Raw genomic sequence first — 115,343 nt, forward strand, 5'->3', positions numbered from 1 at the left:
ATGCAACACCTCTCCCGCAGCATTTCACAGCCGCGATAACGGAAAGCACGACTCCGTTTTTAAAACGTATTTCCCTAATACGTTAATGCGATTCAAAATTTCGCAAAATCAATCTAATAAGCATTAAATAACCAATCTCCTAAAGTTTCTCTAAAACCCGCCGATACATGCGTTTGTAGTTTTTAACTACGAATTAAAAAAACACGCTACATCGACAAGAATCCGGGGGCTTCCGCGTGCGCGCTTGCGCACGGGAGGCGAGAAACATGCAATGCCGATGGAATAACCACGCGCGCAGCGACACACTGCGCCCTTTGTGCTCGCCCGCGCCTCCGTGCGCCGGGCCGACATGCCCCACGTGCGCGCCGCCGCACAGCACCGCATTTCGCCGCTCCCATTTCTCCAGTCGCTTCAATCCGTGCGCGCAGCAAACGCGCGCGCCTGCTGTCGTTTCTGTTCCACCACCAAGGAGAATCCATGAAGTTGTCCAGAACCTGCGGTGCCGTGCTGGCCGCCGCCGCTATCGCGGCGCTGAGCGCCTGCGCGACGGAGTCGTCGCGTTCGCTGCCGGTCCCGCCGGTCGCGAGCGCGCAGCGCCCGGCCGTCGGCAAGCCGGTGCAGATCGCAGTTGGCAAGTTCGACAATCGCTCGAGCTATATGCGCGGCATCTTCTCCGACGGCATCGACCGTCTCGGCGGCCAGGCGAAGACCATCCTGATCACGTCGCTGCAACAAAGCGGGCGCTTCAGCGTGCTCGATCGTGACAACCTCGACGAGATCCGCCAGGAAGCCGGCTTCACGAAGAAAGCCCAGGTGATCAAGGGCGCGAACTACGTCATCACCGGCGACGTGACCGAGTTCGGCCGCAAGGAAGTGGGCGACCACCAACTGTTTGGCATTCTCGGAAGCGGCAAGAACCAGATTGCCTACGCGAAGGTGAACATCAACGTCGTCGATACCACGACGTCGGAAGTGGTCGCTTCGGCGCAAGGTGCAGGCGAATACAGCCTGTCGAACCGCGAAATTATCGGCTTTGGCGGTACCGCGAGCTACGACTCGACGCTCAATGGCAAGGTGCTCGAGCTCGCGATCCAGGAGGCAGTCAACCATCTGGCCGATCAGGTCGACGCGGGCGCGTTGCGCACCGCACATTGAGCGCGCGCGTCGTCCGCGTTTCACGCTCGATCACAACAACTACGCATACGGGGTTTTCAATGAAATACATCGGCACGCTTCGGGGACTCTGCCTGCCCGTCACGGCAGCGACGCTGCTGCTCGCGGGCTGCGCGAACACCACGCCGCCGCTTTACCAGTGGACCAGCTATCAGCCCGCGGTCTACGACTACCTGAAGGGCCAGAAGGCGCCGCAGGAACAGATCGATGTGCTCGAGAAGTCGCTGCAGGAGATTCGCGCGAAGGGCAACACGCCGCCGCCGGGCTTCCATGCGCAGCTGGGCATGCTGTACGCCAACGTCGGCAACGACACGCAAGCCATGCAGGAATTCGACGCCGAGAAGCATCTCTTCCCGGAGTCGACGACCTATATGGACTTCCTCATGAAGAAACCGAAACTACAATAAGCGAGCGTACCGATATGTCCAGATTCTCTTCCCTCAAGCTCGGGCTGGCCCTCTGCGCGCTCGCGCTGCTGGCCGCCTGCGCGCAGCCCGTCAGGCACGCGGACTACACGGCGTTCAAGAGCGCGCGACCGCGCTCGATTCTCGTGCTGCCGCCCGACAATGCGACGACCGACGTGAATGCGTCGAACAGCATGCTCTCCCAGATGACGATGCCGCTCGCCGAAGCGGGCTACTACGTGATTCCGGTCGCGGTCATGGAGGAGACGTTCAAGCAGAATGGTCTCACGACGGCAGGCGATATCCAGCAGACCTCGCCCGCGAAGCTGCGAGAGATTTTCGGCGCCGACGCGGCGGTGTATTCGAAGATCACGCAATTCGGCACGCAGTATCGCGTGCTCGACAGCGCGACGGTCGTCACGGCGTCGGCGAAGCTCGTCGATCTGAAGAGCGGAGACGTGCTTTGGCAAGGCTCAGCGACCGCGAACAGCAACGAGGGCAATAACAGTAGCGGCGGCGGTCTGATTGGCATGCTCGTGATGGCGGCGATCAAGCAGGTCGCGAATTCGCTGACCGACAAGAGCCACGATATCGCTGGTGTCACGAGCTATCGCCTGCTGCACGCGGGGCCGCCGACCGGTCTGCTCTACGGTCCGCACTCGCCGAAGTACGGTACGGACTGACCGGCACCCGCGTTGGACCAAACAAAAAGGCCCGTCACCGAAGTGACGGGCCTTTTTCATTCTGGCTCCGAAACGCGTCGCACTAGAGCGCGACTAACGCGATCAGCGCTCCAGGAACGGCCGCAGCTTGTCTGCGCGGCTCGGGTGCATCAGCTTGCGCATTGCCTTGCTCTCGATCTGGCGAATACGCTCGCGTGTCACGTCGAACTGCTTGCCCACTTCTTCGAGCGTGTGGTCCGAAGTCGTGTCGATGCCGTAGCGCATACGCAGCACCTTGGCTTCGCGCGGCGAGAGCGCCTTGAGCGCTTCGTCGATGGCAGCGCGCATGTTCGCGTGGATCGCGGCGTCGGCCGGCGAGGCCGAGCCTGCGTCCTCGATCATGTCGCCGAGCGTCGCGTCGCCGTCGTCGCCCACCGGGCTTTCGAGCGAGACCGGTTGCTTGGCGATCTTGAGGATGCCGCGCACCTTCTCTTCGGTCATGCCCATACGTGCGGCGAGGTCCGCCGGATGCGCTTCCATGCCCGTTTGCTGCAAGATCTCGCGCGAAATGCGGTTGAGCTTGTTGATCGTTTCGATCATGTGCACCGGCACGCGGATCGTGCGCGCCTGGTCGGCGAGCGCACGCGTCACGGCCTGACGCACCCACCACGTCGCGTACGTCGAGAACTTCCAGCCGCGGCGATATTCGAACTTGTCCACCGCCTTCATCAGGCCGATGTTGCCTTCCTGGATCAGGTCGAGGAACTGCATGCCGCGGTTCACGTACTTCTTCGCGATCGAAATCACGAGACGCAGGTTGGCCTTGACCATCTCGCCCTTCGCCTGACGCATCTTCGATTCGGCAACGGTCATGCGGCGATTGATCGCCTTGATCTGCTGCAGCGACAGCGATGCGGCCGCTTCGATCTCGGCGAGCTTGCGCTGTTCTGCCTGGATAGCCGGCAGGCTGCGCTCGATCGCGGGACCGTACTTGCTCGACGCGGCTGCGGCGCGCACGCCCCAGTCCAGATCGGTTTCGTGACCCGGGAACTGCTCGACGAAGGCTTCGCGCGGCATGCCGCAGCGATCGACGACGATGGAGAGCACATTGCGCTCGATCGCGCGAATTTGCGCGACCTGCTCGTGCAGCAGCGAGCACAGGCGGTCGATGGTGCGAGCCGTGAAGCGGATCGGCGCGAGTTCCGTCTGGATGTCGGCGCAGATCTTCATTTCCGAGGCCGACGCACGCGCATTGGCGTCCGACGTGCAAGCCATCTGTTCGAACAGCGTGCGAACGCGCGCGAAGATCGCGAGGCTGTCTGCCTTCAACTGTGCGAGCAGGGCTTCGTTCGCCTTGCTGTTGTCGGCGTCGGCGTCGTCTTCGTCATCGCTCGAATCGTCCGATTCTTCTTCGTCGGAGGCCGCTTCGACGTCTTCGCTGGCGTCGGCTTCGGCCGCGGCCGGTTCTTGCGCGGCTTCGTCGCTGCCGATGCCGTCGACGAGTTCGTCGATGCGCATTTCGTCAGCCGCGATGCGGTCGGCGTCGGCAAGGATTGTCGCGACGATCGACGGGCATGCCGCGATCGCCTGGATCATTTCCTGGAGACCGTCTTCGATACGCTTCGCCACTTCGATTTCGCCGGCGCGCGTGAGCAGCTCGCTCGAGCCCATTTCGCGCATGTACATGCGCACGGGGTCGGTGGTGCGACCGAATTCGGAGTCGACCGTCGAGAGCGCGACTTCGACTTCTTCGTCGGCTTCGTCGTCGGCCTGCTGGTCGGCGCGGGAATCTTCGTTCAGGAGCAGCGTGTCGGCGTCGGGCGCCTGTTCGTACACCTGCACGCCCATGTCGTTGAACGTGGCGACGATCGTTTCCAGCGCGGCCGTCTGCGCGAAGTTGTCGGGCAGATGGTCGTTGATGTCCGCGTGCGTCAGATAACCGCGCTCACGGCCGAGCTTGATGAGCGCCCGCATCTGATGCTGGCGTTTTTCGAGTTGCGAGCCTGCGTCCATGGGCGTCGTATCGCCGGATTTGTCTTTCGACGAACGGCGTGCGGGGCGGGCAGACGAGATCAGCGCGTCGTCCCGGTCATGGCTTGTCAATACATTCTCCTCGAAGGGATAGCCCGACAAGGGCAAAAAGGGTCACGCGCCAGCGGCGTGGCGTCCTGGCGATGACGAAATTGCAGGGGAGTGGGCGGGGCGCATGCCGGTCCCGCCAAGCGAGCGCCAAACGTCGAAGACGTGGCAGCCTGGATTTTCGTGCAATGCAGAAAGACCGCGTATGGTAGTGCGTTACTGCATGCGAGGCAACCTGAATCGTCGTGTTTGCGGCACATTGTCCGCCTTCAGGGTCGTACCGCTTGCTAGCGCTCCACCTTACATATCTCCTACATAAGTGCGTTAGACCATTTTTCAAGCGAATAGTTCACGTATTTGTCACTCGCTCGGTGCCTGGCGCTCTGTTGTTTCCCCACTAATCCCCGTTGCCGGATCGTCGTGCGCGGCAACGCTCACGCACGAATCGCGACAATACGTTGAACGCGTTTGCCGGAAGAGCGGTTGACCGCGTCCTCGTCGAGCGCGAGCGTCGTGCCCTCGAGCGCGCCCGTCACGAGCGCGGGGTCGAAGGCACTATATAGACGCCCCGCAGGATCGCGTGCGCTGTCGCCTTCGGTTACGCGCCAGCTCAGGTACAGCACGCCGCCGGGCGTGAGCAGCTCGACGAGGCGGCGGCAGGCCGGGCCGATCTGCGCGACAGGCAAATGCATGATCACGGTTTCGCAGAGGACGTTGTCAAAGCTCGCGGCCGGTACATTCTCCAGATCGGGCAACGTGGCAAGGCCGAACGCGTATTGCGGGTATTCAGCGACAGCCTGCGCGATCAAACCCTGCGACGCGTCGTACCCGGCCGCCGGATAACCGTGTGCGTTCAGCCACGCCACGTCGCGCCCCGATCCGCACCCGATATCGACTGTCCGTCCCTCGGGGCGGAAATGCTGCGTGAGATGCGCATAGAGGTCGTCCGGCTCGGGCTGGTTCGCCCATTCGGCTGCGTAGCTTGCGGCGCCACTCGTGTATGTCTCGATCGTCTTGGAGTCCATATGGGGCTCAGAGTCCTTGGGGACAAGGGGAAGGGACGCTTCGAGACTAGCCGAACCATGTACCGGCAGGCAGTAGTGCGGCGATACCGGTATGGTCGCTGCCACGCATGTCTGCAGGAACGCACGCGTCAGGGCGGGAATTCGTCGTACTGGGGGAGCGAGTCGCCGATCTCGAACCAAGGCGCTTTCGAGCGCACGAAGATATGGCCGGCGGGCCGGATGTCGGGCGCATCGGTCAGCGTGCCGAGCGTTACGTGCACATAGGCTCCTTCGCGCACAACTGAATAGAGCAGCGAGCCGCAGCGGCCGCAATGCACGTCATGGGCGGCCTGATGGTCGCCGTAGACCAGCGTCTGCGCTTCGCCCTCGGTCAGGCGCAGCGCCTCGCTTTCGATGCCCGCAAAGGGCTTGAACGCGGACCCGGTCGCGCGGCGGCACTGCGAGCAGTGGCAATTGAATGCATAGCGGAATGCATTCGCGACCGCATAGCGCACGGCGCCGCAAAGGCACTGCCCGCGCAAAGTAGCGGGAGCATTCGTGTGGACGGGGGAAGTGTCGGCGGACATGGTGGACGCGGTGCTCGGGTAGCGAATCTCACACACTGCAAACGGGCGGCTGCGGTGCGATGGGTGCTCTCACATCATACGTTTGGGCCTCCCGCGGCGCAGGAAAACGTCAAGGTCACCACATATGGGGATTTGGCGGCCCACCGTGGCTTGCGCACGGTTCGTGGCTCCTCTGGAACCCCGAAATGCAAGGCGAATTTCCCATGGATGGTTACCTTTGCGCCCTCGCGCAAAACGCTTCATGCCGCCGGCCCAATTGAATCTACGCGGGCCGTTCCCTCAGCTCCTTCAATCCCTTGATGACGACCAGCAGCGCGCGGCCGTGCTCCTCCGAGCCGTCCCACGCCTCGACGATCGCGTTGCGCAGCAATTCGTTGTACGCGGCCGCGTGCCGGCTGGACGGCGGCGCCTTCACGCCATAGAAACTGCATAGCTTATTGAATGACGCGCTCCGGCGTACACGCCTCCCGTTCGACGTGCGAAGACGCGAGACGGTAGGCTGACTGACCCCGGAAAGCCGTGCAATTTCGCTAGCCGAGCGTGAATCGTCCGATAACCGCCGCAGCAGTTCCTGCACCGGAAAATAAGTATCTGGGGCTTCCATGTCATGCATTATACCTATACAGTAACGGTTATTGAATTGCTCACCCTAATCAATGAGCAACTGCATTCCGAGGAAGTCGATGGCACTGAAACACCTACCGCCCACGTTCTGCTGGTCCCGTATCGGGCCGGAGGCCGGCATGGATCTCCCTACGCTGATTCTGCGCAAGGAGTGGGAGCGCCGGCAGGGCGGCGGACGTTTCCTGTGGGGCATCGGCCAGTCGCTCGGCAGCAGCGCTCAGGTCGCTGCGCTGCGCACCGGCTCGCTCCTCGCCCTGTTCTCGCCGGCGGCGAGCCGTCCGCGCGTAGCGCAAGACAAGCGCGGCAAGCGTGCCGGCGTGGTCGTGTGGAATGCGTGGGTCGACGCAAGCGGGCAGGTGCGCCAGCTTCCGCAGCACGTGTTCGTCACGAGCAGCGCCATGCTGCCTTCGGGCGCCGCACGCGAGCATCACTACGCGCTGGTATGCGTCTCGCCAACCGAACTCAGCGTCGGCAGTTCGCTGCGGGTGTTTCCGGAGCGGCTGCGCAGCGTAAGCACGGCGAAGCCGCCGGCCCGCTCGCAGGGCACCGTAGTGGTGGATTGCGTCGAGCGCGCCGCCGAGGCGGGCGGCAAGAGCCATCCGCTCGTGTTGACGGCGGAGCTGGAGGCGCCGTACTTTGTGCGGCTTACGCAGCCCACGCTCGTCAAGGCGCGCGATCTCGCGGCAATTCACGAGGCGTCGCGCATGGGCGACTTCGACACCTACGCGAATCTCACCAAACGCGTGCGCAGCGAGGCCTGTGCGCAGCAGGCGCGTGGCGTGACGCGCGATCTCTTCGACGTGCCGCCGGCCGACCACACGGCGTCTTCACGGCTTGGCGGCGCAAGAACGCGTCACGTCTCCCGGGCGGGAGACTGGACGCAACTCACGATGGAACTCTTCCATGGCGATTCACATCCGTTCACAAGAGGCCGAGGCTGCGCAACGCTTTTTTGAGGCGAGCCGCAACGTCGACCGGGCATTTCGCGCCCTGCGTGCCGAGGTCCAGGGCGACATCGCCGCGCCACTTGCCTATGGGGTCGCGCAATCGCGGCTCGACCGCGCGCTGGACGAACTGGCGCGTGCAGAGGCGTTGTTCGATTCGGTGACTGAAGTCCAGGCGCGTCAGATCAAGGATCATAAGGACCACTGAAGCACCGCTCGCTGGCCTGCATGCCGCTTCCGCGCAGCCTGCTTGCTGAACGTGCGGACCAGGGCGGGCCGGGAGCGCGCTGCGGGGCAAGCCGGCTCGGCCTGGCGCCACAACGGGCGCAACCCAGACAGCCAGTTTCGAGACGCGGCAATAATCGAACGCTTTGCGTCTACACGCATTGCCATCTTCGGACGTTTGCTATCCGAAGCCATGGAAGCGTTCACCCTCATGTCGACCTCCCAAGCTTCCCGCGACGCCACGCCGCACGCGCAAGCAACGCAAGCACCCTTGGCCGCCGCCGAGTCCGCGTGGCAGCGCGGCGAAACTGAAGCGGCGCGCGCCATGTGCGAGCGCCTCATCGCCGCCAATCCGCACGACGCCGACGCGCTGAATCTCGCCGGCCTGATCGAAAACGGGCGCGATCCGCTCGCCGCACGTGCGCTCATCGCCCGCGCGCTGGCCGAGCGGGAGGACCCGCTCTTCCTCGTGAACCTCGCCTTGACCTGTCAGCGCGCGGCCGACCGCGACTTCGCGATCCGGGCGCTGCATCGCGCGATCGAGTTGCAGCCGGACTTCGCCGTGGCGCTGAACAATCTCGGTCAGCTTTACGGCGAAGCGGGAAACTGTGCCGAGGCCTCGCGCCATTTCGAGCGTGCCTTGGCGCTTGCGCCCGCCCATGTGGCTATCCACTTCAATTACGGAACCACCCTGTACAAGTCCGGCGAGTTCGCGCGTGCGGAAGCGGTACTGCGGCGCACGCTGGAGTTGGCGCCCGGTCATGTGAATGCCTGGAACAATCTTTCACAGGTGCTGCTCGCCACGAACCGCAACACCGAAGCGCTGGCCATGCTCGAACACGCGCGTACGCTCGCGCCGGACTCGGTCGACCTGCTCACGAATCTGGGCTGCATGCTGCTGGGCGCGGGCCGTGTCGACGAAGCGCAGGCTGCACTCATACGCGCGCTCGAACACGAACCGGGCAGAGTGTCCGCGTGGAACAATCTCGGCAACCTGATGATGCAGACGGGCCGCATCGACGAGGCGCGCGCGGCCTTCACGCGCGCGATCGAACTCAAGCCGGATTTCGCCGCCGCGCACCTCAACCTTGGCAACACGTGCAGCAAATCCGGCAGCATCGACGAGGCCATTGCCTGCTATCGGCGCGCCATGGCCTGCGATCCCGCGCATGCCGGCGCGAACAGCAACTTGCTGTGGTCGCTGATGTTCGCCATCGACGACGGCCACGCGCTGCGGGCCGAAGCCGAGCAGTTCTCGGTCCGGCACGAAGCGGCGCTGCTGGCCGCGAGCGCGGGAGCGCACCATGCGAACACGCCCGAACCCGCGCGTCGGCTGCGCATCGGCTATGTCTCGCCGGACTTCCGCAACCACTGCCAGTCGCTTTTTACGACGCCGCTGTTGCGCCATCACGATCACGAGGCGTTTGACATTTTCTGCTACTCGCTGAGCGCAGAGACCGACGAAGTAACCGCCCGGCTACGCGGTTTCAGCGATGTCTGGCGCGACGTGCGCGAGTTCGACGATGCGCGCGTAGCCCAGCAGATTCGCGACGATCGCATCGACGTGGTCGTGGATCTCACAATGCACATGGACGGCGCGCGGCGCCTGGTGTTCGCGCGGCGGCCCGCTCCGGTGCAGGTGGCGTGGCTCGCCTACCCCGGCACGACGGGCAGCCCCTCGATCGGTTGGCGTCTCACCGACCCCTGGCTCGATCCGGAGGGCGAGCCGCACATCGACGATCAATACACCGAGCGCTCGGTGCGCCTGCCGGACGCCTTCTGGTGCTACGACTCGTTGGCGACGGATGTGGATGTGAACGCATTGCCGGCGCTCACGGCTGGACACATTACGTTCGGATGCCTGAACAATCCCTGCAAGCTCACCGACGCCACATTGGCGCTGTGGTCCGGCGTGTTTGCCGCGCTGCCAAACGCGCGGCTGCTTCTGATGGCGCCGCCCGGCAGTGCGCGCGAGCGCTTGAATGCGCGCTTTGCGGCACACGGCATCGATCCGGCGCGCGTGAGCTTCGTGGGTTTCCAGGCGCGCGCCGATTATCTGCGCACTTACCGGCAGATCGACATCGCGCTGGACACGTTTCCGGCCAATGGCCACACCACGAGTCTCGACGCCTTCTGGATGGGCGTACCGGTGCCCACGCGCTACGGCCGCTCGGCGGTGAGCCGCGCGGGGCTCTGCCTGCTTGCCAATCTGGGTTTGCCGGAGCTGGCGGCGGCAAGCGACGCCGGGTATGTGGCCGCCGTGACGGCGCTCGCGCGCGATGTGCCGCGCCTCGCCGCGCTGCGCGCGGGCTTGCGCGCGCGCATGGAAACCTCGCCACTCATGAATGGCGCACGCTTCGCGCGAAACATGGAATCCGCCTACCGGCAAATGTGGCAAGCGTGGTGCGCTCAGGAGGGCGCGACCCGCGAAGGCGCGCGCTGACTCAGCCTTTGCTCTCCTGCGTCGGCAGCTCCAGCACGGCCGCCACGAGCGGCCAGCGTTTCGCGGCCGCTTGCCAGGCGTCCTCGGCCTGAACGTCGAGATAGCGGTCGCGGTCCACGCCCTCGACCAGGCGCGCGAGCGCGTCGATATCGCTCGGTAGCGCAGGACCGCTGCGCGAACGGCGGCCGGACCCCCACAAGCGTATCGCCATTACTTGCCCTCCACCCACACGCCGTCCGGCGTGTGGATCACATAGCCCGTGGGGGTCGTCATCGTCACCGTGCCCTCGTTTTCGCCCACCATGCGCGTTTGCGGCAGGTTGTTCGCATACTGCGCGAGCGGCGGCGCGCCCGTGGCGAACGGGCTTTGCGCGACGAGGTTCGCGAGCAGTTGCGCAAGCGCGAGAAAGCTCGTGGGCGTATCGATCGTCGTCACGCCACCGGTGTGCTCGCTGCCGGGCGGCAGACCCACCACCTTCACGCCTACCGGCACATGCACGATGTTCGGCGTGGGAATTTCGCGCATGCCGGCGATCTGGTTTTCTTCACCGCGCAGCGCCGCGCCGTGTTCGGGGACGAACACGATCACGGCGCGGCGGCCCGATTGCGCGACGAGGTTGATCAGCTTGTCGACGTCGCCGAGCAGATTCTGCAGGCGGATCGGGTAGGACTGCAGGCTCGTGAGATTGGTGTTCGGAGGCGGCAGGCGGTTGCCGTCGTGCAACGAGACCGTGTTGTAGTAGAGCGCGACCGGACCGCCGCCCGCCGCAATGCGTTGCTTGTACCAGCGCGCGAGCACGTCGTAGTCGCCAACCAGCGGCGAGCCGTCGAACTCCTTCATCGCTTCCGGCAGGCCTTCGTTGGAGGGAATCGTCACGCCCGGCACGGCCATTTCATTGATCACCGTGCCGCGGAAATTGTCGAAACGGCCGTTGTGATTGAGCAGCGCCTGCGGCTTGTAACCCGCCTGCGCAAGCTGCGCGAACAGGTGGCACTCGGGCGGCGCCGGGTCGTAGAGCGACTTGTGCGGCTCCTGCCCGCAGGTGGCGCGCAGGACGCGAATGGCGGCGGGGCCGCTATAGCTCGCGGCGGAACTGAAGTTCTGGAAGATGTAGTCGAAGCGCGAGAAGAGCGGGTTGTTGCGCATCTTCACGACGTCCATGTCGTCCCACGAGAGCGAGCAGATGTGCACCACGATGATGTCGAACTGCGCGTTCGTGTCCGTCGTGAGCGGCGTGAAGTTCACGCGCCGGCCCTCTTCGTTGGCGCGGAACGCCGCTAGCTGCTGGTCGTAGCTGCCCGACTGCTCGTCGCGCTTCTTGCCCGTGCCGCCGTCGTCGTCGCCGTTGCTGGCGAGCGAGGCGTTGGCGGTGGCGTTCGCGACGAAGGTGCCCACGCCCTGCCAGATCGGCATGACGACGAGCGCGATCAGTACGAGCGTCGTCACGCGCACCCAGCGGTCGATGAGGAAGTAGAGCAGCACGCCAAGCACCGCGGTCACGACCATCGAAAGCGAAATCACGCGCCGCGTGAGTTCGAACATGTACGAAGGCGTGAAGGTGAAGAGCACAGGAATCTGCGAGATCGCCCGGCCGATGTCGGGCATGCTCGACTCGTGGTACGCAATGGCGATGCCCACGACAACGGCGGCCACGTCGCGCGCGATTCGCAGCCACCGCTTGTGCAGCGGCACGAGCAGCAGGACGACGAAGGCGAAGTTCATCCACCACTCGGGCTTGAGCGTGCCGATCGAGTAGAGGTACAGCTTGGCGAGGAAGTAGAGATTCCAGAGACCCATAGTGTTTCGCGTTCCAGGGTGTAGCGGCTTGATATGGCGGTTGCGTTTCTCAGGGCTGGCGGGCCTGGCCGGCCCGGCGTCGCGTGAAGATGTTTTCCAGCGCGTCGAAGAGCGCGTCGATGAGGCGCATGTAGCCTTGCCAGCTCAGCTCGATCAGCTGGACGAGGCCGTGCAGCGGCGCATCGGAGGGCGGCACGTCTTCCCACTCGAGCCAGGCGTCGGCGCGGCCGAACGTGCATTCCACGAGCTTGCGCTCCGTCTCCACCGTCATGTCGGTAAAGCGCACGCCAAGGCGCCGGTCGGCGAGACGCGCGACCACGGCCGGGAAGTCGTGTTCCAGCACGCCGCGCGCGAGCGTCACGTTGATGCGCTCGCCGGGCTCGAGCTTCGCCACGGCGTCGGCGGGCAGCATGAGGCCGAGGCCGCCCATCGAATAGTTCTCGGTCTTGCAGGCGAGCGTGCGGCCGTCGGGCAGTGTGAGCATGGCGGGCACGCGCAACGGAATGCGGTGCGCCACGCGCACCTGCTTCGCCTCTTTGGCCACGCCGAGCGCCAGCCCGAGAATGGTGAGATTCACCCCGGCCCAGAAGAGGTTCATGAACACGGTGGCGGGCTCTTCGGTTCGCCAGATCGTGAGGCGGCCAATGCCGGCGAGTATGGAGCACACGTTGATGCCAAGCAGCACGAGATAGGGCTTGGAGATCGTCCAGTCGAGATACTCGTGCTCGATATGGCCGCCCTTCGAGGTCACGTTGAACTTGCCGAGCTTCGGGTTGATGAAGGCCATGGTGGTGGGCAGCACGATGTACCACGCGAGCACCGACTCGTAGGCCTCGGCCCAGAACGAGTGCCGGTAGCGCCCCTGGATGCGCGAGTTGGCGATCGCGGCAATCACCAGATACGGCACCACGTAGGCGAGGATCACGGGCGCGGGCGTGTTGATCACGTGCAGTCCGAAATACAGGTACGCGCCCGGCATCACGAGGAAAATGAGGCGCGGGAAGCCGTAGAAGAAGTGCAGCATGGCGTTGCTGTAGCACATGCGCTGGAAGAACGAGAGGCCCTTGCCGATCCACGGATTGTCGACGCGGAAGATCTGCGTCATGCCGCGCGCCCAGCGAATGCGCTGGCCGATGTGGTCGGCGAGGCTGTCGGTGGCGAGGCCCGCCGCCTGCACGGTGCGCAGGTAGGCCGAGGTATAGCCGTGGCGATGCAGCCGCAGCGAGGTGTGGGCGTCTTCGGTCACGGTCTCGGTCGCGATCCCGCCGATGTGTTCGAGCGCCGCGCGCTTGATGACCGCGCACGAGCCGCAGAAGAACGTGGCGTCCCAGAAGTCGTTGCCGTCCTGGATCAGGCCGTAGAAGAGGCTGCCTTCGTTGGGCACGCGGTGGAACGTGTCGAAATTGCGTTCGAACGGGTCGGGCGAGAAGAAGTGGTGCGGCGTTTGCACCAGCGCGCAATTCTTGTCGGCGAGAAAGACGCCTACGGTCGTTTGCAGGAAGGAGCGCGTGGGAATGTGGTCGCAATCGAAAATCGCGATGAACTCGCCCTGGGTGAGCGGCATCGCATGATTGATGTTGCCGGCCTTCGCGTGCGTGTGCTCGGCGCGCACGATATAACCCACGCCGGCTTCCTCCGCGAAGCGTCGGAATTCATCGCGCGTGCCGTCGTCGAGAATGTAGACGCGCAGCTTGTCGCGCGGCCAGTCGATCGAGCTGGCCGCGAACACGGTTGGGCGCACCACCGAGAGCGACTCGTTGTAGGTCGGGATATAGATGTCGACGGTCGGCCAGTCGGCGGGGTCGTCGGGCAGCGGCTGCGGCTTGCGGCGCAGCGGCCAGGCGGTCTGCACGTAGCCGAAGATCAGCACGATCCACGTGTAAAGCTCGGCCGCGTAGAGGATGTAGCCCACGATAGCCTCGGCGGGGCTCGTCAGATGCAGCGTTTGCGTGCTGCGCCACCAGACGTAGCGGCCCGTCATGAGGATCGAGAGCATCACCATGAGCATGGTGGCGAGACGCCCCGGCAGGCGGCGCGCGATCATCACCACGACGTACACGAGCAGGAACAGCAGCACCTGGCCCGCGAACGGCAGCGGCGTCGTGCACACGGCAATGGCCGCGATGAACGCGAGCCACAGAAGGCACTGGCGCAGGAAAGGCACGCTGTCGAGCGCTGCCGAAAGCTTCTCGAGGCGCTGCTCGATGCCATCCCACGGCACGTCGGGCAGGCGTGCGCCGATTGCCGCGCTCGCGCGCGAGGCACGGCGATAGATCGGTTCGAGCCCCCTGCCGAGCCACGCGCGCAGTGCGAAGCGATGGTGCCCTTGCGGCGCCTTGTGAAGCTTGCGCAGGTCGGCGGCAAGGCGCTGTCGCGCGCGGCGCGGGCGCAGGAAGAGGCGCAGCAGCCAGGCGCCGGCGGTGTCGTCGCGGCCTATGTTCAGCCGCTGGCGGATGTCCTTGCCCAGGCGCGCGAAGGCGAGTGCGGGCACGTCGCGCTGGCCGGGGCGCGGCGGCCGGAAGAAGGCGCGCAGCAGCCACTGGCCGCGCGGCGCGTCGGGCGCGAGATCGAGCTCAGGCGCGCTCAGGCGGCGTAGCGACGCCCAAAACGCGATCCACAGTGCAGCGATCTTCTCGCGGATCATGGCGTGCTCCCGCGCGCGGCATGTTGCGCGAGCAGTTCGTCGGGGGCGTCGAGGCTTGCGCCCGTGCTCCAGTGCGAGAGCCACGAGGCAATGCCGTTCAGGTCGTGCGCGGCTTGCGAGCTGGGCGCGCTCAGGCAGAAGTTTTCGCCGGCGGCGAGTGCTGCGGGCACACCGGTGTCCGCATGCACGAGATACGGCAGCATGGCGGCGCCGAGGCGCGCGCGCAGCAGCGAAACGACGTCCATGTGCAGCTGGCGCGCGGGCGCGACCGCATTGGCGATGAACACGCTGCGCTTGCCGGCGCGCACGAGCGCGGCGATCAGGCGCGGCAGCGTTGCACACGCGGTGGCGCAGGGCGCGAGGACGCAAAGCACGAGGTCGGCGGCGTCGATCGCCTGGCGCGCGTGCGCCGAGGGCCACGTGCCCGCGTCGACGAGCGCAATCGCGTGCGCCGGCAGGTCCACGCGGGCGAGCAGTTCGCGCAGCCAGCCAGGGCGCGCGTCGAGCAGGGCGCTCGCGTCGTCGTCGAGGGACGCGTGGCCGTTCGCGAGGCTGCCCCATGGCAGCACGAGCACGCCATCGTCGCTTTGCAGCGCGGCGCGCGACCAGGCGTCGTCGGCGCCGGGGCCGCCCGCCAGATGCGTGACGAGGCCTTCGCGCGCGCTCTCGCGCAGCCCGAAGTGGAGCGCCAGCACGTTGCGCGGGTCGCATTCGGCGGCGAGCGCGACGTGCTCGCGCGCCGCCAGCAGCCCCGCGAGCGCGGCAGTGAGCGTGGTGCGGCCGGCACCGCCGACGCTTGAGACGATGGCGATGGTTTTCATTGGCGCGGCCCCGTCTGGCCGGTGCGGCGCTGGCCGCGAATCAGCAGGGCGTCGAGCTGGGGCGGCAACTGGAGCGGGCGCGAGCGCGCGGGGCGCAGCCACGTGGGCAGGAAGCGCCCAAGACGCAGACGCCAGGCGACGAAGTAGAGCGGCACGGCAAGCATCAAGCCCCAGACGAAGTAACCGAGGAATACGTTCATGTCGCTCTCCTATGCTTTGAGCGGCAGCGGCGCGCGCTGCGGCGCGGCTCGCGGTTTCGCGCTGTCGCCGCGCGCGGCGGGGTCGAGCGCGGACAACAGGTCACCATTTATGGGAGCGATATTGCGCGGCGTCGCGTTTGCTGTCGCTGTCGTTGCAGCGGACGCTGCGCCCGGCGCAATCGCGGAAGCCGCCGCAGGCGGCACGGTCTGGCCGTTGGCCTGGACCGAGACGGCCGCGGGCGCGGCGGGCTGCCCTTCGTTGATCGCGAGCCAGCCCGAATAGTCGGGCGGCGGCGCGGTGTCGATCTCGTCGGCGAACGCGTCCAGCGCCTCGGTGATCGCGCGGCCGTCGCCGTAGCGCTCCTCGCCCTGGAACAGCTCGGCGAGCGGCCGCTTGAACACGCGCTGACACACGGCGTCGGCGTCGCTCATGCGGCATGCAAAGAAGAACACGTAGAGGCTGTCGCCGCTCGCCGTCACGATATCGCCCGCGCGGCGCAGATGGCACACCTTGAGCGCATCCACGTGCGCGATTTCCGGCATTAGCGCGAGCCGGATCAGCACGCTCGGCAACTGGATCACGCGGCTGCGTTCCACCGCCGCGCGCACCAGTTCGACGAAGTGCGCCGCACCCACGTAGCCGCTCTCCTCGCCGTGCACCACGGCGGCGAGCGCCTGGCGGTAGTCGGCGGGCATGGGCCGCGAATACACCTGGCCCTGCAGACTGTCGACGATGGCCTCGACCTGCGCGAGTGGCGTTTGCCGCGCAATGACCCGGTTCGCACCGAGGTTGAGCATGAGCGACTCGTAGCGCATGGCCACGGCGTCCTCGCGCACAATGATCTTGAGCGCTTCGCCGCACTGCAGGCGCAGCGTGTGCACCTGTTCCGCGAGCGCTTCGAGGTCGCGGTTCACGCTGAAATCGAGAATCACCGTGGCTGCGACCGAAGTGCGCGCCGCGGCCACGGCAGCCTCGTTGTTGTCGACGATCTGCCAGGCCTGCGGCAGTACGCGTTCGTGCAGCATGGCGTCGCGCGAAACAACGACACGGCCTTCGTCGGGCGCGAGCAGGCCCGCTTCGCCGATCTCGGTTTCGAAGGTGCCGCCAGAAACGGTCAGGCGGTGATCGACCGCGGAAAAGCGCAGCGGCACGCTCTGGCTGCCGTGCACGGCGTCGCCGGCGCGCCAGAACGCCACTTCCCAGCGATACTGCCCCTGCACCTGGTGCAATTGCGCGGCGCCCGCAAAACGCGCCTGGAACGCGGCCAGCTCGGGATGCTCCTGATCGTCGCCAAGGCCTGGGGGCGCCACCACCATCAGCACGCCGTAACGATACTGCGCGCACCACCCTGCGAGCTGCGCGCCCTGACTCGCAAGCGCGGCGGGATCCTGCCAGTTGAAGAACGCCTCCGCGCCTTCGATGAAGAACTGGCTTTCGGGTGCGGCGCACTGCGCGGCGAGCGCGTTGAGCGCTTCGATCAGCACCTGCACGCCGTCGCGTTCCTGGAGTGGACGCACCGTGCATACGTTTGCCCACGCGTGCGTCGAACCGTTCTTGTCGAGATCGACGCCATGGTCGCGCAACGTGGCCGCGAGGCTCGCGCCGTCGCGCGTGGAGAGCACGGTGGCCGGACCCGTGAGCGCGGCGGCGGCGGTTTGCCAGAAGAGCGCGTCGCGCGCGGGCGAGGCGCCCGCGTAGACCACGTGCACCTGGCCCGCGCCGAGCGAGGCGAGCGACGGCGGCAGGCCGTCGATCGCGAGCGGCTCGCGGCGCGCGAGACGCGAGAACAGCGAGCGGCGCGTATCGCGGCTGGCGCCGGCGGGCGCTGCGGGAAGGGTGGCGGGATCGGTCATCGTGTCGCTCGTGTCGCGGATTTCATCGTCGCGGGTTTCATCGTCGTCATGCGCGCTCGCTCTGTGGCCACGTCAATAGGCCGAATAAGGGACGACCGGCCGCGGCGGGAACGGCACCGGCCCCTTCTGCGGCGAGAAGAAGTAGCGCATGTAAAGCACGCCCACGTTCGGCGCGTAGTCGCGCGAGCGGTCGATCGAAAAGCGTCCGCCCACCACGAAGTGCTCCGTCACACGGTATTCGAGCGCGGCTTCGATCGTATAGCTGAAGCCGCCGCCCGAGCCGCCGCCGAAATACGGCGAGCCGAGATCGTTGGCGCTCATGAACGCGAGCGCCTGAGCCTGCAGGCCTGGCCGCGTGGGGTAGAACGGCGACTGGTTTTCATTCGTGAACGACATGCCCACCGACCCGTCGATCTCCCACGAAAGCTTCTTGTAGCGGCCGGTCCAGTCGAGCGGAATGCCGATCGAAAAATAGCTTTGCGGACTGTAATAGCCGCCGTTACCAAACGTGTAGTTGTGCTCGTTCTTCGAGTACTTCCAGTAGTTGAGGATCAGGCCGCTCGACACGATCTGGTCGGGCCGCCTGAACACGGACCAGTCGTAGCCGCTGCGCACCTTGAACTCCTGGTTGGTCTCCACGTTGGTGCCGGTCAGGAGTCCGAAGCCGATGCTCGTGAAGATCGTGCCGGGCCCGAAGTCCTTCGCGCCGCGCACCGTGAAGCCATTGCGCACCACGCCGCCCCACTTCTCGCCAGTGACCGGATCGATGCCGCCCGCGTACGAAACCAGGCTGGCGGTCACGGGCCGGCGCGAGACGTCGAGCGACAGCGACGAACTGTTCTGGAAGTCGTGGCGGTACTGAATGCCGCCCAGCACGCTCGTGATCGGAAAGCCCACCGGCGTGCTGCCGATGTCGGCGCGCCAGCTATTGTTCGCGCCGCTGAACTCGTAGCCCGCTGCGAGCGCGACGCCCTTGGCGGTCTCGTTGATGTTCCCGAGTCCGGCGTTGCCGAGCGCCGCGATCTTGCCGTACTTGGACGCGGTGTCGAGGTCGCCGCCGGGCAGCGTGCCGGCGTTCAGGTAGACCGTATCGGCATGGAAGAAATAATGGCCCGTGTAGCCGTCCGGAATGCGCACGTAGAGCGGGACTTCGGTGGCGTGCAGTTCGGAAATGCCGGGGTCGCCCGAAAGGTTCGACTGATACCAGCCGGTCGCGACCTGCCCCTGCTTGCGGTCTTCCAGACTCTGCAGCGCGCGGCCGGCCGATGTCGTGCCATCGGCGTCCGGCTGCGTGCCTTCGGCCTCTTCCTGCGTGCGCGAAGTGCGATAGAGGTTCGCGGCCTCGTTGTAGTTGCCGCGCGCCTGCGCCACGCGCCCCGCCTGGATCGTGATGTCCGGGTTGTCCGGATATTGCTCGCGCAACGGATCGACCACGGCGGAAGCCTCGTCGTTCAGCCCGAGCGCGGTGAAGCGCCGCGCCACGGCAAGGCGCGTGTCGATGTCGTTCTCCGCGGTGTCGGCCAGCACTGCGCGCACCATGTCGGCGGCCTCCCGGTCTCGGCCCATGCGCTCCAGCATACGCGCAACGGCGAGGCGTGCATCGGCGTCGTCGGGTTGCGTGGCGAGCACCTTCTGCGCCGCGGCCATCGCACCCTTGTAGTCGCCCTTCGCGTCGAGCAGATCCACCTCTTCGAGGAGCCACCGCCGGTTCGACTTGAGGCGGTCGGGCACGGCGTCGAGCGTGTGGCGTGCGGCCGTGAGGTCGCCCGCTTCGATCTGCCGGTCGGTTTCGCGCACCGCCAGGCGCAGCTCCTGGTCGTCGAGACTGGCCAGCTGCTCCTCGGTGATGCCGGGCTGATCGCGCGTGGCGTCGATCCAGTTCGCCCACGCGTCGTCGCGGTTGGCCGCCGCCAGCAGCTCGCCGTAGCGCACCCGCGCGCCGTTGGCCGCCGGGTCGTCGGGGTGCGCCGCGAGCCAGTCCTGCACGAGCTTCAGGCCCCGGTCCGGCTCGCCGATGGCGATCCACTCGCGCCCGACCGTGGCGAGCATCTGCGGGTCGTTGGCCGCGTTGGCGTCGGCGGCGGCGGAGTCGAGCAGCGCGCGCGCTTCGTCTTCCTTGCCCTGGGCGATGAGCTGGCGGGCCTGCGCGATCTTCTTCTGCGCGGCGAGGTTGCCTATCAGCTCGCGCATGCCCTGGCTGCGTTCGGCCTCTGGCACAGCCGCGAGCTGTGCGGCGGCCGCGTCGACGTCGTCCACGGAATTCAGGTAGAGCGCCGTGGCGTAGCGCATGTCGGGCGCCTGCGAAACTTTCAGGCCGTCTTCCATGACCTGGCGGCCCAGCGCGGGCAGGCCCAGATCGCGGTACTGGCGCGCGAGCGTGAAGCGCGTCCAGGCGTCGTCGGGCGTGAGGCGCACGGCCTCTTCGAGTTTCGCGATGGCCGGGCTCTTGCGGTTGTCCGCGAGCAACTGGTCGGCCTGGATCGAGAGCAGCTCGGCGTGCAGGCGTTTGAGCTCCGCCGTCGAACCGCTCACGCGCGGCGTCGTGGCAGCGATCAGCGGTTCGATTTCGTTTTCGCGATGGGTTTCGCGCAGCACCGTCACGAGGCCGCGCAGCGCGTCCATGTCAGGCTTGGGCGCGTTCACGAGTGGACGCAGCACGGCTTCGGCTTCGGGCCACTTCTTTTGCGCGATGAGCGCGCTGCCGAGTATGTCGCTCGCGGTCGTGTTGCCCGGATCGAGCTTGAGCGCCTCGCGCGCGAGCGCTTCGGCTTGTTCCGGTTTGCCTTGCGAATTGGCGTCGCGCGCCTTCGCAATGGTGCCCCAGATGGTGGCCGTCTTTTCGAGGCTGCGCCACTTGCCGGCGTTGTCCGGGTCGAGCTTTTCGGCGCGCGCAAACAACTCGCGCGCCTCGTCGTGGCGGCCTTCGCGCAGCCGCACGAGGCCGAGCGCGCCAATGGTTTCGCCGTCGTTGGGGTTCGCGCGCTGCGCGCTTTGCAGCGAGGTTTCGGCGTCCTTGAGATCGCCGCGGTCGAGTTGCGCGAGGCCGCGCGCGCGGTCGGCGGCGCCGGGGCCGGGCCGGGCGCGGGCCTGAGTCGAAGCGCCGCTCGTTGCAGCCGCACGCGAGGGTGCGGGCGCGGTGACGACGGCCTGCGGGTTCTGCGCCTGCGCGAGCGCCTGCGCCTGGCCCTTCGCGCCGAGCTTCTTGCCGAGATCGGCCACGGTCTGCTGCGCGTCGGTGTCGTCGGGCACTTCCTGCAAATAGCGCAGATACCACACGTAGTAGGCCGGATCGTCGCGCCCGGCGCTGCCGAGTGCGCGGCGCCACAGTTCGAGCGCAAGCGCGCGATTGCTGTCCTGGCGCTGGTACACGCGATAAATGAGGTTGAGGCCTTCCATGCGCGTGTCGGCGCGGTCGGTGAGCAGGTCGCCGAGGATCAGCGCGAGGCGCGGATCATTCGGATTCTGCTTCACGCGCGTGCGCAATTCGCTGATCGCCTGCGCGCGGCCCGCGGTCGTACCGGCGAGGATGCGGTAATAGTCGCGTGCGAGATCGCCCGCGGGCGCGCCGTTCGGAAACAGCTTGAGCAGGCGTGCCGAGGCTTCCTCGCTCTTGCCCGCGGCCGAGAGCAGACGGATCTGGGCCATCTCCATCTTGCCGCTCGTGGCGATGCGGTAGGCGTCGTCGAGTTCCTTCGTCGCGCTCGCGTTCGGGGCGATTTTCTTGAGCTGCGCGAGGATTTTCGCGGCCTCGGCCGGGCGGTTCGAGCGCAGCTCGATTTCGCCGAGCAAGGCGAGCGCGTCGGGCTGCTTCGGGTCGAACAGCAGCGCTTTTTGCACGAGCCCGCGTGCGACGTCCGGACGATTCTTGCCTTCCCACATGCGCGCGGCCGAGAGCAGTTGCTCGGCCTGGGCGCCTGGCGTGGCGGCGTTGGCCGCTGGCTGCGGAGCCGTCTGCGCGGAGGCAGGATACGGCGACGCGGCGACGAGTAGCGCAACGAGCGGCGCGATGTTCGGCAACAAGCGGCTCGGCGGCGTGCCGGGACTGGCGAGGCCCGGCAGCGCGCACGCAGCGAGGCGCCGCGCCTCACGGCGCGCGCTGCGCGCACGAGCGGCGCGGCGAGCAGACGCGAGGGCGTTCAGCGCGGCGTGGGGCATGCGCTCGTCCATGCTGGGGCAACGCGGCCTTGCGCGTCGAAATGGTAGAGGCCGTCGAGGTAGCCGAGCCCGAACAGCATCAGCACGCTGCTGTAGTAGCCAGGCGGCGACTTCTGCGCGAGGGTGCGGCTGCGCTCGGCCTGAGCGTTCGCGAGATCGCTGCGGCCAAGCGCGGCCAGGTACGGCGCGACCGCGGCGGAAAAGCCGCCGTTGCCCTCGTTCGGCCCCGCTGTACCCGTAGTCGTGTCGACGCGCTCGGGCGGAAAACCCTGTGCGCCGACAAAGTCCGCGAGCGGCTTGAAGGTGGCGAGCGTGCTGGCGCGCAGCGGGTCGTCGCTCGCGAGCATGCCGGCCCACAGGTACACGCGAATGGCGTTGTAGGCGCTTTCGGCGTGCGTTTGCGCGTCGGGGGCGAAGCCGCCTTTCGCGTGATATTCCACCCAGTCGGGCGAGTAGCCCTTGGGCGCGGTCTCGTTGACGAGTCTCGCCGAGGAAGCCAGCAGCGCCTTCCATTCGCTCGCCTGCGGCAGCGCGAGCATGAAGCGCCGCATGACCTGGAGCGGCACGTAGCTCGGGTTCAGGCGCCAGCCGTCCTTGCCGATCGTGAAACCCACGGGCCCTGGCAGCACCGTGCGCCCAAGCCCCGGCAGCACGGCAGTTTCCTCGCGCACGATGTTGCGGGCCATGATCGTGCCGAGCGCGGTATAGCGGCGCTCGTTCCAGAGGCGCCCGGCTTCGAGCAGCGTATAGGCGATCCAGAGGTCGGCGTCGCTGGCGGGGTTGCTGTCGATCACGCCCCACTGGGGCTCGCCGGCGTGCGCGGCGCTGGCCGGCGCGGGAGCGGAAGCGTCCGCAGCCGCGACCGGCTTGCCGTCATCGCCGATATCGCGGCGCCCCCAGATCCATGCGGGCAAATGCGAGGCGAGATCGCCCTGCGCGAGATTGTTTTCGGTCCACGTGAGGACCTTGTCGAAGCTCGCCCGGTCGTTCGCGACCAGCGCGAAGAAGAGCGCGTAGGACTGCCCTTCGGAAACGGTGATCTGGCGAGGCGTGCTCGCGTCGATCACGCGGCCGTCGGCGCTCAGCAGCGTGCTGCGGAATATGCTCCATGCGGGCCAGGCGCAGGCGGCGGGGCTGGCGGACTTTGCGGCGGTAGCGTTTGCACCTGGCGCACCTGGCGCACCTGGTGCGGCCTGCGCAGCCGCGTGCGCCGTGGCAGCCGGCATCAGCAGTGTCAGTGCGGCGAGTGTCCCGAGTGGCCCTGGCGGCGCGAGCGGCGCGCAGGCGAGCGCGCCGGCCGTGAGCCAGCGCGCGAACCGGGGCGCGAGCCGTGGCGCCAGAGCCGGCGCGACCGTAGCCAAACCCGGGCGCATGATCAGGTCCCGGAGCGGCGGGTGGCCATGCGGCCGAGCGCCCAGAACACGGTGAGCGCAACGATCAGACCGGCCAGAATGCCCGCGAGCGCCATCAGCGACGGGTAGCGCGAGATCAACACCCAGGCGCGCGCATACCACGGCAGATCGCCGACGAAATAGCGCTCGCCCACGCGCAGGCCTTCAACCTGGCCGTGGCGCACGAGCGTGAGGTCGCCGTGCATCTGCGAGATCCTGGCGCCGTCCTGAAGCGCGTCGAGCACGTCGCCGAGCTGGGCCGACGAGGTGGTGGCGAGCGCCACCACGCTTCTGCCCGACTTCAGCGGCGACTCGAAGCCGATCAGCGCCGCCATCGGTCCGCCGAGCGTGACGATCGAGCGACCCGACGGCGTCGGGTCTTCGTCTTCGGTGCCGCCAAGCCAGCCGGGCCAGCCGGAGCGCTGGTCGCGCGTGGTCACCTCGGTCCTGCCGCGCTCGATGAGAAGCGGCAGGTCCTTGCCCCACTTTTCGAGCAACTGCGCGCCCGAGCCCACGCCGAGCACGAGCAGGTCGCTGTTGCGCACGGTGTCCACCTGGCTGGCCGGTACGATCGTCAGGCGCAGCGAGGGCAGGCCGGTCCACTGGCCCATGTGGCCGAGCAGCGTGAGCACGGCTTCCTGATCCTTCGTGTCGGGTTCGTCCGGAATCACGAGGGCCGTCTCGGAGAGGTCGGCCATGCGCGTGAATGGATAACCGCTGTTCGCGAAGTAGGCGAGATTGGGCAGCGCCGTGTAGTGCGCGAAGCCGCTGAAGTCGATGACCGAGTCGGGATCGACGGCCGCACGCGCGACATCGGTGGCGGTGGACGTGCACAGGCCCGTCTTCTGCGAATCGATATGAAACTGGAACTGGAACTGGTTGTCGCTGCCCACGCGGAACGCGGGAATCTCCAGATTGGTCGCAGCGCGCGTGTCCGAGCCCGAGAGCAGCGGCACGTTGATGCGCGCTTCGTCGGCGGCACGCGTGACGGGCCGCAGCCGCTGCGAGCGCACGAGCTGATCGTTGATGCTCACGTTGAGCACCGAGTCGTTCCACGCGGAAGGCGCCGTGTAGCGATAGCGGATATCGAGCGGCACGTTGCCCCGCGCCCACGCGTAGAGGTCGGCGGGCACGCGCAGATTCACGCGGATCGCGGGCGGGTTGTAGCCCGACACCTGGAGCTGCTGCGGGTCGGTGACCAGCTCGCGGAACAGCACGGGCCGGTCGGTGGGCACCCAGTTCGGCGCGTCGTAGGGCTTGCGCTCAGGCCCGAGATCGATCGACTTCACCATCACGCTGTTGCCCGTCATGCCCGCCTGCCCGAGCGCGAGTGCATAGGCGGCGTTCTGGAGTTCCTCGGGCGTGCGGCCCGCGAGCACGAGGAGCTTGCGTCCCGACTGCGGATCTGCGGCCGGGTTCGCCATGACCGAGATCGTGGGGCCCGTGATCTCCGGCAGCTTCAGCCCCTCGGGCACCTGCCCCGGCAGCACGAGCGCGATGGCGTTGGCGTCGGGTGGCACCGTGCGCGTGACCGGGAAGCGCGAGCCGCGATAGCTCGCGAGCGCGCCGAGCCACGACGAGACCACGCCCGCCGCACGCAGCACGGGCACGCCCGCGTTGGCGGCCAGCACGAAGGGCACGCGCACGAGCCGGTTGTCGTGGCGGTCGAAGAACGGCACGGGCAGCAGCGCAAGACTATCCGGCAGGACGATGCCCGCCGTGTTGAGCGTGAGCGACGTCTCGGGACTCACGTCGGCCCAGAGGCTCGAATGATAGGCATCCTCGCAATGATCGAGCGTGTAGTGCGCGATCATCTGCACGGTGATGCGGTTGTAGTCGGTGAAGAGGCGCGGATCGAGATCGATCTCGCTCGTCACGAGTTGCCCGGCTGTCTCCTTCACGAGCGGAATCGTCGCGACGACTTCACCGTTCACAAACACCTTGAGATGCGAAAGCGACCAGATCAGCGAGGGCGAGTAGGTGTAGACGAGCTTGAGCTTCGCGCCAGTCACCACTTCGTCGGTGCGCACGTCGACGCTCATGCCGGCGGTGGGATCGAGCCCGCGCAGCGCGATCGGCCCGTACACACCCATCTGGCGCAGCGTGAACGTGCGTGAGCGCGGCTCGCCAAGCGGCGCGGGCGCGGCAGGCCCGGGAATGACGGCGCCGGGCGCCGTCTGGATGACAACGGGCCCGGTCACCGCGGCGGAGGCCGCTGCCGGCGCGGCAGCGGGAACGTCGCTTGCTCCGGGCGCTGCCGCCTTGGTGGTCTGTGTAGCCGCGATAGCCGATTTGTCCACCGCGAAGAGGCTCGCCCCCAGCAGCAATCCGGCGACGAGCGCGCCCAGCCCAACTTGAACGGATAGTCGCATCGCAACAGCCCTTTGTTTTCTTCGCAGTGACTGTCTTTATCCAGTAAAGACAGCGATCAGGGATATTAGCGGCGTGGTGCCGCCAGTCGTTATCTCGAAACGGCGTCAATGTGGGTGGAGTGTAGCGGAGAGCAGAGGATCGTGCCCTATGAATGCACGTGTTTATGCCTGTTGCGTAGCGCGCGCAGACGACGGGCCGGCGCGGCCTGGCGGCCGATTTGACAGTTGCGCGCGTGGGTGCGGCGGCCCGCTTGGGGCGTTTGACAATTCCTGAGCGCGCAACAAAGAGCGGCGGCGTTGCGAATGCGCAACGGGGTCTTGCGCCTCGCGTGCCGAGTCAGCTTTCAGAGTCATTCAATCAGGATGCCGAACTGATGTTGCGCGAGCGGATGCGGTAATCTTGGCAGCGTGATCCAGACGGGGAACAGGGTAATGAACGAGCAAACGTGGCAAGCAGTGGATGACTGGTTCTGCGACCGGCTGATCGGCCCGGATGACGCGCTCGACGGCGCGCTCGCGGCAAGCGCGAAGGCGGGCCTGCGTGCGATCAACGTGGCGCCGAATCAGGGCAAGTTTCTGCATCTGCTCGCGCGCATTCAGGGCGCGCGGCGCATACTCGAAATCGGCACGCTGGGCGGCTATAGCGCGATCTGGCTTGGGCGCGCGCTGCCCGACGATGGCGCGATGGTGTCGCTCGAATTCAGCCCGGAGAACGCGGCCGTTGCGCGCGCCAACATCGCGCGGGCGGGGCTCGATGCGAAGGTCAAGGTCGTGACGGGACTTGCGCTCGAATCGCTCGACGCGCTGATTGCGCAAGGCGAGCCGCCGTTCGACTTCGTGTTTATCGACGCGGACAAGAGCAACAATCCGAACTACCTCGAACGCGTGCTGAAGCTATCGCGTCCCGGTACGGTCATCGTTGCCGATAACGTGGTGCGGGAAGGGCGCGTGGCCGATCCTGCCCATCACGAGGACGATGTGGTCGGCTTGCGGCGCTATTTCGACATGCTGGCTCACGACAAACGGCTGGAGACAACGGCTGTGCAGACGGTGGGAAGCAAGGGCTGGGATGGGTTTGCGATTACCGTGGTGGGCAGATAACGAACGTGTGTTGTCCGTAGACATACGGCAAAAGCAAAAAGGGCCTGGCAGATGAACTGCCGGGCCCTTTCTTCACAGTGCTATGTGCGCTCGATTGCCGATCAGAAGTCCGTCGTCATCGAGAACAGCACGGTACGCGGCGCACCCATCGTCAGATAGCCGCCGTTGGTCGACGACCAGTACGCCTTGTTCGCGAGGTTATACACGTTCGCGCGGAACGTAGTCGGACGCCCGAACACGTTCGTCGCATAGCGCGCACCGATATCCACCGTGTCCCATGCCTTGATCGACATGGTGTTGGCCGCGTCGAAATACTGCGGACCCGTATGCGTCCAGCGCGCCGAAAGCGTGAGGCCCTGAACCCAGGGCACGTCGTACTCGGCGCCCAGGTTGAGCAGGAAGCTCGGCACGCCCACCGGCGTCTTGCCGTCGGTCGAGCCGCCGTCGGTGTCGAGTTGCACGGCGTTGATATAGGTTGCGCCCGCAATCAAACGCACGCCCTTGTACACCTCGCCGAACACCGAGGCTTCCACGCCGCGATGGCGCTCGTTGCCGTTGGCCACATAGGCGCCCGCGCTATTGGTGTACGTCTGCGGCTTTTCGAGCTGGAACAGCGCGAGCTGCGCGCCGTACTTGCCGTTGTCGTACTTGGCGCCCACTTCATACTGCTTCGTGCGTTCCGGCGCGAGCTGCGCGCCATAGTTCGTCGTGCCTTGAGGGGCAATGCCGCCTGCCGAAAGCGACTCGCTGCGGTTCGCGTAGATCGACACGTTCTCCCACGGCTTGACCACGAGGCCGAACAGCGGCGTGGTGATCGAGTCGTTGTAGTTCGACGTTTGCAGCAGCGTGGACGACGAGTAGCCGTTCGACAGAATCTCCTGGTGACGCACGCCCACCGTGAACAGCACGCGGTCATGGAAGAAGCCGAGCGTGTCCGAAGCGGAGATGCTGCGCAGCAGGTTCAGCGCCGTGATCGGCGGGTTGCCGTCCATGCCGGCCTGCATCGTGGTGGCCGGATACGGCACCTGCGGCGTGTTGTAGAGATCGGTCGTGAACGGGCCGCCATAGGTCCAGCCCGACTGCGTTTCCACGCGCACGATCGAGGCGCCCGCGGTCACGAAGTGGCTCACCGGGCCGGTGTCGAAGTGGCCGCGCACGCCCGCTTCCGCCGAGGTCGCGCCTTCCTTGCGCACGACGCCCAGGCGCGAGCCATAGGTGTTCGTGGGATCGGTGTAGTAGGGCGAGAAGTATTCGCCGTGCTCGTTCGTGTGGCGCACGCCGCCCGTCACATACGCGGTCCAGCCGGGCAGGAAGTCGTATTCGGCGCGCAGGATGCCGACCGTGTCTTCGGCATCGCTATACGACCAGGTTTGCGCGTAGTTGTGCGTGGCCGAAGGCACGGCCGGGATCTCGTCGCCGAGGACGTAGACCACCGGGCGCCCGTCCGACACGTGCTGGCGCTGATACAGGAAGTCGCCTTCGAGGCGCAGCTTGTCGCCGCGCCAGTCGAGCGCCACGGCCGTCTGGTTGTTGCGGCGGTTTTCACCGTCGATGCTCGTTTCGCCGTCGCGGTTCGACTGGTTCACGCGAATGCCGAACTGGTCGTTGTCGCCGAAGCGGCGGCCCACGTCGATATGCGTGCCGAACTCGCCCGAGGCGCTGCCTTCGAGCGTCACGCGCGTGAGCGGTTTGTCGTCGGCGCGCTTCAGTTGCAGGTTCACGCTGCCGCCAATCGCGCTGCCGTTGGGCGAGGCGCCGTTCACGAACGCGCTCGCGCCCTTGAAGATGTCCACGCGCTCGAGCGCGGCGGTCTCGACGAGCTGGCGCGGCGTGATGCCGTAGAGGCCGTTGAGCGAGATGTCGTCGCTGTCGAGCGTGAAGCCGCGAATGACGTAGATCTCCTGGAAGTTGCCGTAGCCATAAGCCGTGCGCACAGCAGGATCGTTCGAGAGCACGTCGCCGATGGTGCGCGCCTGCTGGTCTTCGATCAGCTTCGCCGTGTACGTCGCCATGCTGAACGGCATGTCGATGTTCTTCTGCGAGCCGAACACGCCGAAGTCGCCGCCGCGCGCCACCTGGCCGCCGCCGAAGGTCGGCTGCAGATCGCCCGGCAGCCTTTCCTGGGCCGCTTGCACTTTCACGGCGGGCAGCGTGGCGTTGCTTGCGTCACCGGTTGCGGCGGCGCCGCTCGCTGCCGTGGGCGTTGCGGCAGCTTGCGCGAATGCCGCGGCGGGCAGGCTGAAGGCGACAGCAATGGCGGCGAGGATGGCAGCGCGGGAAGTCGGGAGACGCGAAGGCAAGTTGAAAGACGAGGACAAACGTGATGCGGACATAAAAAGGGTTCGTAGCAAGGTAGCGCTGGCGCTCCGTGATGCCTTGGTGCTGCGCTCAGGCTCCGGGCGAATGGTTATGCTTTGCCGGTCAGACAGGGCTCGCGGAGCTGGCCCCATGAGCGGCCCGGAAAAGTATGCGGATTGTATTGCAAATGAGAATGCTTGTTATTTAAATATTGCTGTCAATAGGTGTATTCAGCGTTTACGCAACAATTTCAGCATCAGGCATTCGATGTGGGCGCAACGAAAGGTTCGAAAAATTTCAGGGTCGTAAGACTTGAGTGCGTACGCTTTCACTCAACGTTGCGCGCTCAACCAACGCAGCACGCGGTCCTGACTGCCGCATGGGAAAAACCCGGCCCGGTTCGTTCGCAAGAGGGTTTGTTTGCGGTGCCAATAAGCAGATTCGATACCTTTAGGCAGTCCTTTCGTTGGTTCGCGAGGCGCGCCCAAACCTACAATGGGGCTTCGTGATGAAGGACGTCTGGTGAACCGGAAATGACTGAACAATCGATGCTCGTGGTGAGCGCACACAGCGCGGATTTCGTATGGCGCGCGGGCGGCGCGATTGCCCTGCACAGGAAGAACGGCTATCGCGTGAAAGTGGTGTGCCTCTCGTTTGGCGAGCGCGGCGAGTCGGCGAAGCTCTGGCGCAAGGGCCCCGACATGACCATCGAGAAAGTGAAGGCCGCGCGCCGCGAGGAGGCGCTCGCCGCCGCGGAGATCCTGGGCGCCCAATGCGAGTTCTTCGATCTGGGCGACTATCCGCTGCGCGTTTCCGATGAAGCGCTCATGCGCCTCGTCGATGTGTATCGCGACGTGCAACCGGCCTTCGTGCTGAGCCACTCGCAGAAGGACCCGTACAACTTCGATCATCCGCTCGCCATGCATGTGGCCCAGGAAGCGCGCATCATCGCGCAGGCCGAGGGCCACAATCCGGGGCAGAAGATCGTCGGCGCGCCGCCCGTCTACGCGTTCGAACCGCACCAGACCGAGCAGTGCGAGTGGATTCCGAACACCTTCCTCGACATTACCGAAGTGTGGGACGTGAAGCGCCGCGCCATTGAGTGCATGGCGGGCCAGGAACACCTTTGGGAGTACTACACGCGTGTCGCGCAGCAGCGCGGCGTGCAGGCCAAGCGCAACATCGGCATTACGGCGAAGCGCGACATTCAATACGCGGAAGGCTATATGCGCCTGACGCCCGCAGTAGTGGGAGATCTGTCATGAAACGCGGTGTAGTCGTCACCCAGATTCCGCGCGCCGACGCGCGCCACATCGAAATCCTCAAGGAAGCCGGCTCGGCCACCGTGCACGAGGCGCAAAGCCGTCTTGGCTTGCTCGCCACGTATTTGCGGCCCATTTATTCGGGCGCCGCGATTGCGGGCTCGGCCGTGACCGTGCTGATGCCGCCCTCGGACAACTGGATGCTGCACGTGGCCGTGGAGCAGTGCCGTGAAGGCGACGTGCTCGTGGCCGCGCCCACGTCGCCCTGCGAAGACGGCTACTTCGGCGAACTGCTCGCCACCTCGCTTGCGGCGCGCGGCGTGCGCGGGCTCATTATCGACGCGGGTTGCCGCGACGTGCGCGCACTGAAGGCGATGGATTTCCCGGTGTGGTCGAAGGCCGTTTCGGCGCAAGGCACGGTGAAGGAAACGCTCGGCTCGGTGAACGTGCCGGTGGTGTGCGCGCAGCAGATCGTGCATCCGGGCGACGTGATCGTGGCCGACGACGACGGCGTGGTCGTGGTGCCGTTCGACACGGTTGCGAAGGTCGTGGAAGCGACGCAGGCGCGCCTTGCCAAGGAAGAAAAAACGCGCGCGGTGCTCGCCGGCGGCACGCTCGGCCTCGACTATTACGGCATGCGCGAGCGCCTTGCCGAAAAGGGCCTGCGCTACGTCAACACTGCGGCAGACGCTTGAGTCCGGTACGCACGACGCACTAGCAGCAAGCACGAAAACGAGCGCCGCAAGGGCGCTCGTTTCGCTTTGTGACTACATGAGGCGTTGCGTCAGAGAATGCGCTCCAGCGCCTTGGCGAGCCTGCCGACCGCGCCTTCGACGTCATGCAGTTTTTCGAGGCCGAATAATCCAATGCGGAAGGTCTTGAAGTCTTCCGGCTCGTCGCACATCAGGGGCACGCCGGCCGCGATCTGCAAGCCGGCGTCGGCGAACTTCTTGCCGGATCGTATGCCATCGTCGTCGGAGTAGCTGACCACGACACCCGGCGCCTGAAAACCTTCGGCCGCTACGCTTCTGAACCCCTTGCTCGCGAGCAGCGCCCGAATGCGCTTGCCGAGTTCGAGCTGCTCCGCCATCACCTTGTCGAAGCCGTAAGCCTCGGTTTCCTTGATCACGTCGCGCAGCGTCGCGAGACTGTCCGTGGGCATCGTGGCGTGATAAGCGAACCCGCCGTTCTCGTAGGCTTCCATGATCTGCAGCCACTTGCGAAGATCGCAGGCGAAGCTGGTGCTGGTCGTGGCATCAATGCGTTCGCGGGCGAGCGAGTTGAGCATGACCAATGCGCAGCAAGGTGAAGCGCTCCACCCCTTTTGCGGGGCGCTGATCAGGATATCGATGCCGCTCGCCTCCATGTCGACCCAGACCGTACCGGAGGCGATGCAATCGAGTACGAACATGCCGCCTACGGCGTGCACAGCGTCGGCCACCGCGCGCAAATACGCGTTGGGCAGCATCATGCCGGATGCGGTTTCGACATGCGGCGCAAAGACCAGATCGGGCTTGTTCTCCTTGATCGCAGCAACGACTTCTTCGATGGGCGGCGGTGCATAGGCGGCTTGCCTTCCCTGTTCGACCGGGCGCGCCTTCAACACGATCGATTCAGACGGAATGCCGCCCATGTCGAAAATCTGCGACCAGCGGAAGCTGAACCAGCCGTTGCGAATGACGAGGCATTTCTTGTTCGTCGCGAACTGGCGGGCAACGGCTTCCATGCCGAAAGTCCCGCTGCCCGGAACCACCACGACCGACTTCGCGTTGTAGACTTTTTTCAGCGACGCGGAGATATCTCGCATGACGCCTTGAAAGCGCTGCGACATATGATTGATCGAGCGGTCGGTGTAGACCACTGAATATTCGAGGAGTCCCTCGCGGTCGACGTTGGGAAGTAAACCTGGCACGCTCGCCTCCGATAAAGGATGAACATTGTGAGCAGTATTTGCGGTTCGCTACTGCCGCACCAATGCAAAATGTTTTATGCCGCGACGGAAATAGATTCTAACGAAAGCCGTCTGTCGCTTGGGGCATATTTTTACCGGCTATCCGGCGCACGCATGAAGCGTCGCGTCGCCCGTGACAATGGTGCGATGCGGCAGAGTCAGTGTCTGCCTTGGTTGCGCGCGGGCGGCTGCGGATTATTGGCCGGGTTCGTATCGAACCGGCTCACGCTTTCGATGCCCACCTGATCAGCAAGGGTGGAGAGCCGCGCATACAGCGAGTCGGCGGCCTCGCTGTCGTAGACCTCTTTACTGCGAACGTAGACCGAAAACGACTTCAGGTATTTCGCTTTTTTCTCGCGATTGTCAATCGTGTCTTTCGTCCATTGATACAACGGATAGCGCTCGCGCCCCTCGCGTTCCGCTGCGTCGACATAGTCGGCGAACGCGTCGAACTGACACTTCAAAGAGGCGTCGTGCTCGCGCAAAACAGCTTCGAGCAAATCGCGCCCGTCGTAGGGCCTGCCCGCACGCAGCGCATCGGCCAACGCGGGGGTGACGGTGATACGGACCTGGAATTGCCATGCTTCTGCCATGTATGCACTCCCGCGCTGGCGAACCACTACGCTCTGTCGCACGACGATCAGCCCGCGCGCCGTCCCTCCACCACGCGCGTTGCGGGCGCAACGTCCATTACCGCGAGCCGGATCGCGTCGATCAGCGCACGCGCCGCAGGCGAGGGCGAGCCCTGCGCGCGCAGCGTGAGCCCGATATCGCGGCGCGTGTGCTGCAACGGCACGTCGAGGATCACCAACTGGCCCGACTCGATTTCGTAATGCAACTGCTGCGCCGAGAGCGCCGTGATCATGTCCGTGCCGAGCAGCAGCCCGCGAATCACGGCGAGGTCAGCGGTTTCGACCGTGGGCAGCGGCGGCTTGAGCTTCACGCGACGGAACTGCGCCTCGAGCAGCCCGCGCGAGGGCGAATGCGTGCGCGAAAGAATCCATTGTGCGTCACGCAGATCGTTCAGCGTGAGACCATGCTTTTTCGCGAGCGGATGGTCATGCCGCGCGAGCACCACCATGTCCTCCGACATCAGCCGCTCGTTGCCAAGGCCGCTGGCCGCGTCGTTTTCGCGCAGCGCGCCGAGCACGAAGTCCACGTCGCCCGCGCGCAGGCCCGCCACGAGCAGCTCATAAGCGCTTTCGTCGGTCACCACGCGCACGCCTGGATGCTGCGCGGAAAGACGCGCGATCGCGGCGGGCAGGATCAGCGTGCGGCCCAAAGGCAGCGCGCCCACCGTCACCGAGCCCTGGATATTGCCGTGCAGCGCCGCGATATCGTCGGGCACGTGGCGCAATTCGTTGAGCGCGCGCCGCACGTGCAGCAGGAACGTTTCGCCTTCAGCCGTAAGCAGCACGCCGCGCGGTCCGCGATGGAAGAGCGTGACGCCCGAGCCGCTTTCGAGCACGCGCATGGCGCTGCTCACCGCGGGTTGGCTGATGCCGAATGCATTGGCCGTGCTCGGCATGTGGCGATGCCGCGCCAGCGCGACGAATAGCTGCAGCCGCCGTGTGTTGAGCAGATACGCGGGCAGCGTGCCTTCGCTCAACGCGCGACGGCGCGCCTGGCGCGCGGCGCACCACTGCGCCAGCTCTTCCAGTTCGCCAAAAATGCGCGCGCAGCGCTCGAGCACCACGCGGCCCACGGCCGTGGGCAGCATGCCCGATGGCTTGCGCTCGAAGAGCGGCGCGCCGAGCGCCGTCTCCAGTTCCTGTACCGAGCGCGTGACGGCCGACTGCGCGCGATACAGGGCCGAAGCGGCGCGCGTGGCGCTGCCGGTGTCGGCAACGAGGCGAAAGGCGCGCAGATGCGCGAGATTCAGGAGTTCGGGCTGGCTCACGGCGCGATCATGTCGTTTTGGGTGGGATACGTGCCGTGTCTCATGCGGCCACTGCGGCGGCAACTGCGGCGCCAACTGCGCTCAGATGCAGGCGGTCGACCGAGAGATTGAGGCTCTCCTTCGAAATATGCGTGTGCTCTTTCATCAGCGCTTCGACGCGCGCGCCTTCGCCGTTCACGAGCGCGCCGACAATCGCGTGATGCTGGCGGTGCGCATACGAGAGCATCATGAACTGGCGCTGCTGCGCGGCCTTGTCGAACACCACCGTGCCCGGCGAGACGAATGGAATCTTGTCGTTGAGCGCGAGCGCGGCGCTCACCGCGAGATTGTGCGCCGCTTCCACAATGAGTGCGTGGAAGCGGCCGTTCATCGCGGCGTAGCGCGTTTCCGCTTCGCTGTCGAGCACGCCGGCCGCGAAAATCGCGTCGCCCTCGCGCAGGCAGTCTTCGAGCGCGCGCGCGAGCGCCGCATCCACACCGCGCTCGGCGACCGTGCGTGCGGCGAGTCCTTCGAGCACGCCGCGCACGTCAATGGCGTTGAGCACGTCGGTCACCGAAAAGCGCCGCACGGTATAGCCGCGCGCGCCCGAGCGCTCGACGAGGCCCTCGGTGGCGAGCACACTGAGCGCGTAGCGCAGCGGCGTGCGTGAAATACCGAGGCGCTCGGCGAGCTGGGCCTCGACGAGCCGCTCGCCGGGCGCGAGTTCGCCGGACAGGATGCGCGTGCGCAGCGCCTGCACGATAGTTTGCTGGGTCGTCCCGTTCATGTCTTGCGTGAATCGCAGTGTGCGAGGCGCGCGGCGTATGGCGCGCGTGGCCCTTGCGAGTTCGTTCTTTTGATATCTGTTTCGTTTATGAGGGCGTTGCCGGGGCGGATCTCCCGCACTTCCCGCAATGGTCTTTCAGGATACCAAAAACCGTTACGGCGCGCGGGTTTGAGCGATCGGCCGAGTGTGTGAAAACGCTCAAAAGCCCTGAATTCATGAGGAAAAGGAAAAAATTCGTGGTTAACCCTTGCTTACGGTTTGGGCGGCATTTTTGTAATTTCGTATCCCAATTGATGGATCGAAGGCGTCTGCCGACGTATCCGGTCCAGCGCGGCGCGAGTGCGCCGCATGAACAGCAGCAGAGGGCAAGATCATGGCAAGAATAGTGGGCGGCATCGGCACATCGCACGTGCCGACAATCGGCATGGCATACGACAAGGGCAAGCAGAACGAACCCGCGTGGGCGCCGCTCTTCCAGGGGTACGAACCGGTGGCGCAGTGGCTCGCCGAGCGCAAGCCGGACGCGCTCGTGATGTTCTACAACGACCACGCCAACAGCTTCTTCTTCGACTGCTACCCGACCTTCGCGCTGGGCGTTTCCGCCAGGCACGAGTTCGCCGACGAAGGCGCGGGCAAACGCGCGCTGCCGGACATTGCGGGCCACCCCGACCTCGCGATCCACATTGCCGAGCAACTCGTGAACGACGAGTTCGACCTCACGATCTTCCAGGACAAACCGCTCGACCACGGCTGCAATTCGCCGCTTTCGCTCATGCTGCCGCACGAAGGCGGCTGGCCCGCCGCGCTGGTGCCGATCCAGGTGAACGTGCTGCAGTATCCGCTGCCGACCGCCAACCGCTGCTACCGGATCGGCCAGGCGCTGCGCCGCGCGATCGAATCGTTCGAGCAGGACCTCGATATCGTCGTGGTGGGCACGGGCGGCCTTTCGCACCAGGTACACGGCGAGCGCAGCGGCTACAACAACACCGAATGGGACATGGAGTTTCTCGACCTGATCGTGAACGATCCGGAGCGCCTCGCTCGCATGAAGCACGTGGATTACGTGCGCCTTGGCGGCGCGGAGAGCGTGGAGACGATCATGTGGCTCGCCATGCGCGGGGCGCTGGGCGGCAAGATCCGCGAAGTCCATCGCAACTACTATCTTGCGACCAGCACGGCGATGGCGGTCACGGTGTACGAAGAAGAGGGCCAGCAATGAATCCGCAACTGGCTGGCATCGAGGAACTCACGGGCACCTACCCGTTCGACATTCGCCAGAGCATGAAGGCCATGCGCCTGAACCGCTTCTTCTGGGAAATGCGTTTGCCGCAGGCGCGCGAACTGTGGCTGAGCGATCGCAAGGCCGCCTACGACGCAGCGGCGCTTACCAACGAGGAGCGCGCGCTCATCGACGCAACGGACTGGCTCGGCCTCATTCAATACGGCGTGTGCTTTTTCGTGCTGGAGAAGTTCGCGCGCGTGGTGAAGATCACGAATCTCGGCATGTACGCGAGCATGCGCGGCGAAACCCTCGAGGCGTTCCTGAAGACGCGCAAGGTGCCCGACGCGGTTTGATCGCTCGATCGACCGTTTTATCCCGCTTGATCTCCCGATTCGCTTTTGCGCTTAAGCGGGCGTTTTGCCCGCTCGAGCGCGTTTGACCCGCGCGGCCCATATGCCGCGCGCTTGCTTGCGGCTCGCCTGATCTCGGGGTGGCGAGCCGGATAACCTTCGATGCTCGAATAAACAGGTTTGTTCAAAACAGGAGACTTGGAGAATGCAGGATCATAAGCAGTACAAAAAAATTGCATTGGCGATTATGGGGGCCATCGGCGCGATGGCATGCGCGGCACCTGCGTTCGCGCAAAGCAGCGTGACCCTCTACGGGATGATGGACACGGGCATTACCTACGTGAGCAACCAGGGCGGCAAGCACAACCTCAAGATGGACGACGGCGTGAACGGCCCGAACCTCTGGGGCATCACCGGCACGGAAGATCTGGGCGGCGGCACGAAGGCCTTCTTCCAGCTCGTCAACCAGTTCCAGGTGGACAACGGCGCCTTCATGCCGAACAAGAGCCTCTTTAGCCGTACCTCGATTCTGGGCCTGAGCAACGACAAGCTGGGCAAGCTCACGCTCGGTAACCAGTACGACTTCATGACGGACTCGTTGTATTTCGCAGGCAACGATCCGGCGGAACTCTCGGGCCACTTTTATGATTTCCGCGCGGGTCCGTTCCAGAAGCTCGCGCTGCCGAACAACGCGACCGGTGCGTTCGACTGGGACCGCATGGCAGGCGAGACCGTCAACAACTCCGTGAAGTATCTGTCGCCGACGTTCGGCGGCTTCAGCGCGGGCGCGATGTACAGCTTCGGCGGCGTGGCCGGTTCGATCGGCACGGGCAACGGCACGAGCTTCGCGCTGAACTACTCGGCGCATGACTTCGGCGTGAACGCGGCCTATACGAATCTCAAGACCGTCGTGACGGGCGAAGGCGACGTGAGCGTGCGCAACTGGGGTATTGGCGCGCATTACCGTTTTGGCGGCTGGATTACGAATGCGCTCTTCACCACGGTGCATAACTCGGCCAACGGCGGCTCGGTGTACGAGGGCTCGGTAGGCGCGCACTACAACTTCACGCCTGCGCTGAGCGCCGGCGCGTCGTACATGTACATGAAGGGCAACGAGGTGGTCGACAACAATCACGCTCACCAGGTCGCGGCGATCGTCGATTACGCGCTCTCCAAGCGCACCAGCGTGTACGTGCTGGGCGTGTACCAGCGTGCCAGCTCGGGCGGTCTTGCGCAGATCAACGGCATGAACTCCTCGGACGGCGCTTCGAGCGGTCAGAGCCAGGCGGTTGCGCGCGTGGGCCTGCATACGCACTTCTGATGCACGTCTAGCCTCATTTTCTCCGGTAGTTGTTTGACGCCGCCCGGTCGCCTGATCGCGCGGCGTTTTTTCATGCTGCGCGTCCTTTCACGCAATGCACGCGAATTGGGCAAAATAGCGCCAGTCGAAACAGCACTCGCGTGACGAGAAAGGAAGTTTCATGACGGACACGGTGGATTGCGTCGTGATCGGCGCGGGCGTAGTTGGTCTCGCGGTTGCGCGAGCGTGTGCGCGGCAAGGCTGGGAAACCGTCCTCGTCGAGGCGGAAAACGCCATCGGCACGGGCACCAGTTCGCGCAACAGCGAAGTGATACACGCGGGCATCTACTATCCGCAAGGCTCGCTCAAGGCGCAGCTGTGCGTGCGGGGCAAGCGCCAGCTCTACGCGTATTGCGAAGAGAAGGGTGTGGAACACAGCCGCTGCGGCAAGTTCATCGTCGCAACACAGGAAGGGCAGCTCGACGCGCTGCGCGCGATTCGCTCGACGGCGGCCGCCAATGGCGTGAACGACCTGCGCTGGCTCGAGCGCGACGAGGCGCGCGCCATGGAGCCCGCGCTCAATTGCGTGGCGGCGCTCGAATCGCCCTCCACGGGCATTGTGGACAGCCACGGCTTGATGCTCGCGCTGCAGGGCGACTTCGAAGCGGCGGGCGGCATGCTCGCGTTTTGCTCGCCGGTCACGGGTGGCCTGGTGACGCCGGGCCAGCCGACGCTGCTCAAGGTTGGTGGCGACGAGCCGATGGAATTGCTTGCCACGCGCGTGGTGAACAGCGCGGGCCTCTACGCGCAGCAGGTAGCGGCTTGCATCGAAGGCGTGCCGCAGCAATCGATCCCGCCGGTGCGCTACGCGAAAGGCAATTACTACTCGCTTACAGGCGCGGCGCCGTTTTCGCGGCTCATCTACCCTGTGCCGGAGGAAGGGGGCCTGGGCGTCCATCTGACGATCGACCTTGGCCACCAGGCGCGCTTTGGCCCCGACGTGCAGTGGATCGACACGATCGACTACACCGTGGACCCGGGCCGCGCGGCGAAATTCTACGAGGCGATTCGCACCTACTGGCCAGCGCTGCCTGACGACTCGCTGCAACCGGGGTATGCTGGCATCCGCCCGAAGCTGGCCGAGGGCAAGCATGGCGGCGACTTCGTGATCCAGGACGCACGCGAGCACGGCGTAAGCGGGCTCGTGAACCTCTACGGCATCGAGTCGCCGGGGCTGACGGCTTCGCTCGCGATTGCGGACGAGGTGGTCGAACGTCTAAACATGAACTGACTGCAGTCGCGAATCAACGCGAATCACAAGGAGAACAGGATGGTCTACGAGATGGCGCATATCGCAGTGAGCGCAGGCAAGAACGCCGAATTCGAGGCGGCCGTGGCGCAAGCGCTGCCGCTCTTTCACCGTGCGCGCGGCTGCCGCGCCGTGGAACTGCAGCGCGGCGTGGAAGAGCCGAACCAGTATGTGCTCGTCGTGCAGTGGGATACCGTCGAGGATCACATGGTGCACTTTCGCGAGTCGGATGACTTTCAGGAGTGGCGGCGCCTCGTCGGCCCGTACTTCGAGAAGCCGCCGGTCGTGGGGCACACGCAGGTCGTGGTGAAGTAACTCGCAGGGCGCGGGCGGCGGCAGTGTTGCTGCCCGCTGCGCTTACGCCTTGATATCGAACCCATCCACGTAGTGCACTGCATCTTCCCCGTCCCAAACGCGGCCATCGACGAACGGCGCGCTCACCGCGTCGCGAGGCACTTCAACCCCTATCGTCGCGGCCGCTTGCGCATACATCGCCGTCTGATTGAGCGCGCAAGCGATCTCGCGATAGTCACTTCGCCGCGCGAGCATGCCCCATCGTTCGAACTGCGTAAGAAACCACACGCCCTCCGATTCGCGCGGATAGTTCACGCGGCCTTCTTCGAAGAACTTCATTCCGGGCGCGTTCGAAGCCGCATCGGCTTCTAGCCGGGCCGCGATCAGCCTGGCGTCCACGCCCAGCATCTCGGGGCGCGCGAGCCACTGCGCAATCTCGCGCCGATTGCCTTCGCCGTCCAGCCAGCGGCACGCTTCGAGCATCGTCTGCACCAGGGCGCGCGCCGTATTCGGGTGGCGCGCCACGAAATCGCGCCGGCAGGCGAGCACTTTCTCGGGATGATCCGGCCAGATCGCCCCGCTCGCGATGATCGTGCGTCCCACGCCGCGCTGCTCGGCGAGCCCCGCCCACGGCTCGCCCACGCACAGGCCGTCGAGGCGATCTTCGGCCAGGGCGGCCACCATCTGCGGCGGCGGTATCACCACGCTCTCGACGTCGCGCAGCGGATGCACGCCCTGCGAAGCGAGCCAGTAATACAGCCACATCGCGTGCGTGCCGGTGGGAAAGGTTTGAGCGAACACGGGCTTGCGAGCGAGCGTCGCGAGCGCGCGCGGCAGCGAGCCGTATTCGGCGAGCGCGTCGGCAAGACGGTTCGAAAGCGTGATCGCCTGACCGTTGCGATTGAGCACCATCAGCACGGCCATCTCGGTTTGCGGGCCGCCAAGGCCGAGCTGCACGCCATACACGAGCCCGTAGAGCGAATGCGCGGCGTCGAGTTCGCCAGAGAGCAGCTTGTCGCGCAGCGCGGCCCACGAGGGCTGGCGCGAGAGTTCGAGCGTGAGGCCGTGCGCGTGGCCGAACTCGAGCAGCTTCGCGGCGACGAGCGGCGCGGCGTCGGCGAGCGGCACGAAGCCGATCTTCAGATGGGTTTTCTCGGGCGCGCCGAGCGTGGTGGTGGCGTTCATGGTCGGTCCTGCACGTCGCCCGCTGCGACGATCTGGCGGGCGACTTCGGCGAGCTTCACGCTCTGGTTCATCGCGCGCTTGCGCAGCGCCGCGTAGGCGGCGGGCTCGGTGAGCTTCTGTTGCTCCATCAGGATGCGTTTGGCGCGGTCGATCAGCTTGCGCTCGGCCAGCTCGTTCTCAGCCTGCGTGAGCCGCTCGCGCAACTGCGCTTCCTGGGCAAAGCGCGCGAGCGCGACTTCGAGGATCGGCGCAAGGCGCTCGCTCGCGAGCCCTTCCACGAGATACGCGGTCACACCGGCGCTCACGGCAGAGCGGATGAGCTGCTGGTTGGCGTCGTGGCTGAACATCAGCACCGGACGCGGCGCGGTGGCGTTCATCACCGCGAGCTGTTCGAGCGTGTCGCGCGAGGGCGACTCGGTATCGATGATGATGACGTCGGGCCGCTCGCGCTCGACGACGCGGTGCAGCGCCTGCGGTGTCGCAGGCTCGGCGAGCATGTCGTAGCCGAGCTTGGCGAGCGCGTCGCGCAGGTCGCCGATAGGCTTGTCGGTGTCGGTTACGAGCAGTACGCGCAGCATGGGGATTCGGTGGTCGTCGGCATGACGTCTTCGACGGTTAATCGGTGCATTGTGCGCCATCGCTGGGCGCGCATGAGTGTTCAGCAAGGTATGTGCCAGTTGGTCCCCTGGCCGGAGAACCTTGCCGGACGGAACTTTGGGCGCGGCGCAACGCACCGCGGCGCATGCTGCGTTGTGCACCGCAGCAGTGCGGGCGCCGGCGGGGCGCACCCAGTTGGCGCAGTGGCCGCGGGCGATGCACGAAAAAGTGCGGTCCGCACGGGCGCTCAGGCTTGCGCAGTCAGTGCGGCCAAACTCGCCTTTTGTGACGAAGGCATTTCAACTATTCTTTTTAGCGCACGCAGTCGGCTCCACGATTCCCAGCGCCAGCATTCTCACGACAATTAACCGGCCAATGGAAATGGAAAGACCTGCTTCCACCGATGCACCGCCCGCAAGTGCGACCGCAAGCCGGTCATGGCTGCGCTGGCTGCCCGGCGTCACGCTGTTCAAGACCTACCAACGCGCCTGGCTACTGAACGATCTTGCCGCGGGCCTCGTGCTGACCACGATGCTCGTGCCGGTCGGCATTGCCTATGCGGCGGCTTCCGGTGTGCCCGGCGTCTACGGTCTCTATGCGACGATCATTCCGCTGCTGGCGTACGCCCTATTCGGGCCTAGCCGCATTCTCGTGCTCGGCCCCGATTCCGCGCTCGCGGCGCCCATACTCGCCGTGGTCGTTCAGGTGGCCGGCGGCGACCCCGCGCGCGCCATCGGCGTGGCGAGCATGATGGCGATCGTTTCCGGTCTCGTCTGCGTCGTCATGGGGCTCTTGCGCCTCGGCTTCATTACCGAGCTGCTGTCCAAGCCCATTCGATACGGCTACATGAACGGCATCGCGCTGGCCGTGCTCATTAGCCAGTTGCCGAAACTCTTCGGCATCTCTATCGACGAGCAGGGCCCGATGCGCGACCTGTTCAGCCTCGTCGAGGGTGTCGCGCGCGGTGCGGCCAACTGGTACACCTTTGCCGTGGGCGCGGGAAGCCTCGTGCTGATCTTGCTGCTCAAGCGCTTTGACAAAGTGCCCGGCATCCTGATCGCCGTGATCGTGGCCACGCTCTCGGTGAGTCTCTTCCACCTCGACAGCCTCGGCGTCAAAGTGCTGGGCACGATTCCGCAGGGGTTGCCTGGGCTCTCGCTGCCGTGGGTCGCCAACGTGGACCTCGTCAAGATCGTCCTGGGCGGCGCGGCCGTCGCGCTGATCGCCTTCGCCGATACGAGCGTGCTCTCGCGCACCTATGCGGCGCGCTTTCATGCGCGCGTCGATCCCAATCAGGAGATGGTGGGCCTCGGCGTGGCCAACTTCGCGGCGGGCTTGTTCCAGGGCTTTCCGATCAGCAGCAGCGCGTCGCGCACGCCGGTTGCCGAGGCCGCGGGCGCCCGCACGCAGCTCACCGGCGTGGTGGGCGCGCTCGCGGTGGCGGCGTTGCTCATGGTCGCGCCCAATCTGTTGCGCTATTTGCCCAACAGCGCGCTGGCGGCCGTGGTGATCGCCGCCGCACTGGGGCTGTTCGAATTCGCGGATCTCAAACGCATTTACCGCATTCAGCAGTGGGAGTTCTGGCTATCCATCGGCTGCTTCGTGGCCGTCGCGGTGTTCGGGGCGATTCCCGGCATAGGCCTCGCCGTGTTGATCGCCGTGATCGAATTTCTCTGGGACGGCTGGCGGCCCCACTTCGCGGTGCTTGGCCGCGTGGAAGGATTGCGCGGCTATCACGATATCGAGCGCTATCCCGAAGCCGTGCGCACGCCGGGCCTCGTGCTGTTTCGCTGGGACGCGCCGTTGTTCTTCGCGAATGCCGAGCTGTTTGCGCAACGCCTGATGGAGGCGGTGGAAGCGTCGCCCACACCGGTGCGCCGGGTCGTGGTGGCGGCGGAGCCCGTGACGAGCGTGGACGTCACGTCCGCCGACATGCTGCGCGAGCTGACCCACGCGTTGCGCGAGCGCGGCGTCGCGCTGCATTTTGCGGAGATGAAAGACCCGGTGCGCGACAAGCTCAAGCGCTTCGATTTGCTCGAGGACATCGGCCCGGACCGTTTCGATCCGACCGTAAGCAGTGCTGTCGATCGCTATGTCGGCGAGGCCGGCCTCGCAAAGGACGAGGCCGGGCCGCAAGAGGGGCGCTAGTGTGACGGAAGTGCGCCGTTCGCAACGCTCGCCGACTCAGGCGCCGGGCTTGAGCACCACGCGAAAGCGCGCTTTGCCGCTTATCATCCGCTCATAGGCTTCTGCGGCGCGCGACAGCGGATATTCCTCGATCATCGGCTTCACGCCGGAGAGCGCACTGAACGCCAGGGTCTCCTGAGAGTCGGCAGCGGTGCCCGAGGGCCAGCCCTGCACCGAGTGGCGGCCCATGATGAACTGCGTGATCGGCACCTCCACGGGCTCCTGCGAGACGCCGACCATGATCATCTTGCCGTTCAGGCCAAGGCCGCCCAGCGCGGCGCTCATGGCCTTGCCGCTCGTGGCCGTGGCGAGGATCACGCGCGCGCCGCCTAGCGCGAGCAACGCCTGCGCGACGTCCTGCGAGGCGCTGTCGATATAGTGATGCGCGCCGAGTTGCTTCGCGAGCGGCGCCTTGTCCTGCCCGCGCGCGATGGCTACGGTGACGAAGCCCATTTTGCGCGCGTACTGCACGCCGAGATGGCCGAGCCCGCCAATACCGAGGATCGCTACGACATCGCCCGCGCGCGCGCCGCTGTGGCGCAGCGCGTTGAAGGTGGTGATGCCGGCGCACAGAAGCGGCGCGGCGTCGACGTCGGAGAGGTCGTCGGGCATGCGCGCGAGCGCTTCCTGCGGCGCCACCATGTAATCGGCATAGCCGCCGTCGTAGCTGATGCCGGGAATTTGCCCGTTCTTGCAAAGCACGAAGTCGCCGTGCCGGCAGTGTTCACAATGGCCGCAATGGCCGCCGTGCCAGCCCACGCCGATGCGCTGCCCGACCTGCCAATCCTCGACGCGCGCGCCTAGCTTTGCGATCACGCCCGCGATCTCGTGGCCGGGCACGCGCGGAAACTGGAGGCCTGGCCAATGGCCTTCCTTCGTGAGCGAATCGCTATGGCAGATCCCGCAGGCGTGCACCTTGACGAGGACGTGTCCTTCGGGCGGCTCGGGAATATCGCGTTCAACCAGTTCGAGCGGGGCACCCGGTTCTGCTACCTGTACTGCGTGCATCTTTGCCATCGTCTGCTCCTGGGAAAGTGGGCTTTCGCCGGTGATGTCGTGGCGACGTGCGACTACCGCGACATTGTAGGACGATGGTGAGAGCGCTTCGTGTTGCGCGACGTGGGCACTCGAGGGGGGATGTTTGTTAGCGTTGGGTTACGCGGGCAGTCGACAACGTACTGGCGACCGTCAACAATTACCGGAAGTGCCAACGATACGGATGACCGGGGCGAATGAACAATCTTGAAGTTACGCTGCGCGCAGCGACGCCTGCCGACGAGCCATTTCTGTTCGATTTGCGCAGGGCGACGATGGACGAACACCTGGCACGCGCTGGCGAGCCGACCGACGAGCGCGCGCATTGGGCGCGTCTTCGTTACCGCTACAACGATGCCTATATCGTTTGCTGCGGGTCCGAAAGACTCGGCCTTTTCAAATTCTTTCGGGATGCGGATGAATGGACCATCGTGCAAATCCAGATTCTCCCGGCCTGGCAGGGTCGCGGCATCGCGGCCCATCTTCTCCATGAGTTTTTGAAGCAGGCGGACGGCGCCGGTGTGCCTGTCAAGCTAAGTGTTTTGAAAGGCAATCGCGCGATCGGCCTTTACGAGCGCTTTGGGTTTCAGGTCGTGAATAGTACTGACACGTCATGGCAAATGAGGCGAGGGTGAGCGGCAGCAGGCGCTAGGCCGGGCCATCCGATGACGGGCCGGCTCCGCCCGACCCAAGATTGAGGTCTCTGAGCCGTGCGACGGCTTCATCGCGGCTCGACACGCCCAATTTGCCGTAGATGTTCTTCAGGTGCCACTTCACCGTTTCCGGCGAAATCGCGAGTGTGCGCGCAATCCGCTTATTGGGCATGGCCTGGGCGAGCAGCTGCACGACATCCGCTTCGCGCTCGCTCAACATCATGGCGGGCTTTTGTTGCGCGCCAGTTCCACCATCAACTGGCCGCTGTGCCGGGTGGACCGAATCCGTCATGCTGTGCGCGGCCTGCAACCGGCCGACATAGAACGAGAGGACCGGGTCCGCCGGCTCGCTCTGCACGACGCGTGTGACTAGTTCCAGCACACCGGGGCCGGCATCCAGCACGCTGCGCACGAGACCGAGCCGGTGCCCGCGCCGCAGTGCTGCCGTCACCGCTGGCGCCACGGCATGAGTTCGTCCGAGGCTGGCATGCGCGAGCGCCCCGAGCAGCTGGAAGTGTGTGGCGTGGCGTTGCCAGCCGCGCGCTTCGCACGCTGGGACCAATCGATCGATCTGCGCTGAGGCGGCCTCATGATTCTCATGGGCGAAAGCCCAAAGCATGTTGGCGCGTGCCGCGTGCACCGCCACGTGCCCAAGCGGCCCCGTGCGCTCGACGGAAATGCCTTCGGCAATCCTGTCGAGGCGATGGAGCGCCGCTTGGGCGTCGCTGGTTCGGCCGCGTTGCAGGTGGCGCTGGACCTGGTCGGCGAGACTGTGCGCGACGAGCCGGTTCAAGCGATATTGCCTGCCGTACTCTTCGAGGCGTTCCAGCCACGCAAAGCTGTCCATCTCGTGTCCGGCGATCCAGTGCACGGACGACAGCGCCGTCAGCACCCGCAACACCGCATCGGGAATCGACACGCGTTCGAGCACCTCGATCCGCTCTTCCAGAAGTCGCCGGCAGGCGTCCAGCTCATTGAACTCATAGAGCACTTCGCCGAGTAGCGCCGCCGCAAGCGATGCGGCCTCGGCGGCCTCGCGGCCGCGCCGGTCGGCTTCGGCCATCACGTCGCGGCAGATTCGCTCTGCCTGCAGAAAGCGCCCTTCGAGCGAAAAACTGAGGCCCATGACGCATCTGCCGTACAGCATGCCGGCCGGCGTGCCCATCAGCTCGACACCGTTGACGAGCAGGGCGGGCGAGTCTGTCTGGATGGCGCGCGCCCGCTCGTACTCGCCAGCATGCATATAGAGCCACGACAGGATGTTGTTGCGCCCACCGATGCCCACGCTGTCGATCTCGGCGGGCACATTCAGCAAGCACGGCTCCACAGCGCTCACGCCGTCACTATCGTCACGCTGGACAGACAGTGTCGCCTGGGTGATCGCGAGCCGATAGCGCGCGCCGTGGTCGTCGGGCGCCACGTCGGCGAGCAACCCGTCAAGGATAGCCTCGCACGCGTCGAAGTCTCGTGCATAGAGCTTCAAACGCGCGTTCCATAACCGCAGACCGAAGCGCGCCTCGATCTCGGACGCCGGCAGCATGCGAATAATCGCCGCGAGCTTGCGCAGGTCGCCCTGGATCTGCATCTGTTGCGCAACCTGCACGACCTCGTCGGCGGCCGTTGCGGTTTCTCCGGCGAGCAGCGCGTGGCGGATTGCTTCGTCGTGCCGATCGTGCGCGCGAAACCAGCGCCACGCCCTGTGATGCACCTCACGTTGCTGCTCGAGCGGCCATGAGCGAAAGCGCTGCAGCAGCGTCTCGCGAAAGAGCGGATTCAGGCGATACCATTTCTCGCTTCCCGACGACGCAATGGACTCGACAAAAAGGTTGTCGCATTCGAGTCGGCCAGGGATCCGGCCATGCAGCTCCGGATTCGCGCCGAGTGCGGCGCACAGTGAAGCGCAAAATATCGTGCAGGGCGCGAGCCTGACGAGCAGGTCGAGTTCTTCGGCAGACAGTTGCGGCAGGACTTCGCGCTCGAAATAGTCGGCAACGCCGCGCGCGTCGAGGAAGTGGCTGCGGGGCACATGCCCGGCAAGCGGAGCGCCTTGCTCGCCCCGCTCGCCGCGCCGCAAATGCGCCGCGAGCAGCAGCAAGCCCGCCACCCAGCCATCCGTGAGCTCATGCATTTTTTGCGCGTCGCGCCGCTCCAGATGACTGACCTTCGCTTTCAGGAATGCTTCGGATTCCTCTGCGGTGAACCGAAGGTCGCGCATGCTGAGTTCGAGGGACTGGCCGCCATCGCGCAGCCTGCCAAGCGACACGGGAACGGCGCTGCGCGAGGCCATGACAATGTGCAGGTTGGGCGGCGCGTAGTCGAGCAGCCACTGCACGGTTTCGCGCACCTGAAGATCGACGACGTGGTGTGCGTCGTCGAGCATCAGCATCAAGTGGCGCGGGTGCCGGTCAATGCCGCTTACAAGGGCGACGAGGGAGCGCTCGACGGCTTCGTCGTCGGTGCCGCGGCCAGAGAGCAGCGCGGCCTCGTGCGGTATGGCGGGGTCGACCTGGGCGAGGCTCGCGGCGAGGTCGTCGAGCCAGCGCGACATGTCATTGTCTTCGGGGGCGAGCGTGAGCCATGCCACGTCGAAGCTGAGCGGCAACAACGCGCGGCGCAAGGCCAGCAAAAGCGCCGTCTTTCCGCAGCCCGCCGGCCCCTCGAGTATGAGGCAGCGGCGCCGGCGCGCTTCGGTCAACTGCGCGAGCAGGCGTTCGCGCGCCAGCACCCGTGCGTCCATACGCGGCGGCTGCAGTCGCTGTTCGGCTTCGCTCAACAGGGAGGCCAACTGTGACTGGGAAGATTCCATGGGGTCACATAAAGCAGAATGTTTGCCCGGCAAATGCCGCGGCGCGACGACGTGCCCGCATTCATGCGCTGGTCGATTGTACAGTGGGGGCCCCGAAAGCGGCGTCCGGAAGGTCGGCAGACCTGACGACGCCGCAGCCGCCCTCAGGCCGTGCTTGCGACGAAGGCACGAGGCGTGGGGCGATAGACTTCGTCGATCAGATCGCCGCGCCGCGCGCGGCAGGCTGCCTGATTGACATAGCCCTTGTCGGTGGTTTCGTTCGCGTCGATCGAGGGCGGCTCGGCCATGAGCATCAGGCGCCTGACATGGAGGCTCGCGCCGGACGCCTTCTGCATGCGCAGCCGCTCGTTCAACGCGGCAATGACGACGGGATGCGCAATGAGCGCCTCGACTTCCAGCGCGGCGAGTTCCGGCGCGAGCCGCCGACAGGCCGCCACATTTGGCCACGCGAGCGCCGCCACATAGTCGCGGTCATGGCCGCAGATGACCGCATCGGTCAAGAGCGGGGCGCATTGCTCCAGCAGACCGAGCCTGACACTCCCGGTGCGGACCCACGTTCCATTGGTGAGCTTGAAATCTTCGGCTACACGACCGGCGAAGCGCAGACCTTCCGAGGGATTCTCCGCGTTCACGAGGCGCACCGCGTCGCCGAGACACAAATAGCCCTCCTCATCAAAGGCCTTCGCGCTCTGGGACGGGTCCTTCAGGTAGCCACCGAAGATCGCTGCGCCCCGCATGCGGATTTCGAAGCGCCCGTCGCCGCCTTCGAGTGGCGCCAGCTTGAGTTCCACGCCGGGGCCCGGCACGCCGATGTTGCCGAGATCGTCGGACGGCATGGCGAACCAGGTGCCCGTGCCGTTGGTTTCGGTCGCGCCCAGCGAAGTGCAAAACGTCAGGTGCTCGCCGATGGTCTCTGCGGCCACCCGCTGGATGCGCTCCCAGGTGGCTCGCGGAAGGCTCGCGCCTCCGTAACCGAAATTGATAAGCCGTGCGAAGAGCTTTTGCGCCAGCTGCGCATCGTCTTCGAGCGCGTTTGCGAGCATCGTCAACGCTGAGGGAGCGCTGCTGAATGCGGTCGGCGAAACGTCACGCAGGTTGCGCAAGGTGCGCTCGAAGTGGCCCGCTACCGGTCGCCCATCGTCGATGTAATGGCTCGCGCCCGTCACCATCGTGCGACCAAATGCCAGCACCCCGCCCATGGTGTGATGCCACGGCATCCAGTCGAGAAATACCGGTTGCGGCTCGGACAGCGTGCCGTAGATCCGGACGAAATAACGCGTCGCCGCCTTGAAGTTGGCGTAAGTGGAGACGACCCCCTTGGGCGCGCCTGTCGAGCCGGATGTGAACAGGATGCGCAACACATCGGCGGGCTGGATGGCTGCGCGCGCGGAGGCAAGCGCGGCAATGCGCGCTGGCGTCAGTTCGAGGCTGGCCAGCGCGTTGAATGAGCATGCTTCGTCCGTTGAACCGTGCACAGCGATGACAGGGACCTCGGGCAAGCCGAGCGCCGCAATCGCGCGCTCGAACGTCTCGCGATCCTGAACGAAGATGGCGGCGGGCTGAACCAGCGCGGCGATGCCCTTCAGGCGGGCGAAGTCGCTGCTGATCGTCGAGTAGGCCGGCGACACCGGCGCCGTGGGCACGCCGGCATACTCCGCCGCGAGCAGCAGGATCGCCTGCTCGATCGAGTTGCCGGACAGCAGCATCAGCGGGCGTTCTTGCCCCAGTCCGAGGTTGAGGAGGCCCGCAGCCACATGTCTGACCTGGTTCCAGAGCCCGGACCAGGTGATCGAGCGCCATCCGCCTTGTGCGTCGCGCTCGCAGAACACCGGCGAGTGAGCGCGGCGTTGCGCCCAGTACGGCAGAAAGTCGACGAAGCCGTTCTGCTCGATAGCAGGGGCTTGCGCAGACGAGAGAATGACGGTGCCGTCTGCGCGGTAAGTCGTGTGGACGTCCCAGGCAGGAATACGCGGGGAGCGATACGGTAGCGCCTGCGAGCAAGCGTCGGCGGGGGCGGCCATGCGGGTGTCTCCAGAGGGGGCTTGTTGTGCGAGTGATCAGGCTGCGTGGCCCGAACCTGAGGGAGAAACGATCCGGGCAACGACGCCTGGTCGAGTTTAGGTTCCGTCAGATCAGTCTGACCCACCCATCCAGGGTGGGTATTAGCTCGCACTTGTAAGGGCGATATACGGGGCAAGAACGGCCGGAGTTGGCAGCGCAAACCGAATGGAGCAATAGGTCGATGTGCCCCAATCGCTTGCGCAGCGATCCACCGTTCCCTCTTCCGGGTGAACGTTTAGCACCAGGATGGCAGGCAGACTCCCGAGCGACCTGCAATGTGAACTCGCTACGGTGCTGCTCATGTGGGTGGGGATTCAAGCACCCGTCGCAAGTGGTCGGAGTTGGCAACGGGCGTCTGCAGGTTCCACCGGCGGCTAGGCGTGGAAACCTGGACGCTGCTTGCCCCCGTACGCCCGTGCGGCTGCCTTTGTATGTCCGTTGCCTTCGTCAATGGGCGGTATTGTCGGGGTACGTCGTCGGACCTGCCGGTACTGATCCGGCAGCCGGTTTCCTAAACGCCGCAACACCTCCCTTCCGCGGCGATCGCTTATCTCCTTGATTCGTTACCCATAACGCATCGACTGTGCCTCATTTTCGCCTTTGTCTGATAGCGAAACGAGGTGGCACATCCGAAGATGGACGCGATTCGCACGTACGAGTACCGAACGCGCGTGACGCCACATGTTGCGCGAGCGCAGAACCTGACAAAGTTTAAAGGACGTCGCTGATCGTTTCGGCGAGCATTCCGGTCGAGCTGATTTTTAGCAAGCTGAAAGAAGAATGAACAGGAATACTTATCGACTGGTGTTCAGCCGCGTGCATCACATGCTGGTGGCTGTCGAGGAGACCGTAACGAGCAATGGGAGGCAGGGGAAGGGAGAGGTCGCAGTAGCCGCGACGATTGCAGCGGCGCTGTTCGTGCCGATGCTCGCCCATGCGCAGATCGTGCCTTCCGGCGCGCATGCGCCGAACGTCGTTGCCACACCAAATGGCCTGCCTCAGGTCAACGTGAATCGCCCAAGCGGTGCGGGCGTGTCGGTCAATTCCTATTCGCAGTTTGATGTTCAAAAAAACGGGGTAATTCTTAATAATTCTCCGACGGTCACGAACACGCAACTCGCGGGCTATATCAATGGCAACCCGAACTATGCGCCGGGCCAGTCCGCGAAGATCATCGTCAACCAGGTTAATAGCGCGAACCCGTCGCAGTTCAACGGGCCCGCCGAGATCGCGGGCAATGCCGCGACGTTCGTCCTCGCGAACCCCTCGGGCATATCAGTCAATGGCGGCGCATTTATCAACACGAATCGCGCGGTGCTCACGACGGGCACGCCGACCTATGCACCGGACGGCTCGCTCGCGGGCTATAGCATCAACGGCGGCACCATCACCGTGCAAGGTGCGGGCTTTAACGCTGTGAATGTGGACCATGTGGATATCCTCGCGAGAGCCGTTCAGGCGAATGCGGCGATCTATGCGGGCAAGAACCTGAACGTCATCGCGGGCGCGAACCAGATCGACCATAACACGCTCGCGGCGACGCCCATCGCTGGCAATGGCCCTGCGCCGTCCGTTGCGATTGACGTCAGCCAGCTGGGCGGGATGTACAGCGGGAAGATATTTTTAGCTTCCAACGAGTACGGGGTGGGTGTCAGCACCCAGGGCGTGATCGCGGCGCAGTCGGGTGATCTTGCGTTGCAGTCCAACGGACAACTCGTGCTGGCGGGCAGGCAGAGCGCGAGCGGCAACGTCGTGCTCAATGCGACGCATGGCATTAACAATAGCGGCACCACCTACGCGCAGCAGGCGCTCTCGGCCAGCACCGCAGGCACGCTCGCCAATAGCGGCACGCTGGCGGCGCAAGGCGCGGTGAACGCGAGCGCGGGCGCTGTCGCTTCGACAGGCGCCCTTGCTGCGGGCGTGGACAACAACGGCAACGCCACGCAGCCCGGGAGCCTGAACGTCACCGCCTCGGGCGCGCTGACCGCCAACGGCCAGAACGTCGCGGGCGGGGAGGTGTCGCTCACCGGCAGCAGCGTCAACCTCGCAGGCAGCCAGACGGCGGCAAACGGCAACCTGACGCTCACAGCGAACGAGGGCGACCTGAACCTCGCAGGCGCGAGGTCGAGCGCAGGCGGCGCGGTCAATGCGAGCGCGACGGGGGCATTGGTCAACGACCACGGCTCGATGACGGGCGGCAGCGGCGTCACGCTCAACGCGGGCAGTATTTCGAACCAGGCAGGCGCAGTCTCGGCACAGGGGCCACTCGTTGCACAGGCATCCGGCCAGATCGCGAACCAGGGCGGCTCGTTCGTCTCGCAGAACGCGATGCAGGTACGCGGTGGCGCCATAGCGAACAACGCCGGGACGATGCAGGCGGCGCTTGGCTTCCAGGTGTCGGGATCGTCGCTGGACAATACCGCCGGGCATCTTCTCTCGCTCAATGGCGACGGCCTGAACCTCGGCGTGAAGGGCACGCTCGTGAACGGCCTGGGCGGCGTGATCGGCGGCAACGGCAACGTCAACGTGAGCGCCTATACGTTCACGAACGCGGGCCAGCTTACCGCAGCCGCAAATGCCGTCTTGCAGGCATGGGGCATCACGAACAGCGGGACGGTCAAGGCGGGCAGCGCGTTGACCGCCACGGCCAGCGGGGCGCTCTCGAACGCAGGCGGCTCGCTCTCGGGCGCGACGACAACGGTTTCGGGCGCGTCGATCGACAACACGAAGGGCGATATCGAGGGGACCACGGTCGCGGTCTCCACGCCGGGCGCGCTCGTCAACCAGGGCGGCTCGATCGAGCAGTCCGGCACGGCTGCGCAGGCGATCACGGCAGGCGGTACGCTCGACAATTCCAGCGGCGGCAAGATCGCGAGCAACGCGACGAGCCTGAGCATTGCCGGCGCTGCGCTCAACAACAATAGCGGCTCGATCCAGCACGCCGGGACGGGTACGCTCGACGTGGGCGCGAGCGGCGCGCTCACTAGTGTGGGCGGCAACATCGCGAGCAACGGCTCGGCGAACCTTCACGGCGCGAGCGTGGACAACTCGCACGGCAACGCCACCGCGAGCCAGAACCTCTCGGTGCAGGCGCAGGCAATCTCGAACGAGTCCGGCAAGATGGGCGCGGGCAATGCCCTGAACGTGAACGCCACGAGCGCGCTCGACAACCGCAACGGCTTGATGGTCGCGTCGAACGTGACGGCGCAGGCGGGCGGTGGATTCGACAACAGCAACGGCAACATCGAGGCGAACCAGCTATCGGTCAGCGCGGCGAACCTGCTCAACCGTGGCGGCTCGATCACGCAATACGGCGCTTCGCTGATGGGGTTCAATGTCAGCGGCCTGTTCGACAACTCGGCGGGCGGCACCTTCCAGACGAACGCGACAAACGTCACGCTCGCACCGGGCGCGCTGATCAACGATAACGGCACGATCACCCATGCCGGCACCGGCAAGCTGACGATCAATGCGGGCAATGGCGCAGGCTCGGCCTCGAACGCAGGCGGCAAGATCCAGGGCAACGGCGACGTCGAGATCGACGCGGGCGCGTTCAACAACACCGCCGGGACGGTCGCCGGCCAAACCGGCATGACGGCGACGATTGCGGGCGCGCTCGACAACGAGAACGGCAACCTCGTCTCGAACAAGGATCTGAACGTCACGAGCGGCACGCTGGACAACAACGGCGGGCAGATCGGCGCGGGCGCAAACGCGACGATCCAGAACGGATCGATGACCAACAGCGGCGGCACAGTCGTTGCTCCCAACCTCACGATCAGGACGAGCGGCACGCTCGACGATAGCAACGGCAACATTCAGGCGAACCAGCTATCGATCAGTGCGGCGAACCTGCTCAACCGTGGCGGCTCGATCACGCAATACAGCGCTTCGCCGATGGGATTCAATGTCAGTGGCCTGTTCGATAACTCGGCTGGCGGCACCTTCCAGACGAACGCGACAAACGTCACGCTCGCCCCCGGCGCGCTGGTCAACGATGGCGGGACGATCACCCATGCCGGCACCGGCAAGCTGACGATCAACGCGGGCAACGGCGCGGGCTCGGCCTCGAACGCGGGCGGCACGATCCAGGGCAACGGCGACGTCGAGATCGACGCGGGTGCATTGAACAACACCGCCGGGACGGTCACCGGTCAGACCGGCGTGACGGCGACGGTGGGCGGCGCGCTCGACAACGAGAACGGCAATCTCGTCTCGAACAGGGATCTGAACGTCACGAGCGGCACGCTGAACAACAACGGCGGGCAGCTCGGCGCGGGCGCAAACGCGACGATCCAGAACGGATCGATGACCAACAGCGGCGGCACGGTCGTTGCCCCCAACCTCACGATCAGGACGAGCGGCACGCTCGACGACAGCAACGGCAACGTTCAGGCGAACCAGCTCGCGTTGAGCGCGACGGATCTCGTCAACCGCGCGGGATCAATTACCCAGTACGGCGCATCTTCGATGGGGTTCAGCGTCACAGGCACGTATGACAACACATGGGGCACGCTCCAGACGAACGCGACGAATTTGATGCTCGCACCGGGTGCACTGATCAATGACTACGGCAAGATCATCGACGCGGGAACGGGCACGCTGACGATTACCCCAGGGGGCGGCGCGGGTGCCTTCTCGAACGTGGGCGGTCAGGTCATTGCTGCTGGCGGCATCTACGCGCAGGCCGCGAGCATGAACAATACGGGCGGCGTGATCGCGGCGCAGGGCAATATCACGGCGAATATCGCGGGCGACCTGCTCAACGAGGACGGGTCCGTCCGCTCGCTCTCGTCCCTCTCGCTTGCAAGCGGCGGAAAGATCGACAATACGCGCGGCCAGGTCCAGTCGGGCACCGGCACGGCAGGCGACGCAAGTACGCTCGCCATTCACGCCGCGTCGGTTGACGACACGAACGGCCTGATCGGCAACCTCGGCACCGGCGACACGACCGTCCGCGGCGACAGCCAGATCGTCAACAGCGGCGGCGTCGTGACGGGCAACGGCAAGGTGGCGGTTGACACATCGGCCCTCGTCAATACGCAGAACGCGCAATTGAGCGGCGCGAGTGTCGCGATCCAGGCCGATACGGTCGACAACAGCGACAGCAAGATCGGCAGTTTCGCGGGTTCGAACGGCGATGTCTCGATCACGACGACCGGTGCGCTCACGAACACGAACGGTCAGATTGGCGCAACGCACAACCTGTCTGTGAACGCGGCGGCGCTGACGGGCGGCGGCGCATACAGCGCGGCGAATGACGTCGCGGTCAGCGTGCAGGGCGACTTCGCGCCCACGCCGGATCTGCAGTTCGCCGCAGGCAATAACCTTTCCTTTACGCTACCCGGCACGTTCAGCAACAGTGCGCTGGTTGAAGCGGCGAACAACCTGGACGTCAATGCAGGCGCGATCGGGAACAGCGGCGTCATGATGGCGGGCGGCACGCTCACCACGCACTCGGACACGCTCGTCAATACGGGGACGATGGTCGGCGGCAGCGTGTCGCTGAACGCGAACAGCAAGATCGCGAATGTCGGGCCGACCGCGCTCATTGGCGCAACGGACAGCAACGGCACGCTCGAACTGCTCGCGCCCGAGATCGACAACGTCGACAGCACGACCGCGACCGATACGCAGGCGACGACCGCGATCTACGGCCTCGGAAAAGTCGTACTGGCGGGCGGCAAGGATGCGAACGGCAACTACACCAACGCAAACCTGATCCTCAACCAGTCGGGGTTGATCGAGTCGGCGGCAGACATGGAACTCCACGCCAGCCAGGTCACGAATACCCGTACGACGATGACGACGACCGGCCTGAACCAGCCGGTCTCCCAGGCGCTGCTGGACCAGCTCGGCCTCAGTCTGTCGGGGTGCACGGCCATCTACATGGACGCGTGCGGCCCGGGTAATCCGGTGGTCTGGGGCAACGGTGTGACGGGCGACCCTAACATGATCGGTGGCGTCTTCATCGATCCACCACACGGCGGATCGATGAACAGCACGTACCAGTACACGACCTATACGGGTACGGCGCTGGCGAACCTGGTCGCGGGCATCAGTCCGCAGGCGCAGATCATCTCGGGTGGCAACCTCGACGCGTCGAACGTGGGCACATTCCAGAACTACTGGAGCGCGGTCGCGGCGGTCGGCAACGTCGCCGCGCCTGTCTCGCTCGACCAGAACTCGTGGCAGGGGCAGGCGGCCCCGTCCGTCCAGATCACGTACTCGGGGCTTTACCACTATCGCACCTACGACGGCAAGTACTGGACCTACTCGTTCTGCGATGGATCGGGCTGTAACGCGCCTGCCGATATCAAGAGCTACGCGCTGCCTGCCTACGAATCGACGTTCGTCGCGGGCGGCACGCTTTCGGGTACGGGTATCAGCATCGACAACACGGCGGGTAATGCGGGCATCCCGTCGCTCGGACTCGCGCCCGGCCAGGCGCTAACCGGCGTGACCATCGGCGGGATCAGCGGCAGCGCGGGCGCGAATGCGGGGGCCGCCTCGTCGGTCAGCGGCAACGCGGGCGCGAATGCGGGGGGCGCCTCGTCGGTCAGCGGCAGCGCGGGCGGCACGAAGGGCGGCGCATCGTCGGTGAATGGCGGCACGATGGTCAATCCGGCTATCGCCAGCGCGGCCGCGCAGACCGTGCTGCAAAACCTCACGATCCCGCAGGGCGGGCTGTTCAGTCCGGCGACCGCGCCGGGCGCCAGCTACCTCATCGAGACGAACCCGGCCTTCACGAACCAGAAAACGTTCATTTCGAGCGACTACTACCTGCAACAGCTTGGGCTGAATCCGCAGACGACCGAGAAGCGTCTCGGCGATGGCTTCTACGAACAGCAGCTCGTACGCAACCAGATCACGTCGCTCACCGGCAAGGCGGTACTTGGTCCGTACACGGATCTGCAATCGATGTACCAGTCCCTGCTGGCTGCAGGCGCATCGCTCTCGAAGTCGCTCGATCTGCCGCTCGGCATGAGCCTCTCGCCCGAGCAGGTCGAGCAACTCACGAGCAACGTCATCATCATGCAGACCGAGGTTGTCGACGGCCAGTCGGTGCTGGTGCCGGTCGTCTATCTCGCGAAGACAAGCCAGCAGAACATGAACGGCCCGCTCATTGCCGCGACCGATATCGATCTTCAGAACGCCCAGACCTTCACGAACAGCGGGACCGTGCAGGCCAGCAATACGATGTCGATCCAGGGGCAGCAGATCAACAACGCGTTCGGCGCGCTGCAAAGCGGCGGGCTGATGTCGCTGAATACCACCGGCAATGTCGACCTGACTTCGGCCACCGTGAAGGCCGGCAGTCTCGCACTGAACGCTGGCGGCGATCTGCTGCTCAATACGGCGGCAAAGACTGTCGACCAGGTTGGCGCCAATGGCGCTACGCGCACCACGACCACGCTCGGGCCGGTTGCAAGTGTCAACGTCGCGGGCAACGCCGCCATCGTGACAGGCGGCAACTTCGAACAGAACGCGGCCAGCCTGAACGTGGGCGGCAACCTCGGGATGATGGTCGGGGGCAACTACGACCTCGGCACGGTCCAGACCGGCGAGCACAAGGTCGTGGCGCGCGCGAACGGGGTATCCGATACGAACGTCAACCAGGCGAACGGCAGTACCGTGAATGTGGGCGGCGTCTCGCAGATCGGCGTGGGCGGCGACCTGACGGCGACGGGTGCGAACCTCAACCTCGGTGGGGGCGGCACGCTCGCGGCGAACGGCAACGTGACGTTCCAGGCGGCGAAGGCGACCTCGACCGTCGACAGCAACAGCGCGGGCAGCGACGGTCACGGCAGTTACTCCGAATCGCTGTACAGGTCTGATGACACGCTCACGGCGACGACACTCAACGCGGGTAATTCGCTGACTGTCGCATCGGGCAAGGATATCAACGTCACCGGCAGCGCGATCACGCTCGACAAGGGCACGGCGACGCTCGCAGCAACCGGCAACGTGAATATCGGCGCGGCAACGGAAACGCACGTCGATAACTCGCAGGAGCAGCACAGCCACAGCAATGTGGTGAGCGGCAAGGAGGTCAGGAGTTCGAGCGATACGACCGTGACGCTTTCGCAGGGCAGCACAGTCTCGGCGGATGGCGTACAGATCGCGAGCGGCAAGGATATCAACGTCGCAGGCAGCACGATCGTCGGCACGAACGATGTGGCGCTCAATGCGGCGCATGACGTGAACATCACGACGACGCAGGACACGATGCAGTCCTCGACCAGCTACGAGGAGAAGCGTACGGGCCTGGGGACCAGCGGCCTGACGGTGACGATTGGTACCAACAAACTCGCGACGACCGATCAGGAGTCGAGCGTCACCAACAACGCGAGCACGGTCGGCTCGGTCAACGGGAACCTCTCGATCCAGGCGGGCAACACGCTGCACGTCACCGGCAGCGATCTCGTCGCGGGTGGCAACGTGACGGGCACGGCGGCGAACGTCGTCATCGACTCGGCGACCGATGCCACGCATCAGGCGCAGACGCAAAAACAGAGCAGCAGCGGCCTCACGATCGGCCTCTCGGGTAGCGTGGGCGACGCGATCAACAACGCGTATGCCCAGGGCCAGGCTATCGGCCATTCGGCCAGCAGCGGCAACGACCGGGCTGCGGCACTGCACGCCATCGCGACGGCGGGCGATGCGGCGATCGCGGGTATGGGCGGTGCGGCGCTGGCGGGCGGTGCAGCCGGCCCGACCGCGCCGAGCATCAGCATTCAGGTGAGCGTCGGTTCGAGCAAGAGCCAGAGCCAGTCGTCGGAGGATCAGACGATCCAGCGCGGCTCGAACGTGCAGGCAGGCGGCACGGCGGCGTTGGTTGCAACGAACGGCGACCTGACCATCGCGGGCTCGAACGTGAGCGCGAACGATGTGGTGCTCGCCGCGAAGAATCAGGTGAACGTCATCAATACGACCAGCACCGATTCGACGCGCAGCTCGAACAGTTCGAGCAGCGCGAGCGCGGGCGTCTCGTTTGGCACGCAGGGCTGGGGCGTTTCGGCGTCGATGGCGAACGCGCACGGCGATGCGAACAGCGACGCGTCGATCCAGAACGCTTCGCACGTGACGGGCGGCAACAGCGTCACGGTGATCTCGGGCGGCGATACCAATATCACCGGTTCGCAGATCGCGGGCAAACAGGTGACTGCCGATGTGGGCGGCAACCTGAACGTTGGGAGCGTGCAGGACGTCACGAACAGCGCGGCGCATCAGAGCAGCGCGGGCGGTGGCTTCTCGATCAGCCAGGGCGGCGGCAGTGCGAGTTTCAGCGCACAGAACGGCCACGCCGATTCGAACTATGCGGGCGTGAACGAGCAGGCCGGGATCATGGCGGGCGATGGCGGGTTCAACGTCAACGTGAAGGGCAATACCGGGCTGACGGGCGCGGTGATTTCGAGCACGGCGGACGCGGCGCAGAACAGCCTGACGACCGGCACGCTCACCTACAGCGATATCGCCAACCACTCGCACTACGACGCAAACAGCAATGGCATTAGCGCAGGCGTGGGTGTCGGCAATACGGGCAAGGCTGTTGGCCCTGGCTCGGTGAGCAATACGGCCAGCGTCGCGCCGATGATGTCGCAGAACGAGAACGGCGATTCGATCGCGACGACGCGCAGTGCAATCAGCGCGGGCACGATCAATATCACCAACCAGGGCGCGCAGACGCAGAACGTGGCGAACCTGAACCGCGACACGACGAACACGAACGGCACGGTTGCGAACACGCCTGACGTGAACAACATCCTGAACCAGCAGGCCGACACGATGCAGGCCGCGCAGGCGGCGGGACAGGTCGTGGCGCAGGGAATCGGTCAGTATGCGGATAACAAGCGCGAAGCAGCGGTCAAGGCTGGCGACCAGGCAACCGCTGCGGCGTGGGACGAAGGCGGCGACAACCGCACGGCGCTGCATATCGCGGGCGGCGCGCTCATCGGTGGTCTCGGCGGCGGAACGGCGTTCAGTACGATCGGCGGCGCAGCGGGCGCAGGTCTCGCCTCGCACTTCGCGAACCAGTTGGATAGCCTTTCGAAGGGTGTAGCATCGGAAGCGGGTTCGGATCTGATCGGCAACCTGGCAGGCAACATTGCGGCGGGCCTCGGCGGCGCGGTCGTAGGCGGTACGGCGGGTTCGGCGACGGGCTCAGCGGTGGAGTTGTACAACCAGCAGCTTGATCCGAAAAAGAACGCATTGTCGAAGGTGTGTAGTGGTATGTCGGCCTGCGATCCTTCGCTGGCAATGGCGGCGGTGAATGCTGATGGGGCGAACGCAAACGCGTCGCCGATTAACGCGATTGGTCCAAACTATGTCTCCATCGGCTCGGGATCTTTGTCCGCTAGTGGTGGCATTGCGACGAATTTATACGACGGTACGACATATATGTCGGCTGGTGTTACACAGGGCAATCCTGGCTCAATTACGGTGATGCCAGGTCTAGTTGCTACGGTCGGATGGATATGGGGCGCGCGTGATGCCAAATCTACAAATTCGTTTATGAATGGTGATGGAACGCAAGCATATATATCAGTGCCGACGCCTTTTGATGTAAATTTAGTTGGTGCAATTACACATTCGTACGGTGGAAGCACGGCATTGGAAATAGGCGTTGCATCGCCGGGGAAAATATCTTATGGATATTCCCCGTTCAGTCATGCCGTTCCCGTAATTAATTCTGAAAAATAGGAGGTTATATGGTAGCGCCGGGCGGACCCGACGAAGAGACATGGAAGAAAATGGGAAAGGATTCCAAAAGAAATTATTGGATTCTTGTGATCGCATTTTGGCTAGTATTCGCCGGATTTCTGATTAAGAAGTTCGTACATTGATTGGTCAAGCTCCAACTGACTCCGGTGCGCGATGGATTTCGGGCGGTACAACGGCGGGCGGCAATCCGATCCTGACACAGATAACAGCGCAGGCCGACCTTCAATTGCAGAGCTATATCACAGCCAGCTACAACAGCGCTTCGCCGGGACAGGTGCCAAGCCAGTTTACCTATCCGCAGACGGGAAGTGGTTCGACCAACATTACCGGGCCGTTCACGAACTTCGATCAGTCTGATGTCAATTACGTGCGCAGTACTGCGGCAGATGCGACAGCGATGATTTCGACGAACGCCGGGCGCTTTGGTGCGGCAACGGCTGCGGCAGCCAGCCTCCCGACGCCGTATTCCCCGGCGCTTGCGACGGCTTCTTACATTGCCACGGTTGCGGGCTTTGGTGCTGACGCGATTGGTCAAATGGTTCAGCCAAATATTGGTCAGTATTCTCTGTCTGGAGTTACTAGCTATGTATCCGGTAACTTGTCGGATAGATACCCCGGGCTTGCCCCGGCAATTAATGAGACTTCGAATGCTATCAATAGCAGTAACATCGCAACGAAAGCTCAAAATTCCATCAACAACTATTGGGATTCATTCGTCAGATACTGGAGCAATTCAAGGTGAAGATTCAGCTCATTGAGGAAGGAAATTTTAAGCGTTGGGTTCGAACTAGCCTGCTTGCCTCTGGCTTGTTCATCATGTTCATTGCGATCAAATATGTACCTCCCGCTCCTTTCGGCGGACTCTTGTTCCTGGTTGGTTTGGCTATTTCTGCGGTCGGCGGATACGCGAGTCGCGCGCACTTGATCGGGATCAAACCGTTCGGGGTCAACTACAAAAAGATTCGCAAGAGCTATGAAACCAAGGACGATGAGAAGCGAAATTGAAGCTCACGGCGGATGGAAACTTTCCTCGTTGGCTGCGGGTACTTTCTTTCGTGTCAGGGTTAGCAATATTCGTTGCAAGCTTGGCGATTGAATGGTTACCGCGCTGGATCAGGATGTTCTGTTTCCTGCTTGGCTTCGGAATGATGGCAATAGGTGGCTTTACTAGCCGTGCTCATATGCTTCATATCAAGCCTTTCGACAACAGCTACAAGAAGGCGCGCAGGACGTACGAAGTCGACGACAGAGACAAATCCAACAAGGACGACACGCAGGGAGGCGCGTGAACGTGGGTGTTTCGACTGACGGGACTCTTGCGGGAACATCACCATACATTCAGTTTCAAGCAAATGGTATGGCGAGCGCGGGTGCATATGTCGGCGTAGGCGGTAGTATCGGGACCAGCACGTCAAACGGTCAACTAACGACTGGCAAGAGCACCGGTGGATATGTGGAGATCGACGCGGCAATGGGCGGCGGCGGGGGACTAAATTTCTCTATAAACGACGATGGAACAATCGGAGGCATGGGCGGCTCAGGACCTGTTAGGGCTTTCCCGGGCGTTGGCTTTGGGGCAGGTATCGGCGCAGGCTTATCCACGACTTATACGTTCGTGCTGCCTTCGGTCAAAACGATAGTCGGTAAATGATGAAAGAGAAACGATTGCTGATCTTTCGAGTAATCTCGACGTATATCGTCGAGTTGCTCGCTCTGTATGGGATCGCGTATTTGCTGGCATTTATTGTCAAACGTGACGAAGCCGAGTTCTATGCTGGCTTCTTCATAATCTTCATCATGCTCGCGTGTCTTGTGAACTTGGCGCGAGCGCCACACGAATTGCTCAGCGTACTTCGGCGACCCGCGATATGGATAGCTTTTGTTGTGAATGTCGTCATTAGTTCCCTAGCCGGAAAAGGATTCAATCCGATAGCAATCCTGCCGGGATTTGGGCTGTTTGTGCTATTCGCTGCAGTGTGGAAGCGCGTTGACAGATCACGAGCGAAGAAGCCCATCGTTGAGAACGAGCGGCCCGGCAGGATAGTAAAAATCGACGATAGCGAAAGCAAGTCGTAAGGGCCGCGCCGTTTAGACGATCTGAGTCATGCTACTCCAATATCAAGCAATCAGAAGTGAGGTAAATATGCCTGCTCCGGGTTCATCTTCAGACTACTACAAGAAAATCTCCAAGAAAGCGCGGATATTTTATTGAAGTAGCGTCGTTATCGTGTTCGCAATAACCGGGGCGATTTGGATCATAAAGGTTGTTGGTCGTTGAACATGCCAGGCTCCAGCCCGAGCAGGAAAATAACTTCGTAGGCGGATATGCCGGAGGCTGCTCCACGGGGCTAGGTGGCGGCATTACGGTGTCACCCGGAAATGGAACTGCGACCGTGATTGGATTCGGTGCTGGTACGAATGTGGGCAAGACCGACAATCTTGCGTTAGTGGGCTGGGGCTTCTCTAACGATCAAGGCAAGACTGGAATTAAATGGTGACAACATGGGACCGTCGATTACATCAATTCCAAAAACGCGATTGCAGAAGATCATTTGGTGGTGCATCTTTGCCGCGATCATGGGCTTCATCGTGTGCGGTGGTGAAGAACATCTTCTTTGGTTGAAACAGCCCCTTGCTCAATTTATTTGCGATTGAGTCAGGGTTGAATCTCGGCAAAACTACTTATATTGGGACTGTCGGCGGAGGATATTCCGTTGACCAAGGCCAAACCCGAGTGAAATGGTGATGTGATGCCTAGTTTTCCATTCTCGTCTTCTACCCGATCGCGGCGTAGTCGAATTACATTCCTGATCGCCTTCACCGCGATCATGGGCTTCATCGCGTACGTGGTGGTGAAGAACATCTTCTTTGGTTGAAGCAACTCCGTGCTCAATTCGAGCGATCGGGCAGGATAGTAAAAATAGACGATAGCGAAAGCAAATCCTAAGGGCTGCGCCCTTTAATCGGTCAGTATATTCAGGCCAAAATGAAAACATTGGGTGCAGTTTGGGAATCGCACCCAGTTAACACGACCAATTAGAAATGAAAGTCAGAAATAGGCTCGCGGCCGTGCCGCTCATAGCCCTGGTCACGCTCGCGTCCAACGCGCAGCAGTTACCGACGCCCGCCGACGAAGCCGCCGCCGCGCGCGCGAACGCCGAGCAGCAACAGCAGCTTCAGCGCCAGCGCGAAGCGCAAGAGCGCGAGAGTGCAGTCTCGACGCCCTCGGTGCGCTCGGAAGTGTCGAAGGTCGAGACATATCCCGAGTTACCGAACGAAACGCCGTGCTTTCGCATTGACCACTTTACGCTCGACGTACCGGCCACGCTTCCCGACGCAGCACGCGCGAAGGGTGCGTCTGCGCTGCCCCTCGATCCGTTCGCCTTTGCGCGCGCGTGGCTCGACCACTATCGAGGCCAGTGCGTAGGCAAGACGGGTCTTGACGTGCTCACGAAGGGCCTGCAACAGGCGATCCTCAGCCGCGGCTACGTCACTACGCGCGTACTTGTCGGCCAGCAGGACCTGTCGACTGGCACGCTCGCGTTCGCGCTCGTGCCGGGCGTCGTGCGTCAGGTCCGCTTTGCCGATCCGGCAACCTGGGGAACTGTGAAAACCGCGTTCCCGGTAAGCGGTGGCGATCTGCTGAACCTGCGCGATCTCGAACAGGGCCTCGAACAGATGAAACGCGTATCGAACCAGGACGCGGACATGCAGATCGTGCCGGCTGACGTCCCCGGCGTGAGCGACGTAGTGGTCACGGTCAAGCGTTCAAAACCGTGGACGTTCGTAGTCTCGGCGGATAACTCGGGCACGGACGCCACCGGCAAGTGGCAAGGCAACGCAAGCCTTGGCCTGAACAACCCTCTCGGCCTGAACGATATCCTCTCGCTCGGTGCGAACCAGGATCTCTCATTTGGCAACAAGTCGCTCGGCTCGCACGGCTTCAATGGTTCGTACTCCGTGCCGTGGGGCTACTGGACGGCGACGCTCTCGGGCAACACGAACACCTACTATCAACCCATCGCGGGCACCGGCGGTCAGGTGTTCGTCTCAAGCGGCAACCAGCAGACGGCGGCGCTGCGCATCGCACGCGTACTCGCTCGCAGCCAGAATGACGTACTCGGCGCGTACGTCCAGCTATCGAAGCGCTTTGGCCAGAGCTTCATCGAAGATACGACGATCCCGATCCAGAACCGCAACAATACGTTCTTCGAGATGGGCGCGACGGATCGTCATTACTTCGGCGGCGCGCAGTTCGACGGCTCGCTCGCTTATCGTCAGGGCATAGGCGGTCTTGGTGCGAAACCGGACCCGGTGAACGACAACGGCACGCCAATGGCTGCGACCTACCGCTTTCACATGGCCGTGCTCGATGCGAACCTCTCGGTGTTGGGAATCGCGCTATACGGGCCGAAAAACGCCGTGGACAAAGCGGTGAAGGGGTTGACGCTGCATCGGTAAGCGTCCGGGCGGATCGCAACTAACTGCCGAGTCAACGGATGCACCGCGAGCGCAACGGCTTGCGGCACACGCGGCGATGGCGAGGGAACCAGGCGCCCGCCTTCGCCGTAAGCATTGCGTTCTTTAGCTGGCCTTGCGCACCGGCGGAAAGCGCCGCTTGCTATTCCCACCCACGGGAATACGGCGGAAGCGCTCCTTCTTGTGCTCTTCCTCGAAGTGCGAGAGCGAGAGCTTGACGAGGTCACTGCGCGAGACGATGCCCACGAGCCGCCGCGATTCGCGGTCGGCCACCACGGGCAAGCGTTCGAGCCCATGAATCGCGAGGCGTGTGGCGATCTGGCGGCAGGTTTCCTCGGGTAGCGCCATGTCGGGAGAACGTTGCGCGAGCAACGAACCGAGTGGCGTATCCAGTGCTTCGGTTGCCGCGCTCGCGCGCATGGCGTCGAGCATCGAGCGATCCACCACACCCAGGACCGCGCCGTCGCGCAGCACCGGGAAGGCGCGGCGCTGCTGCGTCGAGCCGAAGTAACGGTCGAGCGCGTCGCGCACGGTGACGTTCGCGTCGATCGTATCGACGTTGCGCGTCATCACTTCATCAACGTAATGACGCTCGAGCGGATCGACGCCGTACTCGCGATAGATGTGATAGCCGCGGCGCGCGATCTTCTCGGTCATGATCGAGCGCTTCATGACGACCGTTGCGAAGCCGTGCGCGACCAGCGTGGCCGTGAGGAGCGGCAGCAGCGCGTTGGTGTCGTGCGTGAGGCCGAAGGCGAACACGATGGCCGTGAGCGGCGCGCCGAGCGTGGCGCCGAGCGTTGCCGCCATGCACACGAGCGGCCAGAGCGCCGGGTCGCTGCCGGGCAGCACATGGCTCAGTACCGAGCCAAGCCCCGCGCCAAGCATGAGCAGCGGCGCGAGCACGCCGCCCGAGGTGCCGGAGCCCAGGGCCACGACCCAGATCACGGCTTTCACCACCAGAATGGCAATGGCGACCTGAAGCACGATGTGCTGATGCAGCAGGTCGCCGATCACGTCGTAACCCACGCCGAGCGCGCGCGGCTCGATGAAGCCGCCAATGCCCACCACGAGCCCGCCGATCGCCGGCCACCACGACCAGTGCAGCGGCAGATGGCCGAACAGGTCCTCGACCTTGTAGAGCGCCGCGGATAGCCCCGATGCAAGCGCGCCCGCCAGCAGCCCGGCAACGACGCACGAGAAGAGCGCCACGGCGTGCGGCGGCAGCGTCTGCATGGGAAAGAGCGGCGCCGTGCCGAAGAACACCGAGCGCGCGAAGCCCGCGACCGCGCACGCAAGCGCCACGGGCAGGAAGCTGCGCGGCCGCCATTCGAATAGCAGCAATTCAACGGCGAGCAGCACGGCGGCAACCGGCGTGCCGAACACGGCCGTCATGCCCGCGGCCGCGCCCGCCACGAGCAGCGTCTTGCGCTCGGCAGCGGTGACGCGCACGCATTGCGCGAGCAGCGACCCGAGCGCGCCGCCCGTCATGATGATCGGGCCTTCCGCGCCGAACGGGCCGCCGCTGCCGATCACGATGCCCGACGAGAGCGGCTTGAGCACGGCCACTTTGGGCGACATCTTGCTCTTGCCGAAGAGAATGGCTTCGATGGCCTCGGGAATGCCGTGGCCGCGAATCTTCTCGGAACCGAAGCGCGCCATCATCCCGACGATCAACCCGCCTGCCACCGGCACGGCGATGACCCACGGTCCCAGCGTGTTGAGTGCCGGCGAGCGGTCGGCGAACGAGAACTGGCCGAAGAAGAACAGGTTCGTGAACCAGTGGATCAGGCTCAGCAGCACGAACGCCGCGAGCGTGGCCAGTACGCCAATCACAGCAGCCAGCGCGCTAATGCCGGGCAGGCGTGCGTTCGCCGAAAAATCGCGCTTGTGGGAATCGTCGGAATGCATGGTCTCTATAAATCGATACGCGGAACGGTGAATGCGCCGTCGAGCGACTTCAACTCGGCGCGATGCAGTTCGGCCAGGCGCGCGAGCAGCTTTTCTCCGGCGGCGAGCAGATGCACTTCCACCTGGCGGCGGTCGCGCTCGCTCACGCGCCGCTCGACGAGCTCGATCGCCTCGCAGCGCGAGACAAGCGCGACCACGCCGTGATGCTGTGCCTGCAAACGCTCAGCCAGCTCGCCAATGGTTGCCCACGTGCGGCCGGGATAGCCCTTCACATGCAGCAGCAGCAGGTATTGCAGCGGCGTAATGCCCTCGGCCTGCGCGGCCTGCTCCGAGAAACGCTCGAAACGGCGCATCTGGTAGCGGAATTCGGAGAGCTGTTCGAAGTCGGCCTTGTCGAGATCGCGCGCGCTTTTTTTCATTGGAAGTCCATGGAACGGTTCAGTCTCCTAATTTATCACGATATGATATTTTTCTTCGAAAGCGTCTGTTACAGCGGCATCGCGACCAGATCGATTGGCGCGAACCCGGGCGCAAACGCGCTCAGGCCGGCGCCTGCTGCGGCGTCTTCGCCTGGTGGTAGAGCCCGGAGATCAAATCGGCTTGCGTGATGATGCCCGCGAGCCGGTGTTCGTGATCGACCACCGGCACGTGATGGTGCCCGCGGCCCGCGAAGATGCGTACGAGTTCGACGATCGGCGTCGTGTGCGCAACGGTCAGCACATGCGTGGTCATCAGCGAGCCGACGTTCTGGCCGGACTCTGCATTCGGCCGCACGAGCCGCGAAATCGCATGGAGCATGAGACGCAGCGGATGCCGCTCACGCCCCTCGTCGGCGAGGTCGGCGCGCGTGACGATGCCCTTCACCTGGCGCTGCGCGTCGACCACGGGCAGTGCCTTCACGTCGTGGCGCTTGAGCAGCGAGCGCGCTTCGCCCACGGTCGTGGCGGCTGTGATGCTCACTACGTTGGCCGACATGACGTCCGCGCAGGTCAGCTCGCCGAAGCTGCGCGCGTACGCGCGGATCTCGGCGTCCTGCAGCACGGCTTCGAGGTCGTCGGTGTCGATGTCGAGCATTTCGTCGCGATCGCGCAGCACGGCTTCGAGGTCGGCGCGGGTGAAACCGGCGTGCGCGGGCGCGGGCACGGCCACGCTTGGGCGCCGCGCGGCGTGCGGGTAGCGATGCCCCGTGGCGGCGTGATAAACGAGCGCGCCGCCGAGCAACAGGAACGACTGCAGCGCGACGGGCAGGAACACGAACTCATAACCGAGCGCATGCACGGCCGGACCGCCCAGCACGGCGGTGAGCGCGACCGCGCCCGAAGGCGGATGCACGCAGCGCAGCGTGAACATCGCGACGATGGCAACGGCAACGGCCACGGCGGCGGCGGCCACGGGGTCGTGTATCCACATTGCAGCGCTCACGCCGACGGTGGCGGAAACGAGGTTGCCGCCGATGATCGACCACGGCTGCGCGAGCGGGCTCGCTGGCACGCCAAAGAGCAGCACGGCCGAGGCGCCCATGGGTGCGATCAGATACGGAATGGCCGGATCGCCGCCGAGCAGCCGATGCGTCACTGCGCCGGTGAGGGCGATGCCGACCAGCGCGCCGCCGCCCGAGCGCAGGCGCTCGCGCCATGTGATGGTGACCCCGGAGGGGATGAAGCGGGTGAGCCAGCGAAGGACCTTGAAGCGGGACACGATTCGGAGCGGGTTTGAAACGGATAGGGAGCGCAGACGGCTCGGCACCGCCCAAAGAGGCGCAATTATATCTCAACGTGATATATATCGCGACACTTCGTCGCTTCGGGTTGTCCCGAGGATGGCGCAGAGGCGGGAGATTTTGAGGGACGCAACGAGAGCCGCGCAGCGTGTGGCGGCAGTTGAGGCAGCGGTAGAAGCGCCGCCGCGGGCGCGGCGACGCTTTTATCAGGCTGGCGGCCGGTTCGACCTGAAGCCTGTATTAGCTGGCATTACCGGCATGCGGCGGCTGACCCGCGAGACGTGGCGCAGGGGCGGCGTTGGGATGGCCGTCGGGGTGGCGGTGGTGGCCGGCATTCGCGCTGGCGTTCGCGTTCTGGTTGCGGTTCGGCGCGGGCGGCGGGCGATGGGCAGCGGTGTGCACCGGCGCATGCCCGCCCGGCTGCGGCCGGTTGCCATGTGGCGGCATGCCATGCGGCGGCGCGCCGTGCGGCTGCATCGTCACGTGCACGCGCTGGGATTCGGGCACGCGTGCGTGTTGCATTGGCAGATGGCCTTCGTTGCGGGCCATCACCACGCGCAATTCCGCGCGGCGGTGCAGGACTTCGCCGCGCAGGTCGCCGCGGCCGTACAGGCGGCGCTGGCGGTGGCCGTCCGGCCCCACAATCCAGATATACGTGCTGCCGCCGGCGTAGACCACGTCGCGATCGAGCACGACCGAAACGTACGCGTCGTAGGGCTGCGGCACGTACACCGGCTGGGCGACGACGACAGGCGGGGGAGGCGGCGGGGGCGCGGCAACCACGACGGTGGGGTGCGCGGGTGCGGTGGCCACGCGGGGGCTGCTGACGCAGCCGCTAATCAGCAGGGTTCCGGCCAGGGATGCGAACAGGACAAATGCAGACGGCAGAGCGCGCGGTTTCGCGTTCAAGCGGGACTCCGGAATGAGGGGTTGTTGGTCCCGTGTGTTAACGGCAAATGCCCGAGGGGCTTGAGAAAGCGCTCGCCGACTAATGGCTCGCTCCACGCCCAGCCATCCGTTTTTCGCATACCAGTGTTTCCAATTTGTGATTTTACGATGGCATATCGGCTTCCTATACTCGGCCGCGAAACGTCAGATTTCGCACCGATTCCGGAGACAGCCCCGCCATGAACGCCCCCGACCGTGCCGCCGTAGAAGCCGCATCGCTAGCCGCATCTGTTTCGCTCGACGACAAATACACGCTGGAAAAAGGCCGCGTATACATCAGCGGCACCCAGGCGCTGGTGCGCCTGCCCATGCTGCAAAAGGCGCGCGATCGCAAGGCCGGGTTGAATACCGCGGGCTTCGTCTCCGGCTATCGCGGCTCGCCGCTAGGCGCGCTAGACCAGTCGCTATGGAAGGCGAAGAAGCACCTCCAGGCGCACGACGTCGTGTTCCAGCCCGGCGTGAACGAGGACCTCGCCGCCACGGCCGTGTGGGGCACGCAGCAGATCAATCTCTGGCCCGACGCGCAGCGCGACGGCGTGTTCGGCATGTGGTACGGCAAGGGCCCGGGCGTCGACCGCACCGGCGACGTGTTCAAGCACGCCAACTCGGCGGGCAGCGACGCGCGCGGCGGCGTGCTCGTGCTCGCGGGCGACGACCATGCGGCGAAGTCGTCTTCGGTGGCGCACCAGTCGGAGCACGCGCTCATCGCTGCGGGCATTCCCGTGCTGTATCCCGCGAACGTGCAGGAATATCTCGATTACGGTTTGCATGGCTGGGCCATGAGCCGCTACTCGGGCCTGTGGGTCGCCATGAAATGCGTGACCGACGTGATCGAATCGACCGCGTCGATCGATCTCGACCCGGATCGCGTGGAGATCGTCACGCCCGCCGACTACACCATGCCCGAAGGCGGCCTCAATATCCGCTGGCCGGACACCCCGCTCGCCCAGGAAGCGCGTCTGCTCGACGAGAAGTGGTACGCCGCGCTCGCCTACGTGCGCGCGAACCGCCTGAACCGCGTGGTGATCGATTCGCCGCGCGCGCGCTTTGGCATCATGACCGCGGGCAAGGCGTATCTCGACGTGCGCCAGGCGCTCACCGACCTCGGCCTCGACGATGAAACCTGCGCGCAGATCGGCGTGCGCGTGCTCAAGGTGGGCTGCGTGTGGCCGCTCGACGCGCAAGACGCGCGCGGCTTCGCCACGGGGCTCGAAGAAATTCTCGTCGTGGAGGAGAAGCGCCAGATTCTCGAGTACGCGCTCAAGGAGGAGCTATACAACTGGCGCGAAGACGTGCGCCCCAAGATCTACGGCAAGTTCGACGAGCGCGACAACGAAGGCGGCGAATGGTCGGTGCCGCGCGGCAACTGGCTGTTGCCGGCGCACTACGAACTCTCTCCCGCACTGATCGCCAAGGCCATCGCGCGGCGTCTCGCGCGCGCGGATTTGACCAATGCGGTGCCCGAGGAAGTGCGCGCGCGCATGCTCGCGCGCGTGGCGATCATCGAGGCGAAGGAGCGTGAAGCGGCCAAGCCGCGCGTGACGGTGGAGCGCAAGCCGTGGTTCTGCTCGGGGTGTCCGCACAACACGTCGACCAACGTGCCCGAAGGGTCGCGGGCGCTGGCGGGCATTGGCTGCCACTACATGTCGATGTGGATGGACCGCAAGACCGAAACGTTCAGCCAGATGGGCGGCGAAGGCGTGGCGTGGATCGGCCAGATGCACTTCTCGGGCGACAAGCACGTGTTCGCGAATCTCGGCGACGGCACGTACTTTCACTCAGGACTGCTGGCGATTCGCGCGGCCATCGCGTCGAACGCCAACATCACCTACAAGATTCTCTACAACGACGCCGTGGCGATGACGGGCGGCCAGCCCGTGGACGGCGTGCTCACCGTGCCGCAGATCGCGCACCAGGTCCATGCGGAAGGTGCGAAGCGCATCGTTATCGTGACGGATGAGCCGGAAAAATACGACTCCACTATCGTGCTACCCGCCGGTGTGGACGTCCATCATCGCGACCAGCTCGATAGCGTGCAGCGCACCTTGCGCGACACCGCCGGCACCACCGTGCTGATCTACGACCAGACCTGCGCCACGGAAAAGCGCCGCCGCCGCAAGCGCGGCGCGTATCCGGACCCGGCCCGCCGCGCGTTTATCAACGACGCCGTGTGCGAAGGCTGCGGCGACTGCTCGGTGCAGTCGAACTGCCTTTCCGTCGAGCCGCTCGACACGCCGCTCGGCACGAAACGCAAGATCAACCAGTCGTCGTGCAACAAGGACTTCTCGTGCGTCAAGGGTTTTTGCCCGAGCTTCGTGACGGCCGAAGGTGCGCAGTTGCGCAAGCCGCGCGCGGCGAATGCGTCGAGCGCCGCATCGATCGATTTCGACGCGTTGCCCATGCCTCTCCTCCCGCAACTGGCGAAGCCCTACGGCATTCTCGTGACGGGCGTGGGCGGCACGGGCGTCGTGACCATCGGCGGGCTGATCGGCATGGCCGCGCATCTCGCGGGCAAGGGGGTGACCGTGCTCGATATGGCTGGCCTCGCACAAAAAGGCGGCGCCGTGCTGAGCCACGTGCAGGTGGCGGCCACGCCCGCCGCCTTGCATGCCACGCGCATCGCCACGGGCGAGGCGCGCCTCGTGATCGGCTGCGACGCGATCGTCTCTGCTTCGGGCGACGTGCTTTCGCGCACCCAGCATGGCGTGACGGTCGCGGCGATCAACAGCGGCGCGACGCCTACTGCGGAATTCGTCAAGAATCCTAAGTGGACGTTTCCGGGCACGCAAACCGAAGCGGAGCTGCGCGCGAGCATCGGCGAGGGTTGTGCGTTCGTGGATGCCAATGCACTCGCGCTCGCCTTGCTTGGCGACACGATCTACAGCAATCCGCTCCTGCTCGGCTACGCGTGGCAAAAGGGCTGGCTGCCGCTCGAACTCGCGCATCTGCGGCGCGCGATCGAACTCAACGCCGTGGCCGTGGAAAAGAACCAGCAGGCGTTCAACTGGGGGCGCTACGTCGCGCACCATGGCGAGGCGGCCGTGCGCGCGTTCACGAAAACGCCCGCAGCGCCGCAGGCCATCGTTCTGCAGATGCCCGAATCGCTGGACAAGGTGATCGCCGCGCGCGAAGTGTTGCTCACGGCATATCAGAACACCGCGTACGCGCAGCACTATCGCCGCGTAGTCGACCGTATTCGCGCGAAGGAGACAGCGCTTGGCGGCGACGCGAAGCTGCCGCTCACGCTCGCCGTCGCCGTGAATCTCGCGAAGCTGATGGCTTACAAGGACGAATACGAAGTCGCGCGTCTTTATGCCGATCCTGCGTATCTGCAGAAATTGCGCGAGCAGTTCGAAGGCGAGCCGGGCCGCGACTACAAGCTGAACTTCTGGCTCGCGCCGCCGCTGCTCGCGAAGCGCGACGAGCACGGCCATCTCGTGAAGCGCCGCTTCGGTCCGTGGGTGCTGCCGGTGTTGCGCACGCTGGCCCGCATGAAGGGACTGCGCGGCACGGCGTTCGACGTGTTCGGCAAGACCGAAGAACGTCGCGACGAACGCCGCTCGATCGTGGAATACGTGGCGCTCGTGGACGAATTCTGCGCGAGCCTCGACACACAGCGCGTGGCCGCCGCGCTCCAGCTTGCCGCGCTGCCCGACGAGATTCGCGGCTTCGGCCACGTCAAGGCGCGCAATCTTGCTGCGGCGGAGAAAAAGAAGGAGCGCTTGCTCGCGGACTATCGCACGCCCGCGGCGCAGCGCGCCACGGCGTGAGAGGCGTAAAAGCGATCAGGGAAGCAGGCGCCTGCCGATCAAGCGTGGCAGGCGCAGCGCAAACCCACTCACGAGCCGCAGATGCATGCCCGCGAGCAGCAGGTTGTCGCGCACGTAGTTGAAATGCGAAACGCCGCCTTCATCGGCGCCGAAGTAGCGCACCGGCGCTTCGATCTGGATGGGCCGCACCCCGGCCCAGCACAGGCGCACGGCGGCTTCGGGATCGAAGTCGAAGCGGCGCATCCACGTCTGGCGCTCCATGATCGCCTTGAGCGGCGCGATGGGGTACACGCGAAAGCCGTAAAGCGAATCGCCGATACCGGCCCACAACGTTTCGAAGTCGGCGAAGAAGTTCGAGACGCGCCGTCCCTGCACGCGCAGTTGCGGCGCGCTTGCGTCGAACTTCGGCCGACCCAGCACCATGGCTTCAGGCGCGGCCTGCGAGGCGGCCATGAATTCGGGAATCAACGCGGTGGGGTGCTGGCCGTCGGAATCCATCGTCAGCACGTGAGTGAAACCGCGCGCGGCGGCGGCTTCGAGCCCGGCGAGCACCGCGCCGCCCTTGCCGCGGTTGGTGGGCAGCACGATGACGTGCAGGCCGGGGTCGTCGTTGGCCATGGCTTGCAGGCGCGCGGCGCTGCCATCGGTGCTGCCGTCCACCACGACCCATACGGGGTTCCATTGCGCGCGCGCGCTGCGCACCGTCTCTTCGAGCTTGGCACCGGGGTTGTAGCTCGGGATCAGGACAAGATGCGTGGACGAAGGCGTGGACATGGCAGCGGGTGCCTCTACAGCGTGAGACCCTGAAAAAATTTTAGGTCGCGCCGCTGCGCGTGCATAACCGCCGTGGCGGACGTCCGGCGCATCGTGCGCGGGGACTTCGTAACCGGATGCTTCGGCGCTCGAGCCCGTGCTTGTGCCGGGCGCGGAGCGCGACTGCCGCTTTGCGTCGAAGGGTTGCACAGACACTCGTATTTCCTCAGAGGATGCAGCGGCGGAATACGCGCCGCGTGTTCAGGCCAGGCCGCCGTTGATCGAGAGCACTTGCCCCGTCACGTAGGCGGCCGCGTCGGACACCAGGTACGCCACCATGGCCGCGACTTCCGCGGGCTGGCCGGCGCGCTGCGCGGGCACCAGCTGCTTGATGCGCTCGGCGGGAAACGCGCGCTCCGCCATGGGCGAAGCGATGATGCCGGGCGCCACGGCGTTCACGGTGATGCCGCGCGAGGCCAGCTCCAGCGAAAGCGATTTCGTTGCGCCGATCAGCCCGGCCTTCGCGGCCGCATAGTTCGCCTGGCCGCGGTTGCCCATCACGCCAGCGATCGAAGCGATGTTGACGATGCGCCCGCGGCGCGTGCGGATCATCGGCATGAGAAGCGGCTGCGTGACATTGAAAAAGCCGTTGAGCGAGACGTCGATCACGCGGCGCCATTGTTCGCGCCGCATGCCCACCAGCGGCGCGTCGTCGTGAATGCCCGCGTTGTTCACCAGGATCTGCACGGGCGCGTCTTCCACGAGGCGCGTAAGCGCGGCCTCGGTCGCGTCGGCGTCGGTCACGTCGAAGGCAATGGCGTGCGCGCTGCCGCCCGCCGCGACGATGCGCTGCGCAACCGCTTCGGCCTCTGCCAGACGCCGGTTCGCATGCACCCAGACCTCGTGGCCCGCTTGCGCGAGCGCAACGCTGATGGCCTGGCCGAGTGCGCCGCTGCCGCCCGTCACGAGTGCACGCATGCGTTTTTCTCCATCAATCCTGGCTGGCGCCGGCAATGACGTTACCGCACGCGGTGCGCCGCGACATAGGCAGCCAGCGAGCCGAGCGTCGCGAAGATTTTCTCGTTTTCCGGATTGTCCGAGCGCAGCTCGAAGCCGTACTTCTTCGAGATCAGCAGCGCGATTTCCAGGATGTCGATCGAGTCGAGCCCGAAGCCTTCGCCGTACAGCGGGGTGTCGGCGCTCACTTCGTTGAGCGAGACATCTTCCAGATTCAGCTCTTTCACGATCTGCGCGGCGAGCTCGTGTTCCAGTTCGTTCATCATGCGTGGGCTCTCCGGGCATGCGGACCGTAGCGGCGGCTGCCCGTTTTTAGGGTTCGTTGGATGTAAAAGTTACCAGGATTCTAAGTGAAGGGTATCGGTGCGTATACGGTGCTCCCCGGCGAAAGGGTTACAGAGGGTCGGTGCCAGGCGGCGCGCATTTTTGGGATCGGAACGCGCGAGATGCTTGCGCGGCTTCGGGCCTGTCTGGATCGGACAAAAGCCTTACCTGGCGCGATTCCGAACATTCAGTTACAAACCGGCAGCCGGCAGGACAGGTGATCGGGTCCCGCCAATCTTAAAATGTGCGTGCTTGCAAGAAACCGGCCCGATACTTGCATTTCCTATGATGATTCGTCGCGCTTGCCACGCCCTACGATTGACTTACAGCGCCATTTGCGATCGTTGCCAGATGCCTTGTCCGCTTAGCCATTGCGCCTCGGGTTGCACCGGGGCCGCCCGCCCGCCGGCGCCATGTGCACGGCAGGGCGGCGCGCGCCTTTGCGGAGGCAAGCGATGAGCGCGCTGGCAGCGGCGGCGCGCGCGGCGCTTGGGGTGGCGGCCGTGGCCGCCTGGCAAATCGGCGCGCACTACGCGGTGGCGACGCCGGGTGCGCATGGCTTCGGCCTTGCCATGGCGCTCGTGCCGCCGCTCGCCATTGCGCTGGCCGCGGCCGCCCGCTCGCCGCGCCGTGCGTGGCTGTTGCCGCTGTGGACACTCGTGGCGCTCGCGCTGTGGTTCATGCGCACGCCGCTTGCTCTGCATTTTGAATGGGGGCTGTATCTGGAGCATGTGAGCTTCAACCTCGCGATGGCGCTGCTGTTCGGGCGCACGCTCGCGGCGGGGCGCGTGCCGCTGTGCACGCAGTTCGCGACGATGATCCATGGCGGCACGCTCCCGCCGGCCGTCGCGCGCTATACGCGGCGCATCACGCTCGCATGGGCGCTCTTTTTCGTCGCGATTGCCGGCGTTTCGACGCTGCTGTTCGCGGTTGCACCGATCGTCGCGTGGTCGACGTTCGCCAACTATCTGGCGTTGCCGCTCGTGGCGGTGATGTTCGTCGCCGAGCATGCTTGCCGGCGTTTCGCGCTGCCGGGCGAGCCGAATGCCGGCATGCTCGACGCGATTCGCGCCTACCGGCAGACGACCCGGCACACGACGCCGGCGCACGCGGAGCATTCCTGACCATGGGTGCCGCTCGCCCGCCCGAGTCGAAGCAGGGCCAAACACAGGACTCCGCACAGGAATCCGCACAGGAATTCGTATCGACCGAAGTTATGCAGACTCATCCGCTCGTTTTTCATACGTCGCCCGAACAGGTCATTGCCTGGCGCGACGGCGCGCCCGTCACGGTGCGCGCTTTCCTCGCCGATGTCACGCGTGTGGCCGCGGCGCTGCCGGCGGGCGGCCACGTGTTCAACGTTTGCCGCGACCGCTACCGCTTTACCGTGGGCCTGTGCGCGGCGCTCGTCTCGGGCCGCGTCAGCCTGTTGCCCTCGACGCAGACGCCGGAGACGGTGCGCCAGCTCGCAACCTTCGCGCCCGACGCGTTCTGCCTGCACGACGCGCCCGACTGCGCGATCGACCTGCCGCGTTTCGCCTGGCCCGAAGCGCAGCAAGAAGCCGCTGGGGACGCGCCGTTCGCCGTCCCGCAGATCGACGCCTCGCGCATCGTGGCTTACGTGTTCACGTCGGGCTCCACCGGCGCGCCGGTGCCGCACGGCAAGACCTGGGGCGCGCTCGTGGCGGGCGTGCGCGCGTCGGCCGAGCGCCACGGTCTCCTCAGCGCGCACGACTGCACGATCGTGGGCACCGTGCCGCCGCAGCACATGTACGGTTTCGAAGTGACCGTGCTGCTCCCGCTGATCGGCGGTTTCGCGTTCAGCAACCGGCTGCCGTTCTATCCCGTCGATATCCGCAGTGAGCTCGAAGCGGTGCCGCATCCGCGCGTGCTCGTGACCTCGCCGATCCATCTGCGCGCGCTGCTCGCCACCGGCCACGCGCTGCCGCCGGCCGAACTGGTACTTTCGGCTACGGCGCCGCTCTCGGAAAAGCTCGCACTCGAAGCGGAAGCGCGCCTGAAGGCGCCGCTCGTCGAAATCTACGGCAGCACCGAAACCGGCCAGATCGCGACGCGCCGCACCGCGAAGGGCGCGACGTGGCAACTGTTCCCGCAGGTCCGTTTCGAAGCGCGCGAAAGCGCGGCACAGGACGACGAAGGCCCGACGATGTGGGTCTCGGGCGGCCACGTGCAAGAGCCGGTGCCGATGGGCGACGCCATCGAACTGCTCGATGCCGAGCGATTCCTGCTGCACGGGCGCAAGGCGGACCTCATCAACATCGCGGGCAAGCGGACCTCGCTTGCGTACCTCAACCATCAGCTCAATGCGATTGCGGGCGTAGAGGACGGCGTGTTCTTCATGCCTGCCCACCTCGAGCACGATGCGCTCACGGGCCACGACGTCGTGCAGCGCCTCGTCGCGCTGGTGGTCGCGCCCACACTGCCGCTCGCCGATCTGCAGCGCGCGCTGCGCGAGCGCATCGATCGTGCGTTCCTGCCGCGTCCGCTTGTGTTCGTCGACGCGCTGCCGCGCAATGACACCGGCAAGCTGCCCCACGACGTGCTCGCGGCGTTCGTCGCGCTGCATATGCGCGGCGGCCTCGCGAGCGCCGCGAAGCGCGCCCCGGAGGCGACGCAAGCGAGCGCCGCGTCGGCACCCGCGTCCACGTTTTCGTTTGCGATACCCGCCGATCATCCCGCGCTGCCCGGCCATTTTCCGGGCCACCCGATCGTGCCCGGCGTCGTGCTGCTCGATCGCGCCATCGACGCGATCGGCACGGCGCTGAACCGGCCGTTCGCCACGTGGAAGCTCAGCAGCGCGAAATTCCTGAGCCCGGCCGCGCCCGGCGAAACACTCGACCTTGCCTGGGACGCAGCGGCGAGCGGCGCAATCCGCTTCACGCTGCGCGCGGGGGCGCGCGATGTCGCGAGCGGCGTGCTCAGTGACGCAATGAGCGACGTATTCCGCGCCGGACCGCTCGCGCCTGCAAGCGCGCAAACCGGAGCGCGACCATGACGAAGCGCACCGACTGGGCGAACCAGCAGGAGCGCAGCAATACGCTGCTCCTGCGCATCATGACGTGGCTTTCGCTGCGACTCGGCCGCCGCGCGGGCCGCGCGCTGCTGCACCTGATCGCGCTGTATTTCGTGCTGTTTTCGCCGCGCGCGTGCGCGGCCTCGCGCGACTACCTGCGCCGCGTGCTGGGCCGCCCGGCGCACTGGCGCGACGTGTACCGCCACGTGTTCACGTTTGCCTCGACGATCCACGACCGCGTTTATCTGGCCAACGCGCGCTTCGACCTGTTCGACATCCGCCCCCATGGCCATACGCTCGTGGACGAAACGCTCGCCAAGGGGCGCGGCGTGTTTCTGATGGGCGCGCACCTCGGCAGCTTCGAGGTCGTGCGCGCGCTCGGCCGCACGCGGCCCGATCTGCGTGTGGTCGTGACGATGTACGAAGAGAACGCCCAGAAGATCAACGCGACGCTCGCCGCCGTGAATCCTGCGGCCAAGCCCGAAGTGATCGGGCTAGGACAGGTCGGCTCGATGCTGAAGGTGCACGAGCGTCTCGACCAGAACTGCATGGTGGGCATGCTCGCGGACCGCACGCTGCTTGCCGACGACACGGCCACCATGCGGCGCATGGGTTTTCTCGGCGAGCCGGCGGCGTTCCCGCTCGGACCGCTCTATATGGCCGCGATGCTCAAGCGCCCGGTGCTCTTCATGACCGGTCTGTACCGTGGCGGCAATCGCTACGACGTGCACTTCGAAACGCTGGCGGACTTCACCGACGTGCCGCGCGAAGCGCGCCAGCGCGCGATCGACGCCGCGCTCGTGCGCTACGTCACGCTGCTCGACCGCTATTGCCGCAAGGCGCCGTACAACTGGTTCAACTACTACGACTTCTGGCAGGGCGGCAAGCAGGGCGCGAGTGTCGGCGCGCCGCTATCGACAACTGTGGCGGCAACTGCTGCATCCCGCGCGCCGGCCCCGGCGCGCCGCCGTGAAACGCGACCTCACGCCGAGCTTCCCGTGCACGAGGTGACCGACGCATGAGCGCGATCCACCGTTCCCCAACGTTACGCGCGCGCTGCCTGCGCGTGCTGGCGAGCGCCGCTTTCGTCGGTGGCTTCGTCGTGATGGCGGGCGCGCCGGTCGTGCAGGCGCAGGCTGCGGAATCGGCGCAACCCGCATGGACGCTCGACCGCCTGATGTCCACGCTGGCGCAGCACAAGTCCGGCCGCGCAAGCTTCACAGAGACGAAATACCTCTCGATCGCCACGCAGCCCGTGGAATCGTCAGGAGAACTCGTGTTCGTCGCGCCCGACCATCTGGAAAAGATCACACAGAACCCGAAGCCCGAACACCTCGTGGTGGACGGCGACATGCTGACCGTGCAGCGCGAGAACCACAAATACACGCTCGCGCTTGCGCGCTATCCGGAGCTGGGCGCGTTCATCGAAAGCATCCGTGCGACGCTCGCGGGCAACCGCTTCGCGCTGGAACAGGTCTACAAGGTCGCGCTCGCGGGTGAGGGCGACGACTGGACGCTCACGCTCACGCCGCTCGACTCGCGCATGCGCAAGGTGGTGAGCACGATCACGATAGACGGCACGCGCGACGCGATGCGCAGCGTCTCGATCCAGCAGGCCGACGGCGACCATTTGGTGATGCGCCTGCACGCCCTTTCCGCGGACACGAACTGATGAACCCGCGCGCCCATCCGCTCCTCGCACGCGGCTTCGCGCTCGCGCAGCGCCGCGCCGTCGCGGTGTGGCTGCTGTGCCTCGTTGCGTGCGCGGTGGCGATCGGGCGCGCGAATTTCACCGCCGACCTCTCGGCGTTCCTGCCGCGCTCGCCGACCCCCACGCAGCAAGTGCTCGTCGATCAACTGCGCGACGGTCTGGCTTCGCGGCTCATTCTCATTGGCATCGACGGCGGCTACGAGAGCACGCGCGCCGCGCTCTCGCGCCGCGTGGCGGCGACCTTGCGTGCGGACCCGCAATTCGTGGCGATTCACAACGGCTCGGGCCAGAACGATGCACGCGACGAGCAGTTCATGTTCTCGCACCGCTACGTGCTGAGCCCCGCGGTCACGCCGCAACATTTCACGCAACAGGGGCTGCACGAGGCGCTGGGCGAGAGCCTCGATCTGTTGACGTCTTCGGCCGGGCTGGTTGCCAAGGACCTGCTGCCGCGCGATCCCACCGGCGAAGTGGCGGCGATGCTCGGCCAGCTCGACAGCGCGTCGCAGCCCGAGAGCCGCGGCGGCGTATGGGCCTCGCGTGACGGCCGGCGCGCCGTGCTAGTGGCGCAAACTGCCGCCGCCGGCTCCGACACCGACGCGCAGGCCCATGCCATCGACGCTGTGCGCGCGGCCTTCGCTGCCGCCACGCGCACCTTGCCCAATGCTTCGGCCTACCAGGTATTGCTGACGGGGCCCGGCGTGTTCGGCGTTGCCACGCGCGACGCCATCCGCCACGACGTGGAGCGCCTCTCTACCTTGAGCCTCGTGCTGATCGTCGCACTGTTGCTCACGCTGTACCGCTCGCCGCGCACGCTGGCGCTCGGCCTGTTGCCGGTACTTTCGGGCGTGGCGGCGGGCATCGCCACGGTGTCGCTCGTGTTCGGCACGGTGCATGGCTTGACGCTCGGCTTCGGCACGACGCTGATGGGCGAGGCGGTGGACTACTCGATCTATCTGTTCGTGCAGTCGTCGCAGGGCGGCCCACATGGCGCGCCGCAGAGCCGCGACACCATGCGTGCGTGGCTTGCCGCCTACTGGCCGACCATTCGCCTTGGCGTGCTCACCTCGGTGTGCGGCTTTGCGACGATGCTGTTCTCGGGCTTTCCGGGCCTCGTGCAACTCGGGCTCTATTCGATCGCGGGCCTCGTGAGCGCCGCGCTCGTGACGCGCTTCGTGCTGCCGCAGTTGTGCGGCGGCGCCGTGGCGATTCGCGACGTTTCGCGCATCGGCGCGGTGCTCGCCCGGTTTGCGTACGCAGCACCCCGGCTGCGCTGGCCGCTCGCGGCACTCGTGCTCGCCGCGGTAGCCTCGCTCTGGCTGCATCGCGACGATCTCTGGAGCCACGAGCTTGCCTCCCTGAGCCCCGTGCCCGCCGCGAGCCAGGCGCTCGACACGCGCCTGCGTGCGGACGTGGGTGCGCCCGACGTGCGCTATCTCGTGGTGATACCGGCCGCGAGCGAGCAGGCCGCGCTCGAAGGCGCAGAGAAGGTCGGGGCGCAACTGCAGCCGCTCGTCGAGCGTGGCTTGCTGGGCGGCTTCGAGAGCCCCGCGCGTTACCTGCCGAGCGACGCCACGCAGCATGCGCGCCTGGCGAGCCTGCCGGAGAAGGACGTGCTCGCAGCACGCATGCAGGAGGCGATCAAGAACCAGCCAGTGGACGTGAGACCCGACGCCTTCGCGCCTTTCCTCGCCGATGTCGAGGCGGCGCGCAACGCGCCGCTCGTCACACGCACGGACCTCAAAGGCACGTCGATGGCACTGGCCGTCGACGCGCTCCTGACCCAGCGCGACGGCCAGTGGAACGCCATGCTCGCCTTGCGCGCGCCGCGCCATTCACAGGGCGCACAGGCCACGCAGGCCGCGAACACGCCGAGCCTCGACGCCAGCACCGTGAGCGACGCCGTCGCGCGTGCGAACGTGCCGGGCGCACTCTTCGTCGACTTGAAGACCGAAGCCGACCGCATGTACCTCGACTACGTGCACGAAGACATCCGCCTCTCGCTCGCGGGCTTTGTCGTCATTGTCGTGCTGCTGGCGCTCGCGCTGCGCTCGTTCTCGCGCGCGGCGCGTGCGCTCGCGCCGCTCGTCGCGGCGGTGCTGGTCGTGGCGGCGGGATTCGCGCTGGCGGGCGTATCGCTCACCATCCTGCACCTGATCGGCATGCTGCTCATCGTCGCGGTGGGCTCGAACTATGCGTTGTTCTTCTGCAAGCGCGACGACGAAGCGGGCATCACGCCGCGCACGCTCGTCTCGCTGCTCGTTGCCAATCTCGCGACGGTAGCGGGTTTTGGCCTGCTCGCGCTCTCGCACGTGCCGCTGCTCGAAACGTTCGGGCTCACGGTTGGGCCGGGCGCGATGCTCGCGCTCATATTCGCGGCGATTCTCGCGCCGCCGCTCGTACGCGGGAGCGACGAGGCGCATAGGGCTGCCGATAACCCCGAAGAGCGGCAGGCGGCCAGCCCGCGCACCGAACGCACGCACATGAGCCACCCGCACGGAGGCCGCGCATGAACTCGGCTTCGTTGCCCTCTACGCGCGTGAAGGCCGCGACCGCTACGGCGCGCCGCTGGAAGCCTTCGCCGTTCATTGGCGCAGCGGCAGCGGTGCACGCGGGCGCGGCCGCCGGCCTGGTTGCGCATCCGGGTGCGTGGCCGTGGGCCGCGGGTAGCGTAGTCGCCTCGCATCTCGCGCTGACTGCCGCGGGCCTGTGGCCGCGCAGCGCATTGCTCGGCCCGAACTGGACGCGACTGCCCGAGCACGCGGGGCAGCGTATCGCGCTCACGATCGACGATGGTCCGGACCCCGAAGTGACGCCGCGTGTGCTCGACCTGCTCGACCGGTTTGATGCGCGCGCAACGTTCTTCTGCATCGGCGATCTGGCGCAACGCTACCCGCATCTGGTGGAGGCGATCGTGGCGCGCGGCCATGCCGTCGAGAATCATAGCCAGCGCCATCGGCATACATTCTCCCTCTCGGGGCCGCTCGCGATGAAGCGCGAGATCGAGGCGGCGCAGCGCGCGCTCACCGAAATCGCGGGTACGCCGCCGCGCTTCTTCCGCGCACCGGCGGGCCTGCGCAATCCGTTCCTCGAGCCGGTGCTGTGCGGCCTCGGCCTGCGCCTCGCAAGCTGGACGCGGCGCGGCTTCGACACCTGCGCGAAAGACGCCGGCACGGTCACGCACCGCCTGCTCGATGGCCTGGCCGAGCGCGACATCCTTCTTGTGCACGATGGCCATGCAGCGCGCGACGCGCGCGGCGAGCCGCTCGTGCTCGACGTGCTGCCGCCGCTCCTGCGCGCCGCCGCCGAACGCCAGCTACAGTGGACGACACTGCGCGCGTGCCTCGACGGCGAAGCCGGTCAACCCTGATTCCACCGCAGCGACAACGGACCGACTGACGTGAAACCACTCCTCCTTTCGCATTTCACCGCTACCAGCTGCCTCGGGCGCGGGCTCGACGCGACGCTCGCTGCGTTGCGCGGCAAGCGCGGTGGGCTCGCGCGCTGCGACTTCGCGCGCGCGGATCTCGATACGTGGATCGGCGCGGTGGCGGACCTGGAGAGCGAGACCGTGCGTGCCGACCTCGCGGACTACGCGTGCCGCAACCACCGCCTCGCGCAAATCGGCTTCACGCAGGACGGGTTTGCCGAGCACGTTCGGGCCGCGATTGCACGCTATGGTGCGGATCGCGTGGGCGTGTTCGTCGGCACCAGCACCTCGGGCATTCTCGAAACCGAAAACGCGTACCGGCAGCGGGACCTGGAAAGCGGCGCGCTCAGGCCGGGCTTCCACTACGCACAAACGCACAACCCGTTCGCGCTGGCCTCATTCGTGCGCGCGTATTTCGGCCTGCGCGGACCGGCAACCTCGATTTCTTCTGCCTGTTCTTCGGGCGCGAAGGTGTTCGGATCCGCGCGCCGCATGATCGAAGCGGGGTTGATCGACGCGGCGGTGGTAGGCGGCGTCGATTCGCTCTGCTTGACAACCTTGTACGGCTTCAATTCGCTCGAACTGCTTTCGCGCGACCCGTGCCGCCCGTTCGACGTGAATCGCAACGGCATTTCGATTGGCGAGGCCGCGGCGTTCGCCTTTCTCGAACGCCCGCCCGCCACGCCGGACGACGACGCCATCCTGCTGCTTGGCGTGGGCGAATCGAGCGATGCGCACCACATGTCGTCGCCGCATCCCGAGGGACTCGGCGCGCGCGCCGCAATGACGCAGGCACTTTCCACAGCAGGCGTGGCCGCAAGCGAGGTCGGCTACATCAATCTGCATGGCACGGCCACGCCGAGCAACGACGCCGCCGAAAGCCGCGCGGTCAACGCCCTGTTCGAGCGCACGCCGTGCAGTTCGACCAAGGGCGCGACGGGGCACACGCTCGGTGCGGCGGGCGCGCTCGAAGCGGTGATCTCGGCGCTCGCGCTGCGCCATCGCTTCGTGCCCGCCGGCGTCAACACCACGCAGCCCGACGCGGCGCTCGGCCTTGACTACGTGCTCGAAAGCCGAGAGTCGCAAGTGGGTGCCGCGCTCAGCAACTCATTCGGTTTTGGCGGCACGAACTGCAGCCTCCTGTTCGGCCGCGCGGACCGCGCACATCACGGATGACCGCCATGAGACTTTGCGCATTCATTGAAAGCGTCGGCGTGATTGGCCCGGGTCTTGCCAACTGGCCGCAGGCCGCAGACGTGCTCGCCGCGCGCACGCCCTACGCGAGCGCACGCACGGTGCTGCCGCCGCCGGAAGGTCTGCCGGCGGCAGAGCGCCGCCGCACCGGCGCGGTCGTCAAGACCGCGCTGGCCGTGGGCCACGAAGCCGTCGCGGCAAGCGGCCGCGACGCCACCACGCTGGCCACCGTGTTCGCCGCCTCGGGCGGAGATGGTCAGAACTGCCACATAATCTGCGACGCGCTTGCCGGCGAGGATCGTCTGCTTTCGCCCACGCGTTTTCACAACTCGGTGCACAACGCGCCGGCGGGCTACTGGAGCATTGCGACACGCGACCAGGCCACGTCGAACGTGCTGTGCGCGCACGACGGCAGCTTCGCAGCGGGTCTGATCGAAAGCGCGTGCCAGGTGGCCGTGGACGGCGTGCCTACCTTGCTGATCGCCTACGACGCCGACTATCCCGAGCCGCTGCACGCGCTGCGTCCCGTGGCCGATGCATTTGGCGTGGCGCTCGTGCTCGCGCCGCAGGCGAGCGCGACGACGATCGCGCGGCTCGATGTGACGCTCACCGAAGCGCTCGCGACGCCGCTTGCCTCGCCGGAACTCGAAGCGCTGCGCACGAACAATCCCGCCGCGCGTGCGCTGCCGTTGCTCGAAGCGCTGGCGTGCATGGAGAAGTCCGGCCGGCCGGCAAGCGTGGTTATCGACTATTTGCCCGAATTGCGCGTGCAAATCGACGTGGCGCCCGCGGGTGCGTTTGGAGAGGGCGCATGACGACGCAAGCCGCCCTGCCGGGTACCCTCGCGGACGTGATCGCGAGCGCTGCGACGATTGCGCCGATCGACCGCGCATGGATCGCGGCGCGCATACCGCATAGCGGCGCGATGTGCCTGCTCGATGGCGTGCAAGCGTGGGACGAAACGCATATCCGTTGTACGGCAACGAGCCATCGCGATCCACACAATCCGCTGCGCTCGCGCGGCCGTCTCGCGGCGGTATGCGGCGTGGAATTTGCCGCGCAGGCGATGGCGGTGCACGGCGCGTTGCTCGGTGCAATGGATGGTGCAGCGGCGGACCGCCCGCGCGTGGGTTTTCTTGCTAGCGTGCGCAACGTGATTGCGCACGTTGACCGCCTCGATACGCTCGCTACGCCGCTCGCGATCGAAGCCGAGCGCGTGAGCGGCAGCGGCAACACGATCCTCTATGGTTTTACGCTGCGCGGCGAGGGCCGCGTGCTGTTGACGGGACGCGCGGCGGTCATGCTCGACGCGTCCGCAGTCATTCGATGACAATACAAAAGGGAGCCCGACGATGAAATCCAAACGGTTCATACTTGCCGCGCTCGTGCTGGGCATGGCCAGCACGATGGCGCACGCCGACCTTCACGAAGTGAAGGAGAACATCAAGCACGACTCGAAGGAAGCGGCCACGAAAACCGGCCACGCCGCGCGCGACTTCGGCCACGCCACCGCGAATGCGGCGAAGACAGTGGGCCACGGCATCGCGCATGTGTCGCGCGAAGGCTACGAGGCCACGAAGCGTGCGACCAAGCGCGTGTTCCATAAAGACGGCAGCAGCGAAAGCAGCGAGAAGAGCCAGGCGTAAGGCGGTTTTCAGCTACGCGCCGGCATTCGTAGGCGTTTACCCTCGCGCGTACCTACGCTTCGCGCGCCTCCGTCCACTCGGCGTGCCTTCCCGTCCGCGCCCTGAAATCCGCCTCGCCAGCGTTCCCACTCAACACTTCAAGATACCGCCGCCCCTGCCGTTAATGCAGGGGCGGCGTCATCGCTCGCCTCGCGGCGAACGGTGCGCCTCACACCACAACAAAGATCGGGCCGGCCGCGGGCGCGACGTGCATCACACGCACTGCGGCAAGAAGAGGGGAAGAAGGTATGGTCTATTCCCAGGCGGCGGGAGCGTTCGGCGCAGCGGGATCACGGGGCGGTCAGTCGGAGGTGTCGAAAGAATCGAGCGAGGCCGTGAGCGGAGCGGATGCGGCGCTCGCTGAAGAGCGAAACGTACTCAGGCTGGTGTCGCGCAGCATGCCGCTGCCGGAACTGCTGGCGGAGGTCTGCTGCCGCGCCGAACGGCTGCTGGGCGAGGGCGCGAACTGCGCGATCCTGCAACTGGACGGCGACGGCCGGCGCCTGCGCATCGGCAGCGCGCCGTCATTGCCGGCGCAGTATCACGCCGCGTTCGACGGCACGCCGGTCGGTTCCGGCACGAGCCCGTCCGGCACGGCAATCCACGAGCGGCGCACGGTTTGCGTCGACGACTTCGAACGCGCAGACGAATGGGGCGAGTACCGCCGCATCGCGCTCGACAGCGGCCTGCGCGCAGTCTGGACCACACCGCTCGACGACGACAGTGGCGGCGTAATGGGTGCGCTCGCCGTGTACCAGAGCCGGCCCTGGCGGCCCACCGCGGCCGAGGAGGCGTTGCTGTGCGATATCGCCAGCAGCGTCGCGGCCATGCTCAACCAGCAGACCATGGCCGAGCGTCTCGCGCTGAGCGAAGAGCATCATCGCCTCGTGGTGGATCACCTTAACGAAGGCATCGTGATGCAGGCCCGCGACGACACCGTGCTCGCCTGCAACCGCAGCGCGCGGCGCATGCTGCGGCTGCCCGAGCACGCCATCGGCCTGAGCATCCTGAAGGTGATTCCGCGCGTGCTCGACGAAAGCGGCAAGCCGCTGCCCATCTCGAAGCGCCCGAGCATGCAGGCGCTCAAGACGGGCAAGCCGGTGCTCGGCGAGACGGTTGGCCTCGAACTCGCGGATGGCGAGATCGTGTGGGTGAGCGAGAACGTGCTGCCGATTTTCCGGTCCGGCGAAAGCGAGCCGGTTTCCGTGGTGGTTTCGTTCACCGACATCGGGCCCGTGCGCGAAGCGCAGCAGCAATTGCGCTATCTCGCCACGCGCGACCCGCTCACGGGGCTCTATAACCGCACGTTCCTCGCCGAGCGCATGCACACGCTGCTCGAAACGGCGAGTTGCTCGGCGCGGCCCGCGCTCCTCTTCGTCGATCTCGACGGCTTCAAGAAGGTCAACGACACGGGCGGCCACGAGGCGGGAGACTCGCTGCTGCGCGACGTGGGGCGGCGGCTCGCCGCTTGCGTGAGCGACGCGGACACGCTCGCGCGCGTGGGCGGCGACGAATTCGTGATCGCGGTGTGCTGCTACGAGAGCGTGGACGAACTCGTCGCGCTGGCGCAGCGCGTGCTCGCCGCGATCGCTGCGCCGTTCGCGGTGGCGGGCAACGAGTACTACCTGGGTGCGTCGATTGGCATCAGTCTGTATCCCGACGACGGCCGCAGCGCCGCCGCGCTCATCCGCAACGCCGACTCGGCCATGTACGCGGCCAAGCAGCGCGGCACCAACCAGTTCCAGTTCTTCACGACCGAATTGCGCCAGCGCCTGCAGCGCCGTTTCCAGATCGAGCGGGGGCTGCGCCGCGCGCTCGCTTCGGGCGAGCTGCGCCTCGTGTATCAGCCGATCGTGGATGGCGAAAGCGGCCGCATGATCGGCGCGGAGGCGCTGCTGCGCTGGGAGAGCGAGGAGCTGGGGCAGGTCTCGCCCGTGGAGTTCATTCCCGTGGCCGAGGACACCGGCATGATCATCCCGATCGGCCAGTGGGTGCTCGAGCATGCGTGCCGCCAGGCCGCGCAGTGGCGGCGCCTCTTTGCGCCCGACTTCGTCATGGCGGTCAACTTTTCGCCGCGCCAGATTGCAGACGGGCTGGTCGAACAGGTCGAGGACTGTCTTGCGCGTACCGGACTCGCGCCCGACGCGCTCGAAGTGGAGATCACCGAAGGCATTCTCATGAGCGACAGCCAGAGCGTGCTGCCTCTGCTGCACGCGCTCAACGACATTGGCGTGCGCATTTCGGTGGACGACTTCGGCACCGGCTATTCGTCGCTCTCGTATCTGAAGCGTTTTCCGCTGCACCATCTGAAGGTCGATCGCACGTTCGTGGCGGGCTTGCCGGGCAACCGCGATTCCGTGGCGATCACCCAGGCCGTCGTGGCGATGGCGCATTCGCTCGGCATGCGCGTGACCGCCGAAGGCGTGGAAACGCCCGAGCAGTCCTCGTTTCTCCGCTCGCTGCGCTGCGAGCGGCAGCAGGGTTACCTGTTCGGCCGTCCGGTGAGCGCCCAGGCCTGCGCGGCGCTGCTGCGCGAGCATGCCGCCGGCCACGTGCGGGAGGGCGCGTGAGGGCGCGTGGATGTGCCCGGATACGGCACGGTCGTGCGGAAGTAACAGGTTGAAAGCTGGCTCAAGAATTCCCGCGCGAGGCCGTAGACGGAAGACAGGGAACCGATGCCACGAGCATCGGTTCGCACCGGACAAAGCGGCACACGATAAGGACACGAGAGAATCATGGACAGCGGCTTCGCAATCGACGAACGAACGCGCCTGACAAGCACGAACCAGTTCGAACTCTTGCTATTCCGTCTCGGCGCGGCGCCGGGCAGCGAGGTGGGCGAAGTCTTCGGCATCAACGTTTTCAAGGTACGGGAAATCCTGAGCATGCCGGCGATCACGCCGATCGCGGCGTCGTCGCCCTACGTGCTGGGCGCGGCGAACATTCGCGGCCAGGTGATGCCCGTGATCGACCTGCCGCGGCTCATGGGCTGCGAGCCGGCCACGGGACTGAACATCCTGCTCGTGACCGAATTCGCGCGCTCCACGCAGGGCTTCGCGCTCGAAAGCGTGGACGAGATCGTGCGGCTCGAATGGAGCCAGGTGCTGACCGCCGACGTCACGATGGGCAACCGCGTGACGAGCATCGCGCGGCTCGAGAACGACCCCGAGAGCAAGCGGCTCGTGCAGGTGGTGGATGTGGAGCAGGTGCTGCGCGACGTGTTCCCGGCGCAGCACGGCGCGGTCGTGGCGGAGGACGTGGGCGAGCCCGCGATGATTCCGGCGGGCGCGAAGGTGCTGGCCGCCGACGACTCGGGATTCGCGCGCGAGTTGATCGGCCAGAGCCTCAAGGCGCTCGGCGTGGAATACACGATGGCGAAGACGGGCCTCGAAGCATGGAAACAGCTCGACGCGATCGCGACGAGCGCGGAGCGCGACGGCGTGCGTGCGAAGGATCGCATTGCGCTCGTGCTGACCGACCTCGAAATGCCGGAGATGGATGGCTTCACGCTCACGCGCAAGATCAAGGCGGACCCGCGGACCGTGGATATTCCCGTGGTGATCCATTCGTCGCTTACGGGCACCGCGAATGAAGCGCACGTAAAGAACGCTGGCGCGAGCGGTTATGTGGCCAAGTTCGCCGCTGGCGATCTGGCGGGGGCGATTCGCAGCGCGCTTGCCGGGAAGCCGGTTTACGCGTGATTCGCTTTGACTCTCGCTAACGCGCAAACAACCTCCCCAACTGCGGCTCGCTATCCCGCACCCCTGCGAGCCGCAGCGCGTGCCAGGCCATCGCGTAGTTGCTCGACAGCACGGGCTTGCCGGTCTGCGCTTCGATCTCCAGCACCAGCGAGGCCACGCGCAAACTCGTGCACGAGACGAACACCGCATCGGCGTCGTCGTGGCGCGCGAGCCTGTCTATCGCACTGCGAATCGAACTCGCGTCGATGCGCGCCACCTCGTTGTCGTCCGCATGCTCGAACGAGGCCATGCGCGTGACGGCCACGCCGCGCGCCTCGATGTAATCGCGCATGAAGTCGTTGATCGTTCGCACATAGGGCGTCAGCAGCGCCACGCGGCGCACGTCGAGTGCGCGCAGCGCGGCGAGCGCCGCCGTGATCGGCGTGGTGCATTCGATGCCGGGCCGTGCCTCGTGAATGCGCGAAGCGACTTTCTCTTCGCCTATGACCATAGAAGCCGAGGTGCAGCCGAACGCCACCACGTCCAGCCGCTCGCCGGGCAAGAGCAGGCTCACGGCCGGGGCGATGCGCGCTTCGATTTCCGCCAGACGCGGCGGCGTGATGTCCGGCGAATTCTCCACGCGGCTCTCGTAGAACGCCACGCCCGGCTGGCGCAACAAGTCGCGCCATTCGTGTTCGATCGTATGGTCGGTGGCCAGCACGACGAGGCCAATCGCGGCGCGGCGGGCAATGCCGCCGTCGAGCGCGAAATCGAGCTTCGTGTAGGTGTCCTCGTGATCTTGCGGCGGTGCGGTAGTGTTCATCTCAGCGTCAGTCCCGTCATGTCGAGTTCGGGTTCGCGCCCGGCCATGATGTCCGCGAGCAGTTTCGCGGTGCCGCACGACATGGTCCAGCCCATGTGCCCGTGCCCCGTGTTCAGGAAGAAGTTGCGATGGCGCGTGCGGCCGATCAGCGGCGTGCCTTCGGGCGTCATCGGGCGCAACCCGGCCCAGTAGGTCGGCTGCGTGTAGTCGGCGCCCTGAGGAAAGAGTTCGTGTGCCGCCTGCATCATGGACGTGTAATCCGAGGGCGTATGGCGCGTGTCGTAGCCCGCGAAATCCGCGGTGGCGGTGAAGCGCAGGCGCGCGCCGAATCGCGCCCACGCCACGAGGTGATTCTCGTCCACGCCGCCCATGTCGGGCGGCCGATGTTCGGGCCCGCAGGGGAACGTCGCCGAATAGCCCTTCACGGGATAGATCGCGATGCGGTAGCCGAGCGGCCGCGCGAGGATCGGCGACCAGGAGCCGAGCGCGAGCACGTAGTCGTCGCCCTGGATCACGCCGGCGCGCGTATGCACGCCGGTAATGCGGTCGCCGGCGGCTTCGATGGCCTCGATCGGGGCGTCGAACACGAAGTGCACGCCCATACGTTCGCAAACCTCTTTGAGCGCGCGCGTGAAGCGGTGCGCGTCGCCGCTCTCGTCGCTCGGGCAGTAAATCGCGCCGGCAATGCGCTCGCGCGCGTGGGCGAGCGCGGGTTCGCGCGCGGCGACGGCCGCGGCGTCGAGCGTTTCGAGCGGCAGGCCGTTTTCGACGAGGATCGACATGTGAGCGCGGCCGCGTTCGAACGAGGCGGCGTCGCGATAGAGATAGAGCAGGCCGCGGCTGATACGGTCGTATTCGAGCTGTTCGCGCGTCGTGACCTCTTGCAGTTGATGCTGCGAATAGCGGCATAACCGCACCTTGCGCGAGGTATTTTCGCGCGAGCGCGCTTCGGTACAGTTGGCCAGGAATTGCGCGCACCATGCCCACATGTGCGGATCGGCCCTGAGGTGCAGGCGCAGCGCCTGGCCCTCGACGAACAGCGATTTGAGCAGGATTTTCGGCGCGCGGGGCGAAGCCCACGTGTACGAATGGCCAGGCGCGACGAGCCCCGCGTTGGCGAAACTGGTTTCGAGCGCAACGCCCCCGCGTCGCTCGACCACGGTGACGTCGCGGCCATCGTGCGCGAGGTAGTACGCGCTCGTGACGCCTGCTATGCCGCCGCCCAGCACGATGGTCTTCATTCGCGCGCCTCCATGCGTGTATACAAAGTACCTTCACGCCGCCCCAAGCGCACGCGATTTGTATACGCGCATACCCTATAGCAGTTAAACGCTGGCATGCATCTATCATGGATAAGTCGTTATGCACCGGTCCCCATGCAAGCTGCGCGCCATGAGCGAGCGAGTCCTGCAGGGCATCGCACCGGACGAATTATTTCGTTTCGCTAACTGACCGCGCGGGCTCGCCTGCGTTGCGGCATCGCCCGGTCGGGTCCACGCTCAGGAGCCGCTCACATGAATCCTCAGAACAATGGCACGCTGCACGCAACCCTCGCGCTCACCTTCCTTTCGCTTGCCGCGCTCGCGCCTGGCTTCGCACAAGCCCAGACGATCAAGATCGGCGTGCCGGTGCCGCTTTCGGGCAGCAGCGCCGCAGCGGGCACGGATATCCTGAATGGCGCGAAGCTCGCGGCCGCGAAGATCAACGCGGCAGGCGGGGTGCTCGGCAAGCAGATCGAACTCGTACCCGAAGACGACGCCTGCGATGCGCAAACGGCGGTTCAGGCTGCGCAAAAGCTCGTGGATGCAGGCGTGGTCGCCGTGGCGGGCGGCTACTGCTCGAGCGCCGCATTGCCCGAGTTGACTGCGTTCCACCGGGCCGGCATTCCCTATGTGCTCGATGCCTCGACCAATCCGAAGCTCACGGAAATGGGCTACGACAACGTGTTTCGCACGATTGGCCGTGACGACGAGCAAGGGCCGTTTGCGGCCAGCTTCATGAAGAATTCGCTGCACGTGAAGCGCGCGGCGGTGATCGACGACAACACGACCTACGCGAAGGGTCTCGCGCAGAACACGGTCGAATCGCTCAAAAAGATGGGCGTAGACGTGGTGTATGCCGACTCGATCACGCCGGGCCAGATGGATTATTCGCCGACGCTTACCAAGGTATCCTCACTGAACCCGGACGTGATCTATTACACGGGCTACTTCTCGGAGGCGGGTCTGCTCGTGAAGGAAGCGCGCCAGGTGGGCCTGAAGATGACCTTCATGGGCGGCGATGGCACCAATGATCCGACGCTCATGAAGACGGCGGGGCCGGCCGCCGATGGCATGATCATCACGACCGCGCCGCTCGCGCAGTTCCTCGCGGGTGCGCACGACTACGTGGATCAGTACAACAAGTCCTATGGTCAAGGGCCGGGGCCGTATTCCGTGTATGAATACGACGCCGTGGGCGTGACGGCCAAGGCTATGGCCGATGCGAAGTCGGCCAAGCCCGCGGACATCAGCGCGGCGCTGCACAAGATCGCGAACTATCCGGGCGCCACGGGGACGATCGGTTTCAATCCGAAGGGCGATCGCAGCCGCGCCGTGTACATCACGGTCGTCGTGCACAACGATCAGTTCGAGCCTTATCAGCGCCAGGATGCAAACGGCAAGTGGGTGACCATGAAGTAAGCGCCCCGGGTCGCTCATGAGCACCTTTTTCCAGTTCGTCGTCGAGGGGCTGACGATCGGCTCGTTCTACGCGCTCGTCGCTCTCGGCTACACGATGGTCTACGGCATCATCCGGCTCATCAACTTCGCACACGGGGATCTCTTCATGGTGGGCGCGTTCATGGGCTGGACCGCGCTCGCCGCCCTCGCGGCCGCGCACCTGCCGCTCGCGCTCGCACTGTTCGTGGCCTTCGCGGTGGCCATGCTCGCGACCGGCCTGCTCGGCGTGGCGATCGCGCGCGTGGCGTACCAGCCTTTGCTGCGCGCGCCGCGCCTTTCCATTCTCATTACGGCGCTCGCCGTTTCGCTGCTGCTGGAGAACGGCGTGCTGATTGCCTACGGCGCGGGCTTTCGCACGTATCCGCACCTGCTCACGCATACCGGCTTCGATATTGCGAACGTGCACATTACGTTCGCGCAGATCGGCATTGTTGCGGCCAGCTTCGCGCTGATGAGCGCGCTGTATTTATTCGTACACCATACGTTTATCGGCACGGCCATGCGCGCGCTCGCCATCGACCAGGATGCGGCGCGCCTCATGGGCATCGACGTCGAGCGGCTCATCCAGCTCACGTTTTTTATCGGTTCGGCGCTCGCTGCGGTCGCCGGCGTGATGGAAGGGCTTTTCTACACGCAGATCAACTTCTTCATGGGCTTCGTGCTCGGCCTGCGCGCATTCACGGCGGCGGTGCTCGGCGGTATCGGCAATATTCCCGGTGCGATGGTGGGCGGCTTCCTGATCGGCTTGCTGGAAGCGTTCGGTGCGGGATATGTGTCCTCCCAGTGGACCGACGTGTTCGTGTTCGGCGTGCTGATTGCCGTGCTCGTGGTGAAGCCGACAGGGTTGTTCGGCGAACGCGTTGTCGAGAGGATGTGAGGCATGCGCGCACAGGCTGGGCAATCCCGGCAAACCACATGGGTCGCCGCCGTCGTGCTGATCGCGGCGGCGACCGCGTTGCCGGCCTTTGCAAGCGGCTATATCGTCGACGTCGGGCTCACCATCATCACGTATGCGATCCTCGGCCTCGGGTTGAACATCGTCGTGGGCTACGCCGGGTTGCTCGACCTCGGCTACGCGGCGTTCTTTGCCATTGGCGCCTACACCACGGCGCTGCTCGAAACCCTGCTGCATTTCTCGTTCTGGGCGACGCTGCCGTTCAGCCTCGCGTTCGCAGGCGCTTCCGGCGTCGTGATTGGCTATCCCACGTTGCGCCTGCGTAGCGACTATCTCGCCATTGTCACGCTCGGCTTTGGCGAGATCACGCGCATTGTCGCCACCAATCTCGACATTACCGGCGGCCCGAACGGCATCTACGGTATCGAGCCGCCGAGCCTGTTCGGCTTCGAGTTCAGTTCGCCGCGCTCGGTGTACGTGCTGGGCATGGTGTTCTTCATCGTCGTGCTCGTGTTCGCCGTGCGGCTCGGGCGTTCGCGCCTGGGGCGCGCGTGGACCAGCATCCGCGAGGATGAAGCCGCTGCCGAGGCGGTGGGCGTTGCGACCTTGCGCGTGAAGATGCTCGCCTACGTGTTAGGCGCGCTGATCGGTGGCCTGGCGGGCAGTCTGTTCGCCGCACGCTTCGGCACGATCGATCCCACAGCGTTCACGTATTTGCAGTCGGTGACGATCCTCATCGTCGTCGTGATGGGGGGGCGCGGCAGCATTCCCGGCGTAATACTGGGCGCGCTGATCGTTGCGGGGCTGCCGGAAATGCTGCGCTTCCTGAATCTGTGGCGCATTTTCGGCTTTGCCGTGGCGCTCGTCGTGCTCATGTTGTTGCGTCCGCAAGGATTGTGGCCCGCGCGCGTGAGGCGCGCCGCGCCGAGGCCCGAGGAAGCGACGGTGGCGCACGAAGCGGAAGCCGCAGAAGCGGCGGGCAAGGAATCCACGGCGGCCGTTTCTCTCGCCGATAGCGGCGGCCTCGAAGCCGCCGCCGCGCGCGAAACCCTGCTCGAGGTGCATGCCCTCGAGCGTCGCTTTGGCGGCGTTCGCGCGATCGGCGGGATCAGCTTCCAGGTGCGCAGCGGCGAGATTCTCGCGCTGATCGGCCCGAACGGCGCGGGCAAGACCACGGTGTTCAACTGTCTGACGGGTGTGATCCGCCCAACCGGCGGACGGCTCGTCTGGCGCGGCGAAGCGCTTGCCGGTGGCGCGCCCCATCGCAACGTGCATCGCGGCATAGCGCGCACGTTTCAGGGCATCCGGCTCTTTAACCACATGAGCGCGTTCGAGAACGTGCTGATCGGCATGGATCATCGTCTGCACACGGCCCTCGTGGCGGAGTTGCTGGGCACGCGCGCCGCGCGCGCCGAGGCTGCGGAGCACGGCGCGCTCGGGCAGCGCTGGCTCGATCTCGTAGGGCTCGGCGCGCGCGCGAGCGAATATGCCTCGGACCTTCCGTATGGCGATCAGCGCAGGCTGGAAATCGCCCGCGCGCTGGCGAGCCAGCCGCGCCTCCTGCTGCTCGACGAGCCCGCCGCCGGCATGAACCCCACCGAAAAACACGCGTTGATGGCGCAGATCCGCCGCATCCGCGACCTGGGCGTGACAGTGCTGCTGATCGAGCACGACATGGCGCTGGTGATGGGCGTGTCGGACCGCATCATCGTAATGGATCATGGCGAGATCATTGCCGAGGGCACGCCCGTGCAAATCCAGAACAACCCCGTGGTGATCGACGCCTATCTCGGCACGGCCGAAGAAGACGACGGACCGGACGCCGCGGACGGGGAGAAGTCGTTATGGAGTTAGACACGGCCGCCAAACTTCTCGACGTTCGCGACCTGCGCGTGAACTACGGCAACATCGAAGCGCTGCATGGCGTTTCGCTCGACGTCGAGCCGGGCGAGATCGTTGCGCTGCTCGGGGCCAACGGCGCGGGCAAGACCACGACGCTGCGCACCATCTCCGGGCTGCTGCGCCCGCGCGGCGGAAGCATTGCGTTTGCGGGGCAGGCGCTCGTCGGGCTGCCGTCGCATCGTATCGTTGCGCTTGGAATCGGGCATGTGCCTGAAGGGCGGCGCATTTTCGGCGGCCTGACCGTCGAGGAGAATTTGCGCCTTGGCGGTTACCTCTTGCGGCACGACGCCGGCGCGCTCGATCAAGGCATTGCTCAGGCATACGAAACATTCAGCAGACTGCGCGAGCGCAAGGAGCAGCTCGCGGGCACGCTAAGCGGTGGCGAGCAGCAGATGCTGGCGATTGCGCGCGCGCTCATGCTCAAGCCGAAACTCGTGCTGCTCGACGAGCCTTCAATGGGGCTTGCGCCCAAGCTCGTACGCGCGATCTTCGAAGTGATCGCGCGCATCAGCCACGCAGGCACGGCGGTGCTGCTGGTGGAACAGAACGCGCGGCAGGCGCTGCGCATTGCGAATCGGGCGTATGTGCTGGAAGGCGGCCGCGTGGCGCTCGCGGGTCCGGCCCACGAACTGGCCGACGACAACCGGGTGCGTGCCACCTATCTTGGCGGCGGCGCAGCGGCGCAGGAGGGTGGGGGGGCATAGGTGGTCAGCCAAAACATCCGTGTTGCATAAATTGCAAATCATTCTCGTTTGCATTAGCAATTCATCGTCATCCGATGCAAAATACAGAACACGACGACCTCGCGCGATGTGCTCACAGAAAAATTGCGCAAAAATAGACAAACTTAGCTGAATCAGCGAAGAAATTCCGGACTCATGGATCAGATCAGCTGCCATCGACCTGAACTCACGCAGCGCACGTTCGAACGGCCCTTCACGGCGACAAGCCATGAATACGATGCAGGTGTGAGGCAGGCGCGGCGCTCGCACGATCAGGCACAGCTCGTTTTCACCACGAGCGGCGTGCTGCGCGTGGCGACGCCCATCGGCATGTGGACGCTTGGTCCGCATCGCGGGCTGTGGCTTGCGCCGCGCGTGGGCCACGAGTTGATCGCGACGAGCGCGGTGCGCATGCATCGCGTGGTCTTCGAGCCGCAGGCGTCGCCGTGGCCGGAATCCGCATGCCACGCCGTGAGAGTTTCGTCGCTGCTACGCGAACTGGTGGTGGCGATGGTCGAAGACCGCGAGCGCAACTCGGAGTGCCGCCACGCGCTCATTACCCCGCTGTTGCTCAGTGAAATGCGCCAATCGCGCGAAGCGTCGGGCGCAGGGCTGCCGTTGCCGCTCGACCGCCGTTTGCGGCAGATTTGCGATGTCCTGCTGGCGGACCCGGCGAATGGCGACTCGCTTTCCGTCTGGGGCGAGCGTGTGGGCGCGAGCGAGCGCACGCTCGCGCGGCTTTTCAAGGACGAAACAGGGCTGACGTTCGGCCACTGGCGCCAGCAGTTGCGCATCGTCGAGGCGGTTTCGAAGCTCGCGCAAGGCGTGCGCGTGGCGGAGATCGCGGCGGAACTCGGTTACGCGAATGCGAGCGCGTTCATCACGATGTTTCGCAAGACGATGGGCGAGACGCCCCAGCGGTATCTAAAAAGCGAGCCGCGTTGAGCCGAGCGTGCCCTCGCGACCCGCTTACATCTGCCGGAACAGGTGAGCGTACTGCCGGCTCACCGCGAGCGCGCCGGCATGGCCGCGCAGCTGCAGTGTCATCTTCCCGATCGCGCTGACCGAGGCGCTTTCCACCTGATCCACATTGACCACCGTGCCGCGGTGCACCTGCCAGAAACGCTCGGGGTCCAGTTGCGCGCACAACTCTCGCAGGCTCGTGCGGATCAGCAGTTCGCCGCTGCGCGTCGTGACCACGACGTACTTGTCCGCTGCTTCGAAGTACAGAACATCTTCCACCGGCACCATGCGGATGTCGTTGCCGCTGGAAGCGCGCAGATAACGCAGCGGCGTCGCGCGCGGGGTGTCATCCGTGTTGCCCGCTCGCGCACCGGCCCGCGCTTCGCGAACGTCCTGCGTGATCGCTTCCAGCTGGCGCAGCACGCGTTGCAGATCCGCCTGCATTTGCGGCGCCTCGGTGTCGCTCGCCGCCGATCGCGCGAGCCGTGCGCGCAGGCGCTCCACCGTACGCGCGAGCCGCGCGGTTTCCACGGGTTTGAGCAGATAGTCGATGGCCGCGGCCTCGAAGGCTTCGAGCGCGTAAGCGTCGTAGGCGGTGACGAACACGATTTGCGGTGGCGCGGCGAGATTCGCGCAGGCGCGCGCGACATCGAGGCCGGTCGCGCCGGGCATGGCGATGTCGAGGAACGCGACGTCGGGCTGTAGCTTACCGATTTGCTCGATGGCTTCGTGGCCGTTGCCAGCCGTCGCCACGATGCGCAATTCCGGCCACACGGCGGCGAGTTCTCGCGCAAGCGCGGCGGCGATCAGCGGCTCGTCCTCGGCGATCAGCGCGGTCGGGGTGTCACGGGTTCGTGTCACATCGCCGGGCGTGTGGTTTTTCATGATCGGGACTCCTGCACGCTCACGTCAAGCGCATGACGCAAAGGCAGCCGCACACGCGCCACGAGGCCGTGCGGCACGTTCTCGATCAGCGTGAGCGACGCCTGCTCGCCGTAGAGCGCCGCAAGCCGCTCGCGCACATTCACGAGCCCGACGCCCGCGCCCTGGGTGCCCGGCGTCGCGCCAAAACCCGGGCCCGTGTCGGTCACGGTCAGCTCGACATGTTCATCGACGCGCCGTGCGACGACGTCGATTCTGCCGCCCTCGAGCGCGCCCTGAATGCCGTGCTTGAGCGCGTTTTCCACGAGCGGCTGCAGCAGCATGGGCGGCACCGGGAGATCGGCACAATCGCGCGGCAGGTCGAACGAGTAGACGAGGCGCGCTCCGATGCGCATGGCGTGCACAGCGAGCATCGCGTCGAGCACCTTGAACTGCACCGCGAGCGTTTCGCTTTGGGCGCGCGAGGCCTCCAGCGTCGCGCGCAGGAAACGGTTGAGGCTGGCGAGCAGCTCGCGCGCACGAGGGGGATCGGACGCGATCAGGCTGTCGAGCGTCGCCAGCGTGTTGAAGAGAAAGTGCGGCTCGATTTGCGCCTGCAGCGCCTGCAGGCGCGCGCTGAGCGCTGTGCGCTCGGCGGCTTCCTTTTGCCACGCCGTGCGCGCGACCTGCTCGCTCAGCTCGGCAATGCGCGTGCGCGACCAGCCATACCAGGTGACGAGCAGCGTGGCGGTGAGCGCAATCCAGCCCGTCAGCGGGAGATCTTTCGTCTCGAACGCGTAGCGCAGGCCCAGGCCAAGCACCACGCTTGCAATGGAGCGTCCGAGCTCCGCGCCGAGCATGATGGCCAGCACCATCGCGAGAGCGAGCCGCGGGCCCGTGAGGGCGTTGCGGCGCTGCAGGAAGAAGCGGGCGACGTCGAGCAGCAGCATGATCGAGAGCCCGATCGCCTGGCTGAATACGAAGTTGTCGATGAATCGGTGAAAGCCAACGGCGGTGAGCGCGACGGCGATCAGTGTGTTCCCGACGACGACGATCGCCCCCTCGCGCGCGAACCCGGCCAGCAGGACATTCGCAGCCGGCGCAGGGTGGCGGGCGGAGGCGTTCGGAAACTCGACGTGCATGCCAGGAATCATGCGATCCAGCTCGTGACGATGAGATTGAGCAGCCGATGTGGCGTCGCAACGGCGGCGAGGCCGGCCGCAACGAGCGCGAAGAACGAACCGCGCATGGCCAGACGGTGGCCGCGCACGTTGCCGTGGCGAATTGCCCAGACGGCGCGCCCGACGCTCGCGAACGTCAGCAGCGAAAGGCCGTGAACCCAGGAAAAATGCCCCGGATTCAGTTCGCGGATGTCGAACGAACTGAGTGCAGTCGCGAACATCATCAGCACCCACAGGCGGCCGAGCCATTTGTGCCGAATGCTGCCTTTTTCGGCCAGCGTGACGGCGGTTCCGAGTATGACAGAAAGCGTAGCGGCGACGACGTGCGCCGCAATGATGACAGGCATGCTGGCTCTCCTTGGCAGGTCGAGCGGAGTCGATGGCTGCAGTGTGGAGAGCGGCGCGGCGGTGAGCGAGGGGCTTGCGACGAACGGTGGGAAAGTGGCCGCGAACGGGGGCTGGCGCGGCGCGGGTGGTGGCGGATCAGGCGCGAGCGGGCGGCAGCGCCCTCGCCATTTCCGTCGTCGCGCCCCACCCGAGGCCTTCATAGAGCCCACGCCCCTGTTCGGTGGCGTGCAGAATCGCGTACGTCACCCCTCGCCGTGCGAATGCCTCATCGGCGAGCCGCATGAGTTCGCGCGCGAGACCGCGCCGCCGCGCGCCGGGCTCGACGTAGACGTTGAGCACATAACCGCGCTGGGCCGTTTCGGGGTGTAGAGGATGCGGCGGCCAGTCGATCAACATGAGCCCGATGCCCGCGATCGCCACGCCGTGCTCGCTCAGCACGTAGCCAAAGTACGCGCCATTGGCAAGCCGCGGCGCGAGCCAAGCGCGAAAATGCTCCGTCATCGTACGCAGCGTGGCCTCGTCGCGGCCCGCTTCGCGGAACATGGCTTCGCGATGACGGCAGATCAGTTCGAGGTCTTGAACATCGAGAGGGCGCACATCCATGCGGTTCTTCTCCTGAGAGCGGACCGCACAGATTACCTCAGCCTCAGCCTCAACCTCAACCCGGCGGCGTGCGTTCGATTTCCCGCAGAATCTCTTCGAACGGTGCGGGCTTCACGAGATGCCGGTCGAAGCCGGCCTCGCTCGCCGCCAGGCGGTCGCGCTCCTGGCCGTAGCCCGTGAGCGCGATCAATTGCACGCGTGCCGTCGCGGCCTCGGCGCGCAGCGCCTTCGCCAGCGCGTGACCGTCCATGCCGGGCAGACCGATGTCGAGTATCGCCACGTGAGGCAGGAAAGTCTGCGCGAGCGCGAGCGCACTCGGGCCGTCGTGGGCCACACGCACCTCGTGGCCTTCGAGTTCCAGCAGCATGAGCAGCGACGAGGCGGAATCCACATTGTCGTCGGCGATCAGCACGCGGCGGCGCGGCGGCGCAGTGTGTTCTCCGGCGCCCGGCGTCTGCTCGCACGGCGCTTCGCACTGCGGCGCTCGCGCGAGCGGCAGACGCACGACGAACTCCGAGCCGCGCCCGAGCCCGTCCGAATTCGCGCTCGCCGAGCCGCCATGCAATTCCGCGAGTTCGCGCACGAGCGCGAGGCCAATGCCGAGGCCGCCGTCGGCGCGCTTCACGGCCTCGCGCGACTGCATGAAGAGATCGAACACGTAGGGCAGTTCGTCGTGCGCGATGCCGATGCCGTTGTCGCGCACGCGAATCAGGATCTCGTAGACGTCCGCTTCGAGCCGCAAGGCGATCTGGCCGCCTTCGGCGGTGTACTTCGCCGCGTTGGAAAGCAGGTTGCTGATGATCTGCGCCACGCGTATCGCGTCGCCGGTCACATGGCACGGCTCGCAGTCGATCTCGACCGTGAGCGTTTGCGACTTCGCGTCGAGGAACGGGCGGCTCGTTTCCACAGCGATCGCGACGATCTCGCGCAGGTCGAGCGTGCTCATCTGCAGCGTGATCTTGCCGTGAGAGATGCGCGAGACGTCGAGCAGGTCGTCGACGAGACGCCCGAGATGCTCGACCTGGCGGCTCGCGATCTGCCGCGCGTCGGCGCGTATGGTGTCGTTCGCGCCGTGGCGCGGGTCGAGCAGTTCGATGGCGTTGCGGATCGGCGCGAGCGGATTGCGCAGTTCGTGCGCAAGCGTCGCGAGAAAGCGGTCCTTGCGGCGGTCGGCGTCGCGCAACGCTTTTTCGGCGGCGTAGAGGCGCAGCAGTGCGCGCACGTTCGCCACGAGTTCGGCGGGTTCGACGGGTTCGGTCAGGTAGCTGTCGGCGCCGCCGTCGAGCGCGAGAATCTTGTCGCGCGTTTGCACTGCCGCGGCCGAGGTTTGCAGCACGAGCGTGGAGTTCGTTTCCGGGTCCGACTTGATGAGGCGGCACACCTCGATACCGCTGATGTCGGGCAGCTTCACGTCGAGCAGCACGATCGCGGGCGCCTGTTCACGCACGGCTTCGAGCGCGGCCTGGCCTGTGGCGGCTTCGATCACGGCGTAGCCGGCGTGGCGCAGCACGCGAGACTTCACATAGCGCGCGCCTTCGTTGTCGTCGACGTTGAGGATGAGCGTGGCGGGTGCGTTCATGGCGCGTCCCCGGAGGTCTCGCGTTCGTCCTCGAAGGACGTAGCGAGGCGCACCGGCATGTTCAGGCGGAACGTCGAGCCCACGCCGGGCTCGCTTTCCACCCCCACTTCGCCACCCAGCAGCGCCGCGAGCTTGCGGCATAGCGGCAGGCCAAGACCCGTTCCCTTCACGCGCTGCTGCAGGCGGTTCTGCACCTGGCCGAACTCCTCGAAAATGATCTGGTGGTGCTCGGGCGCAATTCCGATGCCCGTGTCCGCGACGAAGAAGGTGATCCGCGCGTCGTCGCCATCGCCGGGCATGCACTGGGCGCCGACGCGTATTTGTCCGTGCTCGGTGTACTTGATCGCGTTCGAGACGAAATTGCGCAGGATCTGCGTGAGCTTCGGTTCGTCGGTGTAAAGCTGCGGCAGGCCTGTCGTGGCGCCAAATTCGAGCGTGACGTGCGGCGTGTCGAGCAGCGGCATCAGCATCGTGCGCAGCGCGGCGAAGAGGTCGGCGGCGTCGAACCACGCGGGAACGACTTCGGTCTTGCCGGCTTCGATCTTCGCGAGGTCGAGCAGATCGTTCACGGTCTCGCCCAGGCTTTCCGCAGACGAAAGAATCAACCGGACCTGGCGCTCCTGCTCCACGCTCAGGTCGCCGTCGAGCCGGTTGAGCAGCAGGTTCGCGAGCGCGCGGATCGAACTGAGCGGCGTGCGCAGTTCGTGGCTCATGTTCGAGAGAAAGCGCGTTTTCATCATGTCGGCGCGGCGCAGCTCCTCGGCGCGCTCGTCGAGCTCGGCGTAGAGCGCCACCACACCGCGGTTGGTCGCCTCCAGCTCCTGTGCGAGGCGCGAGAGTTCGTCCTGGCGTTCGCGCAGCTCGTCGAGCGCCGTGACGAGTTCGCGGTTTTGCTGCTGCAGTTCTTCGAGCGAGTCGCCGTGCACGCCCTCTTGCGGACTGCGTGCGGACAGTTCCCGCACGATGCGATCGAGTTCCTCGCCGCCCACCGCGCCGCGCTCTTGCGGCAAGTCGCGGGCCATGGTGACGGTCGTGCCGCTCGCCGAGGAGCGAATGTCGAAGCGGTCCATCAGACGCCGGCTGCCCGTAATGCCGAGGCCCATGCCGCCGGGCGATTGATACGTGCCGTCGAGCACGGCTTCGAGCTCGCGCACGCCGGGGCCGTGGTCGCTCACCTGCACGGCGAGCGCTTCGTGTGAGCGCTCGCTTTCCAGCGCGAAGGTGACTTCGCCGCCGCCCGCATATTCAAAGGCGTTGCGGGCGATTTCGGAGACGGCGCTCGCAATGCGCGTCTGATCGAGCGGCGAGAAGCCGAGCCCGGCGGCCAGTTCGCGCGCGCGGCGGCGCGCGGCAACGACGTCCTGGGCGGTTTCAAGCCGGATGCGCAGCAGGGGCTTATTCATGATTCAACTGTACTCCGGGGCGGGCGCGCACGACGACGACGGTGGCGTCGTCGCGCCGGCGCGCGAAGTCTCGGTAGAGGACGGCCGCGATCACGGCGGCGGGCTGGTTGGCGAGTCCGGGCCAGGCGGCAAGATCCCAGCGGGTGCCGATACCATCCGAATGCAGCACGAGGAGCGCGTTCTCGCTCCACGTCAGCTCGAACTCCTGGGTGCCGCGCATCGTGTGGCCCACGATGCCGTTGCGCGAGACGATCTGGTAGCACTCGCGCGCGGAAGGTGTGCCGGCGCTGGTGGCCCGGTGCGTATGGCCGGATGGGGCGTGGCTATCGCTGGAGCGGCGTTCCGCGGGACGGCCCGCGCCATACGCGGCCGCGGAGATGTTGCCCGTGCCGCAAAACGCGAGCGTGCCGCGCACGAGGTCGATGCGCACGAGCGCCAGCGCGGCCCCGCGCGTCGGGCGCAGCGCCGCGTGCGAGAGTTCCATGAGCGCGGCGGGCGCGAGCCCGGCGCGGCGGCGCAGCACGTCGAGCGCGGCCACGGCGGCCACGTGGGCTTCGGCGCCGTGGCCGAGACCGTCTGCCAGTGCGAGCGTGAGGCCGCTCTGGTCGGCCTGCGCGAGCCACCCGTCGCCGCAGACTTCCTCGCCGGGATAGGGCACGCACACCGCGCCGATCTCGGGTCCGGTGAATGCCGCGTGGGCGGCGTTGCCGCCGCTCTTTTGCACGAGCGCGCGCAGCACGGTGCCCATGCCCGGCTGCGCGTAGACGGCGAACTGGTTCGAGAGCCGCCGCATTGCGCCGAGCCCGGTGCCGGGCGTGCCGGTCGTGGAGTGGCCGTCGGCGAGCGCCGCGCCCACGTCGGTCATGCCGGGGCCGCTGTCGAGCGCGATCAGCTCCACTGCGCCTTCGAGCGCTCGCACGAGCAACTCGCCGTGGCCGGCGTGCTTGAGGATGTTGGTGGCCGCTTCGGTGAGCACGATCGCGAGGCGCCCGGCGTCGGTCTCGGTGAGCGCGGCAATGCGCGCGGCTTCGGCTGCGCCGCGGCGTGCATAGGCGACGCTGCTTGCGTCGCCAATCTCGAAGGACCGGTGGCTGCCGCCGGCGGAACCGGCCGCGCCGTCTAGCGTACTTTCCATTTCGTGATGGTGACCGTCGTGCCGGCACCCTGAGTCGATTCGATCGTGAACTCGTCACACAGGCGCCGCGAGCCGCCCAGGCCCAGACCCAGGCCATTGCCGCTCGTGAAGCCGTCTTGCAGCGCGCGTTCGATGTCGGTAATGCCCGGGCCCTGATCGACGAACGTGAGCCGCAGGCCCACGCGCACGCCTCGTTCCAGCACTTCCAGCCGCGCGTCGCCGCCGCCGCCGTGCTGCAGCGTGTTGCGCGCGAGTTCGCTCGCCGCCGTCACGAATTTGGTTTGCTCGATGAGCGAAAACCCCTGCGCGATGGCGGCGTCGCGCACGATCTGTCGCAGCCGGACGATTTCCTCGTCCGATCGCAGGCTCACCTGGGCCGCGAGCCTTCCGGTCGTGTCGTTGCTATTCATGATCGAATGCAAGAGACGTGCTAGCTAACGGAGTCATGAGGGAGTCACGGGACTTAACGGATCTGGCGCTGCTTGAGCAGCGCCATGCCTTTTTCGACGTTCAGCGCGGTGCGCACGCCCGAAAGCGTGAGGCCGAGCTCGACCAGCGTGATCGCCACCGAAGGCTGCATGCCGACCACCACTGTTTGCGCGTCGAGCACCGTCGCCATGGCGGCCGTGTTGCTGATCATGCGGCCGATGAACGAGTCGACTACGTCGAGCGCCGAGATGTCGAGCAGCACGCCCTTGGCCGACTCCTTCACGATGCGCTCGGTGAGGTCGTCCTGCAGCGCGATCGCGAGGCGGTCGTGCATGTCCACCTGGATCGTGACGATCAGGCAGTCGCCGAGGCGCAGAATCGGAATGCGTTCCATCGTGTGCGGTTCCCGTGCGTCGTACGCTCAGTGGCGTTCAGGCCGTGGCCTTCGGCGAGATGATGGTCGCGCCGATGCGCTGCAGCGCGATGACGAAGGCGTCGGCGAGCGTGGACTTGGTCGTGACGTTGGTGAGATCGACACCGAGGTGCACGATGGTCTGCGCGATCTGCGGACGGATGCCGCTGATGATGCAGTCCGCGCCCATGAGGCGAGCGGCGGCCACGGTCTTGAGCAGATGCTGCGCGACGAGCGTGTCGACGGTGGGCACGCCCGTGATGTCGATGACCGCGAGGCCCGCGCCCGTGTCGACGATCTTTTGCAGCAGGCTCTCCATCACGACCTGGGTGCGCGCGGAGTCGAGCGTGCCGATGAGCGGCAGCGCGAGAATGCCTTCCCAAAGTTGCACGACAGGCGTGGAGAGCTCCAGCAACTCTTCCTGCTGGCGCGCGATGATTGCTTCGCGGCTTTTCTGGAAGACGTCGGTGGTGTAGAGGCCAAAGCCGTCGAGCAGCAGATTCACCTGCCAGCTCACCTGGGCGAGTTCGGCGGGATTGTGCGCATAGCCCTCGCGCAGGCGCGCGTAGAGCGGCTCCTTGAACGAGAACACGAAGGTGGCCGTCTCGACCGGCGTGTAACCCTGACGCGCGCGGTGCGCCGACATGTCCGCGAGGAACGCGCGCACCGGCTCCCATTCGGGGCGGCTCGCATCGAAGGTTTCGGTGTTGGGCAGCGTGTCGAGAAAGACATTGAGGAACGCGGAGAACTGCTCGCGAATTTCCCCTTCCATCGCGAGGCCGCGGCGCAGCGCGATCGGCAGATGCAGGCGCAGCCATTCGGCGAGCAGCGTGTCGCGATGCTGGCCGAGGATGTCTGCAATGCGAACCTGTTCCGGTGTGTTCATGCAATCTCCTGAGCGATGGGGCGCGCGCTTCGTCGTCGAGACGAACCGCTGAACCTTACACCTTCGTATCGATTCGATCCCAATTCGGTTTCGATTGAACCGCGATTGAACCGCGATTGAACCGATTACGTGCGTATGCAAGGCAAGCGAACGGGCGGGCGTGTGGCTGCATGCGTTTTTCGTGCCTGCCTGCCCGCGCAACGGCTGCCGGGCCTGGCGCGTGCGGGGTTTTCCACTTTGCCGTGACGCGCTTGTAGTTTTTACAGAGCGGAAGTCGCGCAACCGATGCGTGATCGGCGTGAGGGCGAGGTCAAGCGTGATGTCATCGGATGGCATGTGTCTTGCTCCATAGCCTGCGCCAATCACAATCCGGTCCGCACCGAGGAGCACCGTCGCCATGGAGCCCGAATCCCTGTCTCGCCAGCACTCGCCGTTATCGACGACGTCCGCGCCACTGGGCGGCGCGCTCGCTTCTGGCGAGACCGCGTTGGAGGAGGCCTCTGAGGATGGCAACAGCGACCTGATGCCGGGTGTGCTTTCGCGCCTCTCGTTTTGCGTTGCCTGGCTATTCGGGCTGGAGGCGTTCCTCGCGCAGTCCGATGGGCATGCGGGCCCGCCTCGCGCGTGAATGCGCGAGCGGCGTGAGCCGCACGAGCCGCACAGCGATCCGACCGGACAGCGCCCGACCCGCTAGACTGAGCACTGGCGTGCGCACGCGCGGTGCGTCCGGCTTGCGGCGCTCGCGCGCCGGGATGCCGGTGTTGCCGGCTCATCGACTTCGCGCCGCCTCGCCCCTCCCGCCATTGCCCAGAGATATCGATGACCAGGTTATTCCGTATGACCGCGCTCGTTGCGTGGTGTTTGTCGTTCCTGCCCGCCACGGCGGCATTCGCCCAATCGGCCCAGGTGGACCAGTCGGACCCGCAGGCGCTCATCAGGACCGCCACGCAGCAGGTGCTCGACGAGGTGCGCGCGAAGTCTGTCGCGCCCGACGACATCGCGCGCATTCAGGACATCGTCAACCGCGACATTCTTCCGTACGTCGATTTCCGCCGTACCACGCGCCTCGCCATGGGGCCGCATTGGCGCACGGCCACGCCCGAGCAGCAGGCGCAGATCGAGCAGCAGTTCCAGCTGTTGCTGATCCATCTCTACTCGGGCGCCATCGCGCAACTGAAGCCAGACCAGAAGATCGACTACCCGCCCATGCGCAGCTCGCCCGGCGACACCGACGTCGTGGTGCGCACGCTTGCGCAGACCAACAACAATCCGCTCGAAATCGATTACCGCCTGTACAAGACGCCGCAGGGCTGGCGGCTTTACGACCTGAACGTGCTCGGTGCGTGGCTGATCCAGACCTATCGTCAGCAGTTCAACGAGAAGATCCAGCAGGGCGGCGTGGACGGGCTCATTCAGTTCCTCGTCGCGCGAAATCAGGAACTCGTGTCGGGCAAGACGCAAACGCAGTGACGCGCGTTTTTGCGCCCGACTCGCGTGACCTGCGAAAATCTGGACGGCCGCGCCCGATGTGCGTGGGCGCAGTACCATTTTGAGGCGCACCTCGTGCATGTTTGCGCGTGCTCGTGCGAGTAGAGGGGCCGTGCGCTTGCCCGAGCTGGCGCGGCCCGATGTCCCCTTTTTTTGCCGATCCGATCCGACATGAATTTCCCGCTGCCGCCGCAGGGCCGACGCAACCGGGTGTTTCCGCCAAGCCCGCCCACGCTGCATAGCCTCGCCTCCGTCATTACCGGCGTGGTCGTGGTGTGCGGCCTGTATTTCGGGCGTGCGGTGCTGATTCCCATTACGCTTTCGGTGCTGCTGAGTTTTCTGCTGGCGCCGCTCGTGACCACGCTGCGGCGCATTCATGTGCCGCAGTTCCTCGCTATCCTCGTTGCGGTGCTTTCCACCGTGCTCGCGCTCGCCGGCGTGGGCGCGCTGATCGCCGCGCAGGTCTACCAGCTTTCCGCTTCCCTGCCGCAGTATCAGGAGGAGATCGAGCAGAAAGTGCAAACGGTGCAGGAAAAGACGGTGGGCCGCGCCGATTCGTTGATGTCGCGCGCCGCTACCACCCTGCAGCGCATTACGCCCACACCGCCGCCCGCGCCGCCGCAGCCGCGCGGGCGCGCGGCGCGCAACCAGCCGCAGCAGCCCATGCCGGTGGAGATCCACAACCCCGCGCCCACGCCGCTCACGCTCGCGCAAAAGGCGCTTGCGCCGGCTATCGCGCCGCTCGAAACGACCTTCATCGTGCTCGTGGTGACGATCTTCATCCTGTTCCAGCGCGAGGACCTGCGCGACCGGCTCATTAGCGTGTTCGGCTCGGACGACCTGCACCGCACCACGACCGCCATCAACGACGCCTCGCAGCGGCTCTCGCGCTACTTCGTCGCGCAAGTCGGTGTGAATGTCACAGTAGGCGGGGTGATCGCGCTCGGGCTGGCGGGCATTGGCGTGCCGGGCGCGCTGCTGTTTGGCGCGGTGGCGGCGCTCATGCGCTTCGTGCCGTACATCGGCATCTGGATCGCCGCGATCATGGCGACGCTCGTCGCCGCGGCCACGCAGCCGCAATGGACCATGGCCGTCACGACGCTGATCTTCTTCATCGTCGTGGACGTGGTGGCCGGCCAGTTCGCCGAACCGATGCTCTATGGCCGGCGCTCGGGGCTTTCGCCGCTCGCCGTCGTGGTGGCGGCGATTTTCTGGAGCTGGCTGTGGGGGCCGGTGGGGCTCGTGCTTTCCACGCCGCTCACGCTGTGCATCGTCACGCTCGGCCGCTACGTGGACCGCCTGAACTTCCTCACGATCCTGCTGGGCGACCAGCCCGCGCTCACGCCCGCGCAAACCTGCTACCAGCGCCTGCTCGCGGACGATCCGCACGAGGCGCTGCTGCAGGCCGACCGGCTGCTCACGACCATGCCGCTCATCGACTACTACGAGCAGGTGGTGTTCGAGGGCCTGCGCTTCGCGCGCAACGACGCCTTGCGCGGCGTGCTGCCCGCCGAGCAGGTGGCGCGCATCAACCAGGCGTTGCTCGACATTGTCGAGGACCTCGAATCTGTAGACGATTCGCGCCACGCCGCAGCCGGGGACGAGAGCGCGAAACGAGCCGCCGAGGGCGCGGACGAAGGCGCGAGGGTCATTGAATTCACGCTCTCGCCGGACGCGGGCGAGGTGCTCTGCGTACCCGGGCGCGGCGCGTTCGACGACGTGGCGGTGGCGATCATCGGCCAACTGCTCATGCGCCGCAATATTCCGTGCACGGCCACCACGTACGACGAAGTGCGCGCCACGCGCGGGGCGATGATCGATGAGCGCTCGCCGGCTATCTGCGTGGTGTCGCTCGACGCACCCGAGTCGCCGCCGTACCTGCGCAACCTCGTGCGGCGCCTGCGCGAGCGCGCGCCCGGCGCGACCATCGTGGTGGGTGTGGGCGCGGCGCTGCGTGACGACGGCGCAAGCATTGCCGACGACCCCGGCACGCTCTTTCCCACCTCGCTGCGCACCCTCGTGGAGGAGTGCGGCGTGGCGCTCGTGCCGCCGCAAGCGCCGCCGCCCGAAAAGAGGGCGCCAAGCCCGGATATGCAGGATCAATACAGCGCCGGCGCGAAATTGTGACAGTCATGCCAGTGTCACATTGAACCTCGAATATATGCGGCCCTGTGCCCCCTGGTTGCGGCATGAGAGTTACTGGGAGACAACATTGCTGAGCCCTAAGGAATTCGCCACGCTGATGCTGGTCCGCCATTCGCCGGACCAGATCGACATGAATCGTCAGGAACTGGACACGCTGCTCGAGCGTCAGCTCGTCGCGCTCGAGCACTGGACGGAAGGTCATCGCCGGCTTGCGCTCACGATTGCCGGCCGCTCGCTGCTCGAAGCGGTCGGGCGGCTGGATTATGTGACGGGCCTGCCCGAAGGATTCGGCGACGAGCGGCTCGCCGCCGGTCTCTGACGCCTTCGCAGTCAGCCTGCGCACGGCCCGGCTAGATGCCGGGCCGTATTCTTATGCAAAACACATCTCTACGCGTGTGTTTATTGAGGCATGCCAGGTAAATGTGTGCTTTTGCCCACGTCTGACGTTGCGATCGCCTTGTGTCCCCCAAAAGACGCTGATAGGCTTGTTCGGTCCGCTGGCGGCATTGAGAAAACGCCAGCACACCCTGTCGTACGGAATGGTTCCGGCAGGCGTTTTCCTGTACGGGTATTTCCCCATCGCCCGGCTGGGTGGCGCTCGTCAAACTGACTCCATCCTCCAGAGTCTTTCCCAACTCACCTACCCCCTAAAGCAAAAGGAGGATCTATGGCAAAGCGTATTGCCTACGTGACCGGCGGCATGGGCGGCATCGGAACGGCCATCTGCCAGCGTCTGCACAAGGATGGCTACACGGTGGTCGCGGGCTGCGGCCCGAACTCGCAGCGCAAAACGCGCTGGCTCGACGAGCAAAAGGCGCTGGGCTACGAGTTCGTCGCGTCGGAAGGCAACGTGGCCGACTGGGACTCCACGGCTGTCGCGTTCGAGAAGGTGAAGAAGGACGTCGGCGAGATCGACATTCTGGTCAACAATGCGGGCATCACGCGCGACGTCGTCTTCCGCAAGATGACGCACGAAGACTGGATCGCGGTGATCGACACCAACCTCACGAGCCTCTTCAACGTGACGAAGCAGGTGATCGACGGCATGATCGAGCGGGGGTTTGGGCGCGTGATCAACATTTCGTCGGTGAACGGGCAGAAAGGCCAGTTCGGTCAGACGAATTACTCCACGGCCAAGGCCGGCATTCACGGCTTCACCATGGCGCTCGCGCAGGAAGTGGCGACCAAGGGCGTGACGGTCAATACCGTTTCGCCCGGCTATATCGGCACGGACATGGTCAAGGCGGTGAAGCCCGAAGTGCTCTCGAAGATCGTCGACAGCATTCCGGTGCGTCGCCTCGGCGAACCGTTGGAGATCGCTTCGATCGTCGCGTGGCTCGCGTCCGACGAATCAGGCTTTTCGACCGGCGCGGACTTCTCGCTCAATGGCGGTTTGCACATGAGCTGAGTGTTGCCGTGCATGCTTGCGCGGTGCTGGTGAGCACAACGAAGTGATCTGGCGGGAGCGGCGTGGAGCCGGCTCCCGCTTCGCATTTTGGGGTGCCGGTTTGTGTGACGTCTGGCTGGATGGCGAAAGAAAAATGCGCCGGGAGCGGGCTCCCGGCGCTCAATTTCGACTCTGCGTGGTCCCCGACAGTTAGGGGCAGGGTATGGGGCCTGGCAGGACGATCCGCAAGTCATAGGACCGGCTGCCTTGCTCCATAAGTGAATTAACGGCCGCGCGCGCCTGGGGTTGAGTGCGTGGAAACCCAGGGCGCGTTCGCGTAGCGAGGCGCACGCAGTGCTGCCTAGTCCAGTGCGAAATCCGCGGGGGCTGCCGGCTCCTTGTCGTAGCGGAATACGTTCAGGTCGTCGTACTGGATCGCAGGCCTTCTGCCTGAAATCAGGTCGGCGAGAAGCTGTGCCGAACCGCAGGACATGGTCCAGCCAAGCGTGCCATGGCCCGTGTTCAGGAAAAGGTTGGGCACGGCGGTGCGGCCGACAATGGGCGTGCCGTCTGGCGTCATCGGCCGCAGCCCGGTCCAGAACGTCGCCTTCGATGTGTCGCCGCCGCCCGGGAACAGGTCGTTCACGCACATTTCGAGCGTCTCGCGGCGCGCCTCGCGCAGGCGCTTGTCGAACCCGACGATTTCGGCCATACCGCCCACGCGAATGCGTTTGTCGAAACGCGTGATGGCGATTTTGTAGGTCTCGTCGAGAACAGTCGAGACCGGCGCGCGAGCCTCGTCGACGATAGGCGCCGTGATGGAATACCCCTTGAGCGGGTAGACCGGAATCTTGACGAGGCCCGACAGGAAGCTCGTCGAATAGGAGCCAAATGCGACAACGAACGCATCCGCATGGATGAGCTTGGTCCCATGGCGCACGCCAACGACTTTGCAGTCTTCGACAACGAGGGTATCGACTGGCGTGTTGTAGCGGAACGTTACGCCTGCCTCTGCGGCGAGCGCGGCAAGCCGGGTCGTGAACAGCTGGCAGTCGCCTGTTTCGTCGCCGGGCAGGCGAAGACCGCCGGTTAGCTTATGCGAGGTCGCCGCGAGCGCAGGCTCAACCCGCGAGAGTTCGCTTGCGCTCAACAGCTCGTAGGGAACGTTCGCCTCTTTCAGTACGGAAATGTCTTTGGCTGCGCCGTCGAGCTGCTGCTGCGTCCGGAAAACCTGTAGCGTGCCGCCGGTTCGTCCTTCGTACTGGATACCCGTTTCAGCGCGCAGTGCTTGCAGGCAGTCGCGGCTGTATTGCGCAAGCCGCACCATGCGGTTCTTGTTGATCGCATAGCGCTCGGCGGTGCAGTTCTGCAGCATCTGCCACATCCACTGAAGCTGGAACTGCTTGTCCGCGTCATCCGGGCGGATGGCGAGTGGCGCATGCTTCTGGAACATCCACTTAACGGCTTTGAGCGGAACGCCGGGTGCCGCCCATGGTGCTGCATAGCCTGGAGAGATTTGCCCGGCGTTCGCGAAGCTCGTCTCAAGCGCGGGGCCTTCCTCGCGGTCGATGACAGTGACTTCGTGACCGGCACGTGCCAGATAAAACGCGCTAGTCACACCGACGACCCCGCTACCCAATACCAGGACTCGCATACCCGTCCTCTCCCCAGCCTGTAGTGAATGACCGCCGCCGGTGTTTGATCTGGCAGTCGATAACTGGATGCTAGCGACATATGCACAGTTTTCAATAATGTTTGGTTGGCTATTTCTGGTTGGAATTGCTATGCCGACTGGATGAAAAGAGACTAAGGTTTCCAAACCTTTTTCCGGTCTCGATGGCGTGGAATAGAAAGAGCATTGTTTGCGAATCGCGAGAACAGTATTGCTGGCAATCGGGACAAATGAATCGATATGTGCATATACACTCTAGCCCATCGATGTCGCGGGGAAATGAGCCAGTTCTGCGGCTTTGCCCCCTGTCACGCCGGACAACCAGCAATCGATGCGCTTTTCAATCTCTTTGGGGAAATCATGTCCAAGCTCTTTTCTGAAGTCAAAGTCGGTCCTTACACGCTCTCGCACCGAGTCGTTCTAGCGCCGCTCACCCGTATGCGTGCTGAAAGCGGTGCGATACCCGGCCCGCTCATGGCGGAGTACTACGCGCAGCGCGCTTCGGCCGGCGGGTTCCTGATTAGCGAGGCCACCATCGCTGCGCCGAACGGCAACGGGTATCTTGGTGCGCCGGGTTTGTACGACGACAGCCAGATTGCCGGCTGGAAGCGCGTGACCGATGCAGTCCATGCAAAGGGCGCGAAAATCTTCCTTCAGCTGTACCACGCTGGGCGCCAGTCGAATTCGGAATTGCAACCCGACGGTGGGCGTCCGGTTGGCCCCTCGGAAGTGCCTCATGGCGGTGTCGCATACACGGACGCCGGCTGGGTTCCGAATACGCCGAATCGCGCACTGGAGACTGACGAAATTGCGGGCATCGTCGAAAGTTTTCGCGCGGCGGCAGCACGCGGCGTCGCGGCAGGCTTCGACGGCGTGGAACTGCATGCCGCAAACGGCTATCTGTTTGACCAGTTCCTGCAGGACGGCAGCAACAAGCGCACGGACATCTATGGCGGTTCGTTCGAAAACCGCGCCCGTCTGCTGATGGAAGCCACTCGTGCTGTTATTTCGGTGTGGGGAAGCGACAAGGTTGCCGTGCGCCTTGGGCCGAGCGGGTCATGGGGCGACATGTCGGATAGCGACCCTGTCGGCCTGTTCACGTATGTGGCAGAAGAACTTGCGAAGCTGAATCTCGCGTACCTGCACCTCATCGAGCCCCGCATTCTCGGCAATGTCGAAAACGAGAGCGCCAATCCGGATCCGGTCGCGGCTCAGATGATTCGCAAGCACTATGCGGGCACCATCGTCGCGGCCGGCGGCTTCGACGGTGAAAAGGCCGAAGCGATCCTGAAGGCCGGCGACGCCGATCTGGTGGCATTCGGTCGCCACTTCATTGCGAATCCCGACCTTCCGGAGCGGCTGCGTCGCAATCTATCGCTCAACCCGTACGACCGCCCGACCTTCTTTGGCGGCACGCAAATCGGTTATACGGACTACCCGTTCTATCAGTCTGAGGCGGAAGCTGTCGCCTGAAATGCGAGCTTGTATGGGCGGATGCGCGGACGCATCTGAGCACCGGCAGGCACGCTCGTCAATTGCGGGAACTCGGCGCCATATTGGGCTCGTTTCGGGCAATTGGTTAATGCCTGCTACGTCTACACTGGTTGTCATGGAGCGAGACGTTGGCTCCATCCCGGGATTCCCCTCCTGCGGTCGAGTTGGACCATACCGTGTACCCGTTGCAGTACAGCAGTCCCGCAGCAGTAGTCGTGTCTGGCAGAGCTTAACCGGTTATTGTCGAAGTACCATGCT

Annotated in this window: 89 protein-coding genes; 46 read left to right on the top strand and 43 right to left on the bottom strand. The window is 65.5% G+C overall.

From position 1 onward, the window contains the following. The first annotated feature begins 477 nt into the window (after positions 1–477). Genes U5A65_RS28570 through U5A65_RS28580 form a run of 3 tightly spaced genes read left to right on the top strand, consistent with a single transcriptional unit; the run spans position 478 to position 2,260 of the window. Positions 478–1,155 (top strand): CsgG/HfaB family protein, encoded by a 678-nt coding sequence (locus U5A65_RS28570; RefSeq protein ID WP_321936612.1) that lies wholly within the window; start codon positions 478–480, stop codon positions 1,153–1,155. A gap of 59 nt (positions 1,156–1,214) precedes the next feature. Continuing rightward, a complete protein-coding gene (locus tag U5A65_RS28575) occupies positions 1,215–1,580 on the top strand; it encodes a DUF4810 domain-containing protein (protein WP_321948600.1) in 366 nt (121 codons plus the stop codon). Positions 1,581–1,594: 14 nt separating this feature from the next. After that, a complete protein-coding gene (locus U5A65_RS28580; protein WP_321948601.1) occupies positions 1,595–2,260 on the top strand; it encodes a DUF799 domain-containing protein in 666 nt (221 codons plus the stop codon). 102 nt (positions 2,261–2,362) lie between these two features. Here the strand turns inward: U5A65_RS28580 and rpoD are convergent, their stop codons facing one another. The 4 genes from rpoD to U5A65_RS28600 all read right to left on the bottom strand — a co-directional run bounded on the left by rpoD (position 2,363) and on the right by U5A65_RS28600 (position 6,513). Further along, the gene (gene rpoD / locus U5A65_RS28585) at positions 2,363–4,342 is read right to left on the bottom strand and encodes an RNA polymerase sigma factor RpoD (RefSeq protein WP_321948602.1); all 1,980 of its coding nucleotides are present in this window, start codon (positions 4,340–4,342) and stop codon (positions 2,363–2,365) included. A gap of 410 nt (positions 4,343–4,752) precedes the next feature. Then, complete coding sequence (locus U5A65_RS28590; RefSeq protein WP_321948603.1) at positions 4,753–5,343, bottom strand: class I SAM-dependent methyltransferase; 591 nt, start codon at positions 5,341–5,343, stop codon at positions 4,753–4,755. Positions 5,344–5,471: 128 nt separating this feature from the next. Continuing rightward, a complete protein-coding gene (locus U5A65_RS28595; RefSeq protein WP_321948604.1) occupies positions 5,472–5,909 on the bottom strand; it encodes a GFA family protein in 438 nt (145 codons plus the stop codon). 262 nt (positions 5,910–6,171) lie between these two features. After that, the gene (locus U5A65_RS28600) at positions 6,172–6,513 is read right to left on the bottom strand and encodes an XRE family transcriptional regulator (protein WP_321914148.1); all 342 of its coding nucleotides are present in this window, start codon (positions 6,511–6,513) and stop codon (positions 6,172–6,174) included. 79 nt (positions 6,514–6,592) lie between these two features. Between U5A65_RS28600 and U5A65_RS28605 the strand changes: the two genes are divergently transcribed. From U5A65_RS28605 to U5A65_RS28615, 3 genes are all read left to right on the top strand, one after another. After that, complete coding sequence (locus U5A65_RS28605; RefSeq protein ID WP_321948605.1) at positions 6,593–7,489, top strand: hypothetical protein; 897 nt, start codon at positions 6,593–6,595, stop codon at positions 7,487–7,489. Beyond that, positions 7,437–7,685 carry a hypothetical protein gene (locus U5A65_RS28610; protein WP_321914146.1) on the top strand — a complete coding sequence of 83 codons (249 nt, stop codon included), beginning with the start codon at positions 7,437–7,439 and terminating at the stop codon, positions 7,683–7,685. The genes U5A65_RS28605 and U5A65_RS28610 overlap by 53 nt, the downstream gene beginning before the upstream one ends. 228 nt (positions 7,686–7,913) lie before the next feature. After that, a complete protein-coding gene (locus tag U5A65_RS28615; protein WP_321948606.1) occupies positions 7,914–10,145 on the top strand; it encodes a tetratricopeptide repeat protein in 2,232 nt (743 codons plus the stop codon). Position 10,146: 1 nt separating this feature from the next. On the opposite strand, the gene bcsR is transcribed toward U5A65_RS28615, so the two are convergent. The 9 genes from bcsR to bcsB all read right to left on the bottom strand — a co-directional run bounded on the left by bcsR (position 10,147) and on the right by bcsB (position 25,379). Then, entirely contained in the window at positions 10,147–10,356 is a 210-nt protein-coding gene (bcsR, locus tag U5A65_RS28620; RefSeq protein ID WP_321914145.1) for a BcsR/BcsP family cellulose biosynthesis protein, read from the bottom strand. Beyond that, complete coding sequence (gene bcsG, locus U5A65_RS28625) at positions 10,356–11,942, bottom strand: cellulose biosynthesis protein BcsG (RefSeq protein ID WP_321914144.1); 1,587 nt, start codon at positions 11,940–11,942, stop codon at positions 10,356–10,358. Before bcsG ends, bcsR begins: the two co-directional genes overlap by 1 nt. A 49-nt stretch (positions 11,943–11,991) precedes the next feature. Then, positions 11,992–14,586 carry a UDP-forming cellulose synthase catalytic subunit gene (bcsA, locus tag U5A65_RS28630; protein WP_321948607.1) on the bottom strand — a complete coding sequence of 865 codons (2,595 nt, stop codon included), beginning with the start codon at positions 14,584–14,586 and terminating at the stop codon, positions 11,992–11,994. After that, on the bottom strand, positions 14,583–15,407 hold the full coding sequence (bcsQ, locus tag U5A65_RS28635) for a cellulose biosynthesis protein BcsQ (protein WP_321914142.1): 825 nt from the start codon (positions 15,405–15,407) through the stop codon (positions 14,583–14,585). The genes bcsA and bcsQ overlap by 4 nt, the downstream gene beginning before the upstream one ends. Further along, positions 15,404–15,607, bottom strand: a complete 204-nt coding sequence (locus tag U5A65_RS28640) for a hypothetical protein (RefSeq protein ID WP_321948608.1) — start codon at positions 15,605–15,607, stop codon at positions 15,404–15,406. The genes bcsQ and U5A65_RS28640 overlap by 4 nt, the downstream gene beginning before the upstream one ends. A 9-nt stretch (positions 15,608–15,616) precedes the next feature. Further along, complete coding sequence (gene bcsE / locus U5A65_RS28645) at positions 15,617–17,461, bottom strand: cellulose biosynthesis protein BcsE (protein WP_321948609.1); 1,845 nt, start codon at positions 17,459–17,461, stop codon at positions 15,617–15,619. Positions 17,462–17,533: 72 nt separating this feature from the next. Beyond that, on the bottom strand, positions 17,534–21,616 hold the full coding sequence (locus U5A65_RS28650) for a cellulose synthase subunit BcsC-related outer membrane protein (RefSeq protein WP_321948610.1): 4,083 nt from the start codon (positions 21,614–21,616) through the stop codon (positions 17,534–17,536). Next, a complete protein-coding gene (gene bcsZ, locus U5A65_RS28655; protein ID WP_415765824.1) occupies positions 21,598–22,842 on the bottom strand; it encodes a cellulose synthase complex periplasmic endoglucanase BcsZ in 1,245 nt (414 codons plus the stop codon). Before bcsZ ends, U5A65_RS28650 begins: the two co-directional genes overlap by 19 nt. A gap of 149 nt (positions 22,843–22,991) precedes the next feature. Beyond that, positions 22,992–25,379, bottom strand: coding sequence for a cellulose biosynthesis cyclic di-GMP-binding regulatory protein BcsB (gene bcsB / locus U5A65_RS28660; RefSeq protein WP_321914137.1), 2,388 nt, complete (start codon positions 25,377–25,379; stop codon positions 22,992–22,994). A 432-nt stretch (positions 25,380–25,811) separates the two neighbouring features. On the opposite strand from bcsB, the gene U5A65_RS28665 reads away from it, so the two are divergent. Beyond that, positions 25,812–26,480, top strand: a complete 669-nt coding sequence (locus tag U5A65_RS28665) for an O-methyltransferase (protein ID WP_321948612.1) — start codon at positions 25,812–25,814, stop codon at positions 26,478–26,480. Between the two features lie 101 nt (positions 26,481–26,581). Here the strand turns inward: U5A65_RS28665 and U5A65_RS28670 are convergent, their stop codons facing one another. Further along, positions 26,582–28,813 (bottom strand): TonB-dependent siderophore receptor, encoded by a 2,232-nt coding sequence (locus tag U5A65_RS28670; protein WP_321948613.1) that lies wholly within the window; start codon positions 28,811–28,813, stop codon positions 26,582–26,584. Positions 28,814–29,311: 498 nt separating this feature from the next. Between U5A65_RS28670 and U5A65_RS28675 the strand changes: the two genes are divergently transcribed. Next, entirely contained in the window at positions 29,312–30,043 is a 732-nt protein-coding gene (locus U5A65_RS28675; RefSeq protein WP_321914134.1) for a PIG-L deacetylase family protein, read from the top strand. Continuing rightward, on the top strand, positions 30,040–30,735 hold the full coding sequence (locus U5A65_RS28680; RefSeq protein WP_321914133.1) for a 4-carboxy-4-hydroxy-2-oxoadipate aldolase/oxaloacetate decarboxylase: 696 nt from the start codon (positions 30,040–30,042) through the stop codon (positions 30,733–30,735). The genes U5A65_RS28675 and U5A65_RS28680 overlap by 4 nt, the downstream gene beginning before the upstream one ends. An 89-nt stretch (positions 30,736–30,824) precedes the next feature. On the opposite strand, the gene U5A65_RS28685 is transcribed toward U5A65_RS28680, so the two are convergent. From U5A65_RS28685 to U5A65_RS28700, 4 genes are all read right to left on the bottom strand, one after another. Next, positions 30,825–31,952, bottom strand: coding sequence for an aminotransferase class V-fold PLP-dependent enzyme (locus tag U5A65_RS28685; RefSeq protein ID WP_321936624.1), 1,128 nt, complete (start codon positions 31,950–31,952; stop codon positions 30,825–30,827). A 197-nt stretch (positions 31,953–32,149) separates the two neighbouring features. Continuing rightward, on the bottom strand, positions 32,150–32,584 hold the full coding sequence (locus tag U5A65_RS28690; protein WP_321948614.1) for a hypothetical protein: 435 nt from the start codon (positions 32,582–32,584) through the stop codon (positions 32,150–32,152). A 47-nt stretch (positions 32,585–32,631) separates the two neighbouring features. Further along, entirely contained in the window at positions 32,632–33,891 is a 1,260-nt protein-coding gene (locus tag U5A65_RS28695; protein WP_321914131.1) for a LysR family transcriptional regulator, read from the bottom strand. 40 nt (positions 33,892–33,931) lie between these two features. Further along, positions 33,932–34,657 (bottom strand): GntR family transcriptional regulator, encoded by a 726-nt coding sequence (locus tag U5A65_RS28700; protein ID WP_321914130.1) that lies wholly within the window; start codon positions 34,655–34,657, stop codon positions 33,932–33,934. 373 nt (positions 34,658–35,030) lie between these two features. On the opposite strand from U5A65_RS28700, the gene U5A65_RS28705 reads away from it, so the two are divergent. The 5 genes from U5A65_RS28705 (at position 35,031) to U5A65_RS28725 (ending at position 39,153) form a co-directional block, all read left to right on the top strand. Continuing rightward, complete coding sequence (locus U5A65_RS28705) at positions 35,031–35,876, top strand: gallate dioxygenase (protein WP_321914129.1); 846 nt, start codon at positions 35,031–35,033, stop codon at positions 35,874–35,876. Beyond that, positions 35,873–36,232, top strand: coding sequence for a protocatechuate 3,4-dioxygenase (locus U5A65_RS28710; RefSeq protein WP_321914128.1), 360 nt, complete (start codon positions 35,873–35,875; stop codon positions 36,230–36,232). The genes U5A65_RS28705 and U5A65_RS28710 overlap by 4 nt, the downstream gene beginning before the upstream one ends. Before the next feature lie 202 nt (positions 36,233–36,434). After that, entirely contained in the window at positions 36,435–37,550 is a 1,116-nt protein-coding gene (locus U5A65_RS28715; RefSeq protein WP_415765783.1) for a porin, read from the top strand. A gap of 160 nt (positions 37,551–37,710) precedes the next feature. Further along, a complete protein-coding gene (locus U5A65_RS28720) occupies positions 37,711–38,820 on the top strand; it encodes an NAD(P)/FAD-dependent oxidoreductase (RefSeq protein ID WP_321948615.1) in 1,110 nt (369 codons plus the stop codon). 39 nt (positions 38,821–38,859) lie between these two features. Further along, the gene (locus tag U5A65_RS28725) at positions 38,860–39,153 is read left to right on the top strand and encodes an antibiotic biosynthesis monooxygenase (RefSeq protein ID WP_321914126.1); all 294 of its coding nucleotides are present in this window, start codon (positions 38,860–38,862) and stop codon (positions 39,151–39,153) included. A gap of 42 nt (positions 39,154–39,195) precedes the next feature. Here U5A65_RS28725 and U5A65_RS28730 read toward each other — a convergent pair whose 3' ends face one another. After that, complete coding sequence (locus U5A65_RS28730) at positions 39,196–40,317, bottom strand: CmpA/NrtA family ABC transporter substrate-binding protein (RefSeq protein ID WP_321948616.1); 1,122 nt, start codon at positions 40,315–40,317, stop codon at positions 39,196–39,198. Next, a complete protein-coding gene (locus U5A65_RS28735) occupies positions 40,314–40,895 on the bottom strand; it encodes an ANTAR domain-containing response regulator (protein ID WP_321914124.1) in 582 nt (193 codons plus the stop codon). Before U5A65_RS28735 ends, U5A65_RS28730 begins: the two co-directional genes overlap by 4 nt. Before the next feature lie 400 nt (positions 40,896–41,295). Here U5A65_RS28735 and U5A65_RS28740 point away from each other — a divergent pair, with 400 nt between their 5' ends. Beyond that, positions 41,296–43,062 (top strand): sulfate permease, encoded by a 1,767-nt coding sequence (locus tag U5A65_RS28740; protein WP_321914123.1) that lies wholly within the window; start codon positions 41,296–41,298, stop codon positions 43,060–43,062. A 36-nt stretch (positions 43,063–43,098) separates the two neighbouring features. Here U5A65_RS28740 and U5A65_RS28745 read toward each other — a convergent pair whose 3' ends face one another. Next, positions 43,099–44,118 carry an alcohol dehydrogenase gene (locus U5A65_RS28745; protein WP_321948617.1) on the bottom strand — a complete coding sequence of 340 codons (1,020 nt, stop codon included), beginning with the start codon at positions 44,116–44,118 and terminating at the stop codon, positions 43,099–43,101. A 215-nt stretch (positions 44,119–44,333) separates the two neighbouring features. Between U5A65_RS28745 and U5A65_RS28750 the strand changes: the two genes are divergently transcribed. Then, positions 44,334–44,771 (top strand): GNAT family N-acetyltransferase, encoded by a 438-nt coding sequence (locus tag U5A65_RS28750; RefSeq protein WP_321914121.1) that lies wholly within the window; start codon positions 44,334–44,336, stop codon positions 44,769–44,771. Between the two features lie 13 nt (positions 44,772–44,784). Here U5A65_RS28750 and U5A65_RS28755 read toward each other — a convergent pair whose 3' ends face one another. Together U5A65_RS28755 and U5A65_RS28760 are read right to left on the bottom strand one after the other, a co-directional pair. Next, on the bottom strand, positions 44,785–47,595 hold the full coding sequence (locus U5A65_RS28755) for a helix-turn-helix transcriptional regulator (RefSeq protein ID WP_321948618.1): 2,811 nt from the start codon (positions 47,593–47,595) through the stop codon (positions 44,785–44,787). A gap of 143 nt (positions 47,596–47,738) precedes the next feature. Further along, a complete protein-coding gene (locus U5A65_RS28760) occupies positions 47,739–49,616 on the bottom strand; it encodes an AMP-binding protein (protein WP_321948619.1) in 1,878 nt (625 codons plus the stop codon). Positions 49,617–50,436: 820 nt separating this feature from the next. Here U5A65_RS28760 and U5A65_RS28765 point away from each other — a divergent pair. The 6 genes from U5A65_RS28765 (at position 50,437) to U5A65_RS28790 (ending at position 64,842) form a co-directional block, all read left to right on the top strand. Beyond that, complete coding sequence (locus U5A65_RS28765) at positions 50,437–60,360, top strand: hemagglutinin repeat-containing protein (protein WP_321948620.1); 9,924 nt, start codon at positions 50,437–50,439, stop codon at positions 60,358–60,360. 139 nt (positions 60,361–60,499) lie between these two features. Continuing rightward, positions 60,500–61,123, top strand: coding sequence for a hypothetical protein (locus U5A65_RS28770; protein WP_321948621.1), 624 nt, complete (start codon positions 60,500–60,502; stop codon positions 61,121–61,123). Then, positions 61,120–61,386, top strand: a complete 267-nt coding sequence (locus U5A65_RS28775) for a hypothetical protein (RefSeq protein ID WP_321948622.1) — start codon at positions 61,120–61,122, stop codon at positions 61,384–61,386. The genes U5A65_RS28770 and U5A65_RS28775 overlap by 4 nt, the downstream gene beginning before the upstream one ends. Then, complete coding sequence (locus tag U5A65_RS28780; RefSeq protein WP_321948623.1) at positions 61,383–61,670, top strand: hypothetical protein; 288 nt, start codon at positions 61,383–61,385, stop codon at positions 61,668–61,670. The genes U5A65_RS28775 and U5A65_RS28780 overlap by 4 nt, the downstream gene beginning before the upstream one ends. Before the next feature lie 358 nt (positions 61,671–62,028). Beyond that, positions 62,029–62,457 (top strand): hypothetical protein, encoded by a 429-nt coding sequence (locus tag U5A65_RS28785; RefSeq protein ID WP_321948624.1) that lies wholly within the window; start codon positions 62,029–62,031, stop codon positions 62,455–62,457. Between the two features lie 966 nt (positions 62,458–63,423). Next, a complete protein-coding gene (locus tag U5A65_RS28790; RefSeq protein ID WP_321948625.1) occupies positions 63,424–64,842 on the top strand; it encodes a ShlB/FhaC/HecB family hemolysin secretion/activation protein in 1,419 nt (472 codons plus the stop codon). A 123-nt stretch (positions 64,843–64,965) separates the two neighbouring features. Here the strand turns inward: U5A65_RS28790 and U5A65_RS28795 are convergent, their stop codons facing one another. The 4 genes from U5A65_RS28795 to U5A65_RS28810 form a co-directional block, all read right to left on the bottom strand. Then, complete coding sequence (locus tag U5A65_RS28795) at positions 64,966–66,771, bottom strand: chloride channel protein (protein ID WP_321948626.1); 1,806 nt, start codon at positions 66,769–66,771, stop codon at positions 64,966–64,968. A gap of 5 nt (positions 66,772–66,776) precedes the next feature. Next, the gene (locus U5A65_RS28800) at positions 66,777–67,190 is read right to left on the bottom strand and encodes a MarR family winged helix-turn-helix transcriptional regulator (protein ID WP_321914114.1); all 414 of its coding nucleotides are present in this window, start codon (positions 67,188–67,190) and stop codon (positions 66,777–66,779) included. A 121-nt stretch (positions 67,191–67,311) separates the two neighbouring features. After that, complete coding sequence (locus tag U5A65_RS28805) at positions 67,312–68,469, bottom strand: HPP family protein (RefSeq protein ID WP_321948627.1); 1,158 nt, start codon at positions 68,467–68,469, stop codon at positions 67,312–67,314. 262 nt (positions 68,470–68,731) lie between these two features. After that, the gene (locus U5A65_RS28810) at positions 68,732–69,304 is read right to left on the bottom strand and encodes a hypothetical protein (RefSeq protein WP_321948628.1); all 573 of its coding nucleotides are present in this window, start codon (positions 69,302–69,304) and stop codon (positions 68,732–68,734) included. 314 nt (positions 69,305–69,618) lie between these two features. On the opposite strand from U5A65_RS28810, the gene U5A65_RS28815 reads away from it, so the two are divergent. Beyond that, a complete protein-coding gene (locus tag U5A65_RS28815) occupies positions 69,619–73,209 on the top strand; it encodes an indolepyruvate ferredoxin oxidoreductase family protein (protein ID WP_321948629.1) in 3,591 nt (1,196 codons plus the stop codon). Between the two features lie 15 nt (positions 73,210–73,224). On the opposite strand, the gene U5A65_RS28820 is transcribed toward U5A65_RS28815, so the two are convergent. From U5A65_RS28820 to U5A65_RS28830, 3 genes are all read right to left on the bottom strand, one after another. Continuing rightward, positions 73,225–73,983 (bottom strand): glycosyltransferase family 2 protein, encoded by a 759-nt coding sequence (locus tag U5A65_RS28820; RefSeq protein ID WP_321914110.1) that lies wholly within the window; start codon positions 73,981–73,983, stop codon positions 73,225–73,227. A 240-nt stretch (positions 73,984–74,223) separates the two neighbouring features. Next, positions 74,224–74,940: a 3-oxoacyl-ACP reductase FabG gene (fabG, locus tag U5A65_RS28825; RefSeq protein WP_321914109.1), complete on the bottom strand. Its 717-nt coding sequence runs from the start codon at positions 74,938–74,940 to the stop codon at positions 74,224–74,226. 41 nt (positions 74,941–74,981) lie between these two features. Beyond that, complete coding sequence (locus tag U5A65_RS28830) at positions 74,982–75,242, bottom strand: phosphopantetheine-binding protein (protein WP_321936710.1); 261 nt, start codon at positions 75,240–75,242, stop codon at positions 74,982–74,984. A 516-nt stretch (positions 75,243–75,758) separates the two neighbouring features. Between U5A65_RS28830 and U5A65_RS28835 the strand changes: the two genes are divergently transcribed. The 12 genes from U5A65_RS28835 (at position 75,759) to U5A65_RS28890 (ending at position 90,058) form a co-directional block, all read left to right on the top strand. Next, positions 75,759–76,427: a hypothetical protein gene (locus U5A65_RS28835; RefSeq protein ID WP_321914108.1), complete on the top strand. Its 669-nt coding sequence runs from the start codon at positions 75,759–75,761 to the stop codon at positions 76,425–76,427. Positions 76,428–76,519: 92 nt separating this feature from the next. Next, positions 76,520–78,319 (top strand): AMP-binding protein, encoded by a 1,800-nt coding sequence (locus U5A65_RS28840; protein WP_321948630.1) that lies wholly within the window; start codon positions 76,520–76,522, stop codon positions 78,317–78,319. After that, entirely contained in the window at positions 78,316–79,359 is a 1,044-nt protein-coding gene (locus U5A65_RS28845; RefSeq protein WP_321948631.1) for an acyl-CoA synthetase, read from the top strand. The genes U5A65_RS28840 and U5A65_RS28845 overlap by 4 nt, the downstream gene beginning before the upstream one ends. Then, complete coding sequence (locus tag U5A65_RS28850) at positions 79,356–80,009, top strand: outer membrane lipoprotein carrier protein LolA (RefSeq protein ID WP_321948632.1); 654 nt, start codon at positions 79,356–79,358, stop codon at positions 80,007–80,009. Before U5A65_RS28845 ends, U5A65_RS28850 begins: the two co-directional genes overlap by 4 nt. Beyond that, positions 80,009–82,561 carry an MMPL family transporter gene (locus U5A65_RS28855; RefSeq protein ID WP_321948633.1) on the top strand — a complete coding sequence of 851 codons (2,553 nt, stop codon included), beginning with the start codon at positions 80,009–80,011 and terminating at the stop codon, positions 82,559–82,561. The genes U5A65_RS28850 and U5A65_RS28855 overlap by 1 nt, the downstream gene beginning before the upstream one ends. Continuing rightward, complete coding sequence (locus U5A65_RS28860) at positions 82,558–83,418, top strand: polysaccharide deacetylase family protein (protein WP_321948634.1); 861 nt, start codon at positions 82,558–82,560, stop codon at positions 83,416–83,418. Before U5A65_RS28855 ends, U5A65_RS28860 begins: the two co-directional genes overlap by 4 nt. A gap of 30 nt (positions 83,419–83,448) precedes the next feature. Then, positions 83,449–84,654: a beta-ketoacyl-[acyl-carrier-protein] synthase family protein gene (locus U5A65_RS28865; RefSeq protein ID WP_321948635.1), complete on the top strand. Its 1,206-nt coding sequence runs from the start codon at positions 83,449–83,451 to the stop codon at positions 84,652–84,654. A gap of 5 nt (positions 84,655–84,659) precedes the next feature. Beyond that, positions 84,660–85,487 carry a beta-ketoacyl synthase chain length factor gene (locus tag U5A65_RS28870; protein ID WP_321948636.1) on the top strand — a complete coding sequence of 276 codons (828 nt, stop codon included), beginning with the start codon at positions 84,660–84,662 and terminating at the stop codon, positions 85,485–85,487. Then, the gene (locus U5A65_RS28875; protein ID WP_321948637.1) at positions 85,484–86,002 is read left to right on the top strand and encodes a hotdog family protein; all 519 of its coding nucleotides are present in this window, start codon (positions 85,484–85,486) and stop codon (positions 86,000–86,002) included. Before U5A65_RS28870 ends, U5A65_RS28875 begins: the two co-directional genes overlap by 4 nt. A 22-nt stretch (positions 86,003–86,024) precedes the next feature. Continuing rightward, complete coding sequence (locus U5A65_RS28880; protein WP_321914101.1) at positions 86,025–86,318, top strand: hypothetical protein; 294 nt, start codon at positions 86,025–86,027, stop codon at positions 86,316–86,318. Between the two features lie 287 nt (positions 86,319–86,605). After that, positions 86,606–88,927, top strand: coding sequence for an EAL domain-containing protein (locus U5A65_RS28885; RefSeq protein WP_321948638.1), 2,322 nt, complete (start codon positions 86,606–86,608; stop codon positions 88,925–88,927). Positions 88,928–89,092: 165 nt separating this feature from the next. Next, positions 89,093–90,058 carry a chemotaxis protein gene (locus U5A65_RS28890; RefSeq protein WP_321914099.1) on the top strand — a complete coding sequence of 322 codons (966 nt, stop codon included), beginning with the start codon at positions 89,093–89,095 and terminating at the stop codon, positions 90,056–90,058. 16 nt (positions 90,059–90,074) lie between these two features. On the opposite strand, the gene U5A65_RS28895 is transcribed toward U5A65_RS28890, so the two are convergent. Continuing rightward, positions 90,075–90,860, bottom strand: a complete 786-nt coding sequence (locus tag U5A65_RS28895) for an aspartate/glutamate racemase family protein (RefSeq protein WP_321948639.1) — start codon at positions 90,858–90,860, stop codon at positions 90,075–90,077. Then, positions 90,857–92,101: a D-amino acid dehydrogenase gene (locus tag U5A65_RS28900; protein ID WP_321948640.1), complete on the bottom strand. Its 1,245-nt coding sequence runs from the start codon at positions 92,099–92,101 to the stop codon at positions 90,857–90,859. Before U5A65_RS28900 ends, U5A65_RS28895 begins: the two co-directional genes overlap by 4 nt. 273 nt (positions 92,102–92,374) lie before the next feature. Here U5A65_RS28900 and U5A65_RS28905 point away from each other — a divergent pair, with 273 nt between their 5' ends. From U5A65_RS28905 to U5A65_RS28925, 5 genes are all read left to right on the top strand, one after another. Next, on the top strand, positions 92,375–93,541 hold the full coding sequence (locus tag U5A65_RS28905; protein WP_321914096.1) for a branched-chain amino acid ABC transporter substrate-binding protein: 1,167 nt from the start codon (positions 92,375–92,377) through the stop codon (positions 93,539–93,541). A 16-nt stretch (positions 93,542–93,557) separates the two neighbouring features. Next, positions 93,558–94,457, top strand: a complete 900-nt coding sequence (locus tag U5A65_RS28910) for a branched-chain amino acid ABC transporter permease (protein WP_321936650.1) — start codon at positions 93,558–93,560, stop codon at positions 94,455–94,457. Positions 94,458–94,460: 3 nt separating this feature from the next. Beyond that, positions 94,461–96,329 (top strand): ABC transporter permease subunit, encoded by a 1,869-nt coding sequence (locus U5A65_RS28915; RefSeq protein ID WP_321936651.1) that lies wholly within the window; start codon positions 94,461–94,463, stop codon positions 96,327–96,329. After that, positions 96,320–97,081, top strand: coding sequence for an ABC transporter ATP-binding protein (locus tag U5A65_RS28920; protein WP_321936652.1), 762 nt, complete (start codon positions 96,320–96,322; stop codon positions 97,079–97,081). Before U5A65_RS28915 ends, U5A65_RS28920 begins: the two co-directional genes overlap by 10 nt. A 174-nt stretch (positions 97,082–97,255) precedes the next feature. Next, positions 97,256–98,044 (top strand): helix-turn-helix transcriptional regulator, encoded by a 789-nt coding sequence (locus tag U5A65_RS28925; protein ID WP_321948641.1) that lies wholly within the window; start codon positions 97,256–97,258, stop codon positions 98,042–98,044. Positions 98,045–98,068: 24 nt separating this feature from the next. On the opposite strand, the gene U5A65_RS28930 is transcribed toward U5A65_RS28925, so the two are convergent. From U5A65_RS28930 to U5A65_RS28975, 10 genes are all read right to left on the bottom strand, one after another. Then, complete coding sequence (locus U5A65_RS28930; protein WP_321914091.1) at positions 98,069–98,947, bottom strand: LytTR family DNA-binding domain-containing protein; 879 nt, start codon at positions 98,945–98,947, stop codon at positions 98,069–98,071. After that, positions 98,944–100,077: a sensor histidine kinase gene (locus U5A65_RS28935; RefSeq protein ID WP_321914090.1), complete on the bottom strand. Its 1,134-nt coding sequence runs from the start codon at positions 100,075–100,077 to the stop codon at positions 98,944–98,946. Before U5A65_RS28935 ends, U5A65_RS28930 begins: the two co-directional genes overlap by 4 nt. Then, positions 100,074–100,451, bottom strand: coding sequence for a DUF2306 domain-containing protein (locus tag U5A65_RS28940; RefSeq protein ID WP_321914089.1), 378 nt, complete (start codon positions 100,449–100,451; stop codon positions 100,074–100,076). Before U5A65_RS28940 ends, U5A65_RS28935 begins: the two co-directional genes overlap by 4 nt. A 136-nt stretch (positions 100,452–100,587) precedes the next feature. Next, on the bottom strand, positions 100,588–101,055 hold the full coding sequence (locus U5A65_RS28945) for a GNAT family N-acetyltransferase (protein WP_321936656.1): 468 nt from the start codon (positions 101,053–101,055) through the stop codon (positions 100,588–100,590). A gap of 55 nt (positions 101,056–101,110) precedes the next feature. After that, the gene (locus tag U5A65_RS28950) at positions 101,111–102,634 is read right to left on the bottom strand and encodes a response regulator (protein ID WP_321948642.1); all 1,524 of its coding nucleotides are present in this window, start codon (positions 102,632–102,634) and stop codon (positions 101,111–101,113) included. Further along, a complete protein-coding gene (locus U5A65_RS28955; protein ID WP_321948643.1) occupies positions 102,631–104,037 on the bottom strand; it encodes a sensor histidine kinase in 1,407 nt (468 codons plus the stop codon). The genes U5A65_RS28950 and U5A65_RS28955 overlap by 4 nt, the downstream gene beginning before the upstream one ends. Continuing rightward, positions 104,030–105,172 carry an ATP-binding protein gene (locus tag U5A65_RS28960; protein ID WP_321948644.1) on the bottom strand — a complete coding sequence of 381 codons (1,143 nt, stop codon included), beginning with the start codon at positions 105,170–105,172 and terminating at the stop codon, positions 104,030–104,032. The genes U5A65_RS28955 and U5A65_RS28960 overlap by 8 nt, the downstream gene beginning before the upstream one ends. After that, entirely contained in the window at positions 105,157–105,582 is a 426-nt protein-coding gene (locus tag U5A65_RS28965; protein WP_321948645.1) for an ATP-binding protein, read from the bottom strand. The genes U5A65_RS28960 and U5A65_RS28965 overlap by 16 nt, the downstream gene beginning before the upstream one ends. 53 nt (positions 105,583–105,635) lie before the next feature. Further along, positions 105,636–105,995 (bottom strand): STAS domain-containing protein, encoded by a 360-nt coding sequence (locus U5A65_RS28970; protein ID WP_321914083.1) that lies wholly within the window; start codon positions 105,993–105,995, stop codon positions 105,636–105,638. A gap of 37 nt (positions 105,996–106,032) precedes the next feature. Next, positions 106,033–106,899 (bottom strand): STAS domain-containing protein, encoded by an 867-nt coding sequence (locus tag U5A65_RS28975; RefSeq protein WP_321914082.1) that lies wholly within the window; start codon positions 106,897–106,899, stop codon positions 106,033–106,035. 397 nt (positions 106,900–107,296) lie between these two features. On the opposite strand from U5A65_RS28975, the gene U5A65_RS28980 reads away from it, so the two are divergent. The 5 genes from U5A65_RS28980 to U5A65_RS29000 all read left to right on the top strand — a co-directional run bounded on the left by U5A65_RS28980 (position 107,297) and on the right by U5A65_RS29000 (position 111,940). Further along, positions 107,297–107,527: a hypothetical protein gene (locus U5A65_RS28980; RefSeq protein WP_321948646.1), complete on the top strand. Its 231-nt coding sequence runs from the start codon at positions 107,297–107,299 to the stop codon at positions 107,525–107,527. A 191-nt stretch (positions 107,528–107,718) separates the two neighbouring features. Continuing rightward, the gene (locus U5A65_RS28985; RefSeq protein ID WP_321914080.1) at positions 107,719–108,369 is read left to right on the top strand and encodes an ABC transporter substrate-binding protein; all 651 of its coding nucleotides are present in this window, start codon (positions 107,719–107,721) and stop codon (positions 108,367–108,369) included. A gap of 189 nt (positions 108,370–108,558) precedes the next feature. After that, positions 108,559–110,514 carry an AI-2E family transporter gene (locus U5A65_RS28990; RefSeq protein ID WP_321948647.1) on the top strand — a complete coding sequence of 652 codons (1,956 nt, stop codon included), beginning with the start codon at positions 108,559–108,561 and terminating at the stop codon, positions 110,512–110,514. Between the two features lie 85 nt (positions 110,515–110,599). Then, a complete protein-coding gene (locus tag U5A65_RS28995) occupies positions 110,600–110,851 on the top strand; it encodes a hypothetical protein (RefSeq protein ID WP_321914078.1) in 252 nt (83 codons plus the stop codon). Between the two features lie 348 nt (positions 110,852–111,199). After that, on the top strand, positions 111,200–111,940 hold the full coding sequence (locus U5A65_RS29000) for a 3-ketoacyl-ACP reductase (RefSeq protein ID WP_321914077.1): 741 nt from the start codon (positions 111,200–111,202) through the stop codon (positions 111,938–111,940). 340 nt (positions 111,941–112,280) lie between these two features. Here the strand turns inward: U5A65_RS29000 and U5A65_RS29005 are convergent, their stop codons facing one another. Then, entirely contained in the window at positions 112,281–113,573 is a 1,293-nt protein-coding gene (locus U5A65_RS29005) for a D-amino acid dehydrogenase (RefSeq protein WP_321936663.1), read from the bottom strand. Between the two features lie 378 nt (positions 113,574–113,951). Here U5A65_RS29005 and U5A65_RS29010 point away from each other — a divergent pair, with 378 nt between their 5' ends. After that, positions 113,952–115,064, top strand: a complete 1,113-nt coding sequence (locus tag U5A65_RS29010) for an alkene reductase (RefSeq protein ID WP_321948648.1) — start codon at positions 113,952–113,954, stop codon at positions 115,062–115,064. Positions 115,065–115,343 lie beyond the last annotated feature (279 nt).

Source organism: Paraburkholderia sp. J10-1 (genome assembly GCF_905220165.1).
In the GTDB taxonomy this organism is placed as follows: Bacteria; Pseudomonadota; Gammaproteobacteria; order Burkholderiales; family Burkholderiaceae; genus Paraburkholderia.

What these genes read in the sequence shown, in the direction of transcription:
- U5A65_RS28965 (WP_321948645.1), bottom strand. Translation starts at nt 105,582, where the DNA reads ATGAATAGCAACGACACGACCGGAAGGCTCGCGGCCCAGGTGAGCCTG.
- bcsA (WP_321948607.1), bottom strand. Translation starts at nt 14,586, where the DNA reads ATGATCCGCGAGAAGATCGCTGCACTGTGGATCGCGTTTTGGGCGTCG.
- U5A65_RS28950 (WP_321948642.1), bottom strand. Translation starts at nt 102,634, where the DNA reads ATGAACGCACCCGCCACGCTCATCCTCAACGTCGACGACAACGAAGGC.
- U5A65_RS28800 (WP_321914114.1), bottom strand. Translation starts at nt 67,190, where the DNA reads ATGAAAAAAAGCGCGCGCGATCTCGACAAGGCCGACTTCGAACAGCTC.
- bcsQ (WP_321914142.1), bottom strand. Translation starts at nt 15,407, where the DNA reads ATGAAAACCATCGCCATCGTCTCAAGCGTCGGCGGTGCCGGCCGCACC.
- U5A65_RS28900 (WP_321948640.1), bottom strand. Translation starts at nt 92,101, where the DNA reads ATGAAGACCATCGTGCTGGGCGGCGGCATAGCAGGCGTCACGAGCGCG.
- U5A65_RS29005 (WP_321936663.1), bottom strand. Translation starts at nt 113,573, where the DNA reads ATGCGAGTCCTGGTATTGGGTAGCGGGGTCGTCGGTGTGACTAGCGCG.
- U5A65_RS28820 (WP_321914110.1), bottom strand. Translation starts at nt 73,983, where the DNA reads ATGTCCACGCCTTCGTCCACGCATCTTGTCCTGATCCCGAGCTACAAC.
- U5A65_RS28975 (WP_321914082.1), bottom strand. Translation starts at nt 106,899, where the DNA reads ATGAACACACCGGAACAGGTTCGCATTGCAGACATCCTCGGCCAGCAT.
- U5A65_RS28930 (WP_321914091.1), bottom strand. Translation starts at nt 98,947, where the DNA reads ATGAAAAACCACACGCCCGGCGATGTGACACGAACCCGTGACACCCCG.
- U5A65_RS28580 (WP_321948601.1), top strand. Translation starts at nt 1,595, where the DNA reads ATGTCCAGATTCTCTTCCCTCAAGCTCGGGCTGGCCCTCTGCGCGCTC.
- U5A65_RS28605 (WP_321948605.1), top strand. Translation starts at nt 6,593, where the DNA reads ATGGCACTGAAACACCTACCGCCCACGTTCTGCTGGTCCCGTATCGGG.
- U5A65_RS28835 (WP_321914108.1), top strand. Translation starts at nt 75,759, where the DNA reads ATGAGCGCGCTGGCAGCGGCGGCGCGCGCGGCGCTTGGGGTGGCGGCC.
- fabG (WP_321914109.1), bottom strand. Translation starts at nt 74,940, where the DNA reads ATGCGTGCACTCGTGACGGGCGGCAGCGGCGCACTCGGCCAGGCCATC.
- U5A65_RS28925 (WP_321948641.1), top strand. Translation starts at nt 97,256, where the DNA reads ATGGATCAGATCAGCTGCCATCGACCTGAACTCACGCAGCGCACGTTC.
- U5A65_RS28600 (WP_321914148.1), bottom strand. Translation starts at nt 6,513, where the DNA reads ATGGAAGCCCCAGATACTTATTTTCCGGTGCAGGAACTGCTGCGGCGG.
- U5A65_RS28670 (WP_321948613.1), bottom strand. Translation starts at nt 28,813, where the DNA reads ATGTCCGCATCACGTTTGTCCTCGTCTTTCAACTTGCCTTCGCGTCTC.
- U5A65_RS28955 (WP_321948643.1), bottom strand. Translation starts at nt 104,037, where the DNA reads ATGAATAAGCCCCTGCTGCGCATCCGGCTTGAAACCGCCCAGGACGTC.
- U5A65_RS28570 (WP_321936612.1), top strand. Translation starts at nt 478, where the DNA reads ATGAAGTTGTCCAGAACCTGCGGTGCCGTGCTGGCCGCCGCCGCTATC.
- bcsZ (WP_415765824.1), bottom strand. Translation starts at nt 22,842, where the DNA reads ATGCCGGCTGCCACGGCGCACGCGGCTGCGCAGGCCGCACCAGGTGCG.
- U5A65_RS28970 (WP_321914083.1), bottom strand. Translation starts at nt 105,995, where the DNA reads ATGGAACGCATTCCGATTCTGCGCCTCGGCGACTGCCTGATCGTCACG.
- U5A65_RS28905 (WP_321914096.1), top strand. Translation starts at nt 92,375, where the DNA reads ATGAATCCTCAGAACAATGGCACGCTGCACGCAACCCTCGCGCTCACC.
- U5A65_RS28590 (WP_321948603.1), bottom strand. Translation starts at nt 5,343, where the DNA reads ATGGACTCCAAGACGATCGAGACATACACGAGTGGCGCCGCAAGCTAC.
- U5A65_RS28760 (WP_321948619.1), bottom strand. Translation starts at nt 49,616, where the DNA reads ATGGCCGCCCCCGCCGACGCTTGCTCGCAGGCGCTACCGTATCGCTCC.
- U5A65_RS28700 (WP_321914130.1), bottom strand. Translation starts at nt 34,657, where the DNA reads ATGAACGGGACGACCCAGCAAACTATCGTGCAGGCGCTGCGCACGCGC.
- bcsE (WP_321948609.1), bottom strand. Translation starts at nt 17,461, where the DNA reads ATGACCGATCCCGCCACCCTTCCCGCAGCGCCCGCCGGCGCCAGCCGC.
- U5A65_RS28725 (WP_321914126.1), top strand. Translation starts at nt 38,860, where the DNA reads ATGGTCTACGAGATGGCGCATATCGCAGTGAGCGCAGGCAAGAACGCC.
- U5A65_RS28665 (WP_321948612.1), top strand. Translation starts at nt 25,812, where the DNA reads ATGAACGAGCAAACGTGGCAAGCAGTGGATGACTGGTTCTGCGACCGG.
- U5A65_RS28990 (WP_321948647.1), top strand. Translation starts at nt 108,559, where the DNA reads ATGAATTTCCCGCTGCCGCCGCAGGGCCGACGCAACCGGGTGTTTCCG.
- U5A65_RS28840 (WP_321948630.1), top strand. Translation starts at nt 76,520, where the DNA reads ATGCAGACTCATCCGCTCGTTTTTCATACGTCGCCCGAACAGGTCATT.
- bcsR (WP_321914145.1), bottom strand. Translation starts at nt 10,356, where the DNA reads ATGGCGATACGCTTGTGGGGGTCCGGCCGCCGTTCGCGCAGCGGTCCT.
- U5A65_RS28860 (WP_321948634.1), top strand. Translation starts at nt 82,558, where the DNA reads ATGAACTCGGCTTCGTTGCCCTCTACGCGCGTGAAGGCCGCGACCGCT.
- U5A65_RS28790 (WP_321948625.1), top strand. Translation starts at nt 63,424, where the DNA reads ATGAAAGTCAGAAATAGGCTCGCGGCCGTGCCGCTCATAGCCCTGGTC.
- U5A65_RS28885 (WP_321948638.1), top strand. Translation starts at nt 86,606, where the DNA reads ATGGTCTATTCCCAGGCGGCGGGAGCGTTCGGCGCAGCGGGATCACGG.
- U5A65_RS28705 (WP_321914129.1), top strand. Translation starts at nt 35,031, where the DNA reads ATGGCAAGAATAGTGGGCGGCATCGGCACATCGCACGTGCCGACAATC.
- U5A65_RS29000 (WP_321914077.1), top strand. Translation starts at nt 111,200, where the DNA reads ATGGCAAAGCGTATTGCCTACGTGACCGGCGGCATGGGCGGCATCGGA.
- U5A65_RS29010 (WP_321948648.1), top strand. Translation starts at nt 113,952, where the DNA reads ATGTCCAAGCTCTTTTCTGAAGTCAAAGTCGGTCCTTACACGCTCTCG.
- U5A65_RS28915 (WP_321936651.1), top strand. Translation starts at nt 94,461, where the DNA reads ATGCGCGCACAGGCTGGGCAATCCCGGCAAACCACATGGGTCGCCGCC.
- U5A65_RS28745 (WP_321948617.1), bottom strand. Translation starts at nt 44,118, where the DNA reads ATGGCAAAGATGCACGCAGTACAGGTAGCAGAACCGGGTGCCCCGCTC.
- U5A65_RS28730 (WP_321948616.1), bottom strand. Translation starts at nt 40,317, where the DNA reads ATGAACGCCACCACCACGCTCGGCGCGCCCGAGAAAACCCATCTGAAG.
- U5A65_RS28735 (WP_321914124.1), bottom strand. Translation starts at nt 40,895, where the DNA reads ATGCTGCGCGTACTGCTCGTAACCGACACCGACAAGCCTATCGGCGAC.
- U5A65_RS28940 (WP_321914089.1), bottom strand. Translation starts at nt 100,451, where the DNA reads ATGCCTGTCATCATTGCGGCGCACGTCGTCGCCGCTACGCTTTCTGTC.
- U5A65_RS28910 (WP_321936650.1), top strand. Translation starts at nt 93,558, where the DNA reads ATGAGCACCTTTTTCCAGTTCGTCGTCGAGGGGCTGACGATCGGCTCG.
- U5A65_RS28750 (WP_321914121.1), top strand. Translation starts at nt 44,334, where the DNA reads ATGAACAATCTTGAAGTTACGCTGCGCGCAGCGACGCCTGCCGACGAG.
- bcsG (WP_321914144.1), bottom strand. Translation starts at nt 11,942, where the DNA reads ATGGGTCTCTGGAATCTCTACTTCCTCGCCAAGCTGTACCTCTACTCG.
- U5A65_RS28875 (WP_321948637.1), top strand. Translation starts at nt 85,484, where the DNA reads ATGACGACGCAAGCCGCCCTGCCGGGTACCCTCGCGGACGTGATCGCG.
- U5A65_RS28855 (WP_321948633.1), top strand. Translation starts at nt 80,009, where the DNA reads ATGAACCCGCGCGCCCATCCGCTCCTCGCACGCGGCTTCGCGCTCGCG.
- U5A65_RS28650 (WP_321948610.1), bottom strand. Translation starts at nt 21,616, where the DNA reads ATGCCCCACGCCGCGCTGAACGCCCTCGCGTCTGCTCGCCGCGCCGCT.
- U5A65_RS28870 (WP_321948636.1), top strand. Translation starts at nt 84,660, where the DNA reads ATGAGACTTTGCGCATTCATTGAAAGCGTCGGCGTGATTGGCCCGGGT.
- U5A65_RS28765 (WP_321948620.1), top strand. Translation starts at nt 50,437, where the DNA reads ATGAACAGGAATACTTATCGACTGGTGTTCAGCCGCGTGCATCACATG.
- U5A65_RS28980 (WP_321948646.1), top strand. Translation starts at nt 107,297, where the DNA reads ATGGAGCCCGAATCCCTGTCTCGCCAGCACTCGCCGTTATCGACGACG.
- U5A65_RS28960 (WP_321948644.1), bottom strand. Translation starts at nt 105,172, where the DNA reads ATGGAAAGTACGCTAGACGGCGCGGCCGGTTCCGCCGGCGGCAGCCAC.
- U5A65_RS28845 (WP_321948631.1), top strand. Translation starts at nt 78,316, where the DNA reads ATGACGAAGCGCACCGACTGGGCGAACCAGCAGGAGCGCAGCAATACG.
- U5A65_RS28755 (WP_321948618.1), bottom strand. Translation starts at nt 47,595, where the DNA reads ATGGAATCTTCCCAGTCACAGTTGGCCTCCCTGTTGAGCGAAGCCGAA.
- U5A65_RS28675 (WP_321914134.1), top strand. Translation starts at nt 29,312, where the DNA reads ATGACTGAACAATCGATGCTCGTGGTGAGCGCACACAGCGCGGATTTC.
- U5A65_RS28690 (WP_321948614.1), bottom strand. Translation starts at nt 32,584, where the DNA reads ATGGCAGAAGCATGGCAATTCCAGGTCCGTATCACCGTCACCCCCGCG.
- U5A65_RS28815 (WP_321948629.1), top strand. Translation starts at nt 69,619, where the DNA reads ATGAACGCCCCCGACCGTGCCGCCGTAGAAGCCGCATCGCTAGCCGCA.
- U5A65_RS28715 (WP_415765783.1), top strand. Translation starts at nt 36,435, where the DNA reads ATGCAGGATCATAAGCAGTACAAAAAAATTGCATTGGCGATTATGGGG.
- U5A65_RS28895 (WP_321948639.1), bottom strand. Translation starts at nt 90,860, where the DNA reads ATGAACACTACCGCACCGCCGCAAGATCACGAGGACACCTACACGAAG.
- U5A65_RS28890 (WP_321914099.1), top strand. Translation starts at nt 89,093, where the DNA reads ATGGACAGCGGCTTCGCAATCGACGAACGAACGCGCCTGACAAGCACG.
- U5A65_RS28880 (WP_321914101.1), top strand. Translation starts at nt 86,025, where the DNA reads ATGAAATCCAAACGGTTCATACTTGCCGCGCTCGTGCTGGGCATGGCC.
- U5A65_RS28830 (WP_321936710.1), bottom strand. Translation starts at nt 75,242, where the DNA reads ATGAACGAACTGGAACACGAGCTCGCCGCGCAGATCGTGAAAGAGCTG.
- U5A65_RS28785 (WP_321948624.1), top strand. Translation starts at nt 62,029, where the DNA reads ATGATGAAAGAGAAACGATTGCTGATCTTTCGAGTAATCTCGACGTAT.
- U5A65_RS28985 (WP_321914080.1), top strand. Translation starts at nt 107,719, where the DNA reads ATGACCAGGTTATTCCGTATGACCGCGCTCGTTGCGTGGTGTTTGTCG.
- U5A65_RS28615 (WP_321948606.1), top strand. Translation starts at nt 7,914, where the DNA reads ATGTCGACCTCCCAAGCTTCCCGCGACGCCACGCCGCACGCGCAAGCA.
- U5A65_RS28945 (WP_321936656.1), bottom strand. Translation starts at nt 101,055, where the DNA reads ATGGATGTGCGCCCTCTCGATGTTCAAGACCTCGAACTGATCTGCCGT.
- U5A65_RS28920 (WP_321936652.1), top strand. Translation starts at nt 96,320, where the DNA reads ATGGAGTTAGACACGGCCGCCAAACTTCTCGACGTTCGCGACCTGCGC.
- U5A65_RS28640 (WP_321948608.1), bottom strand. Translation starts at nt 15,607, where the DNA reads ATGAACGTATTCCTCGGTTACTTCGTCTGGGGCTTGATGCTTGCCGTG.
- bcsB (WP_321914137.1), bottom strand. Translation starts at nt 25,379, where the DNA reads ATGCGACTATCCGTTCAAGTTGGGCTGGGCGCGCTCGTCGCCGGATTG.
- U5A65_RS28710 (WP_321914128.1), top strand. Translation starts at nt 35,873, where the DNA reads ATGAATCCGCAACTGGCTGGCATCGAGGAACTCACGGGCACCTACCCG.
- U5A65_RS28740 (WP_321914123.1), top strand. Translation starts at nt 41,296, where the DNA reads ATGGAAAGACCTGCTTCCACCGATGCACCGCCCGCAAGTGCGACCGCA.
- U5A65_RS28575 (WP_321948600.1), top strand. Translation starts at nt 1,215, where the DNA reads ATGAAATACATCGGCACGCTTCGGGGACTCTGCCTGCCCGTCACGGCA.
- U5A65_RS28795 (WP_321948626.1), bottom strand. Translation starts at nt 66,771, where the DNA reads ATGCATTCCGACGATTCCCACAAGCGCGATTTTTCGGCGAACGCACGC.
- U5A65_RS28850 (WP_321948632.1), top strand. Translation starts at nt 79,356, where the DNA reads ATGAGCGCGATCCACCGTTCCCCAACGTTACGCGCGCGCTGCCTGCGC.
- U5A65_RS28720 (WP_321948615.1), top strand. Translation starts at nt 37,711, where the DNA reads ATGACGGACACGGTGGATTGCGTCGTGATCGGCGCGGGCGTAGTTGGT.
- U5A65_RS28610 (WP_321914146.1), top strand. Translation starts at nt 7,437, where the DNA reads ATGGCGATTCACATCCGTTCACAAGAGGCCGAGGCTGCGCAACGCTTT.
- U5A65_RS28935 (WP_321914090.1), bottom strand. Translation starts at nt 100,077, where the DNA reads ATGATTCCTGGCATGCACGTCGAGTTTCCGAACGCCTCCGCCCGCCAC.
- U5A65_RS28595 (WP_321948604.1), bottom strand. Translation starts at nt 5,909, where the DNA reads ATGTCCGCCGACACTTCCCCCGTCCACACGAATGCTCCCGCTACTTTG.
- U5A65_RS28680 (WP_321914133.1), top strand. Translation starts at nt 30,040, where the DNA reads ATGAAACGCGGTGTAGTCGTCACCCAGATTCCGCGCGCCGACGCGCGC.